The 113545-nt window shown below is 52.4% G+C and carries 102 protein-coding genes, 2 tRNA genes, 1 other RNA gene and 1 pseudogene (1 of these 106 cut by a window edge); 56 read left to right on the forward strand and 50 right to left on the reverse strand.

The genetic code is table 11. From position 1 onward, the window contains the following. Positions 1-245: 245 nt before the first annotated feature. The gene (locus GZZ87_RS06820) at positions 246-1772 is read right to left on the reverse strand and encodes a glycine--tRNA ligase (protein WP_162028060.1); all 1527 of its coding nucleotides are present in this window, start codon (positions 1770-1772) and stop codon (positions 246-248) included. A gap of 112 nt (positions 1773-1884) precedes the next feature. Between GZZ87_RS06820 and GZZ87_RS06825 the strand changes: the two genes are divergently transcribed. After that, complete coding sequence (locus GZZ87_RS06825; RefSeq protein WP_162028059.1) at positions 1885-2607, forward strand: lysophospholipid acyltransferase family protein; 723 nt, start codon at positions 1885-1887, stop codon at positions 2605-2607. 132 nt (positions 2608-2739) lie between these two features. Here GZZ87_RS06825 and GZZ87_RS19670 read toward each other — a convergent pair whose 3' ends face one another. From GZZ87_RS19670 to ppk2, 8 genes are all read right to left on the reverse strand, one after another. Further along, positions 2740-3204 carry a hypothetical protein gene (locus GZZ87_RS19670; RefSeq protein ID WP_178092138.1) on the reverse strand — a complete coding sequence of 155 codons (465 nt, stop codon included), beginning with the start codon at positions 3202-3204 and terminating at the stop codon, positions 2740-2742. Between the two features lie 184 nt (positions 3205-3388). Beyond that, positions 3389-4027, reverse strand: coding sequence for a phosphate signaling complex protein PhoU (gene phoU, locus GZZ87_RS06835; RefSeq protein ID WP_162028058.1), 639 nt, complete (start codon positions 4025-4027; stop codon positions 3389-3391). 46 nt (positions 4028-4073) lie between these two features. After that, entirely contained in the window at positions 4074-4874 is an 801-nt protein-coding gene (gene pstB / locus GZZ87_RS06840) for a phosphate ABC transporter ATP-binding protein PstB (protein ID WP_162028057.1), read from the reverse strand. A 50-nt stretch (positions 4875-4924) separates the two neighbouring features. Next, positions 4925-6130 (reverse strand): phosphate ABC transporter permease PstA, encoded by a 1206-nt coding sequence (gene pstA / locus GZZ87_RS06845; protein WP_162028056.1) that lies wholly within the window; start codon positions 6128-6130, stop codon positions 4925-4927. Between the two features lie 29 nt (positions 6131-6159). Further along, positions 6160-7932: a phosphate ABC transporter permease subunit PstC gene (gene pstC, locus GZZ87_RS06850; RefSeq protein WP_162028055.1), complete on the reverse strand. Its 1773-nt coding sequence runs from the start codon at positions 7930-7932 to the stop codon at positions 6160-6162. A gap of 145 nt (positions 7933-8077) precedes the next feature. Beyond that, a complete protein-coding gene (locus tag GZZ87_RS06855) occupies positions 8078-8905 on the reverse strand; it encodes a phosphate ABC transporter substrate-binding protein (protein ID WP_162028054.1) in 828 nt (275 codons plus the stop codon). Positions 8906-9001: 96 nt separating this feature from the next. After that, positions 9002-10138, reverse strand: a complete 1137-nt coding sequence (locus GZZ87_RS06860; RefSeq protein ID WP_162028053.1) for a porin — start codon at positions 10136-10138, stop codon at positions 9002-9004. 361 nt (positions 10139-10499) lie between these two features. After that, the gene (gene ppk2 / locus GZZ87_RS06865) at positions 10500-11393 is read right to left on the reverse strand and encodes a polyphosphate kinase 2 (protein WP_162028052.1); all 894 of its coding nucleotides are present in this window, start codon (positions 11391-11393) and stop codon (positions 10500-10502) included. Between the two features lie 214 nt (positions 11394-11607). On the opposite strand from ppk2, the gene rnpB reads away from it, so the two are divergent. From rnpB to GZZ87_RS19705, 10 genes are all read left to right on the forward strand, one after another. Further along, positions 11608-11991, forward strand: an RNA gene (rnpB, locus tag GZZ87_RS06870) — RNase P RNA component class A. Positions 11992-12158: 167 nt separating this feature from the next. Next, a complete protein-coding gene (gene rpsT / locus GZZ87_RS06875) occupies positions 12159-12416 on the forward strand; it encodes a 30S ribosomal protein S20 (protein WP_162028051.1) in 258 nt (85 codons plus the stop codon). A gap of 79 nt (positions 12417-12495) precedes the next feature. Next, on the forward strand, positions 12496-13323 hold the full coding sequence (locus GZZ87_RS06880) for a pseudouridine synthase (RefSeq protein ID WP_162028050.1): 828 nt from the start codon (positions 12496-12498) through the stop codon (positions 13321-13323). 93 nt (positions 13324-13416) lie between these two features. Further along, on the forward strand, positions 13417-13512 hold the full coding sequence (locus GZZ87_RS06885) for an AURKAIP1/COX24 domain-containing protein (protein ID WP_155417653.1): 96 nt from the start codon (positions 13417-13419) through the stop codon (positions 13510-13512). A 404-nt stretch (positions 13513-13916) separates the two neighbouring features. Next, on the forward strand, positions 13917-14966 hold the full coding sequence (locus GZZ87_RS06890) for a hypothetical protein (RefSeq protein WP_162028049.1): 1050 nt from the start codon (positions 13917-13919) through the stop codon (positions 14964-14966). Further along, positions 14959-15597 (forward strand): hypothetical protein, encoded by a 639-nt coding sequence (locus tag GZZ87_RS06895; protein WP_162028048.1) that lies wholly within the window; start codon positions 14959-14961, stop codon positions 15595-15597. The genes GZZ87_RS06890 and GZZ87_RS06895 overlap by 8 nt, the downstream gene beginning before the upstream one ends. Beyond that, entirely contained in the window at positions 15594-16169 is a 576-nt protein-coding gene (locus GZZ87_RS06900; protein ID WP_162028047.1) for a hypothetical protein, read from the forward strand. Before GZZ87_RS06895 ends, GZZ87_RS06900 begins: the two co-directional genes overlap by 4 nt. 13 nt (positions 16170-16182) lie before the next feature. Then, positions 16183-16740 carry a hypothetical protein gene (locus tag GZZ87_RS06905; RefSeq protein ID WP_162028046.1) on the forward strand — a complete coding sequence of 186 codons (558 nt, stop codon included), beginning with the start codon at positions 16183-16185 and terminating at the stop codon, positions 16738-16740. Between the two features lie 67 nt (positions 16741-16807). Beyond that, a complete protein-coding gene (locus GZZ87_RS06910) occupies positions 16808-18790 on the forward strand; it encodes a secretin N-terminal domain-containing protein (RefSeq protein ID WP_162028045.1) in 1983 nt (660 codons plus the stop codon). Positions 18791-19429: 639 nt separating this feature from the next. Beyond that, positions 19430-19582, forward strand: a complete 153-nt coding sequence (locus tag GZZ87_RS19705; RefSeq protein WP_162028044.1) for a hypothetical protein — start codon at positions 19430-19432, stop codon at positions 19580-19582. A 21-nt stretch (positions 19583-19603) separates the two neighbouring features. Here the strand turns inward: GZZ87_RS19705 and GZZ87_RS06915 are convergent, their stop codons facing one another. Beyond that, positions 19604-20332 (reverse strand): hypothetical protein, encoded by a 729-nt coding sequence (locus tag GZZ87_RS06915; protein WP_162028043.1) that lies wholly within the window; start codon positions 20330-20332, stop codon positions 19604-19606. 65 nt (positions 20333-20397) lie between these two features. On the opposite strand from GZZ87_RS06915, the gene GZZ87_RS06920 reads away from it, so the two are divergent. The 3 genes from GZZ87_RS06920 to GZZ87_RS06930 are packed head-to-tail and all read left to right on the forward strand — an operon-like array spanning position 20398 to position 23849. After that, entirely contained in the window at positions 20398-21345 is a 948-nt protein-coding gene (locus GZZ87_RS06920) for a rhomboid family intramembrane serine protease (protein ID WP_162051202.1), read from the forward strand. A gap of 51 nt (positions 21346-21396) precedes the next feature. After that, positions 21397-22383, forward strand: a complete 987-nt coding sequence (locus GZZ87_RS06925; RefSeq protein WP_162028041.1) for a KpsF/GutQ family sugar-phosphate isomerase — start codon at positions 21397-21399, stop codon at positions 22381-22383. 8 nt (positions 22384-22391) lie between these two features. Then, positions 22392-23849 (forward strand): O-antigen ligase family protein, encoded by a 1458-nt coding sequence (locus tag GZZ87_RS06930; protein ID WP_162028040.1) that lies wholly within the window; start codon positions 22392-22394, stop codon positions 23847-23849. Between the two features lie 20 nt (positions 23850-23869). On the opposite strand, the gene GZZ87_RS06935 is transcribed toward GZZ87_RS06930, so the two are convergent. Next, positions 23870-24718 (reverse strand): TIGR00730 family Rossman fold protein, encoded by an 849-nt coding sequence (locus GZZ87_RS06935; RefSeq protein WP_162028039.1) that lies wholly within the window; start codon positions 24716-24718, stop codon positions 23870-23872. A gap of 152 nt (positions 24719-24870) precedes the next feature. On the opposite strand from GZZ87_RS06935, the gene smc reads away from it, so the two are divergent. Then, positions 24871-28599 carry a chromosome segregation protein SMC gene (smc, locus tag GZZ87_RS06940; RefSeq protein ID WP_162028038.1) on the forward strand — a complete coding sequence of 1243 codons (3729 nt, stop codon included), beginning with the start codon at positions 24871-24873 and terminating at the stop codon, positions 28597-28599. Between the two features lie 102 nt (positions 28600-28701). Beyond that, complete coding sequence (locus GZZ87_RS06945) at positions 28702-29814, forward strand: alkene reductase (RefSeq protein ID WP_162028037.1); 1113 nt, start codon at positions 28702-28704, stop codon at positions 29812-29814. Between the two features lie 55 nt (positions 29815-29869). On the opposite strand, the gene GZZ87_RS06950 is transcribed toward GZZ87_RS06945, so the two are convergent. From GZZ87_RS06950 to GZZ87_RS07040, 19 genes are all read right to left on the reverse strand, one after another. Then, positions 29870-30691 carry a hypothetical protein gene (locus tag GZZ87_RS06950; protein ID WP_162028036.1) on the reverse strand — a complete coding sequence of 274 codons (822 nt, stop codon included), beginning with the start codon at positions 30689-30691 and terminating at the stop codon, positions 29870-29872. Between the two features lie 46 nt (positions 30692-30737). Next, positions 30738-31661, reverse strand: coding sequence for an archaeosortase/exosortase family protein (locus tag GZZ87_RS06955; RefSeq protein ID WP_162028035.1), 924 nt, complete (start codon positions 31659-31661; stop codon positions 30738-30740). A 66-nt stretch (positions 31662-31727) separates the two neighbouring features. Next, positions 31728-33563 (reverse strand): DUF4105 domain-containing protein, encoded by a 1836-nt coding sequence (locus GZZ87_RS06960; protein ID WP_162028034.1) that lies wholly within the window; start codon positions 33561-33563, stop codon positions 31728-31730. A gap of 64 nt (positions 33564-33627) precedes the next feature. Beyond that, entirely contained in the window at positions 33628-34074 is a 447-nt protein-coding gene (locus GZZ87_RS06965; protein WP_162028033.1) for a DUF3015 family protein, read from the reverse strand. A 402-nt stretch (positions 34075-34476) separates the two neighbouring features. Then, positions 34477-35463, reverse strand: coding sequence for an adenosylcobinamide-phosphate synthase CbiB (gene cbiB, locus GZZ87_RS06970; protein WP_162028032.1), 987 nt, complete (start codon positions 35461-35463; stop codon positions 34477-34479). Positions 35464-35486: 23 nt separating this feature from the next. Further along, a complete protein-coding gene (locus GZZ87_RS06975; protein WP_162028031.1) occupies positions 35487-36584 on the reverse strand; it encodes a threonine-phosphate decarboxylase in 1098 nt (365 codons plus the stop codon). Between the two features lie 19 nt (positions 36585-36603). After that, positions 36604-37332 (reverse strand): adenosylcobinamide-GDP ribazoletransferase, encoded by a 729-nt coding sequence (cobS, locus tag GZZ87_RS06980; RefSeq protein ID WP_162028030.1) that lies wholly within the window; start codon positions 37330-37332, stop codon positions 36604-36606. Further along, positions 37317-38393 carry a nicotinate-nucleotide--dimethylbenzimidazole phosphoribosyltransferase gene (cobT, locus tag GZZ87_RS06985; RefSeq protein ID WP_162028029.1) on the reverse strand — a complete coding sequence of 359 codons (1077 nt, stop codon included), beginning with the start codon at positions 38391-38393 and terminating at the stop codon, positions 37317-37319. Before cobT ends, cobS begins: the two co-directional genes overlap by 16 nt. 9 nt (positions 38394-38402) lie before the next feature. Further along, a complete protein-coding gene (gene cobU / locus GZZ87_RS06990) occupies positions 38403-38936 on the reverse strand; it encodes a bifunctional adenosylcobinamide kinase/adenosylcobinamide-phosphate guanylyltransferase (RefSeq protein WP_162028028.1) in 534 nt (177 codons plus the stop codon). Further along, positions 38936-39742 (reverse strand): cobamide remodeling phosphodiesterase CbiR, encoded by an 807-nt coding sequence (cbiR, locus tag GZZ87_RS06995; RefSeq protein WP_162028027.1) that lies wholly within the window; start codon positions 39740-39742, stop codon positions 38936-38938. The genes cobU and cbiR overlap by 1 nt, the downstream gene beginning before the upstream one ends. Further along, positions 39735-41108: a cobyrinate a,c-diamide synthase gene (locus GZZ87_RS07000; protein WP_162028026.1), complete on the reverse strand. Its 1374-nt coding sequence runs from the start codon at positions 41106-41108 to the stop codon at positions 39735-39737. The genes cbiR and GZZ87_RS07000 overlap by 8 nt, the downstream gene beginning before the upstream one ends. Then, positions 41105-43771, reverse strand: a complete 2667-nt coding sequence (gene cobM / locus GZZ87_RS07005) for a precorrin-4 C(11)-methyltransferase (RefSeq protein ID WP_162028025.1) — start codon at positions 43769-43771, stop codon at positions 41105-41107. Before cobM ends, GZZ87_RS07000 begins: the two co-directional genes overlap by 4 nt. A 3-nt stretch (positions 43772-43774) precedes the next feature. Beyond that, a complete protein-coding gene (cbiE, locus tag GZZ87_RS07010) occupies positions 43775-44980 on the reverse strand; it encodes a precorrin-6y C5,15-methyltransferase (decarboxylating) subunit CbiE (RefSeq protein ID WP_162028024.1) in 1206 nt (401 codons plus the stop codon). After that, positions 44977-46017, reverse strand: coding sequence for an SAM-dependent methyltransferase (locus tag GZZ87_RS07015; protein ID WP_162028023.1), 1041 nt, complete (start codon positions 46015-46017; stop codon positions 44977-44979). The genes cbiE and GZZ87_RS07015 overlap by 4 nt, the downstream gene beginning before the upstream one ends. Next, entirely contained in the window at positions 46014-47141 is a 1128-nt protein-coding gene (gene cbiD, locus GZZ87_RS07020; RefSeq protein WP_162028022.1) for a cobalt-precorrin-5B (C(1))-methyltransferase CbiD, read from the reverse strand. Before cbiD ends, GZZ87_RS07015 begins: the two co-directional genes overlap by 4 nt. 17 nt (positions 47142-47158) lie before the next feature. Beyond that, entirely contained in the window at positions 47159-47821 is a 663-nt protein-coding gene (locus GZZ87_RS07025) for a precorrin-8X methylmutase (protein WP_162028021.1), read from the reverse strand. Beyond that, on the reverse strand, positions 47822-48766 hold the full coding sequence (locus GZZ87_RS07030; protein ID WP_162028020.1) for a hypothetical protein: 945 nt from the start codon (positions 48764-48766) through the stop codon (positions 47822-47824). Between the two features lie 21 nt (positions 48767-48787). Then, positions 48788-49543, reverse strand: coding sequence for a precorrin-2 C(20)-methyltransferase (gene cobI, locus GZZ87_RS07035; RefSeq protein WP_162028019.1), 756 nt, complete (start codon positions 49541-49543; stop codon positions 48788-48790). After that, the gene (locus tag GZZ87_RS07040) at positions 49533-50423 is read right to left on the reverse strand and encodes a sirohydrochlorin cobaltochelatase (protein ID WP_162028018.1); all 891 of its coding nucleotides are present in this window, start codon (positions 50421-50423) and stop codon (positions 49533-49535) included. Before GZZ87_RS07040 ends, cobI begins: the two co-directional genes overlap by 11 nt. A gap of 142 nt (positions 50424-50565) precedes the next feature. Between GZZ87_RS07040 and GZZ87_RS07045 the strand changes: the two genes are divergently transcribed. Next, positions 50566-50964, forward strand: a complete 399-nt coding sequence (locus tag GZZ87_RS07045; RefSeq protein WP_244648107.1) for a Fur family transcriptional regulator — start codon at positions 50566-50568, stop codon at positions 50962-50964. 111 nt (positions 50965-51075) lie between these two features. Here GZZ87_RS07045 and dnaE read toward each other — a convergent pair whose 3' ends face one another. The 3 genes from dnaE to GZZ87_RS07060 form a co-directional block, all read right to left on the reverse strand. Next, positions 51076-54777 carry a DNA polymerase III subunit alpha gene (gene dnaE / locus GZZ87_RS07050; protein ID WP_162028017.1) on the reverse strand — a complete coding sequence of 1234 codons (3702 nt, stop codon included), beginning with the start codon at positions 54775-54777 and terminating at the stop codon, positions 51076-51078. Positions 54778-54838: 61 nt separating this feature from the next. Then, positions 54839-55561 (reverse strand): lipoate--protein ligase family protein, encoded by a 723-nt coding sequence (locus GZZ87_RS07055; protein WP_162028016.1) that lies wholly within the window; start codon positions 55559-55561, stop codon positions 54839-54841. A gap of 12 nt (positions 55562-55573) precedes the next feature. Continuing rightward, positions 55574-56488 carry an SDR family oxidoreductase gene (locus GZZ87_RS07060; protein ID WP_162028015.1) on the reverse strand — a complete coding sequence of 305 codons (915 nt, stop codon included), beginning with the start codon at positions 56486-56488 and terminating at the stop codon, positions 55574-55576. A gap of 68 nt (positions 56489-56556) precedes the next feature. Between GZZ87_RS07060 and hisC the strand changes: the two genes are divergently transcribed. Both hisC and GZZ87_RS07070 read left to right on the forward strand, forming a co-directional pair. Further along, entirely contained in the window at positions 56557-57672 is a 1116-nt protein-coding gene (hisC, locus tag GZZ87_RS07065; protein ID WP_162028014.1) for a histidinol-phosphate transaminase, read from the forward strand. After that, positions 57669-58958 carry a hemolysin family protein gene (locus GZZ87_RS07070; RefSeq protein ID WP_162028013.1) on the forward strand — a complete coding sequence of 430 codons (1290 nt, stop codon included), beginning with the start codon at positions 57669-57671 and terminating at the stop codon, positions 58956-58958. The genes hisC and GZZ87_RS07070 overlap by 4 nt, the downstream gene beginning before the upstream one ends. Before the next feature lie 37 nt (positions 58959-58995). On the opposite strand, the gene GZZ87_RS07075 is transcribed toward GZZ87_RS07070, so the two are convergent. Further along, positions 58996-60666 carry a tetratricopeptide repeat protein gene (locus GZZ87_RS07075; RefSeq protein ID WP_162028012.1) on the reverse strand — a complete coding sequence of 557 codons (1671 nt, stop codon included), beginning with the start codon at positions 60664-60666 and terminating at the stop codon, positions 58996-58998. Positions 60667-60865: 199 nt separating this feature from the next. On the opposite strand from GZZ87_RS07075, the gene GZZ87_RS07080 reads away from it, so the two are divergent. The 3 genes from GZZ87_RS07080 to GZZ87_RS07090 all read left to right on the forward strand — a co-directional run bounded on the left by GZZ87_RS07080 (position 60866) and on the right by GZZ87_RS07090 (position 65106). After that, a complete protein-coding gene (locus GZZ87_RS07080; RefSeq protein ID WP_162028011.1) occupies positions 60866-62077 on the forward strand; it encodes an outer membrane beta-barrel protein in 1212 nt (403 codons plus the stop codon). A 61-nt stretch (positions 62078-62138) separates the two neighbouring features. Beyond that, positions 62139-62804, forward strand: a complete 666-nt coding sequence (locus tag GZZ87_RS07085) for a polysaccharide biosynthesis/export family protein (RefSeq protein ID WP_162028010.1) — start codon at positions 62139-62141, stop codon at positions 62802-62804. A 16-nt stretch (positions 62805-62820) separates the two neighbouring features. Beyond that, positions 62821-65106, forward strand: a complete 2286-nt coding sequence (locus GZZ87_RS07090; protein ID WP_162028009.1) for a polysaccharide biosynthesis tyrosine autokinase — start codon at positions 62821-62823, stop codon at positions 65104-65106. A gap of 76 nt (positions 65107-65182) precedes the next feature. Here the strand turns inward: GZZ87_RS07090 and GZZ87_RS07095 are convergent, their stop codons facing one another. The 3 genes and pseudogenes from GZZ87_RS07095 to GZZ87_RS07105 all read right to left on the reverse strand — a co-directional run bounded on the left by GZZ87_RS07095 (position 65183) and on the right by GZZ87_RS07105 (position 68681). Continuing rightward, positions 65183-66187 carry an L-threonylcarbamoyladenylate synthase gene (locus GZZ87_RS07095; protein WP_162028008.1) on the reverse strand — a complete coding sequence of 335 codons (1005 nt, stop codon included), beginning with the start codon at positions 66185-66187 and terminating at the stop codon, positions 65183-65185. 79 nt (positions 66188-66266) lie between these two features. Further along, positions 66267-66422, reverse strand: a pseudogene (rpsR, locus tag GZZ87_RS07100) (30S ribosomal protein S18); the annotation flags it as partial. 141 nt (positions 66423-66563) lie between these two features. Then, a complete protein-coding gene (locus tag GZZ87_RS07105; RefSeq protein WP_162028006.1) occupies positions 66564-68681 on the reverse strand; it encodes an ATP-dependent DNA helicase RecQ in 2118 nt (705 codons plus the stop codon). 104 nt (positions 68682-68785) lie between these two features. Between GZZ87_RS07105 and GZZ87_RS07110 the strand changes: the two genes are divergently transcribed. Then, positions 68786-68857 (forward strand) — tRNA-Arg (locus GZZ87_RS07110). Positions 68858-68935: 78 nt separating this feature from the next. Here the strand turns inward: GZZ87_RS07110 and GZZ87_RS07115 are convergent. Continuing rightward, entirely contained in the window at positions 68936-70084 is a 1149-nt protein-coding gene (locus GZZ87_RS07115) for a type II secretion system F family protein (protein WP_162028005.1), read from the reverse strand. 232 nt (positions 70085-70316) lie between these two features. Between GZZ87_RS07115 and rpmH the strand changes: the two genes are divergently transcribed. The 8 genes from rpmH to GZZ87_RS07155 all read left to right on the forward strand — a co-directional run bounded on the left by rpmH (position 70317) and on the right by GZZ87_RS07155 (position 76875). Further along, positions 70317-70457, forward strand: a complete 141-nt coding sequence (gene rpmH / locus GZZ87_RS07120; RefSeq protein ID WP_162028004.1) for a 50S ribosomal protein L34 — start codon at positions 70317-70319, stop codon at positions 70455-70457. A gap of 27 nt (positions 70458-70484) precedes the next feature. Then, a complete protein-coding gene (rnpA, locus tag GZZ87_RS07125) occupies positions 70485-70856 on the forward strand; it encodes a ribonuclease P protein component (protein WP_162028003.1) in 372 nt (123 codons plus the stop codon). A gap of 61 nt (positions 70857-70917) precedes the next feature. Beyond that, positions 70918-71208 carry a membrane protein insertion efficiency factor YidD gene (yidD, locus tag GZZ87_RS07130; protein WP_206753154.1) on the forward strand — a complete coding sequence of 97 codons (291 nt, stop codon included), beginning with the start codon at positions 70918-70920 and terminating at the stop codon, positions 71206-71208. Next, the gene (gene yidC, locus GZZ87_RS07135; protein ID WP_162028002.1) at positions 71201-73009 is read left to right on the forward strand and encodes a membrane protein insertase YidC; all 1809 of its coding nucleotides are present in this window, start codon (positions 71201-71203) and stop codon (positions 73007-73009) included. Before yidD ends, yidC begins: the two co-directional genes overlap by 8 nt. A gap of 47 nt (positions 73010-73056) precedes the next feature. After that, positions 73057-73803, forward strand: a complete 747-nt coding sequence (locus GZZ87_RS07140) for a YebC/PmpR family DNA-binding transcriptional regulator (protein WP_162028001.1) — start codon at positions 73057-73059, stop codon at positions 73801-73803. A gap of 70 nt (positions 73804-73873) precedes the next feature. Continuing rightward, positions 73874-74152, forward strand: a complete 279-nt coding sequence (locus GZZ87_RS07145) for a hypothetical protein (protein ID WP_162029943.1) — start codon at positions 73874-73876, stop codon at positions 74150-74152. A 99-nt stretch (positions 74153-74251) separates the two neighbouring features. Further along, complete coding sequence (locus GZZ87_RS07150; protein WP_162027999.1) at positions 74252-75871, forward strand: fatty acid CoA ligase family protein; 1620 nt, start codon at positions 74252-74254, stop codon at positions 75869-75871. An 11-nt stretch (positions 75872-75882) separates the two neighbouring features. Continuing rightward, positions 75883-76875 carry an NAD-dependent epimerase/dehydratase family protein gene (locus GZZ87_RS07155; protein WP_162027998.1) on the forward strand — a complete coding sequence of 331 codons (993 nt, stop codon included), beginning with the start codon at positions 75883-75885 and terminating at the stop codon, positions 76873-76875. A 29-nt stretch (positions 76876-76904) separates the two neighbouring features. Here the strand turns inward: GZZ87_RS07155 and GZZ87_RS07160 are convergent, their stop codons facing one another. Beyond that, positions 76905-77708 carry an RNA methyltransferase gene (locus GZZ87_RS07160; RefSeq protein ID WP_162027997.1) on the reverse strand — a complete coding sequence of 268 codons (804 nt, stop codon included), beginning with the start codon at positions 77706-77708 and terminating at the stop codon, positions 76905-76907. A gap of 96 nt (positions 77709-77804) precedes the next feature. Between GZZ87_RS07160 and GZZ87_RS07165 the strand changes: the two genes are divergently transcribed. The 7 genes from GZZ87_RS07165 (at position 77805) to tsf (ending at position 83245) form a co-directional block, all read left to right on the forward strand. After that, positions 77805-79088 carry a class I SAM-dependent RNA methyltransferase gene (locus tag GZZ87_RS07165; RefSeq protein ID WP_162027996.1) on the forward strand — a complete coding sequence of 428 codons (1284 nt, stop codon included), beginning with the start codon at positions 77805-77807 and terminating at the stop codon, positions 79086-79088. A gap of 66 nt (positions 79089-79154) precedes the next feature. Next, positions 79155-79355: a 30S ribosomal protein S21 gene (rpsU, locus tag GZZ87_RS07170; RefSeq protein ID WP_162027995.1), complete on the forward strand. Its 201-nt coding sequence runs from the start codon at positions 79155-79157 to the stop codon at positions 79353-79355. Positions 79356-79459: 104 nt separating this feature from the next. Beyond that, a complete protein-coding gene (locus tag GZZ87_RS07175) occupies positions 79460-80416 on the forward strand; it encodes a TIM barrel protein (protein ID WP_162027994.1) in 957 nt (318 codons plus the stop codon). 215 nt (positions 80417-80631) lie between these two features. Further along, positions 80632-81063: an Hsp20/alpha crystallin family protein gene (locus tag GZZ87_RS07180; protein ID WP_162027993.1), complete on the forward strand. Its 432-nt coding sequence runs from the start codon at positions 80632-80634 to the stop codon at positions 81061-81063. Between the two features lie 32 nt (positions 81064-81095). Next, positions 81096-81488: an Hsp20/alpha crystallin family protein gene (locus tag GZZ87_RS07185; RefSeq protein WP_162027992.1), complete on the forward strand. Its 393-nt coding sequence runs from the start codon at positions 81096-81098 to the stop codon at positions 81486-81488. 301 nt (positions 81489-81789) lie between these two features. Next, positions 81790-82596 (forward strand): 30S ribosomal protein S2, encoded by an 807-nt coding sequence (rpsB, locus tag GZZ87_RS07190; protein WP_162027991.1) that lies wholly within the window; start codon positions 81790-81792, stop codon positions 82594-82596. A 55-nt stretch (positions 82597-82651) separates the two neighbouring features. Next, a complete protein-coding gene (gene tsf / locus GZZ87_RS07195; RefSeq protein WP_162027990.1) occupies positions 82652-83245 on the forward strand; it encodes a translation elongation factor Ts in 594 nt (197 codons plus the stop codon). Between the two features lie 129 nt (positions 83246-83374). On the opposite strand, the gene GZZ87_RS07200 is transcribed toward tsf, so the two are convergent. Beyond that, entirely contained in the window at positions 83375-84391 is a 1017-nt protein-coding gene (locus GZZ87_RS07200; RefSeq protein ID WP_162027989.1) for an inositol monophosphatase, read from the reverse strand. Positions 84392-84514: 123 nt separating this feature from the next. Here GZZ87_RS07200 and GZZ87_RS07205 point away from each other — a divergent pair, with 123 nt between their 5' ends. The 3 genes from GZZ87_RS07205 to GZZ87_RS07215 all read left to right on the forward strand — a co-directional run bounded on the left by GZZ87_RS07205 (position 84515) and on the right by GZZ87_RS07215 (position 86406). Continuing rightward, positions 84515-85606, forward strand: coding sequence for a sugar phosphate nucleotidyltransferase (locus GZZ87_RS07205; protein ID WP_162027988.1), 1092 nt, complete (start codon positions 84515-84517; stop codon positions 85604-85606). Between the two features lie 75 nt (positions 85607-85681). Then, positions 85682-86128, forward strand: coding sequence for a Holliday junction resolvase RuvX (gene ruvX, locus GZZ87_RS07210; RefSeq protein WP_162027987.1), 447 nt, complete (start codon positions 85682-85684; stop codon positions 86126-86128). Between the two features lie 204 nt (positions 86129-86332). Continuing rightward, a tRNA-Gly gene (locus tag GZZ87_RS07215) sits at positions 86333-86406 on the forward strand. 117 nt (positions 86407-86523) lie between these two features. Here GZZ87_RS07215 and GZZ87_RS07220 read toward each other — a convergent pair. The 3 genes from GZZ87_RS07220 to GZZ87_RS07230 form a co-directional block, all read right to left on the reverse strand. Then, a complete protein-coding gene (locus tag GZZ87_RS07220) occupies positions 86524-87516 on the reverse strand; it encodes a hypothetical protein (protein WP_162027986.1) in 993 nt (330 codons plus the stop codon). A gap of 76 nt (positions 87517-87592) precedes the next feature. Further along, positions 87593-88606: a vWA domain-containing protein gene (locus GZZ87_RS07225; RefSeq protein ID WP_162027985.1), complete on the reverse strand. Its 1014-nt coding sequence runs from the start codon at positions 88604-88606 to the stop codon at positions 87593-87595. Positions 88607-88633: 27 nt separating this feature from the next. Further along, positions 88634-89551 carry a MotA/TolQ/ExbB proton channel family protein gene (locus GZZ87_RS07230; protein WP_162027984.1) on the reverse strand — a complete coding sequence of 306 codons (918 nt, stop codon included), beginning with the start codon at positions 89549-89551 and terminating at the stop codon, positions 88634-88636. Positions 89552-89715: 164 nt separating this feature from the next. On the opposite strand from GZZ87_RS07230, the gene GZZ87_RS07235 reads away from it, so the two are divergent. Next, positions 89716-90264, forward strand: a complete 549-nt coding sequence (locus tag GZZ87_RS07235; RefSeq protein ID WP_162027983.1) for a glycine zipper domain-containing protein — start codon at positions 89716-89718, stop codon at positions 90262-90264. 91 nt (positions 90265-90355) lie between these two features. Continuing rightward, positions 90356-91342 (forward strand): hypothetical protein, encoded by a 987-nt coding sequence (locus GZZ87_RS07240; protein ID WP_162027982.1) that lies wholly within the window; start codon positions 90356-90358, stop codon positions 91340-91342. Here the strand turns inward: GZZ87_RS07240 and ccsA are convergent. From ccsA to ychF, 4 genes are all read right to left on the reverse strand, one after another. Next, positions 91339-93267, reverse strand: a complete 1929-nt coding sequence (gene ccsA / locus GZZ87_RS07245) for a cytochrome c biogenesis protein CcsA (protein ID WP_162027981.1) — start codon at positions 93265-93267, stop codon at positions 91339-91341. The two genes, GZZ87_RS07240 and ccsA, sit on opposite strands and share 4 nt — an antisense overlap. Beyond that, positions 93267-94448 (reverse strand): cytochrome c biogenesis protein ResB, encoded by a 1182-nt coding sequence (locus GZZ87_RS07250; protein WP_162027980.1) that lies wholly within the window; start codon positions 94446-94448, stop codon positions 93267-93269. Before GZZ87_RS07250 ends, ccsA begins: the two co-directional genes overlap by 1 nt. A 3-nt stretch (positions 94449-94451) precedes the next feature. Beyond that, positions 94452-95093: a hypothetical protein gene (locus GZZ87_RS07255; protein WP_162027979.1), complete on the reverse strand. Its 642-nt coding sequence runs from the start codon at positions 95091-95093 to the stop codon at positions 94452-94454. Positions 95094-95205: 112 nt separating this feature from the next. Continuing rightward, on the reverse strand, positions 95206-96309 hold the full coding sequence (gene ychF / locus GZZ87_RS07260; RefSeq protein WP_162027978.1) for a redox-regulated ATPase YchF: 1104 nt from the start codon (positions 96307-96309) through the stop codon (positions 95206-95208). A 139-nt stretch (positions 96310-96448) separates the two neighbouring features. Between ychF and GZZ87_RS07265 the strand changes: the two genes are divergently transcribed. The 12 genes from GZZ87_RS07265 to GZZ87_RS07320 all read left to right on the forward strand — a co-directional run bounded on the left by GZZ87_RS07265 (position 96449) and on the right by GZZ87_RS07320 (position 105264). Beyond that, entirely contained in the window at positions 96449-97597 is a 1149-nt protein-coding gene (locus GZZ87_RS07265; protein ID WP_162027977.1) for a response regulator, read from the forward strand. Between the two features lie 174 nt (positions 97598-97771). Further along, positions 97772-99226 (forward strand): FAD-linked oxidase C-terminal domain-containing protein, encoded by a 1455-nt coding sequence (locus GZZ87_RS07270; protein ID WP_162027976.1) that lies wholly within the window; start codon positions 97772-97774, stop codon positions 99224-99226. Positions 99227-99310: 84 nt separating this feature from the next. Further along, positions 99311-99592, forward strand: a complete 282-nt coding sequence (locus tag GZZ87_RS07275; RefSeq protein WP_162027975.1) for a BrnT family toxin — start codon at positions 99311-99313, stop codon at positions 99590-99592. Beyond that, on the forward strand, positions 99582-99893 hold the full coding sequence (locus GZZ87_RS07280; RefSeq protein ID WP_162027974.1) for a hypothetical protein: 312 nt from the start codon (positions 99582-99584) through the stop codon (positions 99891-99893). Before GZZ87_RS07275 ends, GZZ87_RS07280 begins: the two co-directional genes overlap by 11 nt. A 3-nt stretch (positions 99894-99896) precedes the next feature. Next, on the forward strand, positions 99897-100241 hold the full coding sequence (gene cutA, locus GZZ87_RS07285) for a divalent-cation tolerance protein CutA (RefSeq protein ID WP_162027973.1): 345 nt from the start codon (positions 99897-99899) through the stop codon (positions 100239-100241). Positions 100242-100561: 320 nt separating this feature from the next. Then, positions 100562-100804, forward strand: coding sequence for a type II toxin-antitoxin system Phd/YefM family antitoxin (locus GZZ87_RS07290; RefSeq protein ID WP_162027972.1), 243 nt, complete (start codon positions 100562-100564; stop codon positions 100802-100804). Continuing rightward, positions 100801-101067, forward strand: coding sequence for a Txe/YoeB family addiction module toxin (locus GZZ87_RS07295; RefSeq protein WP_162028067.1), 267 nt, complete (start codon positions 100801-100803; stop codon positions 101065-101067). The genes GZZ87_RS07290 and GZZ87_RS07295 overlap by 4 nt, the downstream gene beginning before the upstream one ends. Positions 101068-101239: 172 nt before the next feature. After that, on the forward strand, positions 101240-101554 hold the full coding sequence (locus tag GZZ87_RS07300; RefSeq protein ID WP_162027971.1) for a hypothetical protein: 315 nt from the start codon (positions 101240-101242) through the stop codon (positions 101552-101554). Further along, complete coding sequence (locus GZZ87_RS07305; protein WP_162027970.1) at positions 101551-102291, forward strand: hypothetical protein; 741 nt, start codon at positions 101551-101553, stop codon at positions 102289-102291. The genes GZZ87_RS07300 and GZZ87_RS07305 overlap by 4 nt, the downstream gene beginning before the upstream one ends. Beyond that, positions 102288-102851 carry a hypothetical protein gene (locus tag GZZ87_RS07310; RefSeq protein WP_162027969.1) on the forward strand — a complete coding sequence of 188 codons (564 nt, stop codon included), beginning with the start codon at positions 102288-102290 and terminating at the stop codon, positions 102849-102851. The genes GZZ87_RS07305 and GZZ87_RS07310 overlap by 4 nt, the downstream gene beginning before the upstream one ends. Positions 102852-103473: 622 nt before the next feature. Continuing rightward, positions 103474-104874 (forward strand): M20/M25/M40 family metallo-hydrolase, encoded by a 1401-nt coding sequence (locus GZZ87_RS07315; RefSeq protein WP_244648108.1) that lies wholly within the window; start codon positions 103474-103476, stop codon positions 104872-104874. A 9-nt stretch (positions 104875-104883) separates the two neighbouring features. Further along, positions 104884-105264, forward strand: coding sequence for a VOC family protein (locus tag GZZ87_RS07320; RefSeq protein WP_162027968.1), 381 nt, complete (start codon positions 104884-104886; stop codon positions 105262-105264). Between the two features lie 121 nt (positions 105265-105385). On the opposite strand, the gene GZZ87_RS07325 is transcribed toward GZZ87_RS07320, so the two are convergent. Next, positions 105386-106588, reverse strand: coding sequence for an NnrS family protein (locus GZZ87_RS07325; RefSeq protein ID WP_162027967.1), 1203 nt, complete (start codon positions 106586-106588; stop codon positions 105386-105388). Positions 106589-106790: 202 nt separating this feature from the next. Here GZZ87_RS07325 and thrC point away from each other — a divergent pair, with 202 nt between their 5' ends. Beyond that, a complete protein-coding gene (gene thrC / locus GZZ87_RS07330; RefSeq protein ID WP_162027966.1) occupies positions 106791-108143 on the forward strand; it encodes a threonine synthase in 1353 nt (450 codons plus the stop codon). A gap of 232 nt (positions 108144-108375) precedes the next feature. Here thrC and GZZ87_RS07335 read toward each other — a convergent pair whose 3' ends face one another. Then, complete coding sequence (locus GZZ87_RS07335; RefSeq protein ID WP_162027965.1) at positions 108376-110856, reverse strand: TonB-dependent receptor; 2481 nt, start codon at positions 110854-110856, stop codon at positions 108376-108378. 43 nt (positions 110857-110899) lie between these two features. Then, on the reverse strand, positions 110900-113545 hold the 3' portion of the coding sequence (locus tag GZZ87_RS07340) for a hybrid sensor histidine kinase/response regulator (RefSeq protein WP_162027964.1). The gene runs 903 nt beyond the window's last position; only the last 2646 of its 3549 coding nucleotides appear in the window; its start codon lies off the right edge, out of view — the gene reads right to left on this strand; its stop codon occupies positions 110900-110902.

The following is a 113545-nucleotide window of genomic DNA, read 5'->3' on the forward strand; positions in this document are numbered from 1 at the left end:
GAGAGATGGCCTTGTTAGTCTGGGGCATTTGCTTCAGTTGCTGCTGAACCTGGATAAAACGCGGGTATTGTTCAGGGAGCGATATCGCTTTGTGTGCATGTGGTGTCTGGTGGGTGCGCGGTTGTCGGCAAGCAACCCCCCTACGGATTTAGACTGAGGCCGGAAAGCGCTTCTACTGTATCGCACAAAAAATCCCGCAGCCTGGCGGCGTGCGGGATTTCGAAAGTGTTCGATGTCAGTTCGACTTAACCGTCGATCTGCTCTTCGAGGAAGGCGATCAGTTCGTCTTCGCTCACGCGGCGTTGTTCGCAGGTGTCGCGGTCGCGTAGGGTGACGGTGCCGTCTTTCTCGATGGTGTCGAAGTCGATGGTGATGCCGAACGGTGTGCCGATCTCATCTTGGCGACGGTAGCGGCGGCCGATGGCTCCGGATGCATCGTAGAAGACGTTCCAGCGGCGTTGGAGTTTCTTGTAGAGTGCTTGTGCGCGTTCAACCAGTTCAGGCTTGTTCTTGAGCAGAGGGAAGATCGCGGCTTTGACCGGTGCGATCTTCGGGCTGAATTTGAGCAGTGTGCGCTTCTCGACTTTGCCCTTGTCGTTGGGCACTTCGTCTTCGGTGTAAGCGGCGCTGAGCACGGCGAGGATGGTGCGGTCCACACCGAGCGATGGCTCGATGACGTGTGGCACGTATTTCTCTTTCGCGGCTTCGTCGAAGATGGTCATCGACTTGCCAGAGTGCTCTTGGTGCTGCTTTAGATCGTAGTCGCCGCGGCATGCAATACCCCATAGTTCTTGTTCACCATGCGGGAACTGAAACATAAGGTCGGTGGTGGCTTGCGAGTAGAATGCGAGCTTATCCTCCGGGTGAATGTCTTCGGTGATGCCTTCACGAGGTAGGCCGATGGATACGAGCCAGTCAATGCAGGTATCGATCCATTCGCGGTGGAGCGTCTTCCAGTCGGCGTTGGGTGAGATGAAGTATTCGATCTCCATTTGCTCGAACTCACGTGAGCGGAAGATGAAGTTGCGCGGTGTGATCTCGTTGCGGAACGCTTTACCGATTTGGGCGATGCCGAAAGGGATTTTTACGCGACCAGTATCGACGATGTTCTTGTAGTTGGCGAAGATGCCTTGTGCGGTTTCTGGGCGGAGGTAAGCAACTGCAGAGTCGTCAGCGAGTGGGCCGACCTTGGTTTCGAACATGAGCTTGAACTCACGTGGCGCGGTCAATGAGCCTGGCTTGCCTGTGGCAGGGGAAGGGATGAGGTCATACTCTTCTGGCTTCGATTCGGTGTAATCCTTGAGGACGATCGCTTCGAGTTCACCTTGCTTGCCGGCCTTACGCTTGAGCGTGGCTGCGGCTTTCTCGGCAACTTCCTGTTGCTCTGGGCATTCGACGACGGAGACGTAGCCAATGGTTTCGCTTTCGACGATAACGGGTGCGAAGAAGAGTTGGTCTGCGCGGTAGCGGAGCTTGGACTCTTTACAGTCGACCATCGGATCCGAGAACCCATCGACGTGGCCGGAGGCTTTCCAGATGTCCGGATGCATGATGATCGTCGAGTCGAGGCCTTCGATGTCGTCGCGGCGTTGCACCATGTCGCGCCACCAGGCTTGCTTGATGTTGTTGCGCAGTTCGACGCCGAGCGGGCCGTAATCGTAAAAACCATTATAGCCGCCGTAAATTTCGGAGGAGGGAAAGATGAAGCCGCGGCGCTTACAGAGGCCGACGATTTCTTCCATGAGACTATCACTGGATGCTTTTGCTGTCATAAGTCGCCAAAAGATGGAGTTTTGAATTATTGGGTCAAGGTTGGAAAGTGCGCTGCGCTAGGCGAATACTGGCATTGCAACGGGCGCAGAATATGCATTTATCATTTGCATAATGGATGAAGCACAGACAACTGAGACGAAGGCACCCACATCGAACGAGACAAAGGCACCTAGAGAGTTAGAAGGGGCGTCGCGTATTGCGATGGGGATCTTCGGATTTTTTTTGCGAATGTGGACGCGGAGCTTGCGCTTTCATTTCGGTGACGATGTGCGGGCATTTTTGGATAAGCCGGCGCAGCCTGCTGTGGTGATTTTATGGCACAATCGCATCTTGTTGGCGCCTGAGCTATATCGGCGCTACTTGCCCGATCGTAAGATGGCTGGCTTGATTAGTGCTAGTAGTGACGGCGCGTGGTTGGCTGGTTTTTTCGAGCAACTTGGGATTAAGCCAGTTCGCGGTTCACGTCATGGTCGTGGAATGCAGGCGTTTCGTGAATTGCTGAAGGTGAGCCGTGCTGGGTATGACATCGGGATTACGCCGGATGGTTCACGTGGCCCGATTTATGATATGAAGGCAGGTGCGGCGACACTCGCTGTGCGTGGTGGGGCACCGATTCTATTGCTGTCTTATAATTACACACGCGCCTGGCGTTTGAAGAGCTGGGATCGTTTTTATATCCCAGTGCCGTTTAGCCGAATCAATGTCCGCGTGGACGATGTCGGTTCAGGTAAAGAGTTGGCAGGGGGGGATCCTAAGAAAGCAGCTGTGCTGTTAAGAGAACGAATGATGGCGATCACTGAGGACGATGAGTATTTCAATGCTCAGCAGGATTAGGTCCTTCGGAGCGTTTGGGAGATGCGATAAGGTGGCGTAGTAAAGACCCGAGTATTAAATGTATTTGGACACAAAAAAGCCCTCGTCGGAAGTCGAGGGCTTTTGTTTAGAATGATGTCGAGTCGACAGTAATTACCAAACGAATGTTGGTGAGCTAATGGATTCGCTACCAGCTTCGAGAGTGATGTTTTCACCTTCGGCCCAAAGTTCGTCGTTGATGAGGAACTTGAAGGTAACGTTGCCCTTCTTCGTGCTCTTGAGTGCCCACTCGTATGGAGTGGTGTTTTCAAGTGCAGTGCCTTTTGTCCAGCTGAGGCCAGCGCCTTCGCCGCGAACGTAGAGTGCGTTGCCGAAACCAACATCGACACGTGCGATGATGCTGGTTGTCGCTGCTTTCTTTTGGGAAGCAGGTGCCTTTTTCGCAGGAGCAGCTTTTTTAGGAGCTGCCGCTTTTTTTGCGGGTGCCTTTTTCGCCGCTACTTTTTTTACAGGTGCCTTTTTCGCCGCTACTTTTTTCGCCGCTACTTTTTTTACAGGTGCCTTTTTCGCCGCTACTTTTTTAGCAGGTGCTTTTTTAGTTGTTGTTTTTTTAGCCATAAGACTGATCTTTTCGAATTTAACTGAGTTTAGGTAGTCGGAAGTTACAGCGTTATTAAAATACGCTATTAATTTCAACGCGACCTACATAGCAGAATGAAGGCCAAAAAGATACAGAAATATTCATTTAGTCCCAAAACCTGCAAAAAACAGTCAAAATTCGATGCCTATACGTATTGTTGACTTAGGAACCGTGGAGTAAGTAGATCGTTTCTTCGGCTAAGTTTTTAGCGTGATCGGCTATGCGTTCGATCGATTTCGAAATGAAGATCGTCTCGAAGCGTGTGGATGCTTCAGTGGTGTCACCTTCGCTGCCTGTTGCGAGTGCTTTGAAGTTTTTCTTGTTGAGGCGATCGACTTCTTTGTCCCGACTTATGACGTCTTGGGCTAAGTCGACATCTTCTTCGATGAATGCAGTGATTGCGTCTTGTAGCATTTTACAAGTTAGGTCGCTCATTTCTTCGATGCTGACTGCGTTCTCGACTTGGCCATCACGCACTAGAATGTTGCGAGCACGTTTAGCAATACTGTGTGCTTCGTCGCCAGCGCGTTCAAGGTCATGGCTAGCTTTAATCGCGACAAGGATGAAGCGCACGTCACTAGATACAGGTGAACGTAGTGTGATGTAGCGGACGGAAGCTTGGTCAATCGTGGCTTCCATCTTATCGATCTCATCATCTAGTGTGAGTGCGTGCTCTACTTTTTGTAGGTCATTGGTCAGGAAGCCGTCGATCGCAAGCTTTGCTGCGTTATTTGCTTTTTCTCCGATGAGGATGAGTTTGGATCGAAGGTCTTCGAGTTCGTGGTGGAAGTAGCGTTTCATGGTATATGTATCTGGTAAGTTTTGTAATTTATGCGTTCTGCTTGGGTTAACCAAAACGTCCTGAAATATAGGCTTCGGTCTGTGTGTCGCGGGGGTTCATGAAGATTTGGTCGGTTTGTCCGTATTCGATGAGTTTACCGAGATAGAAGAATGCGGTGCGGTCGGAGACACGTGCGGCTTGTTGCATGCTGTGTGTTACGATGACGATAGTGTAGTCTTTCTTGAGTTCGTGGATCAGTTCTTCGACTTTTGCGGTTGCGATGGGGTCGAGCGCTGAGCAGGGCTCATCCATGAGCAAAATCTTAGGCTGCACGGCGAGGGCTCGGGCTATGCAGAGGCGTTGCTGCTGGCCGCCTGACATGCCGAGCGCACTTTCACTTAGGCGGTCTTTGACTTCGTCCCATAGCGCAGCGCTGCGTAGGCAGCGTTCGACGACTTCATCTAAGGTGCTTTTCTTTTTCACGCCTTGGATGCGTAGGCCGTAGGCGATGTTATCGTAGATCGACTTCGGGAACGGGTTTGACTTTTGGAAGACCATGCCGACGTGTTTGCGCAGTTCGATAACGTCGACCTCTTTATCGTATATGTTAACGTCACTGATTTGAATTTCGCCAGTTTTGATTCGGGCGATGTCGATCAGATCGTTCATGCGATTGAAGCAGCGTAGGAAGGTCGATTTTCCGCAGCCGGAGGGGCCGATGAATGCGGTGACTTCCTTCTCGTTAATATCCATGTTGATATTGAAAAGTGCCTGTGAGTCTCCGTATGCGAAATCGAAATTACGGATCTTAATGATGGGCGTGCCTGTGCCTTCGCCTGCGATTGTGCTGTTAGATGCTGTGCTCATTATTGTTTATGCAAATTGGAAAATAGAAACTAAAGGGGAATGTGCAGGGACTACCACTTGTATTTTTTACGGACTTGGATACGTAGGATGATACTACTGAGTGCAAAGAAGCCAACGATCAGTAGAAATACGAATGCGGCGCCATACTGCATGTTGCGGGTATATTCGTTTTGTGGGATCTTAGAGCTGACGACATAGATGTGGTAGGGGAGAGCCATTACGCCTTGGAAGAAGAAGTCGGTTGGCTTTGCCAGGCCTTCCCATGGGAGTTGGTCGCGTAGTGCGAATGCGGCAGTAAACATGATGGGGGCGGTTTCGCCTGCGACACGGGCAACACCCATAATGGAGGAGGTTAAGATGCCGGGCAGCGCGTAGGGCAGCACGTTGGTGCGGACGCTTGTCCACTTCGATGCGCCGAGTGCGAGTGAGCCTTCACGGAAGCCTTTGGGGATGGCGCGCATGGATTCTTCGCTGGCAGCGATGATCACGGGGAGTGCCATAATAGCGAGAGTGAACCAGCCTGCGAGGAGCGAGACACCCCAGCCGAAGAAGAGCACGAACATGCCGAAGCCGAATAAGCCGAAGACAATGGATGGCACGCCGGAGAGGTTGAGCACCGAGAGGCGAATGAGCTGTAGCGTTTTTCCAGGGCGGCTGTATTCGCTCAGAAAGATGGCGCAGAGGATCCCGAGGATGAGTGCGATGGTGATAGAGCCGGCGACGAGTAGGCAGGTGCCGACGATCGCGGGGCCAATGCCGCCGCCGCTGTAGGCGTAATTACTGTATACATATTGATCACTTGATGGTTCTTCGGTGAGTGCGCGGTAGTCGTTGTCTCCATACATCAAACGATTGGCTTTGCGTTCTATATCGAGCGCAGTGATTTTCTCTTCCAATGCTTTGATTTGTGCTTCGAGTTCACTGGAGGCTCCTGTTTCGCCTGAACCAAGGTTGCGGCTTTCGGCTTGGAGCGAGAGGATTTTGGCTTTGGAGGTCTTTAGCTCTGCATCGATTTCTTTGGGTTCGAAGACGTGTAGGGTCTGTGGCTTTTCAGTTAGAAATGCGACGTTGATGAAGGGAGCCTTGGTGGTGAAGACCGCCTTGGAGCCGTTGATCGTAATGTCTAAGAACAGATAGCCTGCGCAGAGAATGACGAAATACGTGGCGAGGCGAAACGACCATGAGGTGATCGTTTCGATCGTCGACGTCATCGATGGGCGTTTAGAGAAAATGTGAGAATTCTTGGGTGTGCTCATGGCAAAGTGCAGTTGAGTAGTCGCAGTGATTAACTTTCGAGCTTACTATATTTTTTGACGATCCATTGGGCGCCATAGTTGATCAGTAGCGATGCAAAGAATAAGACGATGCCGACCATAAAGAGTGCACGGTAGTGGAGACTGCCGTGCACGACTTCGCCCATTTCTTGAGCGATGATGCCGGTCATGGTGTGGACGGGTTCGAAGAAGACGCCGGGGCCAGAGGTGAAGTCTGGGATCTTGATACGATTACCTGCGCAGAGTAGCACGACCATGGTTTCGCCGATCACACGACCGAAGCCCAGCATGATGGCGGAAATGATGCCGGAGAGTGCAGTGGGCACGATCACACGCATGGTGGTTTGCAAGCGGGTCGCTCCCATTGCAAAGGACGCTTCTTTGAAGTGACGTGGGACGTTGTTGATCGCGTCTTCTGCGAGTGTGAAGATCGTGGGGATTGCCATTAGGGCGAGCAGGCAACCTGCAGTGAATGCGTTGAGGCGCTCTTGCACTGGGAAGAAGGGCACCCATGAGAGGGCATCCACTTGAGAGAGTAGGCGGATGGCCTCGCCAAACACCACGACCCCGAAAAAGCCGATGACGACGGAGGGAATCGCTGAGATGAACTCAATGTAAGGCTTGATGAAGTTACGCTCTGTCGGGCCTGCAATTTGATTGACGTAGATGGCTGCTCCGACGCCGAAGGGCACTGCGAAGAAGAGTGCGATTGATGAAATGAGCAGGGAGCCTGTAATTAGGGGCAGGAGACCATACCAGTCTTGTTGGTCACTGGCCGTGACCCAGTTTTTCCCCGTGAGGAATGCGCCGAGTGCGCGCGAATTGGAGATGGGTTCGTGCGGGTTCCAGCTTGCTAGCTTGTTGAGGTGTGAGGGGACTTGGCTGATGTATAGTGCGTTTAGCTCTGTGAATGTTTCGATACGTTTATCAAGGGCTGCGCTGTTGAAGTCGATCGCGTCTGCACTTGCGAGCAGTTCTTGGATTTTAACATCTAGTTCGTTGAGTATCTCTGTGTATTTTTCTTGGTCGCCTGTGACTTCGGCAATTGCGCTTTCATAGTCAACGGGGGTGATGCTTTGGGCGAGCGTCCGGTATTCGGCACCTAGTAGCTCAAGGTAAAGTGTGCGGTCATCTTGTGAGAGAGGTGCTGTGTCGCTCAACCCTTCTGCGCGTTCTGTTCGTCCCGATTCGCGTAGTAGGTGGGAGAATTTAGCAATGTCTTCAGCTTTTAAGCTGTAGGCGGCATCCTTGATGTTTGAGATTCGGGTGCTGTAGTTCTTAAGGGTATCGTTTAGATTTTGGTTGGTTGTGTTCTGATCGCGGACTTCGATCGCGATGTCCATTTTTTGTTTTACGAAACTGCGTAGGTTGGACCCGGCTCGTATATAACCCATAAAGAGTGCCTTCGCTTCAGGGCTGAAAACTTTTTTCGAAATTTCTGATTGAGAGAGGCCGTCTGCTTTGAGGTCGTTGATCCACTCTGTTTTGATGTCGTTTAAGTAGCGGTTGAGTTCTGTATAGTCGTCGCGCGACTCTTTGAGTATGTCGACGTATTCGAGCCCGGATTGGCGATACTCTTGCAGGCTCTTATGGTAGAGTCCCACGAATCCTGCGCCTTCCTTGAAGAGGAAAATAGTGATGAGGGCGAGCACGAGTATCGCGACCATGGCATTACTGCCGAAGAAGGTCTTGATGATGCTGTCGGAATCTTTGCCCATGAACAGGGCGCGTCGCTTGCTGAATGCGGGGGGCGAATTCTTGTTGTTTTGTGTGGGAGAAGCCATTGTGGGACGAAGATAGAAGTAGTAGCTAGTATGCCAAGTTTACAAAGACGGTGCTTCGTTACAATTGTGTGACGGCGTGTGAGCCAAAAACGGGTCGTTGCGGTGAGGCAACGACCCGTCGACTACATTGAAATGTGAAGTTGGCTTATTTAACAGGAAGGAAGTGCACGCGCTTCACGATCTCCTGGCCTTCTTTGCTGAGGCTGAAGTCGATGAACTGCTGAGTGATTGGGCTCAATGGCTTACTGCTGTTTGTCAGATAGTAAAGCGGGCGAGCGAGTGGATACTCCTTGGAGTCTGGTTCCGCTCCGTTGACTGGGAGGACTTTTACGCCTGGCGTTTGGATGTATGCGAGGCCGACATAGCCGATGCCGTTCGGGTTACTTGCGACTTCAGAGGCGATTTGCTCGTTGCCGGCCATCTTCTGTGTGTCGCTGCCATAGTTGCGGGAGTTCATTGCCATCTTTTGGAAGACGGCGTAGGTGCCGGACGATGTATTGCGAGTGTAGGCAGAGATGGTGCCAGTGTTGGTGCTGAGTGCAGACCAGTCGGTGACGTCACCAGAGAAGATCATTTCGATGTCTTCGAGGCTGATCTCGCTGAGTGGGCTGGCTTCGTTGACGATCAGTGCGATGCCGTCTTTAGCAACTGTGATGGTGTTCATTCCGACGCCCTTGGACTTCGCCTTTGCGATCTCCTTTTCCTTCGGGTCGCGAGATGACATGCCGATTTCAGCTGTGCCGTCGATTACGGAAGCGACGCCAGTTGAGGAGCCTTCAGCTGCAATTTCGAAAGCAACGTTGACGCCTTCTTTGGCCATCTTAGCTTTGAATGCTTCTGCGATTTGTGGCACCATTTTTGCGCCGAGTGTGTCGGAGCCCTTGATGACGATTGTTTCAGTCGCGCTGAGCGTTGTGCCGATTGTGAGTGCTGCTGCGATTGATGCGAGTTTGAGAAGTGATTGTGTTTTCATGTTATATAATTCGCTCTTATGAGCTATGTAAATGATAGCAGTAGTTTGTTACAAAGTGACGCCGCTGTCGTGACAACGGCGTCACAAAACAAACAACTACCAGGAAATGCGGATGCCAGACGTGAAGGTGACGCCTTCGTATGTATCCTTGTCTGTGAGTGTGTAGCTGACGCCGTTCTGCCACTTGAGCTTGTGGCCGTAGAAATACGTGTTGAGTCCGAGGTAAAACTCGTCAGCAGACTTTGTTTTGCCGGTTTGGACGTTTTTTGCGTATCTTGTAACGTTGAGGGTTTTTCCTCCAGATGAGTTCTCGATGTGCGTGTAGCTGGTTGCGATTTGGAATGTGTCGTTTAGATCGTAGAACGGCATGATTTGCAGTGCATAGACATCGTCGCCATCGTATCGCTGCGCATATGCGAGGTCAGTGTGGATGTGCTTTTTGCCATTGTCGTATTGGAAGGAGAGGGATGCTACGTGCTCATAAGCTGCTGTGCCGACGACATCGAGAGCATCGTTTTTGCTCGGCTCGTCTTGGTAGACGTAGTCGAGGCGAAGTAGGGCTTTGTCGACGTCGAGTTGCTCGGCGAAGTCGTAGCCAAGTGAAGTCAGGATGAAGTAGGAGTTGTCGAATGTTTGGTCGAACTCTTCGGTTTGCGTGTTGGAGAATACTCCAGCCTTCCACTGCCATTGGTCGACATCGCCGGAAGCGCCGACGCCTACGAAATACTCTTTACTGAACCAGATGTTGTCGCCGATGAGGCTGCGCTCGGTGCGGTAGAGTTTCTTCGAGGATGTGGCGCCGTCGAGTGTGAAGCCTGCGGATTGCTTGCCGAATTTTATTTTCCAGTCGTCGGTTGGGTGCCAAGCGATGTAGGCGTCGGTGAGTCCGTTGTAGAGTGGTTGTGGGTTGCGGAGGTTGAGGTCGGCTTCACTGTGGACGGTGAAGTCGTTGAAGACGTTGGCCTTAAAGCCTGCACGAGCGCGGCGCCAGGCGGTATTGCTGTCTGAGTCGTTGGTTTCATCATTCTCGGTCGTGAAGTAGTCCCCCTGGAGGCGTCCAGTGAAAGCAATTTTTTGGATGACGCTATTGTCCGAGTTCTTATAGAGTGTCGCGTGGCTCCAGATTGGATCAAGGTCATCCTTGAGGTCCGTGTTGAAGTCTGGGAGTGCGAACGCGCTGTTCGCGGCGAAGATGGCCGTAGTGAGGCCAAGGAGTTTTGTTGTTTTGTTCATATTGTGTTTGTTGTTTGGAAAAAAAAATCCCACGCCAAGTGGCGCATTTGTTTGAGCGGCGGAAGATACCCCGTGTCTGTGACGGAATTGTGGCTATATTGTTACAGTTGCGTGAACTGTGACGAAATTGCCGGAAATCGTAATTTCTGCCACGCGTCTTTACCTGTCTACTGAGGAGTTCCTGCTGTATTGGCTCGACTGAGATCGGGTATTGTCAGCTAGTCGTGGTCAGGGCAGGATTGATTGTTCCTGCGTTCTGGTTCGGGCGCTGCGAAGGCTTTACCTGCGTTGTGTGCGGGTGCATTCGTGTCTTTCGTGCTGCGCATTTGGCAGCTCGAGGTAAGTGCTGCTCTTCTATCTTTTAGAAGAGCTGCGGGACGATGATTTCGTCTGGGATCGGCGTGCGCGCATAGTCGTCATGGTGGACGCGTGTTGGTAGCTCTATTGGGTCACGGTCGACTTGTTGATAAGGCACTTGGCTGAGTAGGTGGGAGATGCAGTTTAGGCGAGCTCGCTTTTTATCGTCGGCTGGCACGATTCGCCATTGTGCTTCGGGGATGTGGGTCTTTTTGAGCATCACTTCCTTTGCTTTGGTATAATCCTCCCAGCGCTTACGTGCTTCGAGGTCCATTGGGCTGAGTTTCCACTGCTTGAGTGGGTCGTGGTTGCGGCAACTGAAGCGAAACTCTTGCTCTTCATCGCTGATGGAGAACCAGTATTTGATAATCTGTATACCAGAGCGGGTGAGCATTTTCTCAAACTCGGGGACGGAGCGGAAGAACTCTTGGTATTCTTCTTCGGTGCAGAACCCCATGACGCGTTCGACGCCGGCTCTGTTATACCAGCTGCGGTCGAAGAGCACGATTTCGCCTGCGGCAGGCAGGTGCTTGGCGTATCGTTGGAAATACCATTGAGTGCGCTCGCGCTTATTGGGAGTCGTGAGGGCTGCGACACGGCAGACGCGTGGATTGAGGCGCTGAGTGATACGCTTGATGACGCCGCCTTTACCCGCGGAGTCGCGCCCTTCAAAGAGGACAACGAGCTTGTGTCCTGATTCGACGACCCAGTCTTGTAGTCTGACGAGCTCGACTTGTAGTCGGTAGAGCTCTTTGAAGTAGCGTCGGCGAAACTCTGGGGAATGTGATTCACCCATTTCGTCTGCTTCACCAAATTCCATTTCAAGTTCCTCGTCGAATTGATCTACATATTCTTCGCGGATTCGGTTGAAGTGAGCGTTCAGCTGTTTGGTGTCCATGTTTGGTGAGAGTGGAGGAAAAAGGGGAGGCTGTCGACATAGGAGCCACTCTGTTACGAAATTGTCACAGTAGTGTGTCTGTCTGAATTTATCTACCATACGGCCGTATCGTATGGATATCCAGTGTTGTGAGATGTTTTTGCGTGTAAAAGAATCGTGTTTGAAATTCCCGCTTGCTGTTACGGTTTGGTTCGGCACTGTGCCGTGCGTCGACTTCGGCGTGTGGGCGTTCGCTTGTTCTTTCGGGGATGAGAGGAAAGTCCGGACACCGTAGGGCAGGAATCCCTGTGAAAGCGGGGGCGCGTGAGGGCAACCGAGCGTGACGGACAGTGTCACAGAAAATAACCGCCTCGGGCTTGCTTGAGGTAAGGGTGAAAAGGGGAGGTAAGAGCTCACCGCTCCAAAGGTAACAATGGAGGCTAGATAAACCCATTCCGGTGCAAGGCAAAATAGGGAATCTGGCGGCCCGTCTATGATTCCGGGTATGTCGCATCTCGCTTCGGCGGGAACTTCGCTTCGGCGGGGTAGATAAATGAACGCACAGCCAAACGCTTCGGCGGGCGGCGGACAAAATCCGGCTTACAGCACGTCGAGGTCGACACCTCTTTGAACTTCGAACGTTCAACATTGAACGCTGAATGTTGAATTTCATTGTTGTGCGATGGCTAGAGGCCCGTCACTGGCCTTCGACGTTTTTCGTCCTTTTCTCGCTTGACAGTTGTTTTTTGAGAATCCACTTTCCCGCCTCTTAACTTTTTTATAGACATGGCTAATACTAAATCAGCACTTAAATATATCCGTAAAACGGAGACTCGCACTCTACGTAACCGTCAGGTGAAGACTCGTCTCAAGACGCTTGCCAAGAAGGTTGAAATCGCTGTCGAAGCAAAGGACAAGGATGCACTTATTGCTGCGTCTAAGGACTACATCTCCGCCCTTGATAAGGCTGGCAAGATTGGCTTGGTGCATCATAATAAGATTGCTCGTCACAAAGCACGTTGTGCTGCGTTGATTGCTGCGTAAATTTTTATACCCCCACAAGTATGCCCTCGAATCGCTAGTCGGTTCGGGGGCATTTTGTATCAGGAGGCAATTATTGATTATGAGCCAAGCACGTAAGAAGAACTCAATTGGATTTCCTCCAGGCATGTTAGGTGATGCGCCTTTGCGCATGCCTGTGATTGGCGAGGCGGAGGGCTGGATTGCGGTCGAGAAGCCGACTGGTGTTGGAGTGCGTGAGTATCCATGGGATGCGGGAATTCCTGATATGGATGCTGCGTTAAATAAGCAATTGCAGGCGGAAAAGCCTGAATTGGTAAAGCGTGGCGCGACATTGTTCGGTTCGGCGTATTATCTCGATCCCGCGATTTCGGGTGTGGCGCTGTTCGCGAAAAATCGCGAAAGTTTGTCTGAATTGCGTAATTTGGTAGGTTCGGCTGAGTTGCAGTATCGCTTTTTGTTTGTGGCGAAGGCGGGCGTGTCGGGGCGTGCCCGTGAGGTTGTGGCGGATGCGCCGCTGTTGCCGCATAATACTAAGCCAAAGATGATTCCTTCCACTGCGAAGGGGAAGAAGGCTCGGACTGAATTTCGTTTATTGTCAGAGTCGAAGGCAGGGTGGGCTTTATGGGAGGCGACGACCTCTTTCATGCGCCCGCATCAGGTGCGTGTTCATGCTGCGGTGCACGAATTGGCAGTTTTGGGAGATGTGCTCTACGATGGCCCAGAGGCGCCTTTATTGAGTGAGCTTTTGCCGAATAAGCGCACTTCTGGGATTCGTTTCCCAGTGTTAGATGGGTTGGCTCTGCATTTGCGTGACGTAGTGTTACCCTCTGCTGCTGGCGAGATTTTGCTTCGTGCAGAGTTGCCGCGGCATCTTCGAGTCATGCTGCAGCGGATGCAATTGTCGCTTCCCGAGGGGGAGTCGTCTTAGGTGTAATTCTAGGAATGTCAGAAAACGCTTTACACCGTCGCATTTATTTGGCTCTTTAGAACTTTTCTCGATTAACACAGTATAAATATTTCCATGGGTAACCTTAAAAAGAAACGTCGTCTCAAGATGAACAACCACAAGCGTCGTAAGCGTTTGAAGTCCAATCGCCATAAGAAGCGCACTTGGTAATTTGTTTTACGATCTTCGAGTAATTGAACTCGTTTAGTATTTTTCAAAGCGACTCTCTGTTTCAGAGAGTCGCTTTTTTTGTTTGTGTGTCTTGCTCGTCGTTTTTCCGGTTTTTTGCTTACGGTTGTGGCTTTGCTGGTTGGTATTCGCGCGTTGGTGTTGTGTTGAGATGAAAGCGTAGGATGAGTGTTTGCTCGTTTGAGGGATTGATACGTGTATTCGCGTAGTGCGCCCTCTGAGGGGCTTCGTTTACTCGTGTCGGGCTACTACTCACTGACTTGTAAATATCCTTCTATTCGGCGTGTTTAAGGGCTTTGGTGGTTTTTTTATACTTGCTCGATGATTCTCAGAATGCCTAATTTAATACTTAGTTATTATGCCAGCCGATTTATTTAACCCCAAGCATGCTTAAACCTAAGACTAAAGGTCTCTATATTGATGTTTCTGAGTTCTCGATCCTCGCGGTGAGGACGTCCGGCTACAAGTTACCTATCGTTGTTGAAGAGGTTGCGGAGTTGCCGATTGCTGCGGATTGTCATCCTGACGATGTGCGTGCATTTTTGGAGCAGCTTGTTGATTTTAAAGGCGCTAGCTATTATGTCGCGCGTTGTGGTGTGTATCCAAAGGGCCGCTTCTTGCGTTATTATGAGGCCGAGTCGGCCGCTAAGGTGAAGAAGCCTGAGTTTTTGTCAGGGATATTGCAGTCGGAGTTTAATGTCGATCCAGTGACAAGTAGTGTGTCGATCTTGGATGCACGGGATGGTTCGGATTTAGAGATTGAAAAGGGCTTGGCCAAGGCTCTGGTTTTTTGCGGTGCGCCAGCGGCCGCGTTTCAAGAGGTTCAAGATCAGATGTTGTCCTATGGGGTATACCCTGATCGGTTAGAGTTGTCTTCTGCAGCCACTCTAGGTGGTGTGTGTGATTATGCTCGGTTTAATCGGCTGGATGCTCCGATTATGTGTGTTGAGCTCACTTCTGAAGTTGCGAATGTATTTATTATCAATCGCGGTCAAGTTGACGTGGCTCGCCCTGTTCCTTTTGGTCTGGATAGTATTTATCCCCTCTTGCAACGTGAACTGGGGCTTAAGGATGAGGCATCCGCGCGAAAGCTTTTTTATTCAAATACCTTTGATTTTGCTGAGATGGGGCCGAAGTTGCTGCGGCGCATGGTTAAGGAGTTACAGGCGACCGCTGGTTTTTACGAGGTGCAGACTGGTCAGACGATTGACCGTGTGTTCCTAGGAGTGCTTCCGCAGAATTTGAGTTGGATCGCTAAAACCGTATCCGACTCGTTGGGGATTGAGATTTTGCAGCCGAATCTCGAAGCATGGTTAGAGGGGCTCAATGTGAAATTGGGCGATGGAGTGGAGATCGCGAATTTTGGGTCTAGGTGGCTCGGCGTATTTAGTCTTATGTGTGAATTTCATTTGAGGGAGGAGGTTGCGGGTGAGTAAGCGAGATATACAACCATACTGGCGACCGGATTTTAAAATTCAGTCGACTCTTCCTGACATTAAGGTCATCCGAACTGATTTTATCATTAATTCTGTTGCTGTGGCGTTGGCAATGCTCGCGGTGTTTACGTTATTGAAGGGAGAGTATCGGGCTCATGTTTTACGCGGATCGATCACTGCTATGGAAGAGCGGATTGAGGCTGCGCAAGCCGCTGATAGTCAGAGCCTGAAGGAGAGTGCGCACTTTCGTCAATCAGCTCAAAGTGTGGTGGAGTTGCAGCGCTTTTTTCGTGCGCCGTTCATTGCTCATGAGTTGTTGGCCGAGTTGTCGGTATTGAAGCCAGATAGTTCGGCAGTTTTATCTCGAATGACGTTATCTGAGTCGGTCAATAAGCAGAAGGATGGGGCTAAGATGGGATATGAAATTGCGATAGTCGGAGAAGTTGAAGATCTGGCGGTGTTGACTGAGTTCAAAGGTGCGCTGCAATCATCCCCGTCGTTAAATCCCGAGGGTTTTATTGTTGTTGTTGATGAGAGCCTGGGCCGGCGTGATACTAATACAGGTATTATCCCATTCAAAGTATCGATTTCATTGACTGCTAAGGCTTCGACAAAAGGAGGTAAGGGATGAATCAAATAATGGAGAAGCTAAAGCAGTATCCCATCGCGATTTTTGGTGCCGTGGTCCTTCTGGTGTGCGCAGTAGTTATCTTTTTGCGGGGTAGTGTTGTTGATGAATTGACGGCCAAAGAGGATGAGTTGTTTGGTCGCCTTCGGACTATCAGTAGTAATGCAAAAAATTCGAAAGACCTAGAGCAGCACGTTGAGTTGATCGATCGTTATGTTGCTTCAATCGATGAGCGGCTGTTTAGCAGAGCGCAGCGTTCCATTAATACTGATTACTTTTACTCTTTTGAGGATGATTTGGATATTCTAATTTCGGATGTGAGCCAGACGTCTGCAGTGGCCCCATCGCTAATCAAAGGCGGGCCGAATGCGTTGAAGCTGTATTCGGCGATTTCCTATGATGTGAGGGTGGATGGTCGCTTTCAGGATATTCTCGAATTCCTATATGAGATTCATAAGGCGGATGCGCTCATGCGTGTCACAGACTTTGATGTTAGTGCGGCTATGGGGGCAGCTGACTCAGTCGTAGATCTTACCGCGAAGTTGCGTATCGTGGTCCTCGCAGAAAAGGAATAAAATAAGGAACGTTATGAAAAAAACATACTTTTTGTTACTTTGCGCTAACCTCTTTCTCGGAGCCTCTCTTTGCGCTGAAACTCCTGAGATTAAATTATCTGGTTCCAAGGATCGTGTCTTGGCACATCCCGTGCGTATTTCTGTTTTGGATGTCGCTGAAACTTATCTGAGCCAAGGTGATTCAGACTTCGCTGCATTGCTGAAGACGCTTGATAGTCCCTACGGCGCTGAAGCGCCGGAAGTGGTTGTTGCTGTAGAGGAGCAGGCTCCAGTGGCTGAAGCTGTTGCCTACGATGATGCTTCTGTTCTTGAAGCCATTGGCCTTAAATTTGCGATTCAAGTGCGTGGCACCCTAGAAAAAGGTGGCCAGAATTATTTACAACTTCAAGGAGGCGGCTTGTTGAAGTCTGGAACTAGTTTTCCTGCGAACATTCCTGAGATCAAGGATCAGACTTTTACTATAACCGTGTCAGATATTTCATCTCGCGGATATACTCTCAGTATGGGGACGAGCACTTTTCCTGTGTCATTCTATGGATCGACTGGCGCAACCAAGGACTCCGGTCAGTAGTTAACCTTTTTTTAGTATATAACGAATCATCATTTATTCTGTTCTCATTCAATCAACCAACAACCGTATGAAAAAATACCATCAAATTACCTTATTACTCTTTGCCCCAGTTGCTTTGTGGGCACAGGAGTATTCCGCTAGCGACATTGATTTATCAGATGCTGCTATTGTCAAAAGTGATGAACTCCCATCAGAGAGTCTCGTTCCTCTCACTGAGGTTGCAGATCAGGACGTCGATCTCGTTCCTCTAGCTGAGGATGCAGATATTGCCGATGCTCCCGAAGGTCCTGTTTTTGGGAAAATCGAGGCGACTCGCGCTGATGCAGAACCTGCAGTCGTGGATGCTACCGTCGATGAAGTGGCCTCTGTTAATGAAGTGCCCGCGGTAGAGCCAGTTCAAGCGTATGCTCCAGAGACAGTTGATATCCCAGATGCTACAATTGATGGAGTTGCCCTGGATGTCGTAGAGCCAGTTATCCAAGAAGAGGCGATCAGCGAGCTTCCGAGTGGTAGCGAAGTGGTCCTTCAATTGCCTGGGCAAGAAGTCCCGGCAGGAACAGCTACAATGGCAGAGGAGGAGACCATCTCTGTGGACTTTCCTGATGAAGACGTGCGCACGATACTACGCAATGTTGCGGATCTGTTTGACTTGAATGTTGTCATTCCTGATGCGCTCCAAGGTCGCACATCTATTAAGCTTCGCAATATTACTTGGAACCAAGTGTATGAAGTTGTGTTGGAGCCACTCGGCTTCACATACGTAGAGGATCGTAATATTATCCGAATCAAGAGCATCGAGGACTTGGTCACCGAGCCTGTTGATACACGTGTTTTTATTCTTAACTACGCTCAATCATCAGAAATTCAGGGATCAATTGCACCTTTGATTGATCCTGCGGCTGGTGGACGTATTCAGGTTGATGCTCGTAGCAATGCATTGGTGATTACTGAACGCCCGTCACGTATGAATAAGATCCAAGAGATTATTGATACATTGGATCGTGTGACGGATCAGGTCATGATTGAGTCTAAATTCATCGAAGTCTCTAATGGAGATCTGACAGATATCGGAGTTGATTGGGCTTACTTAAATGAGAATGAAGGTGATCTCCTCGGTGGTAATGGTGCTGGTTCCGGTAATCCTGGCTTTTCTCCTTCTCCTAATACACCTCCAGCGTCTGGCGGCAGTGGTCAGGTGATTGGCGGCCAAGATACAATTAGTGATGGCTTAGCTAATATTGCGGGAACTGGTGCTTCAGGTGGTTTAGTTGCGGTTTTCTCTAGTTCTCAGTTCGCTGCGACGTTGACTGCGATTCAGACTGAAAACCGCTCTAAATTAGTCTCCAATCCGACGGTCGTTGTGATGAATAACCAGCAAGCCGTCTTTCAGGTGGGCGAAGATTACCCGATCCGTGAGTTCTCGGTCAATGACCAGACTGGACAGCTAGAGACAGGAGAAATTGAGTATCGCTTTGTTGGTATCGAGTTGGATGTGACGCCTACGGTCAATGCGGCTGGTATGATTACACTGGATGTGCATCCGGTCGTGAGCGCACTTGGCGACACCGTGTCAACCAATGTGAATGGCTCAATCCTTGAAGATCAGATCTTCAAAAAGCGTGATGCGAAGACTCAAGTGACGATCAAGGATGGTTATACGATTGCTTTGGGCGGTTTAACTGCTGAAACAGAGGTGGAAGATGAATCTAAGGTGCCGTTATTGGGGGACCTACCTTATCTGGGACAATTGTTCCGTCATGATATATCGGACGTTGCGTCAACGAATCTAATCATTTTCCTGACCGCTAAAACACTGAATCCAGATGGCAGCACCTATGCGGATGTGATAGATCCACGCCAGATGGAAGTCATGGAATTAACACCTTCACAGATCCCTGGTTACGAAATTCCAGCGGCCGAATTAGAGTTGATTAATTCCATTGAAGCTAAGCGTGCAGCCGAGGCATCAAGCGAATATAAGGCTAGAATAAATGCCGACCTCGATGGAACAGAGGAAGAAGAAGATGCGAAGGCGACATGGATTCGTTAAGCGCTTAACTAGCTCATTTGGTTGTGCCGTCGCACTAGACAAATAACTGTATGAACACTGAGGCACGGGACCATCCCGTGCCTCTTTTTTTGCTCTTGTGGTCAAGCTAGAACGCTAGGTCCGCTCAGGGCAGGGTGACATGACACATTGTGACAGGCTGACCTCTCGGCGAAGGCAGGCGCTCTGGAAAGAGGTCTGCCAATTACTTTTGCCCCTCGATCGATGGCACCGGTCTGTGGCAGGGAGTTTTCCGATTCATCGTGTGTTACGTAAAAAAAACGGCTTAGGAGTGTGATATTATAAATGGCTTCCTCTCGCTGACTATACGTTTAGGTGAGGTGATATCAGTGCTTATATCGGTTGGGAATCTCAAGGAACTCGATTATGCGAACCGTTTCTTGAGTAAGGTCACTTTAGATTAATTCTATATAAGAATAGGTATTACGCCACTACGCGATGTGACGTGAAATTCAGAGTTGGGGCCAGTCTGATACCCTTACCTAATAGGTTTGAGCTGGTAGCGCAGGTCGGTCTCGAAGGCGCTACTGTCGAATATCCAAATTCGAGGCGGACGTCCCGGCCGCCACAGGCCTGAGTATGCAATGGCGCGCGGGACGCACACCGCTACCTTTAATTTGAATGGCTCAAACCTTTCGTGACACGGTCTTAGTTTCGGCGCTATGGGCTACGCGCGCTTTGGTGCTCAATGTGCTTGAGTCTCAACGCGAGCGATACCGTGAGTTGGGGCATGAAAAAAGCGCGGTCTCCGAAGAGCCGCGCTTTTATTGTTAAAATAATGAATGGGGATCGTGCCTATTTGCCGAATAGACCCTTGATGCTGTCTGTAGCTTTATTAATCACGCCTTCACCGTCACCTGACTCTGCAATGGCTGGGCCGATTGATTTCAGCACTTCGTTGAGGACGAGATCGATGACTTCTGCCATACTCTTCTTGTTGCCAGTCTCGCCGATGTCATTCATCTCGATGCGAGGTAGTGGCACGGTGGTGCTGTTCCCCATTAGACCAACGAAAATTGTGCCGTCTTCGATGATTAGCTGTTTAATGACGACTTGCTTGGAGGGGCCGCTCTCTGCGGGTGTTCCAGCCTCTGGCTCTGGCGTGGTTTTGTCTGAGCTACCAGAGAACTCTTCGATGTTATTCAGAAGTGCTTTGATGTTGGAGCTCAACAGTGTTTTTTCATAACTAATTTCAGGTTTTTTGATGTGGATTTTGTTGATGATGATTTTATCGCTGAAGACTGAGCCGGTATCGATGTCGACGTCGATTTCGCCGAGGGCGAAGATGTTTTCGTTCTCATAGCCGTCTGGGTTTCCGACATAGAGGCCTGTGAGCGTGCCGTTGCCAGAGAGGACGGAAATATTTACATCATCAAGGCGGACGGCAGTCTGTGTGACTTCGGGGCCGAACTTTTCAACAGCTGTTTTGATGCCTTTGTTTAGGGCGCTCGAGCCGAAAAAGTAAACTGCGGCTGCTCCAGCAATTGCCAGAATAAGTAGGAATAGGAATATCTTTTTTATCATATACGTGATGGGTTTATTGGTTGATTGCGAGTTGAAGACTAGCGCATGATGGCAATATGGCGAGCTTGAAAGCGATAGAGGGTAGGCATGGGCCGATTGACTTGGTTGATTTTGAGCCGGAAGAGGGGCTCATCGCAGTCGCTGTGCTTGATGATTATGTTAAAGCTGGCGAGGCGGGCTTAGCCATTCTGGCGATGGGCAATGCGTATTGGATGGAGCTGCACGAGGAGCGCTATGTGATTTGCGTGCAGGAGGATCGAGTCGTTGAGGTCTGTGCCGAGCTGGATGCTATCGCGGCGCTGGAGTCGAGGCGTGGCCGTCGTGATGGGCGCTTTGAATATGAGGAGTTTGATTTTGGGTGGTGGTCGTTCGTGCTCTATACTGCGGTGTTGATCGGCTGTTTTGTTTGGCAGGGGCGCTCGGATATTGTGACGAGTGGTCAGGCGGATGCTGTGGCGATGATGGGGGCCGGGCAGTGGTGGCGAGCTGTTACGGCTCTGACGCTACATGCGGATGTGGTGCACTTGGTCTCGAATTTGATTTCAGGCTTGGGCTTTACGTTTTTTGTCTGCCGATTTTTCGGCGCGGCGGCTGGCTGGTTCTTGGTGCTGCTGAGTGGGATTGCCGGTAATGTGCTTAACGCGGTGGTCTATTATCCAGAGCCGCATTATTCAATTGGTGCTTCGACTGCGGTGTTTGGGGCGTTGGGTGTGTTGACGGGGGTTGGCATTTGGGCTGCGGTTTCTGCGCCAGACCGTCGCTTATCGCTACCGCGGTGGTTGGTTCCTTTGTTTGGTGGGCTGACGTTGTTGGGCTTGTTTGGGGTGGGCGATGGCGAAGGCAATGTGGATGTCGCTGCACATATTAGTGGGTTTCTATGCGGTGCCGTGCTGGGCGCGCTCGGGGCATGTGCGCAGCGTTGGTTCGTGCTGTTGCAGCGTTGGTCAGTCCTTGTCGGTGGGCTGGCACTATTTTTGATCGTCGTGGCGTGGCGCGTTGCGGTGGCGTCGTAATGTGCTGGCAAATTGCTTTACCTTATCGAGGGAGCTGATTAGGTCTGTGGTATGAGTAATTCAGGTCTCAATCGACTCGAGGTAGGGCGTCAATCAATGCAAGCAGAGGCTGCGGCAATTCAAATTGCTGCGGATCGTTTGGGGGCATCGTTTGAGCGCGCGTTGGATGTGATCTTGGAGTCTAATAGCAAGTTAGTCATCTGTGGGATTGGTAAATCCGGTCACATCGGCACTAAACTGGCAGCGACCTTGTCTAGCTGTGGTATTCCTTCTGTATTTTTGCATGCGGCTGAGGCAATTCACGGTGACCTCGGCGTTTATCAGCCTGGGGATCCGACAATTGTTCTGTCGAAGAGTGGTAGCACTTCTGAAGTGCTGCGTTTGATGCCGATGTTTAAGAAGTTTAAGTCTCCAGTGATTGCGATCGTGGGCAATATGGACTCGCCGATAGCGAAGGGGGCAGACGTTGTGCTGGATGGCAGTGTTGAGCGCGAGGCTGATCCGTTGAATTTGATGCCGACGTCGAGCTCGACGGTGAGCTTAGCGATAGGTGATGCCTTGGCGGCTGCGCTGGTGCAGGCACGTGATTTTACCAAAGAGGAGTTTGCGACTTTCCATCCCGGTGGTCAGTTGGGGCGGAATTTATTGATGACGGTGGGCGATGTGATGCACGCTGCGGAGCAAGTAGCATGTGCGCAGGCTGAAGAGACCCTGCGTGAGGTGGTGATCCGAATGACGAAGTATCCGCTTGGCGGGGCTTGTGTCGTCGATGGGGATGGTTGTTTGACTGGGATAATCACAGACGGTGATATTCGGCGTATACTTTCGCAGGAGGGCGACATTTTGAGCATGCGGGTTGGAGATTGCATGACGAAGTCTCCTATTTTCACACAGCTAAGTATGTCTCTAGGGGATGCGGTGCGGATTATGGAGGATCGTAGTTCTCAGATCTCAGTGTTGCCAGTGGTTGCGAATGAAGGAGGTAAATTGATTGGCCTACTTCGTTTGCACGATGCGTATCAACCGAGTTTTTCTTAAGTTCGATTATGGGATCTCCTTCTGTTGCGCGCCGTGAATGGGCGGTGGTGTTGGTCGGAGGACTGACATTGGCTTTTACTGCATGGGGACTCGCGGGCGTTCGTCTCTGGTCGTTGCATACTTTGTTGGCTGGGGGGCTGCTGACTTTTTTGTTTTCGATCGTGCCGCTTCCGCAGGGTTGGAATGGCTCGGATGGGGAGCATGGGAATCGAAAGAATTTTAAGCGCCTGCTACGATTCCCTGTCTTTTGGTTTGGTTTGGCCTTTCTGGTCTATGTTTGCATCCAAGGGCTGAATCCAGCGTGGGTGCAGATTTGGGGAGAGAACGGTTGGCGGGTTGAAGAAGTGAAGCCCATTAGCTGGCTGCCGAGCAGTGTTGATGCCAGTTATGAGCCGATGGATGCCTTTCGGGTGCTCTCCTGTTTTACTGCGGCGTTTACCTTGGTCTGGGGACTTTGGGTCGGCGTGCGTCGACGCAGTAGCGCGGTTCTGTTGTTGTGGACGCTTGTGATCAGTGGAGTTGGTATGGCAATTGTCGCGATCTTGCAGGATTTTAGCGGCACCAAGCTAGTGCTGTGGTCGGTGAAATCACCGAATCATAGCTTTTGGGGCACCTTCTTTTACCGAAATCAGGGGGCGGCGTATCTGAATTTAATCATCTTCGCTTGTGCGGTGCTCTATTTCTACCATTTCAATCGAGCGGAGCGACGTGCGCAGAGCGGCGGGCCTCATTTGTTACTGTTTGTATTTGTATCGGTGCTGATGACTTCGATTGGTTTGGCGCTTTCGCGGGGTGGCATTTTGTTTGGCGGTGTGATGACGGCGTGCTTTTTTGTCGCAGCTGCTGCACGGTGGCTGTTTTCGACCTCAATACGTAATTCGATCGTGCTGACGTTGGTGATCGGCTCATTACTCGGGGCAGGGGGTTATATGGCGTTTCAATACGTCGATGTGCAGAATATTGAGAAGCGTTTTGGAGATATAGAGAAGACGATTGAAACTGCGGACAAGGATTCGCGAGCGATTACTACGAAAGTGACGTGGAAAATGGCACAGGAAGAACTGTGGTTCGGATGGGGCGCGGGCTCATGGCGCTATGTCTTCCCGATGTATCAGAAAAGCTATCCAGAGATTTTTTACAAACGCTACCACCCTAGCCGAGGGTGGATCGGGCGTAAATTCTATCGCTATGCACACAATGATGTCGTGCAGTTTCTGTGTGAATACGGGGTCGTCGGTTGCAGCTTCTTATTGCTGATTTTGGGCTACTGGGTGTGGTGCCTACTGTTTCGAGCCTCGGGCAATGCCATGAGCGCAGTGATGCTATTAATTGGCCTCGCGATGGTATTTGGACATGCCTTTGTGGACTTTATTTTCCAGAGCCCGGTTTATTGGGTCGCATTGAACGGTTTGCTCTGTGTCAGCGTGAAACTGCTCTCACTACATAGTGAGAGAGTCTATCGCTAGGAGACGTGCCTGATGGGCGGCTACGAAAGGTAGCGCTCGGTCAATTGCTTGATAATACTGTCGCGTGCTTCTTCTACGGTGTCGACGATGGTAAACAGATCGAGATCTTCAGGCGAGATCGTGCCCCATTCGACTAAGGACTCGAAGTTGACGACACTATTCCAGAATTCGCTACCAAAGAGGACGATCACCGGATTTTCGGCGGTTTTACCAGTTTGCACGAGTGTGAGTGTTTCAAATAGCTCGTCCATCGTGCCAAAGCCGCCTGGAAAGGCGACTAGAGCTTTTGCCATTGTGACAAACCAGTATTTGCGGACAAAGAAATAGTGGAATTCGAATTGTAGGTTTTTAGGGACGTATTCGTTGACGCCTTGTTCAAAAGGGAGGCTGATGCCCAGACCGATGGATTTGCCACCCGCATTATGAGCGCCACGGTTTGCAGCTTCCATGATCCCCGGGCCGCCACCTGAGCAGATCATGAAGCGGTGTTGTTCTTCTGGTGGGAGGCTCATTGTCCACTTTGTCAGCTCTTCTGCGAGTTCGACAGCCATGTTGTAGTAGGGTGCTGCTTTGACCGCGCTCTTGGCCAAACGCAGGGCATCTTTTTCGCCGGCGGTAAGGTTCGAAGAATCGACAATCGTTGCCTGGAGCTCTTTCAATTTTGCTTCTGCAACGTCGACAGGCATGATGCGTGCGGAGCCAAATAGCACGATGGTGTCTTTGACCTGTTCTTCGGCGAAGCGAATGCCGGGTTCGGTCATTTCCGCGAGCACTCGGATATTACGAGCGCCATCGCTGTTTAGGAAATTGAGGTCTTTATAGGCTTTGATCGGCCATTCATCGCGGGAGCATTGTGTAGAATCGGACATAAGTAGTGAGGCTGGTTTAACGTTTTCGTTAATGTTAGCACCTCTGAGCTCTCTCGCAACCATTTCCCTACTATCTTTTAGGATTGCGAGTGCTGCTTTGGGCGATTCTTCTAGTTTTTTCTACCCATCTTTCGTAGTCCAAATCAGTATCCATGTATCTCAAAGAGATCGTCATCAGTGGTTTTAAGAGTTTTGCCGATCGCACGCGCCTTGACTTGCGCCGCGGGGTGACGGCCGTGGTCGGACCGAATGGTTGCGGTAAGAGTAATATCGTCGATGCGATTCGCTGGGTGCTGGGCGAGCAGAGCGCCAAGGCGCTGCGTGGTGCGTCCATGCAAGACGTCATTTTTGAGGGCACAGATAAACGCAAGGGCCTGCCCACCTGTGAGGTGTCACTGACCTTTACAGACTGCGAGGCCGAGTTAGGGACTGCGTTTAACGAGGTCGAGATTTCTCGGCGTGTTACAAGGGACGGTGGCAGTGATTACTATATCAATGGCAAGGTTTCGCGGCTGAAAGATATCCAGCGTTTATTTGCGAATACTGGGGTGGGGCGCGTGTCTTACTCCTTCATGCTACAGGGGCAGATTGACCAGATCTTATCGACCAATCCATCTGAGCGGCGCACTATTTTTGAGGAAGCAGCCGGTATTACCCTTTACAAAGCGCAGCGTAAAGAGGCGCTCAACAAGCTCTCGCTCGTCGATGCCAACCTTGCCCGTGTGACGGACGTGATCGAAGAAGTGAGTCGGCAGATCGGTTCGTTGAAACGTCAAGCCAGCAAGGCACTCCGTTATCAGCGGATTAAGCACCGTCTGACGCATTTGGATTTGGCGTTCAGTGCGTATCGCTTTACGTCGTTAAAAGGTTCAATCGATACACTCGCAACGCGAGCCGACGAGTTGCGTAAGAAGCTAGAAGCACACACCGAATCGATGGCTGCCGACGAAGAGGCTCTGGCAGTCCAAAAGGCCGCGCGTGCCGACCTCAACGAGAAGATGCAGGAGCTGCAGCAGCGCGTGTTTAACCTGCGCTCTGAGAAGGAGAATTCTGAGAACCAGGCTGAGTTCTCAGGCATCCGCATGAAGGACCTCGAAGCACGCATCGCGGAATATCAAAAAGAGATTCAAGGCCTGGAAGCGCAGCAGAACGAGTTGGCTGAGCGTGCTCGTAATGAATCTGAAAATAAGCAGCTACAGCTCGACGTCGTCGATGATTCGGATCGTATTTTTCGTGACCGCAGTGATGAACTCGTTCGAGCGCAGGAGCAGCTCGGCGAGATGGAAGCGCAACTGCAGCAACGCCGACAGACGGTGCTGCATGCGGAGAACCGAATCAACCGCTCCCGCTCGCGTTGCACGACTCTCGAAGTCGATCTCAAGACCTATCAGGTCAAGCACGCTGCGTTGACCGAGACCCTTTTAACGCTCAAAGAAGAGGTGGTCGTGCTGGAAAAAGGCCATGCCGATATTCAGCGCTTGCTGGCACGACGTCGTGAGGAGCAGCAACTCAGTGAATCTGCGTTGGAGCAGGCCCGTGTTGATTCGAAGGAAATTCTACAACAGTCCCGCACGATGCAGGAGCAGATCCAAGAGCAGGATCGTGGGATCGCACGTAAAACTGCTCAGCTGAATGTGCTTGAGAATCTACAGGCGAAATTTGAAGGATTTGGCGAAGGTGCGAAAGCGATCCTAGGCGATAAACTCGGCGAGGTGGTTTCGAAGAACAGTGTCTCGATTATCTCGAAAGAGCTGAAGGTGCAGCCCGCATACACGAGTGCTCTGGAGACGCTGCTTGGTCAAGCTGCGGAAGCACTGTTTATTGGCGATACGAAGCAGGCGCTCATGGTCATTGATCGGCTGGATGCCGATCAGCTGGGTCGTGCTTGTTTGCAAGTGAACTTAGAGGCTGGGCATAGTAAGATACCTGGGGTGAAGTTGCCTGACGATATCGTGGCGGCAGTTTCGGTCGTGCTAGCACGCGATTCTAGCTTGAGCGAAGCCGTGGCGCGTTTGCTTACAAATTGCTACTTTGCAGAAAGCTTAGAGAGCTTTGTTAAGTTTTGGAAAGCGCATCCGGAGTTTAACTTCTTACTCGTTGCAACTAAGAACGGTGAGATCATCGACTGCCGTGGTTTGATTCACGGCGGGCGGACTTCGGGTAAAAAGTCCTCCAGTGTGATCGAGCGCGAATCTGAGATTCGTAAACTTCGTAGTGAGATCGAGACTGAGCGTAAGGCGCTCAATACATTACGTGAGCAATCCACCACCTTGGAAGATCAGCGTCTCGTTGCAGAAGCGACCGTCGAAGAGCAACGTCAACGTCTGAGCGAACTCGCGAGTGAGGTGTCTGGGCTCGTCGCCGAAGAGCGTAACCAAGGGCAGAAGGTCGAGCACAATGCTCGGTCGCATCACAAAAGTGAGGATGATCTGGAGCGACTGGATGCGAAGCATGGTGACTCGGTGCAAGAGCTTGAAGAAGCGCAGCAGGAACTCGTCGCTGCTGAGAAAGCATTGCTCGAAGAGCGCCAAAGCGGCACTGATCTAGAGGATGCCATTGCTGAAGCCCGTGAGACCCGCGATCAAAAGCGTGAAGCACTTGCGGACGTTCGTCTCGAATTGGCGGAGAAGAAGCAACGTCTTGAATCAGTCGATCGCGTGCTGGGTGAAGTGCAGCGTGAGACAGCGAGTTTGCAGAACCGAATCATTCGCCGTAACCAAGAAATTGATACGATCAATGAACAGATCGGCCAGCTCAAGGGCAGCGGGGCTCGCGAGCGTGAGAAGAGTCTCGAACTTGAGAAGACTTTACAGGTCGCCTCGGCTTCATTGTCCGAAGATCGTGCGGGCATCAAAGAGATGGACGCCGTGATTACTGGTATTGATGGTAGTTTGGGCGGGCGTCGCAATGAAGGGCGCACGTATGATCAAGAGATGACGCGCCTAGAAATCCGTCTTGCTGAAGAGCGATCACAGATCGGATTTATTCACAGCGCTGCGCACGACGACTATCAGGTCGAGCTGGAGCGAGTCGATTGGAAGGCCGAACTTTGGGAAGGCAATGTTGAGTTTGATAAGCGTGTGAATCTCGATGATTTAGATGATCCTGATAAGCTTTCCGCCCAACCGAAGCATGAGCGTCGCGATCCGACGGAAGAGGAGCTTGCTGAGATGGAGTCGACTAATTGGGCGATCATCGAAGACGAAGTGTCCGAGTTGAAGAGCCGTATCTCGAATATGGGGCCAGTGAATCTCGATGCCATTAGCGAGTATACTGACTTGAAGGAGCGCCACGATTTCTTGAAGAATCAGAGCGAGGACCTGTGGAAGGCTAAAAATGCGTTGGTTAAGACGATCGATGAAATTAACGAGACTTCGCAGAAACTGTTTCGAGATACCTTCGAGCAAGTGCGTAAGAACTTTGCGTTCACCTATGAGAAAATTTCCGGTGGAGGTGAGTCGGATCTCATCTTAGTGGACTCTGAGGATGTGCTTGAGTCGGGGATCGATATTATCGCTCGCCCTCCGGGGACGCGTCTAAAAAGTGTCACACTGCTTTCTGGTGGGCAACGCACGATGGCCGCGGTGGCACTGCTGTTTGCGATCTATCTGGTGAAGCCTAGTCCGTTTTGTGTGCTCGACGAAATTGATGCGGCACTCGACGATGCGAACATTGGCCGCTTCTGTGAAACACTGCATGGCTTTACCGAGAAGTCGCAGTTTTTAATCGTGACGCACAATAAGCGCACGATCTCTAACGCAGACACCGTATTCGGTGTGACAATGCCGGAGAAGGGCGTATCTAAGCTGCTCTCCATGCGCTTTAACCAAGATACAAATCGCCCTGAGCTTGCTGGTGCGGATAACTCGCAACCGTTCTAAGCAAGCTAGCTGCACCCACCTTCGCCTGTTTTTTGCGTGGTCGTTTGCAATCACTGCTCAGCTCATGTAGATCTATGGTTTCCATCTCCAATTGTAACCATTATGAATGAATTCGATCTTTTTAGTCCCTATACAATGGGCGAACTCAAACTGAGTAACCGCTTCGTAATGGCGCCGATGACTCGATCGCGCTCATCGCAGCCAGGCGATGTTCCAAATGCATTGATGGCTAAATACTATGCTCAGCGTGCCTCCGCAGGCTTGATCATTACTGAAGCGACTCAAGTTTCACTTCAAGCCATGGGTTATGCGAAGACGCCTGGGGTCTATTCTGCCGAACAAGTGGAAGGCTGGAAACTCACTACCGAAGCAGTCCACGCCAAGGACAGTCAAATTTTTCTGCAGCTCTGGCATGTTGGTCGAGTCTCTAGCGCTCAAGTTAATGGGCTACAACCCATCGCGCCGTCCGCGATTCCGGCCAAAGACACTAAGGTGTATATTTTTGATGGTGCCCCGAATGGTGATGCTACGATGATTGCGGTCGATGAGCCACGTGCAATGACCCTCGATGATATTGATGCAGTTATTGGCGAATTTCGAGTGGGTGCTCGTCATGCCATCGACGCTGGATTTGACGGCGTAGAGATTCATGGAGCGAATGGATATCTGATCGATCAATTTTTGCGGAGTAATAGTAATCATCGCACTGATGATTACGGTGGCAGCCTAGAGAACCGCATTCGCTTGTTAGTTGAGATTACTCGAGCTGTCGTCGACGAGATCGGAGCAGACAAGACGGGCGTCCGGCTCTCGCCATTTATTAGTTTTAAAGATATGAGCGACCCCGATATTTTGGAGACGATCATGCTTGCCGCACAGGCCTTAGATCAACTTGGCGTGACCTACATTCACTTGTGCGAAGCAGACTGGGACGATGCACCAGCGATTCCCGAGAACTTTCGCATTCAGTTGCGCGAGTGTTTCACAAAGACAATTATTGTCACAGGCAATAAGACCCCTGAACAAGCAAATGCACTGATCGCCTCAGGATATGTCGACCTTGTCGGTTTTGGTAGGAATTTCCTAACGAATCCAGACTATCCCGCGCGTGTTAAGTTGGGAGCTCCCCTTAACGAAATCAGCGATACTCATACACTCTTCGGAGGTGGAGAGGCTCGCGGGTATACAGATTACCCGGCACTAGCGGATTCGTGATATATCATTGAGTCGTCCCCTTTGGGTGTAACTCATGAGTGGTGTGGCTTACGAACTAGTTCGTATTCACTGTGCCTGTTACATTCTGCATTATGCTACCTGAGCGTTGGGTTGGTAGCCAGCTGTTGTTGTTGTTCTTCTTCTTGTCCCAGTTCGACCAGTTTAGCTTGTCTTGGTTGTAGTGTGTCTTTTTGTGCATGCTTGGGTTAATTATAACTGTGGGACGGCGATAGTAGTAGTTATAAGGGGTGGTGTAATAGTCTCGTATGCGGATCTCAGAGTTGCTGACGGACTCCGTTTCTTTGCGGATTTTTTCGGTTTCGAGGCGGGCGCTTGCGGCTTCTTTTTCGGCAAGTGCGACGCGTGTTTCGAGCTCGGCGATTTTTTCCCGGTTCTTCAGTTCGGCTAGTTCAGTTTGGTAGCTTTCCAGCGCACGCCCGATTTCAGGAGAGACATCGACTTGTGGGAATTTGATTTGAAAACTACGCCAGTAATCTACGCGATCTTTGGCAGGGAGTGCTGCAAAGGTGCTGCTTTGTAATTTGAAGGCTTTTAGTTTTTCGCCAGCTTCGATGTGATCCGCGGCCAGTTTTTCTTGTTGAATCACCCATTCGGCATGTTCCTGCTTCGCTCGTTCTTGGTCTTTCGCGAACTGTTTGTCGCTCATGAGCTCGATCTCGGCAATGACTCCATCGCGAATGCTTACCTCGCCTTCGGGGTAGAGGAGCAGTGTTTTATCGCCTAGGTGAATGGTGCCTTGTGGCTTTCCTAAGGCTTCAATGGCTTGCTCCTGTGTCTGGCCGATTTCGACTTTTGAGTTAGCGGCTGACGATGCGAGGGGTAGCAGTAGGGCGATGGCGACGAGGTATGCTTTCATGATGCCAACACTATGTGTCAAAAATGCTGAAATGGCAAATCCGAGTTTAGGCCTCCGTTTGAGTCGGACCTTTGAGCAGAATCCACGTCAAAATTAAGCAGCCCCAGTAGGTGATGGTGCCAACGATTTCGTGCATTAAATGGTAGTGCTCCATCATCGACGGAGCCAGTAGCACGATAATCAGGATACGGAGCGTATTGAAAATGAAGCCGAGTGTGATGCCTGCTAGTATGTTGAGGCATGCCTCGATTGTTCCCTTTCTACGGTAGATGGTTAGCAGCACCGAAAGCAGTAGGCTGGTTAGAATGACGCCAAATCCGTTACATTCAGATGCGACATGGAAGGGGTGCTCGTTGACTAGGAGGATGAGCTGCGGCGGTTCTGTTGCTGTGTTGCCCACCACTCCGAGTTCGACGGTTTTACCGATGGCAGAGAGGGCTGCCCCGCTCCATTTGCCTGCGAGTGTGCGTAACGGCCAGTCTAGTGGTGCCATTAATATGCTGAGCAGCATGAAAGCACAGAAGGTCCCGGTCGCTGTGTAGGTGATGCGGCGTAGATCACGCCCGAAGACGAAGAGCACTGTTGAGGCGAGTCCGCAGCAGTAGGCGGGAATCACTAACAGCGAGCCGATCACGTTCAGGTATACAGACGAAGGTGGAATGACGTAAGGCGAGATGGCGCTTAGAAGCAGCAGGCCATACGAAGCGAACAGTGTTTTGCGGGCACTCTTGTTGAGTGTGAGTGGTTCTGTGATGTCGATCCGAGTGTAGAGGACGAGCGTGAAGATCGCCATGACGAGCACGATGAGTGCGTGCAAGATACGGCTTTGTTCATTGGCGCTGGATGCTACCCAGAGTGTGATCGGTAGAAATGCCAGCCCGAGACAGCCATATAGCAAGCAGTTGAGCCAAAAGTCGGCTTGTGAACGCTTTACTTTAAAGCTGTCAAGGATCTGGTGGCGTTTGGACATGTTAAAATCACTCTGATGAGCGTCTGGTGAAAGACAAGGCTGCGACGGATTTGTTCAGTCTTCGTTTTAGAAGAATAACTGAAAGGAGCAGCGCAACTCGTTCCACGTTTGCTCGAACTCGTGACTACGGCTAAAGCTGACCTGTAGGGCGGTGGTGTCCCCTAGGCTATAGGCGGCTTTGGCTTTGAATTCCGTCAAGTTGTTGTCCTCGCCTAGGAAGTAGTAGCGCTGGCGTATCTCGAATTGACTGCGCCACTTCGGAGTCCATTTGCTGAGCAGGCCGACAACGCCTCCGCCGCCAGCCATGTGATTGGAGGCTAGGCTTTTGTTCAGATAAATCGCGGGTTCAATCAGCGCATAGCCGATAGAGTTATCAAAGAGCGAAACACTCACGCCGACACCGGCATCGAAGTAGATCGCCGTGTGGCGATCATGGCTGTCTTTCTCTTTGATGGTCGTAAGCCCTGTATTCAGCGTCCACGATTTGGATTTAAAGAAGGTATCAATAGGGGAGAGTGATTGAATACTAATGGCGTCGAGTTGTCGCACCTCTAGCTTTTGTTCATCGGTGTAATAGTAGAACTCGCCGCTGAGAAATTCGATGGCGCTGCCGAGCGTGTAGCCCGCGCTGGGATCCATTAAATCATGATACGCGGGGCGCAGACTAAAGGAAATGAAGTCGCGACTGTCGTAGCTACCAAAACCAGTAGTGATACGACTGGAGTCGTGTCCCATGTGTGGCGGCGGCGGTGTGGTGTTTGGGTAGAAATCGTCGTCTACTTTGCCGAGAGGGGCACGTTGCTTCAAGATCGTGAGAAACCGGTCTGCGTAGGTCTTCTGATCGATCTTACCGTCCGCGTGATACATCTGCAGCAGTTCTGCGGAGAGGTCTAGGCTGCGGATTTTGTCTTCCCGATTGTCGAGGCTTTTGGTCAGTTCAATTGATGCAGCATCGCTTTTGGTTGCCTTAACGCTGCGCTCTTGTAGCTCCTTAGGCAGAGTGGACGCGATACGTTTGATCGTGGTGGAGCGCGAGGGGCGGTAGTGCTCGCTCGCAATGAAATTGTTTTTGCGGACTTCTTTGATCGTATCAACGGGGATCACCCAATGTTTGAATTGGTCAACCATGTTGCTGGCAGGACGTGCGGCATCGAGTAGGAACAGTAAATTATAAGAGCAATTCTCTTTGAAGAAAAAGTAGTTACTGTAGGCATCTTTCAATTCCCATAGGTGAAGTATCAGGTTGCGGACTTCGTCTTGGTTTAGGTTGAGATTATATTCCCAAATGTCGCGCATGCTTAGGTCGCTGTATTGCTGAACTTTCTGATAATATGGATCGATGGAGAAACGCCCAGGATAATACCCAAAGATGCCTTTGACTGCGAAGATGAGCCCATTGCTCTCTTCGGTGATGGCGCTGTAGTTGATAGAATACGCGAGTATTTTTTCGTTACGCTTGCCTTCGATATTGATCAGCGTGTGACCAAACAACGAGGCAGGGTTGTTCATATATTGAGTCGGGAATATAACGCTTGCCGCAGTTGGTTCCATCGTGTCCCAAACTTCTTCGAAGGTGCTGCTTTGAGCCGCGACGAAACGCGCGGTGTGTTCGGGCGCTAGATTTTTCTGCAGCCAGTTCAAGCGCGCGGGGAAGCGGTTGATTGGATGCGCTTCATCGGATGGATCTCCCGTTGAAAAGGCTGCAACGGTGGCTTCGAGTTCGGCTGTTGGGTTGGTCGCCCCCTCAGGACTTAAAAAGAATTTGGGATCATCAATCGTGCTTTTTTGCGAGAAGATTGTCCGCTTGTAGTGCAATAGCGTATGCCAGTAATCGTCCTCGGCAAGTGCTCCGATTGAGTTCGCTGGAGCGGCCGTGCAGATCGTCGCAAGGGACGAAGTCATGCACAGCAGAATACAAAAAAAGGGCGCAGCAATTCTGCTGCGCCCTGAAGATTGTAAATCCATATTATCCAACGAAGACTGACTTCATGTTGCCAATGACTTCGTCATGGCTGATCGCACCGGAAGTGTAGATGGTGCCGAAGTTTTCCTGCAAAGTTGCATTGAATGCATCTTTGTCTTCGATTTGAAGGATACTGCAGATGGCGTCGAGTGACTCACCTTGACCTTGTGCCATGTCTTGTGCGAGACCGTCCATGTTTTCTTCAACGAACTTTTGTAGCTGTTGGCTCGCCCAGAGTTCGTCTGGCTTGTCTGCCCCGCAAGTTCCAGAGGAAATTGCAAATGTTTGGTTACCGAAACTGCCGTTGGTGGTCGCAGCACACACTTGAGAGACGAGACCGTCGTGGCCTTCGAAGACTTGAGTGCCGAGGCCGATGCCGACGTTGTCTTGCTTGTCCGCGTAAGCGAAAGGAGCCGCAAGGATTAATAAGGTAGCAATGGTTTTTTTCATATTTTATCTTCTTTTTTGGGTTATGTGTGGCGTAACAGTTATTACTCCAAGAGTGGATTTTGTGCAGTAAACACAGAGCGCATCGGAAATGTAAATAGTGGGGTGGAATCCTTACGCTTAAGTTTATAATGGGGCGTCACTTAATGTATCGATCTATACAATCCTACTTCCGTTATGTAAAGTGGAAACCTGAGATGTGCTTCATGTTCTGTATTTGGCTCCAAATTTAGGAAGTTACTAGACTGAAAAAGACTCCTACTTGTGTTCGGCTGGTCTGCGCTAGAGATCTGAAATAGTTGCCAGTCCACTGATCTTTGAATGGTAGTTCGTCATCAAGAACGATTCTTTTCGCCTGTAACCTTGCCTATGTGTTTACATTTTTACTGCCTTTATGACGATCATTTACGTCAGAACGAACAGGCCGATTGAGAGCGGGAGGGATACGATTAGGGCGCTAGTAATGATCAGGTGGCATGTATTACGAATGTCCGATACTGAGGCTGTGATATCTTCGCCGATCCACTTTTTGTTGACGACTCGCCCTGGATATTGGGTGGGTCCGCCTAGTTTAATTCCGAGTGCTCCAGCGACAGCTGCTTCGGGGTGCGCTGAATTCGGGGAAGGGTGCTTCAAGCGATCGCGCCAACCAATACGCCAAGCGCCCATGCCAGACAGCCCTGGTAGTAATGCGGCTGCGAGGGTTAGGATTAGAATCGACAGGCGAGCCGGGATAAAATTCATGCAGTCATCCATGCGTGCGGAGATACAGCCGAGCTGAAGGTAGCGCTCGTTACGGTAGCCGACCATGGCGTCGAGGGTGTTGGTCGTCCGATACCAGAGCACGCAGAGCGATGCCGTGCTGAGGGGGTCGGTTGGCAGGTAATGGCTCAAATAGAGGCCGAAAATAAACCAACACAGGGGGGCTAGAAAGGCGTCGACGAAATTTTCTGCGAGACTTTCGATGCAGGCGCGGGCGATGCCGCTGGCGTCCAGCTGGCTGACGTCGCGTCCGACGATCCATGCGACGCGGTCACGGGCGGCTTGGAGTTGTTCGTTCTCTAGAGCGGCAATGATTGGGCGGGCATGTGCGATGAGGTCACCTAAGCCTAGGCAGGAATAGAGAATGAAGAGCGCGAGCAACACTTGCAGTGTGGGGGACGCCGCGCATAGGCAGAACAGACCGCCGACTAAGGCAAGCGGGAGCGTGCAGGCCAGTAGATAGAGCAGAGTGGACCCCAGGCGGTTGTCGAGCTTGCATCGGCGTATCCTGATTTCAACGACTCCGATCCAATGGCCGATCAGGCGGACTGGATGCAAGGCGTAGCGAGGATCGCCGATCAGAAGATCGAGGAAAACCGCGAGTAATAGCACTGCAGCGAGAGTGGGCATTTGTTAGAGGGCAGTGGGACTCGTTAGCTGACGGACTTCTGGAGTGCAGCGACGAGCGCTTGGTTGGCGTCGTGTGCTTGAAAGCCTATACGGAAACAGCCTGCTGGTAGGCCTGGGAAATTTTTGCAACAGCGCACGTGCTGTCCTTGCTGCAATAGTTCAGTTAACACCTGGTCATACTGGCTGGGATCGTTGAGGCGCAGCAGGCGAAAGTTAGTTGCGGATGGGTAGAGCTGAATGCCAGGTATCTTGCTGAGCGCGGCATCGAAGTGTTGCGACTCGGTGGCGAGCCAAGCGCGCAGTGCCGTGTCGTATGTGCTGCAGGTCGCTAGTTCGGTGGCGATGGTTTCCGCGACGGAGTTGACTGACCATGGTTCGCGCACTTGTGACAAGGCGCGAATGCTCTCGGGGTCTGCGATGAGGCTGCCAATGCGCAGACCTGCGATCGCGTAGTATTTGGTGAGTGAGTGAAAGACAAACAGGTTGGGGCGCAGGTGCTGAGGGTTGAGCAGCGAAGCGCGTCCCGGGATTGGCAGGAATTGGATAAATGCCTGATCGATTAAGAAGTGCGTGTTCGGGTATTGTGCACAGAGATCTAGGATGCAGTCGGCCGAGGCCGTCGCGCCATCGGGGTTGTTCGGGCTGCCCAGAAAGACGGCATCGACTTTGGCGAGTGCTTCGCGGAAAGGTGCACTGCACAAAAATGCGTCGTAGTCTTGGCCTAAGGGCCGCTGGCAGCTGTGGACTTGGGCACCCCCCGCACACGCCGAGCGCTGGTAATCATGAAAGGCAGGCTGGGGGACGAGCACGTGTTGATACCGTTGCACGCGCTGCAGAAAATACATCAGCTCCAGTGAGCCATTGCCGGCGATCACGCAGTCTGCGTCGAGCCCGAAGCGTTGGGCGTAGTAAGCCTTTACTCCTGCACCGTCGGTGCTGGGGTAGTGTGCGATACGCTGTGGCAATTGATTCCAGAGCGCGAGAATGCTTTCGGGGAGCTCCAATGGACTGAGGTTCACACTAAAGTCGATCACCGAGCGCGGCTCGATGCCATAGCGTTGAAACAACACACTCGGCGTGCCACCATGGGCGTCTTTTTGATCTTCGACGGTTTGGCTCATAGGGAAATATCTTTTCGTCTTATCGGCAGGCGATGATTAGTAGCGCGATCAGTTCCGTGAGTTCGCAGCTTGCGCCGAGGACGTCGCCAGTGACGCCACCGATCCGGTTACGACTGAAGTAGCCGATACCGAGGGCGACGAGGGCGGCCGTTGCCAAAATAATGAGTCCTGTGACGGGAGAGTAGATGATCAGTAGTAGCGAGAGGATCAATGCACCTATGAAGTGTGCGGGCTTTGCTTCGTTGACGATGGCAGCGGCGGTGCCGGTTTGGCGTGGATATTGAAAGCGGTAGGCGAGCAGCACGATGCTCATGCGCGAGGCGCTAAAGGCGAGGGGAATGAGGAGCACGTTTTGATTCGCCATGATTTCTTGGTAGGCGGCGAATTTGCCAATCAAGAGCAGCACCAAGGCCAGCACCCCGAAGGCTCCGATGTGGGAATCTTTCATGATCTCTAGGCGGCGCTCTGCGGTAAAGCCTCCCCAGAATCCGTCTGCGCAGTCAGCTACGCCATCGAGATGAAAGCCACGCGTTAAGGCGACGCCTGCGATCAGCGCACCCAGCGCGGGGAGGGCTGGCCAGTCGGGTGCGAGCAATTGTAGCAGGCAAGCGATGCCAACCACCAACCAGCCAAGGATTCCGCCCACAAGCGGAAACCATGTGATGCCGTCAGAAAACCGCTTGGCTTCACGCCCTGGAATAGGCAGCACGCTGAGCAGGCGAAGGGCAGTGGTTAGAGCGGGAAGCAACGGTTGTCCTCCGATGAGTGGTTTATATTGAGCGCACTGAAGGTTGCCATTTCGCCATATAGTTTAATGGCGGCATCTATAATAGTCATTGCCAATACGGCACCAGTGCCTTCACCCAGTCGCATTTGTAAATCGAGGAGCGGGGTCGTGTTCAGTTCTTGCATGAAGCGGTCGTGTCCAGGCTCTGCGGAACGATGTGAGAAAAACATATAATCAGCCGCGGCGGGGCACATCCGAACCGCAACCAGTGCGGCTGCCGAAGCAATAAAACCATCCACAACAACGGGAACGCGTCGAGCCGCGGCTCCTAGGTAGAGTCCGCACATCGCAGCGATCTCCAGCCCGCCGACTGCGCACAGTGCTGAAAAGGGATCCTGTAGTGCTGCTTGATTCGCCGCCAGTGAGCGTTCAATGATGTCGATCTTGGACTTGAGTGCTGCATCGCTTTTGAGGCCCGCGCCCGGGCCGGTCACATCTTGGACGGGGCAGGGCAATAGTGCTGCCAACAGCGCTGAGGAGGGTGTGGTGTTGCCGATGCCCATCTCTCCGGCTGCCAGTAAAACGACGCCATCGTCGGCTGCTTGATTGGCGCGTTCGATCCCGACGCAGAGTGCTTGTTCGCATTCGTCGGCAGACATGGCCGCGCCCTGGGTCATATTACGCGTGCCTTGAGCGATCTTTCGGTGGAGCAAGTCGGGCTCCGCGCTTAGATCGGTCCAGACGCCGACATCGATAAATTCAGATTCTGCATCGACATGCCGACTGAGCACATTGATGCCAGCCCCACCGCGCAACATCCCCTGTAGCACCTGCGCGGTCACCTCTTTGCCCGAAAAGGTATGCCCTTCTTCGACCACCCCGTGATCGGCTGCGAACACGCAAACACGTTTCTTGCCGACTTTTGGTGAGTGTCGTCCGCTGGCCAATACATAGCGCATGGCAATATCTTCCAGCCGCCCTAAGCTGCCTTGTGGTTTGAGTAGGTCGTCTAGATGGTGCTGGATCGCACCGATCTGGGAGCGGTCAATCGATTGGATTTTTTCAAGCGTTTGAGTGATCATGACGTCGATTTATTTTAATTTTAACGGTAGCCCACTTACGATGAAGAATGCTTCATTCGCGAGTGCAGCTACCTGCTGATTTAAGCGTCCCGCAACATCTCGGAAACGCCGTCCCATTGAGGTCTCGGGAACGAGCCCCATGCCGAGCTCATTGGTGACAAATACGATTGGGCAAGGCGGGGCTTTGAGCACTTCAAGGAGTGCTTGGACTTCAGCGCAGTGCTCAGAAAAGTCTTCTTTGTGGTGCATCAGATTGCCTAGCCAGACCGTGAGGCAATCCACGAGGATCACCTGTGTCGCTTCGGGCACCGCAGTAATCGCACCGGCGAGGTCGATCGGTGCTTCGACAGTCTCATAGGCCTCACCACGTTGAGCGCGGTGTAAATCCACCCGTGCACGCATTTCTTCGTCAAAGATTTCTGCGGTCGCAATATAGCAACGCGGCGTTTGAGCCTGGCAGGCCAACTCTTCGGCGAAGCGGCTTTTCCCGCTTCGGCAGCCGCCGGTCACTAAGGTCACAGTATTGGAGGTGGATCGAGTCATTATTGGGATTTAAGCCGTTCGCGTAAATGTTGTAAAGAATCCTCCCATCGGTCTCGCCTAAAGAGTTCAAGCGTGAGCACGCGCCATTCCGGGCCAGTGTGGGCATAGGCTTGTAGGGCCTCATCAAATAGTGTGTCTGGCAAATAGCGTGTGGAATGGTGATCTTTGCCGTGCTGCACCCCATGCATGTGAAACACGCCACAACGCGGTAGCCAACGCGCTAATTCGGCGGCCACGTCTTGCTCGTGTTGCAGCGCGTGCCCGATGTCGTAGCAAATCGATGCGCCCGACGCGTCGATGGCGGGCGCAAGTTCTGCGTGCGGCGTATGTGTATTTTCAATACAAATACGTTCAGGTGCTCCACAGATTTCCCCGAGCTCGCGCAGTGAATGCGTCAATGCATCGATGTCGGGTGGCGCACCGTCATCGCCGTCGCCATGACAGACATAGGCGCGAGGCGTGAGCGGAGCCAATGCCTGTATCACATCAGCACAGGCTTGCACCGCTGCTTCACGAATGGCTGCTTGCTTGGAGGCGAGCTGCACGTCCGCGGGTAGGTGCACTGTCACACTGAGATTTGCTTCGGCTTGGATACGAACAGCCTCAGCTAGCCAGGAAAGGTCCGTTTCGGGCGTAATCGATTCGAAAAACAACAAGGCGATGTCTTCGACTTTATCTGCGAGGAATCGAATGTTGTTTAGATAATCATCAGCGAGGATGAACGAAGTCGTGCCTAGTCGATATCCCGTGTGTGCGTTTGCACTTTGATGCTTTGATGCGCGTAATGATGGATGCGTGTCAGCCATGCTTGGATAATTGGGAGAGCCATGCCTTTACTGTGCCTGGGTTTGAGGCGAAGTGCGGGTGAAAATAGGAGGCATAGACCTTTCCTGACTGTATGCCAATGCATTCGTTGCGTTGTCCGCTTGCATCCGTCACGGCGAAGAGAGGCTGCGCATCCTTTCCCGCGACGACTTCCGACCAGTGGAATTCATGTCCACGTAGTCGGGTTCCAGCTGGGCCGAAGAGTCCGTCGTTCAAGGTGGTGGCCTCTGTGTAGCCCAGACGTTGGCGTTTGTCGCGCATCTGGCAGGTCGCTTGCAGCACGCCGCTCATCGGAAAGACCCGTCCGTCTGAAAACGTGATTTCTTCGCAGAGATACATGAAGCCGCCGCACTCCGCATAAATGCTCCCTCCTTCGGCGGCATAACGGCTAAGACTTTCGCGCATCGAGTGATTCTCGGCCAGCTGTGCGGCAAATTCCTCTGGAAATCCGCCACCAATATATACGCCGTCCAATCCGTCGGGGAGTTGTGCATCGTGCAGAGGCGAAAACTCGATGAGTTCTGCGCCCTCTGAACGGAGCAGATCGAGATTGTCTTCGTAATAAAAATAAAACGCTTCGTCGCGCGCTAGCCCCAGACGCACACGTGTCGGCTGTTGCGCTTGCGAGGGAATGGCTGCCGCCGCAGTCATTGGCCGTGTAGTCAACTTCAGCAGACGATCGATATCGACTTGTGCCTCCACAGCAGCACCCAATGCTTCTAAACGTTCGGCTTGTTGCTCCAGTTCCGTGTGCGCCTGCAGCCCTAGGTGGCGCTCCGGCATGGTAAAGCTGGCGTCGCGCGGGAGTGTGCCGATCAACGGAGGCAGCCCTGCCGCATCGAGCGCATCGCGGATGAGCTGCGCGTGTCGCTCGCTGCCCACTCGGTTCGCAATCACCGCGCAGATGGACACACCTGCTTCGAAGTTAGCAAATCCACTCACTAACGCCGCGACTGAGCGCGCCATCGCCCGAGCATCGACGACTAACACCACGGGCATCTCGGTCAGCTGGGCAATCTCAGCGGTGCTGCCAGTGAGTTCGGACGCGCTGGCTCCATCGAAGAGCCCCATCACGCCTTCGCAGATAGCAACATCGGCACCGTTACAAGCATTGTTAAAATACGTCGAAATTGATGCAGCCGGCATCATCCATGAGTCTAGGTTGCGCGAGCGTCGGCCAGCAGCCTGATGATGAAAGCCCGCATCGATATAGTCTGGGCCGCATTTGAAAGGCTGCACGGTCAGTCCGCGCTTTTTGAGCGCCGCCATCAGCCCGAGACTGAGCGTCGTTTTACCAGAGCCAGACTGTGTGCCTGCGATACAAAAACTATGGGTGAGTGCACTCATTCAGCGACGGCGTAGCTTGGCTTTTTCTCGTAGCCACGCTTGGTGACCATGTAGCCGTCTAACGTGATGGTGGACTCGTTGCCGATGATGAGCATGGTCGTCATGCCGATCTCTTCGATTGGGATATCTTTGAGCGCACCGACCCACTTCCATTCCTTCGGGCGTCCTGCATCCCGCACCAGTGCCACTGGGACGGTATCCCCGCGATGCTCGACAAAGGTCTCTAATACCCAATCCAGCAGTGCTTTGCGTTTACGGCTGCGGGGGTTATATAGGCAGCAAACGAGTCCTGCTTCGGCGACGGCTTGGATGCGTTTCTTAATCCATTCACGTGGTGTGAGTAGGTCGGAAAGACTAATTGTTGCAAAGTCATTCATCAGCGGCGCACCGATCGCGGCTGCTGCACTGCTGGAGGAGGTGACGCCTGCGATCACTTTGACAGTGACATTGTTCTGCCCAAGAGCGGCGACGCGCTCAAAGATCAACCCTGACATGCCGTAGATGCCTGCATCGCCCGAGCAAACCAGTGCGACCTTGTTGCCCTCTGCGGCGAGACGAACAGCCTCGTCACACCGTTCGATTTCAGAGCGCATACCTGTGCTATACACGCGGTTGCCGTGCGTGAGCCATTCGAGTTGTTTGCAATAGCTGGTATAGCCGACGACCCAATCCGCTTGGCGGATCGCAGTCTCGGCCTCGTTGGTGAGCGAGGCCTGAGTGCCCGGTCCAATGCCGATTGCATAAATGACGGCTTCTTTAGCCTCTGGCTCAGCGATCGATTGCACAATCGAGCCCATCGTTGCGACTGCGACGGTCACGCCGTCGTCCTTTTGTTTCGGTGCGAGGAGGCGCCCTTGACCAAAGACACGTGCGCCTGCTTCTGCGACCGAAGGTGTGCCGACTTGGCTGGCAACAAACTCAGATGGATTCGTCACGGCTTGCTGGTTCAGGCTTTCGGCTGACAAGAAATGACACTGCCAATGATTGCGCGCAGCGAGCTCTAGAATGCCAGCTTCATCGTGCTTTATTTCTGCAGAGACCAGATGGTCGATACGGCTGCGGTCAATTCCATAGCGCAGGCAGGTGCGCTCGATCGCGGCATCGATTTGATCGGCGGGCGTGCCGCGCTTGCAACCGATCCCGAGCACCAGGCTCAGGCGGCTGAGTGCGAGCCGTGGCCGCTCATTGATTTCCAGTTCGGTATCGAGGCTAACGATGGCGTCAAAATCGTCCAGTGCGTCAGTCACCGCGCACGTCCTCACGTGTGGCAAGTCTGCAAAGGCCGCGGCTTCGTCGGCAGTGAATCCGATCAGAGCGATGCGTTGCTGCTCAAGCAGTGCTTTGTTGAGTAACACGATGCTATCTCGGTTTTCAATTCGTAGGCCACGTGTGGCGGCAAACTCGTCAAAGGCGAGCATGCCTTGCGTATCAGAAGCGGTCGAAATAACGGCCTGCGCGCCGCATAGTTTTTGGATGTCTTGGGCGAGACGGTTGCCACCTCCGAGATGGCCACCGGTGAGGCTTTGCACAAAGTTGGCTTTTTCATCCATGACCAAGGTGGCTGGATCGACTTCCTTTGATTCCAGCAGCTGAGCCACTTTACGCACGACGATGCCAGAAGCCATGATGAACACATGCGCGTCATAGTGCGCCCATGTGTTCTGCAGGCATACTTCGAATGCATCGGGCGCAAAGGTCTGCACCGTATCACCGTTTGCTTGGCAGGTCTCAATTTGTGTTTCGCTGACATAGGCAGTGCCATCGAGTAATGAGGCTAATTGTAGCGCTTGCTGACTGCCCGCTTGTGTGAGTCCGTAAACCGCGATGCGTCCACCAAAACGTAAGAAGGGGGCGCATTCTGTTTCTGCCACTGGCAAACTCTCGGTCTTTTGTGGGCCGTTGGCTTTGCGGTATCCGTGGCTAAAGCCGCGATCGTAGAGGAGCGATGCCTCGCCTTCGCCCGAGAGCACGTCGCCAACCATAATGATCGCTTGGCGTGTGATGCCTGCCTCGCGCACGCGTGCCGCAATCGTGCTGAGCGTGCCACGCACCGATTTTTCGTCGGGCCAGCTGGCGCGATAGACGACGGCTGCGGGCGTTTGTTCGGTGTAGCCACCGCTGGCGAGCAGTTCTTCGACAAGTCCTTCAATATCGCCGATGCTTAGGTAAAGTGTGAGTGTCGCACCGATTGCCCCAATGTGTGGTAGTGCCTCGCGCTCGGGCACGGGTGTGCGTCCTGCACGGCGACTAATGATGACACTCTGCGAGAGTCCCGGCTGTGTGAGTTCGGCATTCAGTGTGGCGGCTGCGGCAAAGGCTGCGGTGATTCCCGGGATCGATTGGTAAGAAATGTCGGCCGCGTCGAGGAGGCGCATTTGCTCCTTCGTGGCACCATAGATTGAGGGGTCGCCCGTGTGGAGGCGGAGCACGGTCTGTTGCGCGCGGGCGGCGTCGATCATGATTTGCACGAATTCGTCGAGGTTGAGCCCCGCGCTGTCGTGGAGTTGGCACTCGGGCTTGTGGTGTGCGATCACTTCAGGGCTGACGAGTGAGCCCGCATAGACGATGACGTCTGCTTCGGCGATGGCTCGGTGAGCACGTAGCGTTAATAAATCAGGTGCGCCGGGGCCAGCTCCGCAAAAAGTTACTGTTCCTTTTTTCATAGTCTATCGTTTTTTAAAAACAAAAATATTGATGGGGGTGTCACTGTCGAAGAGTGAACTGTGCGCGAGTGTTCGTGCGCGGCGCACGCCGATTTCCAGCCATTCTGTGCGATGCTCAGTGGCACTGTGATTGAGTTGTTCGATGGTGTCAGCCAGCACCGCGGTGGCCACGATGTGACCGCCTGGTGTTAAGCGTTGCAGGGCTGCTTCGATTAGAGCGCCGACTTGCTTGCCGCCTCCACCGATGAATACCGCGTCGGGATCAGGCAATTGCGGTATGCTCGTGAGCGCGTCACCTTCGATGACAGTCAGGTGGTTGAGTCCTTCGGCTGTGCGATTTTGCTCGATCATGGCGACCCGTTCAGCGCTTTTCTCGACGCTATACACCTGCACGTTTGCGCAGAGGCCTGCGGCTTCGATGCCGACGGAGCCACTGCCTGCACCCAAGTCCCAGAGCACGCCAGCTTTGAGGCGCAGCTTTGAGAGTGCGATGGCGCGCACTTCGGGGTGTGTGATGAGGCCTTTGACGTGGGCATAGTGGTCGTCTGCTAAACCAAGGCTGAGGGCGGGGCTTTCGATTGCCTTGCCTACCGTATGCAAGATGAGCATTGATAGGCCGCCGCAATCGCTTTGTGTCAGTGCTTCCAGTGTCGCTGTTTCAATATGTGCCTGATCGCTGCCGAGGTTTTCGGCGATGCTGGCTTGGCGTGTGGCAGCTTCGGGATGTTGACGGATCAACTCGGCAGCGATCCATGCCGGTGTGCGTTGATGGTCGCCGTAAACGACAGCGCTGGGCTGCTGTAAGATGACTCGCCAAGGTAAGACCGTGGAGTCGCGGCCATGAATCGAATAAAAACGTGCACCTGACCAATCGATGCCGAGGTGAGCGAAGGCGGCCTGCATTGCGCTGATGCCCGGCACTATGTTGAGCGCGTCGGCAGGCACGCGCCGTGCAAGCTTGGCTGCGATGCCAAAGAACAGGGAGTCGCCCGATGCGAGCACCGCGATCTCCATCTGCTGTGACTCTTTGATCAACACGTCGAGTTCTTGATCCAATGCTTTTGTGAGTGGACGCAGTTTTGCACGCGTGTCTTGAAACCACTCAAGCAGACGCGTTCCCCCGTAGAGTAGGTCGCAGTTTTCGACGACTTGCCGCGCACGTTGGCTCAAGTCTTCGTAGCAGGTGCCACAACTGATTACGTGAATCATGCGAGGCAGGCCTCCTTGGTGGGTAGCTGTTGCTTGATGGCTGCGATCGCTTGCGAGAAGTCCTCAGGTTGTAAGTTCTCGGAGTCGCGCCAGTTGGGCCAATGCGTGTCGGCACCATGGCCGACGTAGAGTAGTCCAGTGCGTGGCGGCATTTGCTCGACGATGTCTGCGAGCGTGGCGACGGTGCCGCAGACGATGCTTTGCTGGGGGCAACCCGCGTCGTAAATGATCGCGGCGGGCGTGTCGGTGGTGATGCCATGCTGATTTAAATCCTCGAGTGATTGACGCACGATGTGGGAGGCCATGAACAGAATGACGGGCATGTCTCGTGCGGTAGGATCGAGCGATCGGGTCTCACCACCTGCGCAGCGTGGCGTCATGACTGTGAAGCCTCGGTGTGAGCCGCGGCGTGTTAGCAGGATGCCGGTCGCAGTCGTGGCCACCGATAGGCTGCTCACTGCTGCCTGCACTTTGAAGGGCAGTTCGTGGGCAGAGAGAGTGTCGGTCTCCTCGCAGAGGCGGCCAAAAATACCTGGATCGCCTGCTTTGAGGCGCACCACACGTTTGCCTTGGCGCGCATAATCGAGCAGTAGCTGATTGATCTCAGGCTGGCGAATTGCATGTGCGCCACAGCGTTTGCCCACGTGGATGACGGTCGCGTCTTCGGGCACCTCGTTGAGGATCGTATCATCAAACAGCACATCATGCAGGCAGACTTCGGCTTGGTTCAAGGCTTCGAGCGCCTCCACGGTGCACATGCCGCGGCTGGGCGCTGCACCTGCAAAAATGACGCGTTGAACGAATAGGCGGCGTAGCTCCATTGCTGCTGAAAATCCTTTTCGGAAGAAGACTCGATGGCCGTTCGCATCAAAGTAATCGAACTCCTGGTTCTCGTTGATTGTGTCTGCGTTTGATTTAGGAATCAGGGCAAGGTCAAGTTCTTCAGTGCGGATCGCTGTTGCGATATCGGAGCAGAGCGTCTCGGCGGTGCTTGTGCGTAATTCTGGAAGCGCTTGAATGAGGTCGTGGATGTTCATGATAGTTCCTTGTTGCCTGATGTATCTAAAATATGAATACACACTGCATCGCTACCAAACCACTTTGTGAGATGAGCGTGGGCATGGCGTGTAAGAATCGTGCGAGCCACTGATTGTTCGGGCTCTGTTAGCTGTAGCATCAGTTCTCGGATGCTGCGGCACTGGTCGGCGCTCGCGAACCGTTCCGCGGACATGCCGCCGTCGATCAATAGCGCGGCTGCTTTTTCGGGTGATTGCGTGTTCTCGCGCGCATGTGTGTAAGGCACGCCTAGCGCGTATTTGGCCAGCTTGCCCATCATGCATACGACGTGCACAGTCTGGATTTTGTGACGTTGGCAAATCTCCAGAGACTCGCGAATGAAGTCGCCAAAGCGAATGATCGCATGCTCTGGAATCTGTGGGATGTGTTGGCAGAGCCAGCGGTGACTGCGACCACCAGTGACGAGTGCGACTTCTGGGCAGGCTTCGCGTGCAGCGCCACGAGCCAGAATTTCAATCGTGGCGGTGTAGGCTGCGTGCGAACAAGGGATCACGATGCCGCTGGTGCCGAGAATCGAGAGTCCGCCAGTGACTCCGAGTTTTGGGTTCAGTGTGCGTTGTGCGACTTCCTCGCCCCGCTCGATAGAGATTTCAATCAGCAGGTCGTCGTAGTCCTCTGCGCCATTCGCGGCCAGGTTCGCCGCGAGCATTGTTTGCGGAGTGGGATTGATTGCCCATTTGCCCACAGGTGCATCGAGGCCTGGGCGTGTGACTTTTCCGACGCCTGAACCGCCTCGAAGGCGCACGCGGCAGCGGCCGACTTGTAGTTCGTAGTCTGCGGGGTTTGTGGGTGATTCAGACTGTCCGTGCCAAACCTCTGTGGTGATGCGCAGACCGTTGGTCACGTCGATATCTTCGCCTGCGTCTTTGATCGCCCATGCGCGAGCGTTCTGAGATGAAATCAGCTCTGAACCCTGAAGCGCTATCGCTCGCTCTTTGCCGTCCGGAAACTTTAACCTCAGTGGCTCCGTGTGTGTGTGTCCACGTAACAAACGCAACGCCGCCACTGCAGTCGCACTCAGGTAAGCACCTGTGCTAAACCCTGTGCGGAGTTTGGTAAATTCGGTTGTTGGCGGTGTGAGCATGTAGTCGTTTGTAGATCCTAATCCTCTTCTCTACTTTCCATAATCGCGTGCAATGTCGTGACCGCCAACGGGCTGCCACCGCGTCGGCCGGTTAGCACAACTTGAGGCACTTTCAAGCGCATCAACCATTGCTTCGACTCGATGACGTTGACGAATCCGACGGGCATGCCGATTACTAGGCGTGGGCGTAGTTCACCTGCTTCGATGAGTTGGCAAATGCGGGCGAGTGCCAGCGGAGCGTTGCCGATCAGGACGATTCCATCGTCTATGATTTCCTTGCCTTTCGCCACTGCGGCTAAGGCTCGGGTCGTATTGTTTTTCTTGGCCGCTTGAGCCACGTCAGCATCTGCAACAAAGCAGTGCAAGCTGTCGCGGGTGTAGTTCCTGTTGAAACTTTGTAGTTTCGGTATGGATACGCCGGACCGAATCATGTTGGAGTCGCAGTAGATGGGGCGCCCTTCTTTGAGCGCCTGCAGGCCTGTGGCTACGGGGGCATCGGCAAAGTGAAGTTCATCCATGATCGCGAACTCGGTCGTCGTATGAATCATACGTCGAGCGATGCGCCAGTGCTCTAGGGAGAGCTCGTGCGGGCCAACTTCGGCTTCGATACGGCGAAAACTTTCGGCTTCGACTTCGGCACCTGACCAATTCCAAGTGATGCTGCTAGCGAGTGTGTTCATTTAGGCGATGATGAAGATGTAGGTGGTGACGAAGCTCAGTGCGAGTGCGAGCCGTAGTCCTTGTGTGGCACCGATGATCCAGAAACCCGTGGACTCTGGAAAGATGCTCAATGCGGAGGGTAGGTTGCGGCGTAGCACTTTGATAGGGAGCGCTAGACTATAGCCTGCGACGAGTGTGAAGAAGAGTTGCACTTCGGTGATGCCGCCGTTTTCGAGTAAACTTTTAGCAGAGGAGACAGCTGCGGTGGTGCCGGACAGTTGAGCGATGATAATAGTCATGCTTTCAACTGGGAAGACTGCTTCGAATGAAGCGGGTAAATGGCCAGCCAACCATTTGAAGCCACCTTCAGCTTTGATCCAAGCCACTGCAGTATAGACGGGGATCGCTACGGCCAAGACGCGGAGCGTCATGTGCGACCAACGCTGCCATAACATTTTTAAGAAGCGCTTGTGGATCTTTTCACTCTTGGTCTCTGCGACGTCGACGGCTTCTTCGTTCCTCGGTTGCACCAGTATCCGCGAGAGCAATACAGCTGCTAGAAATACGAGCACTGCACCGCCTACGATGAATCCGACATAGGCAGCGCCGACGCCACCGAGCACGCTAATCATCATAGGTGCAAAAAATTTCAGGTGCATCAGAGTGACGGGCAATGAATTGGCCACTGCTCCTAGTATCAACTCACGGCGATTGATTTGCTGTCCACGGTAGGCGGAGGCAAGCATACTATGCGCGGTCTTCGCTGAGCTGAATGCGGTCACAAATGCTGCGGCGCATACAGCTGGGAAATTGCCGAGCGCTAGGATGGGGCGCGCAATTTTTGCCAGACCTTTTATCGCTCCTGTTATTTCCAGAAGCACACCAATCAACACACCAAGACTGATATACAGACTTAGGGTGAAGACGTAGGGGAGGACTTTGTTTAAGAATAGGTCGAGGCTCACAATTGAATCAGTTGCAGTGTGTTATTGGGTGCTCACCGGAGCATCATGATTGCGACGGCGTGAAATAAATAGAGACAGGTAAGTGTCGGGCAGCGCTGCTGCGGCTTCAGGGCAGTCGCTTACGGCTTCGCCTGCTTGGTCGAGCTTACTTGCGTAGAGAAAGGACTCTGCTTCGAGTGGGGCGTTGATCTCCTCAAAGAGTTGCGCTTTGTTTTTGGAAGCCTTGAGCACGACGACTGTATCGGCTGCTGCTGCGAGCGCGTGGCGTGTTTCGAGGCTAGCGCTTGCAGGCATGAGCACGAGGCTCTCGTCGTTTTCGAGGAGTGTTTCTCCTGTTTTTGCGGCTGCTGCCTGGAAGGAGGTGATCCCTGGGATCACGCGAACGTCGGCCTCGGGATTGAGCGTCAGCGTGGCGCGACGTAGGTAGCCGAAGGTGCTATAGATGAGTGGATCGCCCAAGGTGACGAAGGCAATTTTCTTACCTGCGCCGAGCCAGTCGATGACTTTCTCGGCTTGTTCTGACCAGTAAGTTTGGCGGCGGTCTTTGTCCAACGACATGGGCGTGGTCAAGTGCACGCGTTCACCCTCGCAACCGCCGAGGTCGTCGATGACGCGCGCGGAGATACTCTCCGAACTACGTGGACTGGCGATATCGAGTAAGATGTCGGCTTCGCGTAAGGCATCGACAGCCTCTAGTGTTAGGTAACGCTTCGCGCCTGGGCCAATGCCCAAGCCGGTTAGTTTGCCTTGTGTGGGTGTTGCGGAATTATGACTCATGTTCTGTAGCGTCCAATGCTTCAACCGCATTCGCGAGGTGCTCGATCCAGATGTCGATGATGCCATCAAATTCTCCCATACCACGTAGGAGCACATCACACTCGATGCCTGCGGCTTCGAGTTGTGATTTCCATGAGTCGGGCTCATCGCCAGCAAGATCGTTTTTGGCATGGTCGCCCGCGACAGACATGAAGGGCACTAGGGTGACGGATTTGGTTTGGTCGGCTTTAAATTGATTGAGGATTTTTTCAAATCCAGCAGGGCTTTCGACTGTCGCTAGATATGCCTGTGGGTCTAAGTCGCGAAGCACTGCTGCGGTTGCGGTATAGGTAAGGTCGGCCGGGTGGTGTTTTGAGCCGTGCCCCATAAAGAGGAGGGCGCTGCCGGTTTTGCGGATCGTGTCGGCTTCGGTGATCATTAGTTGCGAGCAGGCCAGCACGTCTGCATTGGACGCGAGGAGTGGCATGCCGATTTCGACTGAATCGAACGCACGATGTGAGCCTTGATATGCGTGAATCGCGTAAGTGATTTCTTCATATTCCTGCCCAGCAATGATGTGTAAGGATTGAACCACGACGCGCTTAATACCCGCGTCACTCATCTTCGAGAGCGCCACGCTCGGCGAGTCTAGTTCAACTCCATTGCGGAGCGATTTTGCCCGGATAAAGTCAGACGTGTAGGCCCAATAGATCGGAGAGTTTGGCCAGCGCTCACGCACCGTATCCTCAATTTTTGCATACGCTGCACGACCCGCTGGGTCACTCGTTCCGAAGCTGGCGAGAAGAATACCAAACTCTTGTGGTGGCGTTGTTTTGTGCGGAGTAGCTGCTAGGCACTGCACCAGCAGTATTAGAAGCGGTATAAGTATAGCTGATTTCATGTCGGACTGATATACGAACTGTTAATCCTTTGCGTCAACCCTTATTGGCACACTAATGCCAATAAGGGGGATAAGGAATCTTTTTGGGGCGTGTGAGATTAAATCCGCTTTACATACATAAGCCGTTGTTGAATGTGGTATTATGAAATTTACTGTGGTCAGGAATACCAGGCAACGAGAGGCGATTCTCAAGGCATTGCGCGCTGCTGGTCGGCCTTTGACAGCACAGGAGATTTGTGACCTAGGCCAAGCATACGCACCCCGTTTGGGCCTGCGCACTGTGTATCGAAACTTACGTTCCCTCAGTGAACAGAGCCAGGTTGCTGGGGTGGACTACCCTGGTCAGCCTCCACGTTATGAACTTGTGCAGCCGCATGGAGACCGCGTGCACTTCATTTGTCGAAGCTGTAACCGACTCTATGATTTGGATATGGCACAGCCAATTGTGCGCGCAACACCGCCCGAAGGCTTTAAAGTTACCGGTGAAGAGGTCGTTTTATATGGCGAATGCCCTCAGTGTCATGGCAAAGACCAGCCATAGCACAAGGCTAGTGTCTGCCCCAATCGGTTGAGCTTAACTTGGCGGGTAGTGCCTGTGTCGCTTCATCAGTTGCTGCTTGGGGTGAAACTTCGAGGCGCTTGACTGTGCGCTTTAAAACTTCTTCTTACGCTTTTCCCATGGTTTACGGTCGTCGATTGGTTGCACGGGGATCGCTTGAATGCGCACGCCTGCCAGTGCGGGGTGGCGGCGAAGCTCCTTGTAGTTGGTGCCAGTAATCGTGAAGGTCAGCGATTGCGCGGTCTCGGTTTCGACGATTTGTTCATCGACCAGAAAGCTCAGGTTCACGCGGGTGGAGCCGTATTCGACGTCAATCATATCGCGGAATTTGGCGATGAAGTCGGTAGCGTTGTTCTCGTGCGGGTGCAGGATGAAGTTGATACGTTGAATGATGCGCGGGATCGATTGCTCCAGATCGAATACTTCGTGCGCGGTGAGACTCATCTCGCCGTTACGGCGGCCAATCTGTCCGTGGATGAGTGCCAACTTGCCGTCTTCTAAGCGTGAGCCGTTTTTTTCATAAGGATCGGGGAACATGATCATCTCGTAACTATGCGTGGCTGTTGCGAGATTGAAGACCGCCATCTGGCGACTGTCTTTACGGGTGTATTTGATCTGTAAATTGCTGATGATGCCGCCGAGACGGAAGGTGGTGCGGTCGTCGAAGTTGACGAGATCCTCGGGTTTGAAGAAGGTGTCGATCACGGTATCGAGCCCTTCGTAGGCATCCATTGGGTGACCAGAAATGTAGAACCCGAGCAGCTCTTTCTCGTAGCGTAGCTTTTCCGTCATCGGCATTTCAGGCACTGTCTTGCGTGACGGGCCTTTTTTCTGCTGATCGTCTGCGTCGTCGTCTCCGCCCATCATATCGAAGAGCGAGCTTTGGCCTGCTTCGCGGTCACGCCGAGTGCTTTCGGCTTCGGCGAGTTCGGAGTCGAGGCAATCGAGCAGTGTGGCGCGGTCTTCGCCGAAGGAGTCGAAGCCGCCGGTTTTGATCAGTGCTTCAATCACGCGGCGGTTGACCGCTTTGTCAGCCGAACGAACGATGAAGTCGTTGAAGTCTTCGTAGGGGCCGTTGGCGTTGCGTTCGTTGATGATGACGATGGAGGCACCTTCGCCGACGCCCTTCATCGCGGCCATTCCGAAGCGAATGCTGCCCCAGTCTCCTTGAATGATCGGGGTGAAGTCGCTGCCCGAGTCGTTGATGTCGGGGCTGAGAACGGGCACGTTCATCGCATTACACTCCGCGAGCATGTTTGAGATCTTGTCAGAGTTGCCTTGCTCGGAGGTGAGCACGGCGGCCATGAACTCGATCGGGTAATTCGCCTTTAGGTAGGCTGTGCGATAGCTGAGCATCGCATAGGCAGCCGAGTGTGATTTATTGAAGCCGTATTGGGCGAACTTTTCCAGCAAGGCGAAGATTGCCGTGGCGGTTTTTGCATCGATCTTGTTGGTCTTGCGCGCGCCGTCGATGAACACCTGCTTCTGGGCGTCCATCACGGACTTAATCTTCTTACCCATCGCACGGCGGAGAATATCCGCGCCACCGAGCGTGTAGCCCGCGATGATTTGCGCGGATTGCATCACCTGTTCCTGATAAACCAAGACGCCGTAAGTTTCTTCTACAAGATCCTTCAGTAGTGGATGCGGGATCTGAACGGTAGACGGATCTTTCTTACCCTCAATGAACTGAGGGATGAACTGCATCGGCCCTGGACGGTAGAGGGCGATCAACGCGATGATCTCCTCAAAGGAGCTCAGGCCAATCTGTCGGCAGAGCTGCTGCATGCCGCCGGACTCTAGCTGGAAAACCGCGGTGGTGCGACCACTGTTGAGTAGGTCGAAGGTTGCTTGGTCTGTCAGCGAAACTTTCTCGATGTCGAAGTCGGGCTCATTACGAGTGTTACGCACATTGGTCTGCGCATCATCGATCACGGTGAGGGTCTTGAGACCCAAGAAGTCCATCTTCAGCAGGCCAAGGTCTTCACTGGGGCCTTTCGGATACTGAGTGGTGAGGTCGCCTTCTTGCAAGGTGACGGGGATCAGATTCGTGATGTCTTGGTCGGCGATGATGACGCCACAGGCGTGCTTGCCCGTATTACGAATCATGCCCTCGATCACGCGGCCTTGCTCAATAATGATTCGGGCGACGGGATTGTGTGTGAGTTCCTGTGCGAGCTCCGGGGATTTTTTGACTGAGTCGTCGAGCGTGATATTCAGCTCGTCGGGGATCATCTTTGCGATCTTGTTGGCCTCGGAAAACTCGAGCTCATTCACGCGGGCAAGGTCACGCACGATCATCTTTGCCCCGAAGGTGCCGAAGGTGATGATGTTGGCCACACGGTCTTTGCCGTATTTGTCGCGCACGTAGTTCACGACTTGGTCGCGACGGCGCATACAGAAGTCGACGTCGAAGTCGGGCGGCGACACACGCTCCAAGTTGAGCATACGTTCAAACAGTAGGCCGAAACTGAGTGGGTCGATGTCGGTGATCTTTAGCACGTAGGCGACGATACAGCCCGCACCCGAACCACGGCCTGGGCCGACGGGGATACTGCGTTCACGCGCCCATGCGATGAAGTCCCAAACAATGAGGAAGTAATCGACGAAGCCCGTGCCTGCGATAATCGCCAGCTCGTATTCGAGCTGATCGCAGTAGCGTTTATCGTCGTCGGAGGCGTTCTCCCAGTCGGCGCGGCAGGCATCGTAGTCGGTGCCGTAGCGTTCTTTGAGGCCTTCCTTGCAGAGTTCAAACAGGTAAAGTCCGTTGGACTTATGTTTATTGCGTTCGGCTTCTCTCAGAGTGATCGGATCATATCCATCACGGACAAGGATGGTGTTTTTCTGCACCTCATAAATATCGAGCACGCGGTCGAAATTTGTGTGGTCATTGCCAGAATTGATTTCGATCGGGCGCTCGTAGACAGGGTAGTGGTCATCGCCAAAGGGCAGCTTGACTTCGCACATTTCGGCGATGCCGGAGGTGTTGGTGATCGATTCCGGCACCTCTTTGAACACGAGCTCCATTTCCTCGCGTGACTTGAGGTAGAACTGGTGCGAATCGTAGCGCATGCGCTTCTCGTCTTTGACCTTCGCGCCAGTCTGAATGCAGAGTAGGGCGTCGTGCGGTTCCCAGTCGGTGTCTTTGACGTAGTGCACGTCATTGGTGGCGACGACTTTCAGGTCAAATTCTTCGGCAAGTTTGAGTAGGCCTGGGATGATGCGGCGCTGTTCTTCGATGCCGTGATCCATGATCTCGATAATGAAGAAATCTTTACCGAAAATATCGACAAACTTTGCGCAGGCGTCGCGTGCGTTGTCGTATTCGTCTTTGAGTAGATACTGTGGGATGACGCCTGCGAGGCAGCCTGAGAACCCGATCAGACCTTCGCTGTATTTCGCCAGTGTCTCAAGGTCGGTTCGCGGGTTGCGGTAAAAGCCCTCAGTGTGGGCCTGCGATACGATCTTACAGAGATTCTGGTAGCCTTTGAAGTTGCGCGCGAGCAGACCCATGTGGCGGGATTTCTGCTTGGCGCGTAGTTCGTTGACTGTCGCGAGTTTTTCTTCGTAAACAAGGTAAACTTCGCAGCCGAGCAGCGGCTTGATGCCGTGTTTTTCTGCCTGTTTGAAGAAGCTGGTCAGCCCGTAAAGCACACCGTGGTCGGTGATGGAGAGTGCTTTCATCCCCAGCTCTGCCGCACGTGAGCAGAGTTTGTCTGTCCGTGAGCAACCATCCAGCAAACTGTGGTCAGTGTGGACGTGTAGGTGAACGAATTCGCGGTCTTTTTCGGGCATGAACGCGTCAGATTGTGCTGCCTCGCCAATGATGCAAGGCCAAGCTATTCACAAATCAAACTTAACGTTTTTGAAGCCAAGCAGTGCTCTGGAAGCGCTCGCGCTCTTGCTGAATGCGTGGGCCGTCGAACAAGGTGCGCAGGTCTTCGGTGGTGCCGATGGGGATGGCGAGTTCGCGTGCGATGCCCTGTTGGAAAGTGGTGGCGAAAGTGTTGAAGTCGAAGTTTTCGGGGAGTGTGCCGCGGTCGATTGAGCCTTGGATGAGTAGGCCTTCGCGAGTGCGCTTCATTGCGGCACCAGCGATTTTAGTGCCGTCGGGGTGGAGCACATCGTCGGTTGTGGGGTGGACGAAGCATTGATCGGGCGCGTCCGATTTCGTTTGCGGTGTTTTCCCGCAAGCACGTGGGCAGGGCGCCAGCTGGCTTTGAATCAATTGCTCGTCGAGTGCTTGTTGGATGCAGCCATGGAGCGTGGCGTAGAGCTCGGTCGCTGGTGTGTTTGCAGCAGGGAGGTCGCTCTGAATGGCGAGCGCGTAGGTCCAGTCGTTGCGGTGGTCGACGATGCCTCCGCCGGTGAGTCGGCGGCAGAGGCGCAGGTCTGCTTCGGGGAATGTCGCCTTTACCTCGGCGATCCGTTGGGTGTAGCCGAAGGTGATTGCGGGCTCAGTCCACCCATAATGCCGGAACGCTGCGATGCCTTTGGGGAGTGTGTAGAGCAGGGAAGCGTCGACGGCCATGTTGGTGGCGGCGTCGCCAAAGGCGTTGGGCAGGATGATGAGTGGCACGGAAAAAGCGGGCTATGCGTCGGTTGAGCGCATTGGCTCGACGTGGGTGAGCTCTTCGAGTTGCTCTTCGAAGGTGGCTGGCTTTGTTTTTAGCTTACTGACGATTGGGTGCAGGTTGAAGGTCAGGTTGCTGGGGCGATCTGCAAATTCGGGATCGTCGCTCTTGCAGGCGGACTTTACGCTGTCGAGCGGTAGGTCAAAGTGTTTGAGGATACGTTGTGCCATTTCGAAGCGGCTCATGGTTTCCTCGCCCGCCCAATGGAAGATGCCGTGGAGGTCGCGGCGCTCGGTGAGCTCAAGCAGCACTTCGGCAACGTTGTTGGCTGAGCATGGTTGGCGGATTTCGTCGCAAAAGAGTTGTGGTGTCTCGCCGCGTGCGACAGCGGCGAGAAGTTTTTCGTGCACGCTTCGTTGTCTGCTGGGGCTGTTGCCCATGAGGATCGGTATGCGTAGAACAACAGGATCTTCGGGGTTGTGCTTCAGCACTTCGCGCTCGGCCATGAGTTTGGTCTGTCCGTAGAGACTGGTGGGGCATGGCATGTCGGTCGAGCGGTAGGGCTCGGCTGAGTGTCCGTCGAATACCATGTCGGTAGAGATGTGTAGGAAGCGTGAGCCGAGGTGGGTCGAGAGCTGTGAAAGGTGGCGTGGAAGTGCGACGTTGATCTTTTCGGCGAGTGTGGCGTCGGCATCGACGTCGGCGGGCGAAGAGATTGCAGCGCAGTTGACGATGGTGTCTGGCCACAGTTCGAGGGCGAGGGCGGTGATCTTTTCTAGGTCTTGTGCATCGATATGGATGCATTGCTCTAGGCCGCGGGTAGTGGGCTCTGTGCGATTGTAGAGTGCGATAACTGTGTGTCCGCGACGTATTGCGGCTTCGGCGTAGGCATTTCCGAGAAGGCCTGAGGCTCCTGTAAGTAGAATTTTCATAAGCTTGGGTTGCTGGTTTTTGTTGCAATCGGACTTTGGCAACGCAAGTTCAAAGCCGAATTATATCAATGAAATACGCTGAACTCGCGAATGCCGGAGTGCATGAACAACCGGTCTATGAGCCCGGGAAACCAATCGAGACTGTTGCCCGTGAATACGGGCTCGATCCTGCTAACATTGCTAAACTGGCTTCGAATGAGAATCCGTTTGGGGCTTCGCCGAAGGCAATTGTGGCGGCGGGAACTGCGTTGCAAAGTGCGCACTTGTATCCGGATGGGAATTGTCATGATCTTCGGCAAAAGCTGGCGGAGGCGCGTGGAGTTTCGCCAGAGTCGATTTTGATCGGCAATGGGTCGAACGAAATTATTGAGCTGCTGGGGCATGCGTTTCTGCGGCCTGGCGTGGAAGTGGTGATGGGGGCGCAGGCCTTTATTGTGTATAAGTTGGTAGCGAAATTGTTTGGTGCGACACCAGTTGAAGTGCCGATGGCGGACTTTGGGCATGATTTGGATGCGATGCTGGCGGCTGTTACGGAGCGGACACGTCTGTTATTTGTTGCGAGTCCGAATAATCCGACGGGCGTTGCGAACACGGAGGCTGATTTGTTGAAGTTGGCGCAGAATTTGCCTGAGCATGTGATTCTTTGTTTGGACGAGGCGTATGCGGAGTATTTAGAGCAGGCACCCGATTTGTCGGCTGCAATCCATGCGGGGCGTAAGGTGGTGTGCTTGCGCACATTTTCGAAGATTTACGGGCTCGGCGGTTTGCGGGTCGGCTATGCGTATGGTGATCCGGAGCTGATCGCTTTGCTGCATCGAGTGCGTCAGCCGTTTAATGTGAACTCGGTGGCGCAGGCTGCTGCGACTGCGGCCTTGGGCGATTTAGAATTTGTTGAAATGTGCCGAGCTGAGAATGAGGCCGGGCGTGCGGTGTTGTGCGACGGGCTAGCTGCGCTTGGTTTTGAGACGGTCGGTGGTGCTGCGAATTTTGTGTTGAGCCGAGTCGGAAATGGCGTGGCGGTTTTTCAGGCATTACAGCAGCGCGGGATTATTGTGCGGCCTTTGGCGCCTTATGGCATGCCTGAGTATGTGCGTATTACGATTGGGCGTAGCGATGAGAACGCACGGTTGTTAAGCACTTTGAGTGAGTTGCTTGAGCATGGTGAGGTTGCTGGAAATCAATGAGTGCGGCGTGGATTGATTTTCTCGTGTCGTTGAGCGCAGTGGCGCTAATGTTGGTGCTGCATGGGTTTCTTGTGATGTGCGAAATTAGCCTGGTTAAGTTTCGCTATGGCGATGTGGATGGGGAGGCATTGGAGATGGTCAAGCGTCGCCGTGGGATTGCTCGTTTGATCGAGAACGGCGACCGGACGGGGCGTGTGGTTCGTTTTAGTAAGACGCTTTGCACAGTGGCGGTTGGCTTGTTGTTGATGCCTGTCGTGAGTGTTTTTTTTGAGCTCTTTGGGTCGGTTCAGACGCCAGACCGTTGGTTGGTTGTGTTGCTCTCCTTTGTGTGTGCGACGTCCGTGCATTTCCTGTTCGCGGAGATTTTTCCGCGTGGTTTGGCGATGCGAGATCCAGTTCAAGCCATTCAGAGCTCATACCGAGTTCTATGGGTGTTCCAGATATTGACGCTCCCTGGTATGCTGTTTTTTCGTGGCTTAAAGCGCGTGTTGTTTCGCCGCCTTGGAGTGGACGTGGAGGATGAGTTGAACCCGTTGGATTTGGATGTGCAGATTCGGGCGATGGGTGAGGATAGTCACGAACTGTCGCCTGTGGTGCGAACAATTGTAAATCGAGCGCTGCAAATGCAGGAGCTCGTGGTTCAAGACGTGCTGCTGCCGCGCAGTCAGGTCGTTATTTACGATTTAGAAGAGGGTTTTGAGTCGAATCTTGAGGTGATGAAACAGGCGGGACATACGCGTTTCCCGCTGTGTCGTGGCAATTTAGATGACTGTGTCGGTATCCTTCATATTAAGGATATGTTTCGCTTTGGTGGTGCGTTGGAGGAGCTCGACCCGATGAAGCTCAAGCGCACTGTTGCGATGTTTGACTTGGAGACGCCGTTAGAGGAGGCCTTGGAGCGTATGCTACGTGCGAAGTTTCACATGGCACTGGCCGTGGATGAATTTGGCGGCATTGTGGGCGTTGTGACTTTCGAGAGTATTTTAGAAGAGCTCGTAGGCGATATTCAGGATGAATTCGACAGTGAAGAAGAGCAGGTTCGAGCGCTTCGAGCGCCGAATACGTATCGGATTTCCGGGCTGACTCCCATTCACGACCTAGAAGAGTCGTTGGGCTTGAAGATCGAGAATGAGGAAGTCTCGACCTTTGGTGGACTGATCACTGGAGAGCTCGGACGTATTCCTGCGCGTGGCGATACCTTAACGATTGCTGGTATGCAAATTACAGTCGATGAAGTCGATGAGCGACGGGTGATTGCTGCTCAAGTCGTTTATGCGCGGCCGTAAGTGAGCCGAGCGAGTTCCTTTGAGAACTACTTCTTTCTTATGAGTCGATCGCTTGTAGCTCCTGGGAGTTCTCACGCAGAATTGCGCTGAGTTGGAGCAGTAGGCTTTCGCGGTCCGGTGTGAAGATGAAGCGATCGCTGCCGAGCTTTTGGTAGGCTTCGAAGATGAGATCCATCTGAGGGCGACGCATCTGTAGCAGGCGAGTTAGCAAGCGATTGAGATTCTCAGTATTGCCTAGTTTCAGTTCGACTCGAATGAGTTCGGATAGAATCTTTTGGTTGGCTGGTGCCCGCTGGTAGGCTGTGGCTAAGATCTTGCGTGCCTGTTGGCTTCTATCTGTGTTCGAGAAGCGGCGTGCAACTGCGAGGTAGGTCTGCGGCGGATTATTTGTGTCGTCGATGAAGTGCTGTAGGTAAATTTCCCCTAAGTCTGGACGATTGATGCCATATGATGCGACAGCACGAAGGCTATTGAAAATCGCCCATCGTTTAGTCAGCCAGTCCGGGCGTTCCTTGAGTAGTTCTTCGGAGAAGCTTAGAGCTCCTTGGTAGTCTTTACTCACGAGGTGGGATTCGATCAAGAGGAGTGCGAAGGCATCTACTGCGAATTCATTTTCGAGTGCTTCTTCGTAGGTGCGGCGAGCGAGGTCGATATTTCCAGTGTCGGCTGCAAAGTTGGCGAGCGCTTGAAGGGCGCTTTCGTCGTCGTGGAATTGCTTCAGCATGCGCTGTGTTTCGCGTTGCTCACGTTCGGTGTCTCCAGACTTGTTATATATATATAGCAATTCTAGTCGTGGCGCTGCGCTGAGCGGATCCTTGACGTTTCTCAGGATTGCATAGCGACGAGCTTTGTCGATGTCGCCCATCTCGCGGTGATAGCGACTGAGCTGCATGAGGAGTGGCTCAGAATTAGGGAATCTGGCTAGCGAATGCTCCATCTTGGTGATTGCGGAGATTTGATTGCCGCGATCCCAGCTGATCTGAGAGGAGAGCAGCAGTCCTTCAAGTGATTCGATTAAGTTGTATGAGATGATATAGTCATCCGCTTGATCGTAATTGCCGCGCAAGTAGTTGGCGTTCGCTGCCCCAAAGGCAAGTGTGCGATTGATGTCGTCGAATTCGGGCTCGTCAGGTAGATACTCGTCGGCAAGCTCTTGGATTTGCTCGTCCATCTGGTGGCGAAGTAGGACGCGTAGAGTTTGTTTGATATAGTCGAGGTCCTCAATGCCGCCTTTATCAATCCCCTTGAGCATTAAGTCTGCGGCAATGTCAGGGCGCTTGATTGCGAGCTCGTAAAACTCAGATAGCACTCTTCGGCCTTCCAGGTTGGATGGGGATCGTGAGACGCCGAGTCGTAACAGGCGAAGGGCGTCCCGATAGTTGCCTTCTTTTATTTCTTCGAGCCCCTTTTTGATGTGATAATCACCCATCTCCTTGCGGTGTTCTTCCATTCGGAAGGGCAGTGTCATCATGCCGCTAAAGGTTACCTCATCAAAACTCTTCTTATATTTGAAGTATCCGTAAAGGGCTCCTGCGACTGCAATCCAGCCCGCAATCAATAAAATGACTAGGGTCGATAGGATACGGCCCCATCTGACTGCGATGTGTATACGGCCATCGGAGCCTTTGCGCTGCACGACAAATCCGAGCAAAATTGGCTTTTCGCGCAAGGTGGGATTGTTAGTTCGTCTTTCGTTTTTTGTGGGCATCTTGAATGGTTGGGGTATTTCTGTCCTTGTATAAGGACTAGGATTGATGGAATTTGTCTGCGCAGCCAAGCTCAAATAAGTGACTCTTTCGGGTTGCAGTCTGGGAAATAGTGTCCTAATTTTTTCAAGAATAGTATTCTACTTTATTATATTTAACACCTAGGGTCTTTCTGATCTTAACCCCCCACTTGTAATTCACATGAAAATTAAAGAGTCTCTCTTCCTCGTCACGCTCGCGCCACTTGCGGGCTTGTTTACCGCTGCTGAAGCTTCTCCTCTCGTTTCGATTGGTGACAATGTGGATGTTTTTTTTAACGGATCTTCTTCTTTGAAGTGGGAGTCTAATGTTTTTAACGATGAGGATGACGAGAAGAGTGACCTGAAGTGGACGGTCTCGCCTGGTTTTGAAGTGAATGTCGGCCGCGGGGTTTCCAACTTAGATCTAAGTATCATTACTCGTTATGATATTATCCGCTATGACGATTTGTCTCGTCTGGATTCAGAGCTTTTTCATATCAAAGCGATCAGCTCTTATCAGTCGAGTCGTTGGGATGTAAATGGTCTCGTGAGTTTTGATGAGAGCCAATCAACTAATAATGGTAACGATAATCGTAAGGGCAAGATTACCGAGTCTGACAACACTGCGGCGCGATTAAATGGTGAATATCGTTTGTCACCGAAGTTTAGTGTTGGTTCCGGGGTGAACTACTCGGATCGTGAATATACCGGCAATGACGATAGTTTGGCGGATCGCGAGTCATTTACGATTCCACTCGACGTATACTACGAGCTCACTCCAAAGGTCGACTTGAGTGTCGGTTATCAGTATACCACGACTGATGTCGGCAGCACGACCAATGGTAATACTTATATCGGAAGCTACGATTCTGATAGCCACTTCTTTAATGTCGGTGCGCGTGGCAACCTTTTGCCGAAGTTGACTGGTTTCTTTAAGGTCGGTTATACTACATATGATCCTGATGATTCAACGATTCGGGTCGGTGGAGTTCCATCAGGAAGCACAGATCGCGATTCGTCTGGCACTATGGGCTTTGATGCTGACTTTACCTACCTTGCGACACCTAAAGTGACGACGAAGCTTCACCTACATCGTGGGTTTGGTATCGGCGGCGAAGGTCAAAGCACTGAAAATACGACTGCAAACCTGAGTGCGAGCTATTCAATTAATACAAATTACTCAGCGAGTGCTAATTTCGGGTATACTTTCCGCGATTATACAGACCAAAATCGTGAAGATAATTACTATAATACCGGCGTTCGCTTGTCATATGTGCCAAATCAATACTGGCGCTTTAGCACTGGCTATCGTTACTCCGAAAATGATTCGGATCGTAAGGGGCAGAGCTATGAATCGCACACCATTGATCTGACTGCGTCGCTTCGCTACTAATCATTCAACCTTTCCCGTTTTTACGGTCGAAATGCCTCTCTATAGAGGCATTTTTTAATTTATGAAACGTCTAATTACCCTTTTTATCTCATCCCTTATCTTAGGCGCTCTTGCTCTTCTTGGGCAAGATGCTGCACCCAGTTCCGCTTCTTCATCTGATTCTTCGGGGGCAAGTAGTCGTGGTAGTTTTGGTGGTGGTAGCGCGATCGGTATGGTCGTTGGCAATAATTATGTGCTGAAGCCGTCTGATGTGATTCAGATTGAAGTGTATCAGGAGCCAGACCTCGATAAATCGGTTCGAATTGAGGGAGACGGCACTGTTGCTTTAGCGCTAGTTGGTAAGGTGAAAGTTGCGGGTATGACGATCGCGGAGAGTAAATCGCTGATCACTGATTTGTATAATCGTGATTATTTGGTCGATCCGCAGATTTCTGTGCTGGTTGTGTCTTTTTCGCCTAAGGTGATTCATATTCTTGGTTCGGTGAACCGTCCTGGCGTTGTAGAAATACCACCTGATCGTGATTTGACGTTGACTGAGGCGATGGCGATGGTGAATGGGGTCACTCGTTTGGGGAATCCTAAGGCCATTAAGATCAAGCGAGTGGATAAAGATGGGCATTCTAGGCAGATGGAGGTCAACTTTAGTAAAATCGTCACAGACCCTGATGTTCGGGATATTGTCCTCAAAGAGGGCGATACGATTTGGGTGCCTGAAAGAATTATCTAGTTTATAACTAATTTCTATGAAAAATGATTATGTAAGAGGCGCCCCTGACCTGAATTCTGGTGGTTATGGCGGCGGCGGTTATGGCGGCGGTAGCTATGGTTATGGCTATGGTAGCGGCTACGGTGATGGTGATTCTTATGGTGGTGGGGGCTATGGCAGTGGCGCACCGCAGCGTTCTTTTAAGGATTATTTCCTGATGTTTCGTGAGCGTATCTGGTATCTGATTGTCGCGTTTTTCATCATTTTCTCTGGTTCGATTCTTTATACGTTTAATAAGACTAAGGTGTATACTGCGGTCGCTATGGTTCAGTTGTTGCGAGACGATCCGACTGCAATGGCATCGATGGAGATAGAGCAGAATCAGATTCGAGGCGCTGAGGATTTGAATACTCAGATAAGCGTGCTGAATAGCGGTAAAATTATTCAAGGTGTAGAGCGTCGATTGCAAGATGATGAGCGCGAGCGCTTTATGGCTCCTTATGCAGATGCTCTCAGCTTATCTGGTCCGCTGTCTCCTGTTGAGATTTTAGGTAAATATCGTAAGGTGATGCCGCAGCGTATGAGTCTGATGATTGGCGTGGCCTACACGCATCCAGATCCTGTGATTGCGGCGCGTGTTGCGAATCTCTTTGCGGACGAGTTTATTAATTACAATCTGACGCTGAATATCGATGGTTCGATGAAAGCTGTTGAGGATTTGCGTATTCGTGCGGATCAGCAGAAGGAGCGGGTTGAAGAGCTCGAACTGAAGCTGGCTGAATATCGAGAAGACAATAATGCAGTGTCTCTGGACACTTCTGAGAATATTGCTGGTGCTCAACTTGCGAGTTTGAACGAAATGAAGCTGAGTAATAAGAATGTGTATGATAACTTGGAGACGCGGTGGAATCTGATCGAGAGTTATCGCCGAGAAGGGAAGGATTTGTGGGAGTTGTCCTTCATTGCTGAGCAGCCACGTGTTTCGAATCTTCTAGAGCGGATCTCTGGAACTAAGATTCAAATTTCTTCATTGTCGAAGCGTTACCGTGAGAAGCATCCAGTGATGATTCAGCAGCTACAGACACTGCAAGAGTCTGAGGCAGAGTTGGTGTTCGCGGTTCAGAATTCTGTGAATAAGATTGGTGCCGCATACGCCGAGTCAAAGAGCAATTTTGAGCTCGCGAGCCAGCGTCTTGCTGAAAAGGAAGCTGAGTTGATCGAGTTGAGTAAGACTCGTGTCGAGTATAGCTCGTTGTTGCGTGAGTTGGATGTGCAGCAAGGGTTCTTGCAGGCATTGGTGGCTCGCATGACGCAAGAAAAAGCTCAGGTGAATTTGAAGAATCCAAATTCTCGTGTGATCGATGAGGCGCTGCCTCCACTGCGTCACTCTTCGCCTAATATTGTGATGAATTTGGCCGCTGGTCTGTTTGGCGGCGTGGCGGCCGGGGTTGGCTTAATCTTCCTAGTCGCGTTCTTGGATGACCGTGTCAAAAGTGCATTTGATATTGAGGGCACTATTGGCCTGCCGATGTTGGGTGTGGTTCCGCGTATTAAGAAGTTGGATTCGAACTCAAAGGCTCAGGCCGTTGCTTCGAATGTTGACCGCCATGTGACAGAGACTTTCCGCTCAATTCACTCTGCCCTTAAGTTGAATGATGACAGCAAAAATGCGAAGGTCATCGTGACGACCAGCACGGTTCCTGGTGAAGGTAAGTCATTTATTAGCTCCAACTTGGCGCTGACATTCGCGAATCATGGTGAGAAAACCTTGCTGCTGGATGGTGACTTGCGCCTTCCGAATGTTGCTCGTTCATTACAGCTCGAGAATGAGTTTGGGGTGTTAGATCACATTGAAAAGGATGTGTCGCTGGATGAGGTGATTATCAAGGAGGTGTATCCTAATCTCGATGTGTTGCCTACTGGTGGTAAGTCGAAGAACCCCACTCAGGTGCTGAATAGTTCCAAGTTTGAGGCTATGTTGGCTGATTTGCGTGATCGTTATGATCGAATTGTGATCGACTCTCCGCCGCTTGCGGCTGTGAGTGATGCGCTTAACCTGCTGCCTTTGGCTGATGGTGTTATCTATGTGATCAAGTTCAATACCGTGAAGCGTAAGACTGCCGTGGTGAATGTTCGCCGCATGTGGGAGTCGAATACGCCTGTATTTGGTGCGATTCTAAATAACATTACTAGTTCGCTGTCGAATTACTACTACTCCAGCTATTCCGATAAGGCGTATCAGGACTATTATATCCATCAGGATGAGGAATTTGAAGAGGAGCTGGCAGGCTCGGTTGAGCCAGAGATGAGGCCGAAGGCTTAAGCGGCTTGAATCAGTTTAATTTGCAACAAGACCCGCCAAGTTTGGCGGGTCTTTTTTGTTGAGAATATTCAGGATTCTAGGCTCCAAATTTTGCGGCAGCTCTGCACAGGCGATCGTTAATGGCTTGCCCGAGCCCGATGTGATCGGCTTGTTCGATCCACATTTGCTCAAAATTCTGCTGATCGAGTCGTTGGATTAATTCGAATAGATTGTGGGCAATGTCGTTGAGGTCACCACTCTCGGAGAGCCAGAAGATATTCGGCTGACCTGTGTGCCACTCTGGCTTCTTGTTGGCGATGAGTGCAATTGAGCGGGAAGGGGCCGTGTTGCATGTGATCGCTTGGCCGTGTGGCAGTAGGGTCACTCTGGTGTTGGGGCTGTAGTGTTTGGTTAGAAGTCCTGGTGCGCTTTGAGCGCTGCCATCATCGCTTGTGGCTGTTTTTGTGGCGACTTGCACGTTGAGTGTCTCGTTGATTTGTGCCTCGGTGATTGGGCCGTGCCGGAGGATGATCGGTGCTTTGGGGGTGCGCAGGTCTATGATCGTTGATTCGAGGCCATAGGCGCATGAACCGCCATCGAGCACTGCTTGGATGCGGCTGCCTAGGGTATGTGCAACATGGTTTGCTAGTGTGGGGCTGACGTATCCGAATGGGTTAGCGCTCGGTGCCGCTAGTGGAAAGTCCAGTCGCTCTAGGATGCTGCGAAATGTGGGGTGCTGTGGCACGCGGATTGCGACACTGGGTAAGCCTGCGGTTACGATGTCGGGAATACTGCCTTTTTTCGGCACTACCATTGTTAGTGGTCCAGGCCAGAAGGCGGCTGCGAGTTCGCGAACGCTGTCGCTTGATTCGATGTGGATCTCTGCGTCCTCTAGGTTGCTGAAGTGCACTATGAGTGGATCGATGAGTGGGCGGCCTTTGACGTCAAAAATTTTTCGAACGCTGGCCTCGTTGAGTGCATTGCCTGCGAGGCCATAGACTGTTTCGGTGGGCATACCAACGACTTCGCCTGACCGTAGCAGTTCTGCGCAGAGGTCTAGGTTCGCTGTGTTCGTTTCGAGGACTTTGCTACTGTGATCCATTATTTTCGAGAGATGCGGATATAAAAAATCCTTCCCTGATTAGAGGAAGGATTGGAAATTCCTATATTCGTGACGCAGCTTACTGCATTGTCAGCATGTTACGACCCTGCTTGATGAGTTTCGTGACGCGACGCTGATGTTTTGCGGAAAGGCCTGTGTCTTTACGTGGAAGGATCTTGCCCGTTTCGGTGACGAAGCGGGAGAGTTGCTCTACATCGTTGAACGTGTAGTCCATCGGGTTGCGAGAGCGATTGAGTTTCTTGGTGTCTGTGCTCATGAAGCGAAGGAAAGTAGGTGTTCCTTCGGAGGGTGCAAGTAAAATTTTCGTTCTTTTGTGGTGGCTTTGTTTGAGTTTAACATGCTCTTAATGAGTTGTTTAGGTCTGAGATCTGATGACTTTAAGAAACTCGGGGAGGACTGATTTTAATTTAGCAGGGCCAATTCCTTTGATTTCGAGTGCTTCTGTCTCGTTTTTCGGTTTTTTATTGGCGAGTTCTACGAGCACTGAATTCGGAAAGACGGTAAAAGCGGGCTTGCCATTTTTGGCGGCCATTTTTGCGCGATGTCCGACGAGCAGGCCGTATAGGCGACGATCTAGTATGCCTCCAGGTTCCGCGCCTTTGCGCTTAGGCAGGGCGCTTGTTTTTTGGGTAATTGCGCCAGCGGTGCGCTCAGGAAGGTCAAGGTCGATCTTTTCTGCGCCTCGCATCACACGGGCTCCTTTTGGAGTCAATTGTAGGAGCGGGTAGTTGCTTTCAGTGATGACTTGGACGAGGCCGGCTCGTTCCAGGCATTGGAAGAGGGCATCGACATAGGCGCTGCCTTCTCTCTTTAGGATGCCATGCGTTGAGAGCTCGTCCAATCCGTTGTCTCGAATGGCAGCGCTTTGGCTGCCGAGGAGGCATTGTATGATTTTTCGTTTACCAAAACGTGGAGACCATTCGTCTGAGCTTAGTTTGTGGCTCATGCGGGCGACGCCGCTCAGTGCTTTTTGCACTAGCGTGAATTCATCTTTACTCGGCGCGCGGGCGGCTCGGTTTTTTGCTTGTTTGCAATTGTCGCAACGCTTGCAGTCTTCGCCGTTTCGTTCGCCAAAATAGTCTAAAATCCACTTCTGGCGGCAGCTTTGTGCGTAGGAGAAGTTGATGACTGTTTTTAGTCGCTCTTCATCGCGAGCGGCTTTCATTGCCAATGCTTCGCCGTCTATCGGTAGGCTGTTGCCGCTTTGCCCCAGTTGTTTGATTCGTGTGCCTTTTAGGCGTTTGCCGGGGATGTCGAAGCGCTCTATCCAGCCTTGGCGGGAGAGGACGGATATGGCGGTGCTGACTGCCATGGGGTTGACTTTGCGGCCGATTCGGTCGCATAGGTCGTCGACGGGAAGGCGCACTTCGTGGAGCTGGTCGCTTTCTGCGCAGAGTAAGTCGAAGACTTCGGCTATCAGAGCCTTGCCGGGATTCGCTCCGTCGATGAAGAAGTCTTGAACGCGTTTATCTGCATAGGAAAAGAGCATCTCGCAGACTGAGGGCTTGCCGTCGCGTCCTGCGCGGCCGCCTTCTTGGTAATAAGCTTCGACGCTGCCGGGCATTTCGTAGTGGCAGACGAAGCGGATATCGGAGCGGTCAATTCCCATGCCGAAGGCATTCGTGGCGACGACGATGTTGGCTCCGCCATTCATGAAGCGCTCTTGAGCTGCGGTGCGATCGCGATCGGACAGGCCGCCGTGATAGCGGATGACGGAATTACTTAAATGCTCAATTTTGCCAGCGACGGCATCGACGGATTTTCGTGTCGCGCAATATATGATACCGGTGGTGTGTTGTTTGATAAGTGCTTGTAGTGCTTGTAGTTTGTCATGGTCGGAGTTGGTTTGTCGCACTTTAAAGCTTAAGTTGTCTCGTGAAAACCCCGCGACGAACTCAGATGGCTCGTGCATCTCGAGGCTCTTTTTGATGTCAAGCTGCACGTCGGGTGTCGCTGTCGCTGTTAATGCGATGCAGGGCGGGTTGCCTATGGCTTTACGCGCTTCGCCCAAGCGCATGTAGTCTGGGCGGAAATCGTGTCCCCACTGCGATAGGCAGTGCGCCTCATCGATCGCGAAGAGGCTGATGGCGTCTTTGGGGAGCGCGTTGAGGAATGATTGTGAGCGAAAGCGCTCGGGGGCAACGTAAACGAGTTTTAGGGTGCGGTTGCGAATTGCGTCTAGGGTTTCTCGCTGCTGCTCCAGAGTTTGAGAGCTGTTGAGTAGGCCGGCAGGCAAGCCGCGGGCTTGGAGCGCATCGACCTGATCCTTCATCAGTGCGATCAGGGGTGATACGACGAGGGTCACTCCTGAGAGTAGGAGTGCAGGTAGTTGAAAGCAGAGACTCTTGCCGCCGCCTGTTGGCATGACGACGAGTGTGTCTTTCTTGTCTAGCACTGCGCGTATGATATCGCCTTGTGGTGCCCTGAATGCGGGCATTCCGAAATATTTCTGCAGTGCGTCTTCTGGAGTCATTGCTAGTTGACTGTGCGAATGTTCACTAGAATGCCAAGTCTAAGGTTTACTTATATCTGTGCTTGATCGTTTGCGCAGGGGACCTAGGTTTTTGCGCTTAGCTGGTCCCTGTAGTTCAATGGATAGAACAACTGTTTCCTAAATAGTCGATCTGGGTTCGATTCCCAGCGGGGATACTGGCATCTGCCTCGCTTAGCGCTGTGTCATATTACACTAGCGCGTGAGTTGGCTGAATTTCGCCCGGTTTCGTGTTTTTAAGCGACAACACTGGAGAGCTGGAAGATCGGTAGGAACATGGCCATGACGATGCCGCCGATGACTACCCCCAGGAAGCAGATCAATAGTGGCTCCATTAGCGATGTGAGGGCGGCGACTAGCGTATCGATTTCGTTGTCATAAAAGTCGGCGACTTTGACGAGCATGCCGTCGACGTTACCTGTTTGCTCGCCTGCGCGGGTCATGTGTTTGACGGTCGGCGGGAAGTAGGGGTCGATTGCGAGCACTTCAGAGACCTGGCCGCCTTGGCTGATGTGCTTCGAGATTTCCTTACAGGCGGCTTCGATATAGGTGTTGTCGGAGGCTCTGCTGACAATTTCTAGGGTGCGTAGAATTGGCACTCCTGCTCGCATTAGGATGGCGTAGGTGCGGCAAAAGCGCGAGAGGCTAACTTTGCGGACTAGCTCGCCAACGACTGGAAGCTTGAGGAGTGTTTGATCCTTGATTCGTCGCCCCTTCGGGGTCGCGACAAAGCGTTTGAGTCCCCAGATGAATCCAGCAATGCCTGCAATTAGGAAAATGATGTAGGACCTGAGGAATGCGCTCAGGTCGATGAGGATCTGGGTTGGTTTGGGAAGCTCTGCTCCGAAGTCGCTGAACATTTCAGCGAAGACGGGAATGACGAAGATGAGTAGGACGTTCACCAAACCAACTGCTAGGGCGATGACGGCGATCGGATAGGTCATTGCTCCTTTGATCTGCTTGACCAGTTTGACGGTCTCTTCGAAGTAAGCCGAAGTCTTGTCAAGGATCTCGGCCAGTCCGCCACTGGCTTCACCTGCCTCGACCATTGAAATGAAGAGATTAGGGAAGGCTTTAGGGTAGGCGGCGCACGACTCGGAAAAGGACTTGCCCGCAGAGACCTCTGTGCGGACGTTGCGGATGATGACTTGGAACACTGGATTTTCTGTCTGATCTTCGAGTGCCTCGAGTGCGGTGACGAGTGGCAAGCCTGCTTCTAGCATGGCTGCGAGTTGTTGGGTGAAGACCGTGAGCTCCTGTAGCTTGATCTTTTTACGTGGTGCTTGCTTCTCGTAGGCCTTGCGCTTGGCGATCCGTTGTCCTTCAGCAAAGCTGACTTTTTTTTTCTTTGTAGAGTTGAGTGCCGAGGGGGTGAGAGTAGCCATAGTGTTCAGTCTGAAAATGATTAGTTTGGGTATCTTTCTATGATATCTATGCTACTTGCAAGTATTCGGATTGGGAAAGTGCTTTTTTTTGATGTTTTTGACGGCGTCTCAGGTGTTTGCCTTAGTTTGTCTGAGAATAATTGTCATAAAAATCTACTAGATCATGCCTTGACAGCGGAGGGATCAGAGGTTTTTCTCCTCCGCTTTTCTCCAATTTTCACAGGATAATATCATGGGACCAACATACAGACCTTCAAAACTTAGACGCGCTCGCAAATTTGGCTTTCGCGCACGTAATGCAACTCGCGGTGGCCGTAAGGTTCTTGCCGCTCGCCGAGCTAAGGGGCGTCACAGCCTATCCGCTTCCGTCTAAGACGGAGCGCAATGAGGTCACGGAGCCATGGGCATCCCGACTTCTAAGCGTTTGCGCAAGCCGCGCGAATTTCAAGAGGTCCGCAATGAGGGTAAACGTATCCTTTGCGGACCTTTTATTTTTCAGTGCCGTCAACTCGACTCGGAGGAGAAATGCTCGCGCCGATTAGGCGTGATCGCCTCTCGCCGCGTGGGGAATGCGGTAAAGCGGAACTTGGGCAAGCGAACTTTTCGCGAGCTATTTCGTCAGCATGAATTAGCGCTTCCAGTTGGCAGTGATGTCGTGATCGTGCTTCGGTCGAGTTTTGATCGTCACAGTTTCAGTGATCTAGAGTCTCGTTATTTACGAGCGTGTGCGACTATGACGAAGGAGGCGCAGGCAAAATTGGCTGATCAATAAGATGACTGACGAACTGGAACACTCAGACCTGATGACACGTCAAAATGCTCACGCGCCTTCGATGTTGGCTCGTTTTGCAGCGGTGTTGGTTCGTCTCTATCAGTTAATACTTTCGCCGTTGAAGCAGGTCTTCTTCGGCTCTACCTGTAGCTGTCGCTTTCAGCCGACATGCTCTTGTTACGCGCGATCTGCGTTTCTCGAGTATGGCTTTTGGCGCGGCTTGTGGTATACCGTGCGGCGTATTCTGCGCTGCCACCCTTGGCACCCAGGCGGGTATGATCCGCTTCCGAGCTTGAACAACCAAGATAAAGAAGGCATGTCACCTCCCTTCAAATCATTTTTAGATGGATAAGAAAAATACAATTTTAGGTATCATCTGCATCGTAGCCGGCATCGGCTATATGTATAAGCAGACGAGCGATTTAAACGAACAGCAGCGTCAGCAAGCGCTTGAAGAGGCGAGTGTTGTGGAGCAGGCTGTTATTGAAGCTCCGGAGGCGGATGTTGTCAGTGCCGCTGTTGAGGTTGGGGAGAATGCGGAACCATCCGTTCAGTCTGTTGCGCCTGTGGTTGCACTCGAGCCTGTAGCGGATGAGCAGATTGTGACGCTCTCTAATGAATACATTGAAGTGGAGTTCACTACGCATGGTGGTGCGATCCGCACTGTGTCGTTCTTGCAGACGAAAAATGGTGAGCGTGATGAATATGTTTTTAATGCGCGCGGGCGTGTGCCTGCATTGAGCCTTAGTCTGGCTGCTCGTGGTGAGGATCTTCAGCAGTTTACGTTGCCTTATGCGATCGAGCAGCAAACTGCGGATTCGATCACTTTTGCGTATCAGTCTGCTGATGGTCTCGTGCTGCGCCGTCAGTATTCTTTGGCTACCGCGGATGCTGAGCACGATCCGTATGTGATTCGTCATAGCACTTCTTTTGGGAATTCGTCAGAGGCGCCTCGTTCTATTTCTGCGATTCTGAATCTGGGCACGGCATGGGCGGTCTCTGAAAAACAATTACCCGCCTTTCTCAATGTGGGGCACTTTGACGGTGAAGACGCCGAGTTTGTTGCGATCAATAAATTGACTGGCGGCAAGGGTTTTTTAGGTATGGGAGCGAGTGCCCCTGTTGAGGTGATTGAGGAGCCGGTTCGTAGTCAATGGGCATCGGTGAAGAATCAGTTTTTTGCGGCAGTGTTGAGTTCAGATCAAATTGCTCGCGATCTTTTCATTTATCCAGTCGAAGGTCCGCTTGCTGAGGGTGGCAGCACGCATGAGCGCCCTGGTATTTCTGGGAGCGTTGGTTACGAGGTAGGTTTGGTGCCAGCTGGTTCTGCTAAGTCGCTGGATTTTAATTATTATGTCGGCCCAAAGGAGTTTAAGCGCTTGCAAGCTTTGGGGAATCACGAGGATGAGGTGATGCAGTTCGGCTTCTTGAGCTTCATCAGTAAGTTGCTGCTTTCCTTTATGTATGCCATTCACTCGGTCGTTCCAAGTTGGGGCTGGTCGATTGTGATTATGACGGTCTGTATTAAAACACTGTTCTGGCCGCTTTCGGCCAAGGCGAGTCGTTCGCAGAAGCGTATGGCTAAGATTCAGGGGCCGATGGCTGAATTAAAGGAAAAGTATAAGGACAATCCTCAAAAGTTGCAGCAGGAAACGCTCAAGGTCTTTAAGGAGAACAAGGTGAACCCTGTCGCAGGTTGCTTACCGATGATTATCCAGATGCCGATCTTTCTTGGCCTTTTCTACATGCTACGCTCGGCGTCTGAGCTGCGTCACGAGTCATTTCTCTGGGTCAGTGATCTTTCGATGCCGGATACCTTGACGTATATCGCTGGTTATCCGTTGAATATCCTGCCTTTGATTATGGGTCTCACTATGTTCTTCCAGATGCGCATGATGCCAGTCTCGCCGACTGCAGATCCTGCCCAGCAGAAGATTTTCAAGTTCTTGCCCTTCATCTTCTTGATCTTCCTTTACAATTTCTCTTCAGGCCTTGTCCTTTACTGGACGGTGCAAAATCTTTTGACCATTCTACAACAGAAGATCATTAATAGCCGTCCGGATGAAGAACTCTCACCCGTTGTCGCTGCCAAAGCTGCTACGCCAACTGGTAAGGGTGGTTCTCCGAGCACGAAGTCTCGTAAGAAAAAGTAACTTTTCAATCTAACACATTCTAAACTCCTTCAACCCCTTCATCAGCTATGTCAGGACACAGTAAATGGGCTACAATTAAACGAGCAAAGGGCGCTGCAGACGCCAAGCGCGGTAAAATCTTCAGTGTGATCAGTAAAGACCTCACGCTTGCGGCTCGTGCAGGCGGCGGCGATCCTGCGATGAATCCGCGCTTACGCACTATTGTTGCGAAGGCGAAAGAGGCGAATATGCCATCCGACAACGTTGAGCGTGCCATCAAAAAGGGCACGGGCGAGTTGCCTGGCATCGTTTACGAAGAAATTGTTTACGAAGGCTATGCGCCGAGTGGAGTGGGGCTTATCGTTGAGATTACGACAGATAATAAAAATCGTTCGGCCTCTGAGGTGCGTAGCACGATGAGCAAGAACGGAGGCAACCTCGCTGGTGTTGGTGCGGTGTCGTTTCAGTTCGATCGTGTCGGTCAATTCATCATCGATGCGAAGCAGGCGGATGAAGAAACGCTCATGGATGTGGCGCTTGAAGCAGGTGCTGAAGACATTAAAAACGAAGGCGATCACTTCGAAGTGATCTGCCCCATGTCCGAGTATGACTCGGTTTCACAGGCATTGAGCGATAAGGGGATTGAGTCTGAAGAGTCAGATCTCGTCTATTTGCCGAATATCCTCGTGCCAATTAGCGACAAGGATACTGCGCGTAAAGTGCTCCATTTGATTGATTTGTTGGATAGCTTGGAGGATGTTAAAGCCGTCCACTCTAATCTTGATCTCGCTGATGGTGTGCTCGACGACGAGTAATAATCTCCGAACTCGGCTAAAAACCTCTTGCAAAGTCCATTTGAGCTTTGCAGCTTCATATTCTTAAACAATGAACCCCAAAACAAACATGCGTTGTAAAAAACTTGCTCTTCTTTCTCTTGCCGCTTCGGCACTCGTATTCACTGGTTGCTACCACGATGCTGGCACAGCTCAGATGGAAAAGGGAGAAACTAATGTCTTTGGTCTCTACAAAAACGTGCAGGAAAGCTATGAGGCTTCCCCTACAACTACTTTTCAGGTCAATACCAACGAACTCTACACTCGTAAGAACTTCTCTGGTGATAAGACCACTCTTCTTTGGGGCTTGGTCACTATCGAGGACTACTAGGTCGAACTCGTCCTAAATTTTATTCTAAAGCCGCTTCCGATTGGGAGCGGCTTTTTTCTTGGCAACTTCGCTGTCCTTCCACGGGATGTGCTCTTATCTATGCCGCATAACGTCGCCTACTTTTTATCTGAACAAGCTGCTCACCATCCAGAGGCTGCTGCAGTGCGTGCGCCTGTGGGGCGTGAGGCAGATGGAGCGATCCGCTATGTGGCGCGTAGTTTTTCCGAGCTAGATGTCGAGGCTGCCGCGACGGCGCATTATTTTGCCGTCAAGGGGATCCAGCGTGGCACTCGTGTGTTGCTAATGGTTAAGCCTGGTTTGGACTTGATTCGCATCGTGTTTGCGTTGTTCCGCATGGGAGCCGTGCCGATTGTGATCGATCCAGGTATGGGGCTGAAGCGCTTTTTACGCTGTGTTCGCCATTCGAAGCCTGAGGCATTGGTTGGTATCCCTGCGGCGATTTGGGTGTCCCGCTTGTTTCGTCCAAGCTTTCGTGGAGTGTCGAGTCGGGTTTCGGTGGGGGCTGGATTTGAGAAGCAAATCGCGCAGTATACAGGGCAGGGCGACTTCCCTGTGGTGGATTCTGCGGAAGATGAATTAGCAGCCGTCTTGTTTACTTCCGGTTCGACGGGACCGGCAAAGGGCGTGTGCTATGCGCATGGTATGTTCGTGGCGCAGGTTGAAGCGATCCGTGCGCAATATGGGATCGAAGCAGGTGAGGTGGACCTGCCTATGCTGCCAGTGTTCGCTTTGTTCAATCCCGCGCTTGGCATGTGCACGGTGGTGCCAGAGATGAATCCGAGTCGACCTGCGACGGTGGATCCTGAGAAAATCGTGCGGGCGATTCAGCAAAATGCAGTGACCAATAGCTTTGGTTCGCCGGCGCTGTGGACGAAGATTGCCCGTTACTGTGAGGCCCACTCAGTCACACTGCCGAGTGTGCGACGTATTTTAATGGCGGGTGCGCCGGTGCCGCCTGCCTTGATGCAGCAGATGGAGGCGATCATTCCGAATGGCGAGATTCATACCCCGTATGGCGCGACCGAGGCATTGCCTGTGAGCTCGATTGCCTCAACTGAGGTGTTGAGCGAGACCGCGGTGCGCACCGCTCAAGGTGATGGCACGTGCGTTGGCAGCCCGTTGCCTGGTGTGGATGTGCGGATCGTGCAACAGGTTGACGGGCCGATTGCGACTTTCGAGGAAATTGTGGAGCTTCCTGTTGGGGCGATTGGCGAAATTATTGTGCGAGGCCCGTCAGTCACGCGTGGCTACGATAAGCGCCCAGATGCAGATGCGGATTCTAAGATCGCTGACGGTGATCGGCATTGGCACCGTATGGGCGACTTGGGTTGGATTGGCGATGCTGGGCGACTGTGGTTCTGTGGTCGCAAGGTGGAGCATGTGCGCACTGTTGCAGGGCCGCTCTATACGGATTGCTGTGAGGCTATTTTTAATGCGCACCCTAAAGTCTTTCGATCAGCTTTGATTGATGTTGGTGGTGGGCGTCCGGCTATCGTGATTGAGCCTGAAGTGGGGACGTATCCCTCGAGTGCTACGGCGAAGGGTGAATTTATTGAGAGTCTACGTGTGATCGCACAGAGCCATGCGATGACGAGTGGTATTGACGCGTTTTTCTTTGAGAAGGCATTTCCTGTGGATGTGCGGCATAATGCCAAGATTCACCGTTTGTCACTTGCGAAGAAGTTTGGCGATGCGTAGGTCTGGCGTGTATGAAGATTTTGGTGACAGGTGGTGGTGGCTTTGTCGGGAGCTATGTGATTGAGCGCTTATTGGCGCGCGGCTACTCGGTGCGTTCGATTGGACGATCCGCCCAGCCGAAGTTGGAGGCGCTGGGTGTCGAAGTCGTCTGTGGCGATTTGACGGATGCGACGGTGGTGTCGTCCGCCTGCGAAGGTGTGGATGCGGTATTTCACGTTGCAGCGCGGGCTGGCGTTTGGGGGAGTTGGGAGAGTTATTATCAGCCCAATGTCGTTGGCACGCGTAATGTGGTCGCGGCGTGTCGCGCGCAGGGCGTTGGGCGACTGGTTTATACGAGCACACCGAGTGTGGTGTTTAATGGTGAACCGATCCGCGGCGGCGATGAGTCGTTGTCTTACGGTAAGAATTGGCTGTGTCACTATGCGCATACGAAGGCGATTGCAGAAAAGGAGACGTTGGCGGCCAATTCAGAGACTTTAAGGATCGTGGCGTTACGACCTCATCTGATTTTCGGACCAGGTGATCCACATTTACTGCCCCGTGTGATCGATAGTGTGAAGGCGGGGCGTTTGAAGATTGTCGGAGATGGGGCGAGCCGCGTCGATGTCTCGTATGTCGGAAATGTAGCGGATGCGCATTTGGATGCCTTTGACGCGCTGGACTCTGGTAAGGGAGCAGGGCAGGCATATTTTATTTCTCAAGGAGAGTCGGTCGAGTTGTGGCCTTGGGTGAATTCTATTCTTGAGGGCTTAGGGCATGCGCCTTTGACAAAGCGTATTCCGCTGCCGGTCGCCTACGGTGTGGGCACTCTGTGTGAGGGGGTGTGGAAGGTGCTCGGCCGTCGTAATGATCCGCCGATTACACGTTTTGTCGCGGTAGAGTTGGCGAAGGATCACTATTTTGATATTAGCGCGGCGCGCCGTGATTTAGGCTATGAGCCTCGAGTGGGAATGGCAGAAGCGCTGAAGCTTACTATTGGTGATCTTCGATCTCGCGGGTTTTAGTATAACTGGAGTCGAGCGCGGTTGCCGGTTTACGAACGCTGGCGTTTTGCCTCGTAGAGGCAGACGGCTGCGGCCGCTGCGACGTTGAGTGAGTCGGCGCGGCCTGCCATGAGTATGCGGGTGCGGGTGTCGGCTTGCTTGAGCCAGAAGTCGGTGAGCCCGTCGCTTTCGCTGCCGAAGAAAAGTGCGGTGGGTTGCTTGTAGTCGATGTCCCAGTGTAGGTTCTCGGTGTCGGGGGTGGTGGCGACGGTTTGAACCTGGTGCTTGGTGAGCCATTCGGCGAGGTAGGCTTGCTCGGTGCATACGATCGGTAATGCAAAGATGAGTCCTTGAGAGGAGCGAATGGCGTTGGGATTATAGAGGTCGAGCACACAGTCCACGAGGATCACGGCATCGGCGCCTGCGCCATCGGCGCTGCGGAGGATCGCTCCGAGGTTGCCCGGCTTTTCGATGCCTTCGAGCACCAGTAGCAGCGGGGCGGCAGGCAGGTCGAGTTCGTGGATCGAGTGGCTTTGCTGCTTGGCGATTGCGATGATGCCGTCTGGGCCTTCGCGGTAGGCGGCCTTGGTGAAGGCGTCTTCGCTCATGCGCACGAGTGGTATCTCGGCGTTGCGGCGGGTGTCATTGATGAAGGCTTCGTGCTCATCGGATGGGAAATATTCCGGGCAGTAGTAGATCGTTTCGATTTCGTAGCCTGAGCCGATGGCGTGGCCGAGCTCGCGCAGGCCTTCGACGAGAAAACGCTCTTGGCGGTCGCGGTGCTTGCGCTCGCGGAGTTTTACGAGATTTTTGACCTGATCGTTTTGACGGCTCTGAATGTAGGATTCTTCCATATTATTAGTCTCTATAAGGGCAAAAAGTTGGCGGATGGAAAGCCTCTTATCTATTTTAAGGTTGCAGGATGTCTCTGCATTGGGGAGGGCATTGGTATGCAAGCACCGAAAAATTTTGTTCCTGAGCCTTTTGAGTATCACCAAGAGGTGGAAGTGACCGTTGAGAGTTTGACCAATCTGGGCATGGGCGTGGCCCGTGTCGACGGTTGGGTGGTCATGGTGCCATTTGTGATTCCCGGTGAAGTTGTGAAGGCGCGTATCTATCGCAATTTTCAAAACTATTCGGATGCAGATCTGGTCGAAGTTGTTGAAGCTTCTGCTGATCGCATTGAGCCGCGTTGCCCGCTTTATCAGAGGTGCGGTGGTTGTCAGTATCAGCACATGACCTACGCGCGTCAGCTCAAAGAGAAGACGAAGCACGTTGAAGAGTTGATGCAGAAGCTCGGTGAGATCGATCATCCAGTGCAGCTCTCGCATGGTTCGCCAAAGGAATATAACTACCGTTCGAAGATCACGCCACACTACGAGCGTCCTGCGAAGGATGGTTCGCAGCCGATTGGATTTTTACAGTATGGTCGCCGAAACCAGATCATTGATGTGGAGCAGTGTCCGATCGCGACTGAGGCGATCAATGCCGCATTGCCGGGCGCACGTGATGAAGCGCGACGCTCGGGGGGCAAGAAACGCCGTCAACGTGGTGGCACGATCTTAATGCGGGATGTGATCGAAGGTGTGGTGACGGATCCGCAGGAGATTGTCTCTGAGCGTGTCGGCAACCATACATTCCAGTTTAAGGCTGGAGAGTTTTTCCAAAACAACCCTTTCATCTTGCCGGAAATGGTTGAGCACGTCGCGCGTGAGGCTTCGCTCGAGGGCGCGCGCTACTTGGTGGATGCGTATTGTGGGGTGGGGCTGTTTGCGCTTTCCACTTCGAAATCCTTTGAGCTCTCAGCTGGTGTGGAGATCAGCGAGCCAGCAGTGCGCTGGGCGCAGGCCAATGCGACGATCTGTGGCATTAAGAACGTGCGCTTCGTCATTGGTAAGGCGGAGGCGATTTTTAATGGTCTGAAGTTCCCCGCCGAAGAGACTGCTGTCGTTATCGATCCGCCGCGCAAGGGCTGTGATGCGAGTTTTCGTCAGCAATTAATGCAATTCCGTCCGCAACGCATCGTCTATGTGTCGTGCGATCCGGCCACGCAGGCGCGTGATTTGAAGGAGTTTGTCGAGGCAGGCTACGATATTACTTTGATCCAACCGTTCGATCTCTTTCCGCACACGCGTCACATTGAAAATGTGGTTTCGCTGACGCTCTCTTCTCGTGGTCCTTGGGCAGCACCTGCTGATGCTGAAGACGAACTGGAGGACGAAATCGAAAATTAGGGTTGACGCACCTCTAAGTCGGCACATGTTTCTGCCTCTTTTCCTTAAAACCGAATTTATTTTTTTATGTCAATCGAAGTAAAAGTCCGTAAAGGCGAGCCCATCGAACGTGCGCTCCGCCGCCTCAAGAAGCGCCTCGATCGCGAAGGTGTTATCCATACTATCCGTGCGAATCGTTATTTCGTAAAGCCTGCTCAAGTGAAGCGCCGCAAGCGTAAGGAGCTAGATTTTAACAATATGCTTCGCGTTCGTTACTCGAACATGTAAGTTTATTAGTGCGGGTGCTTATGGCGCTTGTTCTTTATTAAGTCCCGGATCCGCTTGTGCGTGCCGGGACTTTTTTTGCCCCATTATCTGAATTTTCCCTTCTCATGAGTAATATTTTTGATCGTTTATCCCTGTCGACTTGCTGGTGCTCCGCGCGGCATACGGATGGCTATGAGATGGTTGAAGAGATGGTGGGGCTTGGGTTTAAGCGAATCGAACTGAGTCATGGGATTCGGATCTCGCTGGTTCCTGGCATTTTGAAAGCGGTCGAAGAGGGCTTGGTTGAGATTTCCTCGGTGCATAACTTTTGCCCGCTGCCAAATAGTGTGCAGCACGCGGCGCCGAATTTGTATGAGCCGTCGACGCCAGATGCGCGTGAGATGCGTCTTTGGGATCAATATACGCTGCAGACCTTGAATTTCGCGGTCAAAGTTGGCGCGCCACGTGTTGTCATGCATTCTGGCAGCACTTGGTATTTCTTTGAGTCGCCAGAGAAGAAGCTCGAAAAATGGATCGACGAGCAGGGGCTAAAAGCCTGCGACCTTCTGGAGGATAACGACTTCATTAAGCAGCGTGAGCGCGCGATGAAGCGCATTAAGCGGGCATCGAAGAAGACGATGAAGCGGATCACTTCCAGTTACGAGCGGGCGTTGCCTTGGGTGAAGGAGCGTGGTTTGCAGTTGGGGCTCGAAAACCGTGAAAGCATGGAAGAAATGCCCATTGACGCGGATTATGCTGATTTTCTCAAAGAGTTGGGTGAGCCCGAATCCTTTGGTTATTGGCATGATGCAGGCCATGCGCAGATTAAGCATCAGCAGGGCTTGCTAGATCATCGCACGCATTTGGAGGCGATGGCTGACCGGCTCGTCGGTTTTCATTTGCACGATGTGTCAGAGTCGGGGCGCGACCATCAGGTGCCGGGCACGGGCACAATTGATTTTAAGATGGTCTCGGAGTTTGTGCGCCCAAAGCACACTCTGGTGCTGGAGCTCAGTCCGAAGCTAACTACCGAGCAAGTGCTGCAGTCGCGTGCTTATATTGGCGAGGTTTTGGGGGCTTAGTTCGTGGCACGCACGGAGCTTTGATGACATGGGCAGTTGAGTGTCAGAATGAACCACTCGTTGAAGTGTTGCTGGCACTGTTGTGTCATAATGGCACGCTTGGTTAGTGTTGAGGGTTTCTGTAGGTCCTTGATGGTCTAGGGTTTGTGGTTTTTTTTGGTGCTTGGCATGCCCTATGCAATCCTTTGGTTCGAACAATTAACCAAAGGAACACTATGAAACTAATACGCTACAAATATCCACAAGCAACTGGCCCTGCGGCCTTAAATCGTCTTCTGAACTTTGGGGTGCCTTCATCTGAGCGCTTTAGCGGTTTACTCGAAGGGTTTTTAGGTTCTGGCGTCGGGTGCCGCCAACCTGCGGCCGATCTCTATGAAGATGATGCGAACTTCTACGTTCGCATGGAACTGCCCGGCATTCCGAAGGCACGTATCGACCTCCAGATGGAGGATTCAGTGCTGATGGTCCGTAGTCAGGAGATTGAGCAGGATGGCGACTCTGAGAGTGCTGACTGCTTTCATCGCGCGGTCTCGGTGCCCGATGGGGTCGAGGTCGAGGCGATCAAGGCCAACTATCAGGACGGTATGTTGACAGTCACGCTGCCTAAGCAAGCTGCGCCTCAGCCGCGCAAAATCACAGTCAAATAACTTCAACTCACTAACAGAAAGGAATTATAATTATGAATACTACAGAACTTGAAAAAGAAACTAAAGCAGCACCTCGCTCGACCGTGGAGCAAGCGACCGAATGGCGCCGTCCGCATTTTGATGTGTCGGAAAGCGCCGATGCCTTTGAGGTTAAAGTCAGCCTGCCGGGTGTGAGTCGCGAGAGCGTTGATATTTCACTGGAAGGCGAAAGCCTTAGTATCATTGGCAAGCGCAGTGATGTTAAGGTTCCGTCTGAATGGCGTCCGGTGCGGCGTGAGTTGCCACAGGGCGATTATAGGCTGAACTTCCAGTTGAATGTGTCGATCGATGAAGAGGCGATTCAGGCGCAGGTCGCCGATGGAGTGCTACAGCTGACGCTGCCGAAGGCGGATCTAGCGAAACCACGTAAAATTGTGGTGAGCTAGTTCTGGGAGCAATCAATCAACCGAGTGGTGCGAGACACCGCTCGGTTTTTTGTTGGTATTGATCCATCGCTGATTGGAGCGGCATTTTGGGGCTCTCGGGGGACTTTCCGCGCGGCGTCTTTTTTCTGATTTGCGCTTGCATTGCGGCGGGGCGCTCGTTTTCCTCTCCGCTTCTCTAATCCCGTGGGTTGGAGAGGGCTGCGGCATTACGTCTCAGTTCGTTAAAGAAATAATCAATCAATAATCGCAAAAGAAACCTTCATTTCTCCCAGAGAATTCTCTCAGGGCTTTGAACAATATCATGGATACAACACCAAAAGACCTTCTCGACGCAGGCGTTCACTTCGGCCACCAGCTCCGCCGCTGGAATCCAAAGTCGAAGCCATACGTTTTCGATAACCGCAACGGCATCTCCATCATCGATTTGGAGCAGACTCACGCGCTCCTTGAAAAAGCATATGCTTTCATCGAAGAGACCGTTGCTGCAGGTAAAGACGTGCTTTTCATCGGCACTAAGAAGCAAGCGCAAGAAATCATGCGTGAAGCGGCAACTGCTTGCCAAATGCCTTTCTGCGTAAACCGCTGGATGGGTGGAGGCCTCACTAATTTCGCAACTATCAAGACATCTCTCGGTAAATACCGTAAGTTCCTCAAGATGGATGCAGACGGCAGCCTTGAAAAACTTCCAGGTAAGGAAGAGGCAGCAATCCGCCGCCAAATGAGCCGCATGAACCGTAACTTCGAAGGTATGCTCAACGTTGGTGAGCTTCCAGCAGCATTGTTTGTTGTTGATACTAAGAACGAAGAAATCGCAGTGGCTGAAGCAAATCGCCTCGGTATCCCTGTTATCGGTTTGGTTGATACCAACTCTGACCCAACAGTCCTCGACTTCCCGATCCCGGGCAATGACGACGCTGTTAAGTCGATCCGTATCATCGTTGAAACCATCCTCGAAGCCGCTCAAAACGGTCTTGCTCATCGCGAAGCGAAGAAGGTGCAGAAGAGCGCTCCTTTGGTTCGTGAGCAAACTTTCGAGCAGCAAGAAGATGTCGACGTGACACTTCCAGCTGGTTACGGCGAAGACGAAGCAAAGCCTGCTGCTGAGTAATCAGTGTCAGTGCTCTCTTAATTTTTCACATTATTAAAAGCTAAAATATAGAAACATGAGTGTTCAAATTACAGCAAAGATGGTTGGCGAACTGCGCGAAAGCACAGGTGCTGGACTAATGAATTGTAAAAAGGCGTTGGTTGAAACTAACGGCAACTTCGAAGAAGCAGCAGCATTGCTCCGTAAGAAGGGTGAAGCGACAGCAGCTAAGAAGGCTGGTCGTGATGCGTCTGAAGGTATCATTGAGACTTACATCCACCTCGGTGGTAAGGTCGGCGTGATGGTTGAGCTTAACTGCGAAAGTGATTTCGTTGCTAAGACTGACGACTTCAAGCAGCTTGTTCGCGACATCGCGATGCACATCGCAGCGGTTAACCCAGTTTGCGTATCTCGCGACGATATCGATCCTGCGATCATCGACGCTGAGCGTAAGATTGCTGAAGGCCAAGCCGAAGGTAAGCCAGAGCAAGCGGTTGCTAAGATCGTTGAAGGTAAGCTCAACAAGTTCCTCGCTGAATCTTGCCTTCTTGAGCAAGCATACGTGAAGAACCCTGATCAAACTGTTCAGGAGCTCCTCACTGCGATGATCGCCAAGATGGGCGAGAACATGGTTGTTAAGCGTTTCGCTCGCTTCCAAGTCGGCGCTTAAGACGTCTTCGTTTTATAACATTTCAAAAAGCCCTTCGTTCTCTGAGCGAAGGGCTTTTTTGTGTAGAAGCGACACTCTTGTCGCTTTGGGCAGCGTGAAAGCGACAAGAGTGTCGCTTCTACTATTCGCCTACGGCACGAGCTTCGCCAGCGCGCCCTTGAGCGCGGGGCGGATGTGGCGTGCCAGGTCTTCGTTGGCATAGGCCACCCAGTTCACCGCACTGGTGGTGTCGAGTGGGCAATTGAGTGGACTGCCATCGGGGTGTTCGACGATGCAGCCAGCTTCTTCCAGGATCAGGGCGCAGCACACATCATAGGGGTGAGCACTGAGATTTTCTTCGATATCGAGCACACGAAATGCGATGGGGCGAATGTCGGCGATGAAGCGATCGTGCCCACTAAGGATTTCGTAGAATTGCCCCCCGCTTGAGATATATTGATCGTTGAAAACAAGTGGAGTGCCGTCGGTGGAGTCGCCATAAAGCGTTTCCCATAGTTGCTCTTCGATCTGTGCGAGCAAGGTGCTGCCTGCAGGGAAGAAACGGCAGATCGTGCCGAAGGCGTGTTGCACATCATTGGCTTTGCTTGGCTGCAACTCGACCGGGGCTTGGCTGAAGTCGTTACGAATATCAAAGGCGGTTGTGAGCATGCCTCCGCCGCGTGTCGCGCTGAGTTGATCGGCTCGCCATTGTCGCGTGGTCGGGATTTCGGTCATCGCCGAGACTTCGATGTCAGCCAATGTGTTAGCGCTGCCACGTTGCGGTGCGATACCGGCTAGGATCCAAGCGGAGCGCTTATCATACATGATGCCACGGGTGCCGTCGATTGGATCAATGATGCATTTTAGCGTGGTGGCTTCGATCGCAGTGCCTTTGGGGCAACAAAGCGTTTCGCTGTCTTCGAGCCCTTCCATGATAATTTGCACGGGCCATTCGGCTGACCAATTAGCTTCGAACCAAGTCAGGATTGCTTGATCCGCGACGACATCGATCGCGTAGATGACATCCGCAGCTGTTTTTTCGGATATTGCGGCGAGCTCGTTTGTGTTACGCTTGGTGCGTTCCGCGAGAATGGTTTCGAGGATGAAGTGCTGTAGATCACAGAGAGATTGGCGCAGTGTTTCTTTGTCCGTCGCAGAAAGTGTCATGCGAGTAGATACAGCACGTGATGGCGCTCAGGTCTAAACTATTTGTTGATTCTATCGGTAGCTTACTTGGTTCTTAGTGGCTTCTGTCTTGCCATTATTAACACACCCAGTAAGTGTTGAGAGATGTCAAATAGATATGTAGTGATCATGGCTGGTGGCCGCGGTGAACGTTTTTGGCCTGAGAGCCGTTTGGCTTGTCCGAAGCAATTGTTACCGATCGTCGGTGATAAGGCCATGCTGGCTCAGACTATTGATCGCTTGGAGGGACTCGTCTCGCCGAAGGATGTGTTTGTCATTACCAACGTTGAGCAGCGCGACGCAGTGCTTGAGGTCTGCCCTGAACTCGACCCGGCTAAAGTGATCGGCGAACCTGTTGGTCGCGATACTGCTGCGGCTGTCGGATTGGCAACGATCTTGGTGGCACGTGAAAATCCAAACGCGTCATTCGCGATGTTGCCAGCCGATGCGGTGATTCATGATGCAGAGGCCTTACGTTCCACTTTGGAAACTGCATTTGAAGCGGCAGAGGCAAAGCCTGTGTTAGCGACGGTGGGTATAACCGCGGTGTTCCCTGCGACGGGTTACGGCTATATTCAACAGGACGAATTGCTCGGGGAGTTTGCCGGGCGCGAGGTTTTTAATGTTAAACGTTTCGTGGAGAAGCCGAACCTTGAGACTGCTCAAAGTTATCTCGATTCAGGAGATTATTTTTGGAATGCAGGCATGTTCGTTTGGTCGGTCGCTTCGATCACCGCCGAGCTAGAAAAGAATACACCGTCACTTTGGGCTGCGTTACAGGCGATTGAAGTTGGTCTTGCGGCAGGCACTGCGATTGATCCATTACTAGAGGAGCACTATCCCAGCTTGGAAAAAATATCGGTCGATTATGCGATCATTGAAAAGGCAGCTAATGTCGTCATGGTCGAGTCTGGTTTTGATTGGGACGACGTGGGCGAATGGCCGGCTGTGGAACGCCACTATCCTGCTGATGATGCGGGCAATGTGGTTCGCGGCACTGCGCATGTGCAGGACTCCAGCAACAACATCGTGTTCTCTCGCGATGAGGATCATCTGGTCGCGCTGCTCGGCGTTGAGGATTTGATTGTGGTCAAAACGGGCGATGCCACGCTTGTCTGCCACAAAGACAAGGCGCAGGAAATCAAATCACTGGTGCAAGCCATCGGCGCGAAGGAAGCATTTAAGCATTTGATGTAAGTTCGCCACTTCATTTGATCTGTTTTGAGTTTCAAGTGTTAGGTCTCATCTTTCCGGTTTCAGCTCTCTTAATTTATGAACTACTTAGGCATCGATTGGGGAGAGAAGCGGATCGGTCTCGCGCACGCCGACGAGGTAGGCATCGCCGTGCCGTTGCCTGCTGCGGTGGGCACGACCAAAAAAGCGCGTCTGCAGCATATCGAAGCGATGATTAAGCAGCGCCGTATTCACGAGATCGTCTGTGGCTATCCGCTCAACATGGATGGCTCGGTTGGCTTTAAGGCCAAAGAAGTGGATGTGTTTATTGAGGAGATCGAGAAGCGCTTTAAGTTGCCGGTTCATCGCATTGACGAACGGCTATCGAGTCACTCCGTGGAGCAGGGGTTAAAGCAGCAAAAAAAGAAGCTCGATCGCCGCAGTGGTGAGATTGATTCCCGCGCCGCGGCGTTGATTCTTCAGGATTTTATCGAGGAGCAAGGCCTCAACGCGCCGATGGCGTTCCCGGAAGAAGAGGGCTATTGAGAAGTGAGACAGACATTGCTACGCCATCATCTCCGGCAGACCTCCGTCCTGTCTGTTGTATGAGAGTTACAGGCCGGCCGGAGGTGTTCTAGCAATGTCTGTTTCACCACTGATTGGATAGATATCGTGAGGATTTCGCAAATTCTCTCAATTCCTGACTTGACCAGTTGGCGGTGGGGAGGACATCTTACGCGCTTCGATAACGCGGGTATAGTTTAGAGGTAAAACATCTGCCTTCCACGCAGAGGTCGTCGGTTCGATTCCGTCTACCCGCACCATCGTTCAATTACAAAAAAGCCAGCACTTCGTTGCTGGCTTTTTTGTGTTCTAAGGTAGAAGCGGCATCTTGCCGCTTGCCGGGTATGGAAAGCGGCTGGAAGCCGCTTCTACTGTTTTTAGATCCTCGGTTTGAGAATTAGCACGCCGTCGTGGGCTTCGGCGATTTCGCGCATGATGTTGGCGAAGCGAGTGTTGCCTTGTGGGGCGCCGAGTTGGAAGGGGTTGATGAGTGTGGGGAATCCGATGGCGCTGACCGAAACACGACGTTTGCCTGTTACTGGATCACGTGGGTTGAGTCGGTCGAGCTTGATGAGGAAACTTTGGGTGGAGCCGCGGAAGTCGTCGCCGATCACGTAGAGACTCATGTTGTCGTTGGGGCCAATGTCGGTGCTGAGGTCTCGAAAGGCTCTACGCACGCCTGGTTCGGGGTCGCTGACCGAGAGAATTGGGTAGTTCAGCACAGAGCGCAGCGCCTTATCGCGCAGCCCCCGAGTGTCAGGAAGCCAGCGGGCTCTGCCGTCGCGCATCATATAGTTCCCGCTGGTATCGATAAATTGAATACTCTTCACCTCGGGCAGACTATCGAGGAGTTCGGTGATTTGCTCGATCACGCCGTAGTGCAGCTGGTTGGTCATCTGGTTACGCATACTGCCTGACGTATCGATAATGAAGGCGACGTGTGTGGCATCGGCGGGCAATCCGATCGGCGGGAGGTCCTCGTGTTTAAAGCTTTTGAGCAGTCGGTTGGCTTCGGCTGCGGCTTGTTGACTGGTGCTGAGGTTGGCTTGCTTAGAGTCGAATTCTTGTTGGAGGTCGGCGAGGGTCGACTCTAGTTCTTGAATAATCGAGTTGATGCGCTGACGCTCTTGCTCGGTTTCTTTGCTATGGATGGAGGCTTCGAGCAACGCGGCTTTATCGGCGACGTCGGCCTCGAGTTGAGCGAGTTGCGCGCGCATCGTTTGCAGTGTGGGGTCGTCAACTTCGCTTTCGACGCCAGCCTTGCCCGAGCCGATGGAGAGGATGAATAGCAACAGAATCGCTCCAAACCCACAGCAGAGGCAGTCCAGAAAGGAGAGGCTGAATACCTCGATCTGTTTTCGTTTGATCATTAATTAAATAGGTGATGGCTAATCGATAATAGCTAAATGATTTGTCATTAGAAATTAGTTCTTCGCCATCGCCTCGTTAGAGGCTCGGCCAATCGTTGTCGGGGATGAGGGTGATGCCATTGGTGCGGGCGCTTAGTTTCCAGTAGAGGCCTGCTGCAGAGGGATCGCCTTCGAAGGGGAATAGGATGGCATTAAATGGGTAGTTCGGGCGTGTGCCCATTGCAGTGTTGAAGAGTTTCACGCGATCGGCCTCTGATAGGCTTCGTTGGGTCGGGTTGGGGGCTGTCGGTAGGCCATCGCCGATGAGGAGTAGGCTGCTGGGGCGATTCTTGAGTTGGCCAACGATGCGTAGAGCCTTGGATAGATCGGCTCCGCCGGAGGCTTCGAGTTTGTCGAGCCGCTCAAGTGCGGCGAGCAGGGCGCTGTTATCATAAGGGTCGATGTAGGGGCTGTTGGGATTCCCTGACAGTGGGCTAGCGCTTTCATTCATTTGAAAGATTGCGACTGTGGTGCCTTGCGGGATTGCGGCGAGCACGGCGCGCACGGCGGCTTTGGCTCGGAGCCATTTTTCGGAAGTCGCACCGCTGCCAGCTTGAATGATCGCGATCGCGCTCTTGGCATCTTTGCCGAGCATGCTACCGGAACTTTCGAGTAGGATCACGGCGCGTGGGCCGCGTAGTTTGAGTCCAGAGAGGTAGCTTTGATCGGCGGACGGACGGTTGAGCCCTGCGACGGCGTCGACGGCCTCTGTCTCGGTTTCGAGTGAGGCGAGTGCTTCGGCTCTGTCTTCGATGGCTTTGGCGAGGCGCTCTTGTTCGGCGGCGAGCTCTGCGACGCTTGTGGCGTTGGCGTCAGGCTGTGGATCGAGTGCCGCGATGTCTTTCTCTAATGCTTTCTGTTGGGCTTCAGCCTCCTCGATCGCTTCTTGCAGGGTTGCTTCGGCTGCGAGTGATTGCGTGGCCTCTTCTTTGGACTCTGTGATCTGGCTTTTGGCGGTGAGAATGAAGAGCAGCAGCACGGCACCGAAGCCGCAGCAAATACAGTCTATAAAAGACAGTGCGGAGCTTTGTGCTTCTCGGCGGCGTTTCATCAGAGTGAGAGTGAGAGTGACGAGGGCTTACTTGCTGGAGGCTTCGTCTTCTAGGAGAACTGTCTTCACCTCAATATCGATATCAGACGCGTCTGATTCGTCGCGGTCGTAGAGTTTGTCGATGATTTGTTCGCGGCAAAATGTCTGAACGCGCAGGATGAGTCCTTCTTGTCCACTTTGTAGGAGGTGAATGAGGAGCATGAGGGCGATGCTGATGATGAGCGCGACGAGGGTGGAGTTAAAGGCTACCCCGAGTGCGCCGGTGACACCAGAGATGTCCCCTTGTAGTGCTTCGTCGGCTCGGTGGAGGGCGACGCCGATACCGCGGACAGTGCCGATGAAACCGATGGAGGGGATCGCCCAAACAAGATAGCGAAGCATGGATAGCTCGCTCTCTTGTTGTTCGGAGGCGACTTCGAGGCGTCCCATAATGGTCTCGGTGGCTTCGGGGACGTTGCCAGTCATGTGGTAACGTTCTAGCCCACGTGCCATTACGTAGGGCAAGATTTTGTTTTTCAGGTCGTGGCTCTTACTCTTTTGGTCGATCTCTTCGGACAGTTTACCTGCGCGTTCGCGAGTGATGCTACGTGCGCCGGCTAGGAGGTCTACTTCAGCCTCGGTATCGATGCCTTCGCTTTCGGGGGCGAAACGACCGAGGACTTTGGCTTCTGCGCTCACTAGGATAAACTTATAGACGAGGATCATGATGCCCCAGACGAATAGGGATATACAGACTTGTTGCTCGTAGTCTTTAAGAATGACATAGATCCCAGAGGAACTGGAAGCTTCGACGCCGTAGCTTTGAGCGAGTGCGGCTTCATTTGCCGCAGGGCGGATAAGACCGCCGTATATCACGCCGACGAAGATAAAAGAGGCGATCAGGCCGAGACTGAAGATGAGGCCTTTGACTGAAAAGAGGCCGCGTTCGGGGTTTCGTAAACTCATAATGGTCGTAGGGTATGTAGGATCGAAGCGCTGTGTGACAGAAATATATAAATAATTTCGAGATATGGGAGTCGAATCTAGAAGGTGTGTGCCTGTATTTACTCATTCACCCTGCGATTTATTCTCGATATTGCAATTTTCATACGAAACAATACTGTCCGATTATGCTTAAAACTTCACTCACTTCCATTCTCTTGTGTGCAGCCCTTATCTTTAGCGGGTGCTCGTCTTCTAATAGTGGTAATACGGGGCGCAATGTCGGTGTCGCCGCAGGTGCGATTCTCGGAGCTGTGATTGGTTCTCAGCTGGGTGATGGTAGTGGTGTCAACATGGCCGCTGGTGCTGCCGCTGGTGCTGCCCTCGGCGGGCTAGGCGGTAGTAAGTATGACCAGAATAAGGAGGAGCTCGAAGCTGCGGAGGCACAACGCCAGTATGAGTATGATCAGGAAGCTCAGGCTCAGGTGAAACTGGAAGAAGAGATTAAGACTTTGGAGGCGAAGAAGGTGCGCGACGAGATCGCACGTAATTCGACTGATTCAGACGTGAGTGCTGCGGAACGTGAAGCGGCTCGTCTTGAAGCTGAGCTTGCAGCAAAAAGAAAGGCTTATGAGGAATCTCAAGCGCGTGCGAAGAGCATCCAAGAAGCACAGGCGCGTATTGCTAAAGCGCAAGAGGAGATGGCAGAGCTAGAACGTATGGAAAACGGCGGCTAATTGCTCCGTTGCGAAATTTTATTCTGTCGAGCGTGGCATCACGAGTGCCTTGTCGATCGTTGACTTTTTAAGGACTCGATATTGTTAGATTATGGCTAGGTCTAGAGGCGTTAAGCACTTCGATATCCTTGGAGAGCAAGTGTCTAAGCGGGCCGTGTATCTCGGCGTTGCTGGTGTTGTTGTGTTGATCGCCGTGATTCTAGGTGGGGGCTATTATCTTATGGCGAAGAATCGTAATACTACGCCACTCACCAGAACTCCAGAGTCAGTAGCGCCAGAGCCTCTCATGACTGCGATGGCTGATCCGTTGGATTCAGCAGTCGTTTCCGTAACGGTTGCAGAGTCGCGTGAGTCGTTGAGTTCGCCAGCTCCGATTACATCGTTACGGGGACTGTTGGAGCTCCACATTAAGGCGACGGGCTTCGATGAGGTGAATAGCTATATTCTTAATGGCAAAGTCTCGGTTGAGGGAAATATTTGGGATCTGACACTCATGGCGCGCGAGCCTAACCTGTATAAATTAAAAACAGAGTCTCCTACAGCCGAACTGTCTTTCGAATATGGTTATAATGGTCATCAAGGCTGGTTGCGCCAAAGCTATGACCATCTCAACGAGGCGCATACTACATTTTATATGAGTATGATGCTGTTGGAGAGTTCGTTAACTCAGCTGGCTTGGTCCTATGATTCGGCGGCTGCGCTGGAAGGCGGTCTAAACTCCGTCCTCGAACTGCGCGCTCCTGAGCTCTGGAATGGTCGCAGTTGCGCAGTCGTGGAGAGTCATGGAATTCTACCTTTTTCGATCACTCATTATATCGATACAGACACGTTTGAAGAGGTGTATCGGCGCGCCGCTGTTACGGGTGTCGATGGCGCGACCGCGGAGATTGAGTTACACTTCGTCCCCGCAGACGGCAGCACGCCCCATCGCCTACCGACGGGCTATGAGTTATACGTTGATGGTCAGCTGCACGATACGGTTACTTACACCAGAACTCGCGTCAATCGAGTGATGCTATCCTCGCTCTTTGATGCCCCAGCGGATTGTGAGATCCGCTTGGATTTGAAGAAGCCTTAAGAGGTCGCCTCTTCGGCTTGTTCGGCATCAGCTTCTTGCACGGCGATTAGGATGCGTTTGCGCTCCAGATGGTGTTTCTCCTTGCCGTAGGCGCTACGCCAGTAGCGCCAAGGTAGTGTGACCAGAATGATGAAGAATATCTGGCTGGCAGCGAAGCCGATGGTCCACCAGAAGCCACTGCTCGTAAACCCGTAGGCGTGTAGGCCGACCCCCAGTAGGTTGGTGCCAAACCACGACCATACGGTTACGACGTTGCCGCAGATTGCCAATGCCATGAGTCCGCGCTCCTTGACGATGCCACCCCAGCGAGCGTGCAAGACGATCGCTCCCATCACCACGATCATGAGTGCGCCATTTTCTTTCGGATCCCAGCCCCAGAAACGTCCCCAGCTCTGGTCGGCCCAGATGCCGCCGAGGATAGTGCCAACGAGACTAAACAGGCAGGCAAAACAGGTGATACCATAGACCATACTGACGATGGATTTGGCTGACTGTTTGTCGAAGTTCTTAGAGAAAAGCCCGAGGCAGGTAAAAATCAATGCGAGAGCGCCTGCAAAGAACATGGCTGAATACCCGAAGGTGATGACTACGACGTGCGTGGCCAACCAGAAGTTCGAGTCGAGCACTGCGCGCATCATTTCCAGTGTATCGCCACTCATGGAGAGGTGGTGTGCGATGATCAAGGTGCAGAAACCAACCAGGGAGGCCATGGCTGCTCCGACGCCGTTCTTAAAGAATTTTTCCAAAAAGGCACCTAGAAGCACCGCTCCCCAACCAACAAATACGGCGGAGGAGTAGAGGTTCGTGACCGGTGGGCGACCTTGGATATACATGCGGGAAACAAGCCCGAAAGTGTGGATGGCAAAGGCAAGCAGCAGCACCCAGAAGGCCGCTTTGGTGAATGTCTCTGGCCAGCGTAGCCATGAAATGCAGACGGTGAGGAAGATCAGCACGTAGAGCTGCATCGAAATGTAAAACGGCTGCAATTGATTGAACTCGCGCTCGTAGTGGACGCGGGCGATATCGTTGGGGAAGTCGGCGATGAAACGCTGGCGCAATTCTTGCACTGTTTGGTTGAACATCTCGGGCTGATTTTGGCGATAGGCCATGGTCAGGCTCGCGTAGCTAGTCACGTAGGGGCTGAGGCCGTCACCACGCATGACATCGAGCAACTCAAGACCGATGTTTTTCCAGTCGTCGAGTGGATCGACGGGCGCGGGTGGTGGGACGACGCGGAGATACGCGGTCTTGGAGAGTTTCAGATAATCGTCGCCAAATTGAATAAAGCGGCCGAGTAGTTCGGCATCGTAGTCCTCGCCGGCTTGTTGCTGGCGCAGTGCGGCCAGTCCCGGTGTTACGCTGGCCGCGTAGGTTTGATACTCGTCGACGAGGCGGTCGAGGCGTTCAGGCGTGCCGACCGGGTGGAGCGAGTGCATGACGCGGTGATAGCGCGTCAGACCGTCGTTGAGATCCGCGATTTGTTGCTCATAGGGGCTGCGCAGCTTCGGATCGGGGTTGATCTTGCCGTAGAGGCGTAGAATCTCGTCGAAGTGCGGAAGCAGGTCGTTAAACGCGTAGTAGCGTTGGCCTTGCTCTGCGAGTCCAGAGATGCCGAGGTCGTCAGGGAATTCGATTTTGAAGACACGGTAGGTATCAGCCAGTTCGGGGCGCATGGTGAGATCCATGAACCACTCGATCGGGCTAAGGGTGACGCCTTCGGGAGTGACGACTTTCTGACGTGCTGCAAGCACGAGCAGGGTGTTACGGGCGACGGAGTCGAGCGGCTTGATGCGACCACCCACCTGGACGGGGAGTTCGGCAAAGCTATCGACGTCAAAGTCCGTAGGATTGGTGGACGGGTTAAACCCACGCGCAACGATCAGCGCGGCGATGATTAAGATGAGGGAAAAGGCTAATTTCTTCATTAGACAGAAGTGCGTTTTTTAAGGAATTTGAAGAAATGCATGCCGAACTGAACCAGCATGCCGACTCCCATTAGGAGGACGCTGATGTAGGGCAGTGCCCAACCTGGGTTGCGCACGACTTGAAAGATCGAGGTGCGGTTGTCATTGGCGAACGAGGCTTGGTAGAAGGTGAGGCCTTCGTAGCGCAGTGGGTGGTTCATATAGATGAGTGCCTTTTGATTTTTTGTGCTATCTTCGTGATGCACCATGACTTCGCTTGAGAAGTTGAAGGGGATTTCGGTGCCCGGATACTTATCGTGCGAGAAGTTGATGAGCTCGACTTCGAATGGATAGTAGTGGCGCGTGAGGCGTAGCACCATTTCCCAGCTTTGCTCGCCGAGGCGGACTATTTGCGCAGGAAAGCGGTCGTCGATCACGTTGGAGACCAGCCATGTGCCGAGGGAACCTTCGGGGCTGAGCACTTCGACGTAGGCCGTCGCGGTGTTGATTTGGTTCTCGGCGTAGGTGACCGCTGCTGGGGTGACGACGACATTCATCTTCACCGCGATGCCTTGGTTGGCGGGCGATGAGACGGGAGCGGCTCCCTCAGTCGCACGGCCGATTTTCGCGTTCGGATAGTAACTGACCGTGCGGATGCTGAGTGGGCTGTCTGGCACCGCGATTGTTTTACCGGGCTTAAGTAATGAGACGGGGATGCTGTGAATCGTGTCGAAATCCGGATTTGAGCGGTCGATCAGCACGAGTTCATTGTCGCGATATTCCTGCGAGTAGTTGCTACGACCGCCTTCGTCGACAGGCATTTGGCTCTCTTTAGAGACCAAGTCTGTCAGTAATTCGCTGACAAGTAGTAGGATGAGGCCGAGGTGGATGAGGAAGATGCCGCTCTTCTTTGCGGTGAATTTAAATCGGGTAATGTGAGCGGCTACGAGGTTGATTAACAGCATGCCGCCGAGCAGATAGCCGCCTGGCATCGGGATGCGCAGCCAGTGAAGTGCATCTTGTGCGACCCATGATCCAGGGTAAGACCAGATCGCGATGAAGCTCTCGAAGTAGTCCTTCTGTGTCTTCCAGATCCCCGTTTCGACTTGAGCGAGGGTGCCGAAGAAAATCAGCACCATGGAGAAGGCGAGTAGCACGACGGTAAGCCGCAGTGATGCGAAAAATTTAAACAGCGCTTTCATTGTTTAGTGGGCGTGGTCCTCTAGCTCGATGGAGTCGAGGAACTGTTTCATTGCGGCTTCGTTCGCGAGCACGGTAGGCGTGTCGCCGATCATTTTGACGAACCAAGTGTTGCCGTGAAAGGGGAGTAGCGCGCCGAGGATGCTTTGCTCTCCACCTTCGAGGCGCACGTAAAGGCCGCGGTGGTTGGAGATGTCGTAGCCTTCGGTGTAGGCCGGTAGATCCTCGGGAGTGGCTTCCTCGAGTCCGATTTGGCCACGCCAGCGGTTGATGTTGGCGAGTCGTCCGCCGACGTCACCTGGGAAGGTGAGGATGGTGATCTCGGCGCTACCAGTATCAGTGGTGACCTTTAGGTTGGCTTTGCGGATGCCGCTGGCAGGCAGGTCTTCCCAACCTTCGGGGGCGGTGTAGTTAATCTCACCGGCTTTCTGTGCGGCAGCTTCCATGCCGGGAAGCACTTCCATCTTTGCCGGTGCGCTTGCTGCAGGTGTTGCGGCTGGTGCCATCGCGACGACGCGTTCCTCCTTCGGAATCCGGTAGGAGGTGGGTTGCGCGTTGTCGCAGCCACTGAGGCAAAGAGATGCAATGCCTACCATGATGAGTGGTAGGCGTGGTTGGTTTTGGAGTCGCTGAGTCATTTCGGTCATGCAGAGGTGTAAGTGCTTTGCGACCGAGTCAACTGTGCGAAGTTCCCATAAGCCTCGCGAATGAGAGGATATCGCAGGCGCTAAAGTGATCCGGCCGAGTCTGGGCCTGAGCTTAGTTGTTGAATCGGAAGAGTGCGACGTCGCCGTCTTTAAAGTCGTAGTCTTTGCCTTCAAGGCGGTATTTACCGGCTTCGCGAGCTTTGGCGACGCTGCCTAATTCGATTAGATCGTCGTAGGCGACGACTTCGGCTTTAATAAAGCCATGTTCAAAGTCGGTGTGGATCACGCCTGCGCATTGCGGTGCTTTCATGCCTTTCTTAAAAGTCCATGCGCGCACTTCTTGCACGCCAGCGGTGAAATATGAGGCGAGGCCGAGTAGATCGTAAGTGGCACGGATGAGGAGTGAGACTCCAGAGTCCGTGATGCCGAGTGATTCGAGATATTCTGTGGCTTCATCGCCTTCGAAGTCGATCAACTCGGCTTCTACTGCGGCGGAGATCACACAAGTGCCCGCACCGTGGTGCTCTGCGGCATATTTTTCGACTGCGGCGACGTGTGTATTTGCGGAGTAATCCGCCAATTCGGCTTCGGAGACGTTGCAGGCGTAGAGCACGCGTTTCGCAGAAAGTAGGCACAGGCGCTTGAGCACGATGTGCTCGTCCTCGTTCATTTCCAGTGTGATGGCCGGCTTTGTCTCGTTTAAGTGAGGGAGCAGGCGCTCGATCAACTCGACATTCTCGGCTGCTTCTTTGTCGCCTCCACGTGCTTTTTTAACGAGTTTCTCCTGCTGGCTTTCCAGTGAGGTGATGTCCGATAGAATCAACTCGGTATTGATGATCTCAATATCACGTAGTGGTTCGATGGTGCCCAAGGTGTGGATAATATCATCGTCCTCGAAGCAACGCACGACGTGCACGATGGCATCGACCTCGCGAATGTTGGCGAGGAACTTGTTGCCAAGGCCTTCACCCTTACTCGCACCTGCGACGAGGCCTGCGATGTCGACGAACTCGATCGCAGCAGGGATGACCTTGTTGGTCTTGGAAATTTCACGCAACGGCTCAAGGCGACTGTCCGGCACTTGAACGACGCCCACGTTGGGGTCGATCGTGCAAAACGGATAGTTTGCCGACTCAGCTTTACGCGTGCGCGTAAGAGCGTTGAACAGTGTGCTTTTGCCCACATTGGGGAGACCTACGATACCAGCTTGAAGCATAGCCGTCAGAAAATGCGATGCAGGCGCTCGGGTGCAATGTTAAATCGTCGCAGAATATTTCTGCGAATTCCCTTTGGTTGACTTTCGGTGGGTGAACCTCTTTTACTGGCAGTTAATCACGCCTACTATTTAGTCTCTAGTGAACCAAACCGAAGAAATTAATACAGAAGGATCACGTATCCTTGTTGTGGACGATGACGAGATCATCCGTAAGTTGCTCCGCCGAGTCTTGGAGCGCAGTGGTTTTGTCGTCGATGAGGCCGACTCTGGTGAAGGTGCGATTGAGTGTATCGAGGCGAATGAGCCTGACTTGATCTTGCTCGATGTCGTGATGGACGGGATCGACGGCTTTATTACCTGTCGCAAGATTAAGCAGATGACGAGCTTGAGCGAGGTGCCGATCATTTTTGTGACCGGCCGTTCTGATACCAGCTCAATCGTCGAAGGACTCGATGCGGGCGGTTGCGACTATATTACGAAGCCGATCAATCGCCACGAGGCATTGGCACGTATTCGTAATCATTTAAAGATGCGTGTGTTGATGCGCTTTCAACGCGAATTTATCGACGGGCTGAAGCAGGCCAATTTTGCGAAAAACCGTATTATCGGTATGGCTTCGCATGATTTGCGCAATCCACTGGCTTCGATTCGCGGCCTGTCTGAGTTTCTAATGGAGAGTGGGCCGCTCAATGATGAGCAGAAGGAGATCGCTGATACGATCCAAACGACTACTAGCTCGATGTTGCACTTGGTTGACGAATTACTCGATCTTTCGGTAATTGAAAGTGGGGAAGAGCGCTCGGAAGCAGCGCCTTGTCAATTGTGTGAGGTGGTGTCTTCTTCGCTCAATATTTATCAATTCACTGCGAATAAGAAGTCGATCAAGTTGGAGCTGGATGATCGCGGGATGCCAGACTTATTGATGCTAGATAAGACTCAATTCCGTCGCCTGATGGATAACTTACTGAGTAATGCCGTAAAATATTCGCCGTTTGGCTCATTCATTCGAGTGGTGACGGAGCATGTGGATGGTCTTTTGAAGATCGCCGTCGAAGACGAAGGTCCTGGTATTCCAGAGGATGAAATGCATAAGCTCTTTACCGATTTCGGTAAAACATCGGTGCAACCGACTGGCAATGAAACCAGCACGGGACTGGGGCTAGCGATTTGCAAGAAGATCGCCGAGGCGCATAGTGGGCGCGTGTATGCCGAGAATCGTAAAGATCGCTCAGGCGCACGATTCACCATCGAGCTGGATACGAATCTGCTCGCGGTGCCAGAGAAGTGAGAAGTGAGAAGTGAGTGAAACAGACATTCCTGTCTGTCACTGAGCATAAGTCGTCCTGTCCGTCACTGAGCATAGTCGTCCTGTCTGTCTCTGAGCATCAGCAACAGGCAGGAATGCCTGTATCACTGCCTTCTTGTTTGTATTCAGTCGATCCACGATCTATACCACCGCCTCATGAAATTTAAGAGTCCTCCTCAGGCTACGAGTCAAACTGCATTGAAGGCCTTGCGCCGTAAGTTACCAGGGCGTGTGTTCGTCGACCAAGACAGCTGCTTCGCTGCGTCACTTGATAATATGCGGCTGTCGTTTATGCCGGATGCGGTGATCAAGGTGCAGGCTGCCGAGGAAGTTGGCGCAGTGCTGAAGCTCGCGCATAAGTATGTGATCCCTGTGACGGCACGTGGTGCGGGTTCGTCCGCGACGGGCTCTACGGTGCCGCTCAAAGGTGGTTGGGTGCTCGACGTTTCGGCGCTGAACCAGGTCCAAATCGATACCATTTCGCGCATGGTGACGGTCGGCACTGGCGCGATTACCGCGGACATTCAGGAGCAAGTCGAAGCGGTCGGGCTCTTTTATCCGCCCGATCCGTCGTCGAAAAAATATTCGACCATCGGCGGCAACATCGCCTGCAACGCCGGCGGTCTGCGCTGTGTGAAGTATGGCGTGACGCGCGACTATGTGCTCGGACTCGAAGGGTTTTATGCCGATGGCAGTCCGTTTAAACTCGGACTCGCGCTCAAGAAATATGTCTCAGGTCTCAACCTTCGGGACTTACTGATCGGTTCGGAAGGGACGCTTGGTGTGATTACCTCGGCGACGTTGAAGCTCATTCCAAAACCCGAAAAACGCTGGACTGGCATGTTTGCTTTTAAGTCCGAAGCCGCTGCGCTCAAGACCGTCGCGGCGTTATTTGAAGCTGGACTGAACCCTTCCATTCTTGAGTTTCTCGATCGTCAATCCGTGACTTGTGCGGAGCGCTATACCGAGAAAACCATCTTTGCTGAGTGCCCACGCGCGTCGATCTTATTGATCGAAGTCGATGGTCGCCCCGCAGAGGTGCGTGCGCAACGCGCCAAATTGCTCGAGTTTATGGAGGGCCGTGCGCTGGCACATCGTGAAGCGCGCACCGATGCCAAGGCCGAAGAGCTCTGGAAAGTGCGGCGCACTTGTTCGCAGTCGATGTTCTCGATTGCCGATACCAAGCTGAATGAAGACGTGGTCGTGCCGATTCAGAAGCAGGCCGAGTTGATTCGCTATACCATCGCATTGAAAAAGGAAATTGGCCTCGCAACACCGACTTTCGGCCACGCCGGCGATGGCAACCTACATGTGCACATCATGTATAATCGTTCCAACCCCGAGGACGCAGCAAAGGCGAAGGCAGGCATCAAAAAATTGATGCAAAAAGTCGTCGACCTCGGCGGAGTGATCACCGGCGAGCATGGCGTTGGCTTAGCGAAGGCTCCGTTCATGGAGATGCAGCACACCCAACCTGAGATTGCGATGATGCTGGCAGTCAAAGCCGCACTCGACCCGAAGGGCATTTTAAATCCAGGCAAGATTTTCGAGCCCTTTGAAGTGTGGGATCATGAACCCGTCAAAGTGACGCTACCTTGGGATCATCGGTAGTTGCTGATCGCTGGGTTAGTAAGAGGATCGGTTTAGAGTTTGATGGCCTGTTGACATTCGGCACACATCACGTAGCTTGTTGAGGTGTTTGATTGGTCGGATGATAAAGATGCGGAACTGCGCGCAACACGAGGAATCGGTTTTCAGGATATCGTGTTTCATGTTGAACGTGGCGACGTGCTCGCTGTTGCCGATCATCCAAATTCTGAGAAATACCCAAACCAGAAGATTTTCTACGTTCGGGTGGGCGATTATGTATATTTGGTTCCGTATGTTGAATCGGGTGAAAGCAAATTCCTGAAGACGATTATACCGAGCCGAAAAGCGACGAAACAGTTTTTGAGAGGAGGATCCAATGAAGTTTGATGATTATGAAAAAGAATTAGTAGACCTGGATGAGAGCGGAGGCATCGATCTTCATATTCCAGAAGCAGAGGAAGTTCGGCAGTTGCAAGCATCAGCTCGTGAGACGCTGAATAAGGACAAGCGAATTAATATTCGAATTTCCTCGCGTGATTTGGAGTCATTGCAGTTGCGAGCAAATCGGTATGGCATGCCGTATCAGACGTTAATTTCCAGTATTCTGCACCGCTACGTATCGAAGGATATCAATAGCGTGTTGTTTGAAGATGGTGCCGCTTATAACCAGACGAAATCTGAGGAGTGAATCATGCCTGACACACTTTTAATCGGTTGGACGACGGTCGACTCCGAGGCTGCGGCGCAGCAACTGGCGCACGGGTTAGTCGAGTCCGATCTTGTGGCCTGCGTGCAGATTGATGCGGGCGTGACATCTGTTTATCGCTGGGAGGGGGCAGTGCAGTCGGATGCTGAATGGCGATTGATTGTGAAATTCGCTGAATCGAAATCTGAGGAGGTGAACGCGTATCTCGATGCACATCACCCTTACGACGTGCCGCAATGGGTAGTCGCCCGGGCCGAGCACGTCGCACCCACGTATTTAAAGTGGGCGAGGGAGAGTAAACTCACGCGGATCAAGTATTGTGATTTGTGAAATCGAAGAATCTGGCGTAGGGGTGCTGCTTGCCGTTTCGACAGGCTCAAGGCCCTGAGCTTGTCGAAGGGCGGCACCCGCGAAGGTAGATAGAGTTTTACAACTTCCAATGCGTGTGGCCTTTGCGCGGTCTTCGCAAGCAAAGCCCCTACATCAAGATTGCGAAATAGTATGAATGCACTTTTCACAAATTATGGTGCGCACCAGTATAGCGGCTTCCAGCCGCTTTGTTGGGTGAGTGACAGCGGCAGGATGCCGCTGCTACTTTCGTCATAAAAAGACACATTGACAGACGCACGTAATTGCGCACGCTTTTAGCCATGACTACGATCACTGCCACGAAGGCTCGCAATACTCTCTACAGCCTCATTGACGAGGCGAATGAATCACACGTCCCGATTCAGATCACAGGTAAGCGTGGTAACGCGGTGCTCATTGCAGAGGATGATTGGCGGGCGATTTCAGAGACCATGCATCTGAGCATGGTGCCGGGGATGGTGGAATCGATCGTAGAGGGGATGAATGAAAAAATTGAAGACTGCAGTGAGTCACTCGAATGGTGAACTATCGATTGGTTTATACGAAGCTGGCGCAAAAAGACGCGAACAAATTGTCGCGTAGTCAGCTCAAAGCAAAGGCACTGGAGATTCTAGAAATTCTAAAGGAAGACCCGTTTCAAGCACCGCCTGGCGATGAGGCCTTGGTTGGCGATCTACAGGGAAGCTATTCGAGGCGTATCAATATTCAGCATCGAATCGTGTATCAAGTATACGAAGACGAGCAGGTCGTGAAAATTATCCGAATGTGGACACATTATGGAGAGTGATTTAAGGGATGGATCTACTGCGAGGACTGTTTTAGGAATGAAACACATATTGATAATCAGCATATTCGTCACATCCCTTATGTTCAGTGGATGCGTCCTAAACTATAAAGACGTCAGTCATGAATTCGAATATACTTCGTTTGTGAAGAGTCGTTATGTTGTAAGGACTGAAATGTATATTTGGGGAGTCAATGCACCACCTGGATATGGGAATGTCATTGATTATTATAGCATCTCTCCTGTGGAGCTTGGGCGAATCACTGGTCGTGAAATTCTGTCAGAAAGCATTTTACAGCCAGGGACTGTTTTAGAAATACAGAAGATTAAAGAAAGCATGAACCACCTGCCCGGATATCGGCGCGTGGCTGCTATTGTTTTAGTCGATTCATTTGATAATCAGTTTGATGCGCCGATCGAAATTTCTTTGGAGCATCTTCTGTCAACTAAGCATGTGAAAGCGCTGGGAAGAGTTTCTACGGATATATGATCGATATGACCGCCAGGCAGCAGCTCAAAGCATGTCTCGAGAGTTATCTCGATGAAAGTATCACTGCGTTTGAGTTGGATGATCGTCTTCAAGCGATTGAATGCAGTGAGGAAGATGGCAGTCTCAAAGAAGTAATTTCCATTCTATGGTTCTGCTATGACGATTGCAAAGATCACAAGATTGTCGCGTGTAAAGAAGAGTGGGACTTTTTCCAACGGGTGCTGCTATTCTTAGATTCAGGGCTGAGTATTGCTGACCTGTATGAAGATCAAAATAAAACGGGCTGGCACCTGACTCAAGCAGTTGCGTTTGCGGTATTGTCGCTCCAGATATGGATGTTTTTACAAGGTGACCATTGGTTTATGGTCACAGCGCTTGGTGCACTTGCTTCAATACCAATTTGGATCGTTCGAGACCGTTGCACTCGCGGACTGTTTAGTGCACAGGAACATAAAGACTCCGACCGCTGGTTGCAGAAATATTATCCCTTTAGCAGCATCTCTCAGATGAAGAGAGCCGCGAAGGAAATGAACGTTAGCAAAGTCGCCTATCCGAAGCACTTAGAAGATCGAGTGATTCGTGACGCGTCTGAATTGAAGCTGATGACTCTTTGGAGCCGCGGCGTGCTGTATTGCTCGCATCTAGTTTTATCGCCTTTGATTCTGCTCTTTGAGTGTTTTCCGATGAAAGAAGCTTTATTGGCAGTGAGGGCAAGGGCAGAGGGAGGTGATCAATGAGCTTCTTGTATCCAAAGTTTCCGCTGAAGCGATTGCCGCACATGCTCGGGCTGAGCGTGATTGGCACATTGATTGCAGGCGCTTATGGCATCGTGCACGACCAAATTACTTATTCCATTTCACACGAGTATTTTACAAAATTGAAATTTGAGCAGTTCGATTATGCAAATTTCGGGCTACCTGAAAGAGTATTCGTGGCTGAAGTCGGTTTCATGGCGACATGGTGGGTGGGCTTCTTCTCAGCTTGGTTGATCGCACGGCTACTATTCCCCGCTTGGCCGCTTAAAGATGTTTACAGAAAAAGCTTCAAAGGCTTCGGAATCATCTTTGGCAGTGCGATGATTGGCGGTATTACAGGGTTCATTTTGGGTGCGACCCATTCCTCTGATTACTCTTACTGGGAACCGACGGTAACATATCTTCAAGTCACCGAACCTGCGAACTTTGTATCGGTCGCCTTAATTCATAACGCTGGCTATATTGGCGGCCTCGCCGGTTTGATCGTATGCCTCATGCTGATGGCGATTGAAAAGCGAGATGCTTCACGAGACTGGCTGTGAGCGTAGGGTCCACCGATGATTGCCATTGAGCTCAAAGAGACCTTAGTTATACCTGCATACATCATGATTTGTGAAAAGTGACACACCTCATACGAACCTGTTGCATGTGTGGGTTACTCGGGGAGGGACGGCCTCCGCGCCGTCCGCCGAGCCTCAGCACGGAACCAAAGCACCAGCACACCGTAAGACGAAGCTCGCCACTCCCCAATGGGTTAAGCTAAAAATCACAAATTTTGATGCGCGCCAGTATACTGTCAAATTTCGTAGCGTGCCGCTGTCGCACAATGCCATTGCATGTCTCGATATCTGTTTACTTTTCGGGGATAATTAAAACCTAGAGCGCAGAGATTCAGCCACAAAAAGGCACGAAGAAGCACGAAAAACTAAACCGCAGTCGTTTTTGTGTATTTTGGGCTTCGCCCTTCGGTTGATTATCGCTGCGCTCGGAAGTGCCTCTTTGTGGCCGTAAAATACCCAAGATTAGAACGTCATCCTATCTGATTTTTTAATATGCAATGGCATCGAGCTTTACAAACGTTCAGCGCCTCAGAGCCAGCACCGCACACGAGTTACTATAAGCTGCACGCTACGAGTGATTTTCCGCAAGCTCCCCACTTGACCTGTGAAAAACAGCGATCAGATTGTGCGCATGTTTGATCCGATTGAAGCTCTTAAAGATTATATTCGTTTTCCTTCCGTTTCGACGGATCCGGCCTATGCCGATGGCATGAAAGGAGCGCGTGAGTATGCAACTGGCTTGTTGGAGAACCTTGGCTTTAAGGTGGAAGTGGTGGAGACAGAACTGCACCCGATTCTCTTGGCTGAGCGCTTTGGCGATCCGGCGTGGCCACATATTGCGATTTACGGGCACTACGATGTGCAACCGGCCGATCCGTTTGAACTATGGACGAGTGAGCCGTTTGAACCGACGGTGCGTGATGGCCGTATCTATGGTCGTGGCACGGCCGATAACAAGGGGCCTACAATTGTGCATATGTCGGCATTGGCTCGTGTGTTGGCGAAGCATCCAGATCTACCACTCAACATCACATATGTGATCGAGGGCGAGGAGGAGATCGGTAGCCCGAGCATGCCGAAGTTTTTTGATTCGTATGCAGAGCGTATTTCGAAGGCAGACTTTATCTTAGTCTCTGATACGGGGAGCCCAAACACTGAGCAGATCGTGATTACGACGGCACTCCGTGGTTTGGTGGATTTGGAAATCAAAGTGCGTGGCCCAAAGAGCGATCTGCATTCAGGCATCCACGGCGGCGCAGTGTATAATCCATTGCAGGCATTGATGGAAATTTGCGCGGGGCTACACAATCCAGATGGCAGTGTGAATGTGCTAGGGTTTTACGACGATGTGTTGCCGGTGCTCGATTGGGAACGCGCGGAGTTGGCGCGTTATCCGGAGACGGTCGAGAGTTATCAAGCGATGCTTGATGTCCCTGCATTTTATCCGGCCAATGGTCTGACTCCCCTTGAAGCGGTGCGCTTTGGGCCGACGCTAGAGTTTAATGGGATCGGTGGCGGCTATCAGGGCGAAGGTTCGAAGACCGTGATTGCGAGTGAGGCCTTTGCCAAGGTGACCTGTCGCTTGGTGGCGAATCAAGATCCTCACAAGACACAGGATCAAGTCGTTGCTGCGATTGAGGCCCTCTGCCCGGCAGGTGTAACGCTCAATGTGCGTCGAGGACCGGTCGCGGAAGCGTATTTGGCGGTGCCGCCAGAGCGTCCGAACACGCCTGCGGATCAACCAGAAGCGTTGGCACGTGCGTTTAAGTCGGCCGATCGCGCGATTGAGCAATGCTTTGGCAACGCGCCGATTTACTTGCGCGAGGGGGGCAGTATCCCCGTGATTGCAGACTTCAATAAACGTGCAGGGCTCGACGCCTTGATGGTGGGTCTCTTCACGCCGATCGATAATCTACATGCACCGGACGAGGGCTTTGATCTGAAGTTGATGGAGAATGCGATCACCGCGTTTGAGCAGATCTTCTGCGATATCGCTGGGGTGTAGCTTTGACTTATGAAAATTGAAAAGGCAGGTTTTATCGCATTTCCCGCATCGGACTTTGAGGCGTCACTACGCTTTTATCGGGATGTGTTGGAGTTGCCGCTGGTGAAGCAGGGAGAGGACGCGTTTTCACGTTTTGCACGGTTTGATTGTGCGGGCTTTGGCATTCACGTTTACGAATGGACGAAGCCGTTCAACCGCGCGCATACGGGACTTCAGCTCTATGTCAAAGACGTGGACGCCTTGTATGCCGAACTCCAGGCGCAAGGTGTGCAGTTTAACGGCGAGGTGCGTGATGAGCCGTGGGGTGGACGTGTGGTGACAGTGCGTGATCCCGACGGAAATCTGTTTGATCTGCTGAATGCGGAGTATGCCGAGCAGTTCGGGGCGTGATGGTAGGTTTTCTGCCATACCGCTGGCGTCGTGTTCTTTCCTCTGTGCTCTCCGTGTTCTCTAGCGCAGCGGGTGGTTAACTATCTTTGCATCTTCGGTGGACTTTCTTTGGGTCCATTAACTACGAATCACACGATTTTTTCGCGAGCAGTGGCTTCGGTGGCTTGGTTTTCGGAGCGACGAAGACCAGCCAGACGATTGCGCAGATGAGCCATAGGGCGGATGCGTAGATGTAATGCGTGGTGCGTAGGTCCGGGCGGAAGTCGGCGACGATGCGTGTTGATGCGGCTAGGATGAGTGTGCCTGTCACCCATGCAAAGATTTTGACGCTTTTGCGGATTAGATCAGGGCGGTCGCTGTGGCCGAAGACCACGCGCAGCGAGACTAGAAAGATCGTGCCTGTTAGGCCGACAAAAAAGTAGGCGTGTAGCCAGGCGACCTTGTAGCCAGGAAAGAATGCTGCGCCAATTAGGCCGATGGCGATCGTGCTTAGGGCGAAGATCAGCTGCAGGCCATGCATGCGCTCTTTGCGGCGGAATTCCATCCATGGGAGTTGTGTAATGATGTAGGCCGTGAGTGTGAGCACTCGTAGGGTATAGGCGGTGGTGATGTGTCCGGATAGCTCAATGACAACGGAGAGCGCAAATCCGATTGCGGCGAAGATGCTCTGCCGAAAGCGGCGTTTCCACTCGGCACTCGGCGTCATCGTCTCGTCGAAGTCGTGACGGTTCTGTCCGCCGATGATTTTAGGGAAGAAGAACGCGCCGACACCGATGATGGGTAACATCGTGAAGCCTTGGAAAAGGAGGATTTTGCCAAGCGCATAGGCGGTCGCGTTCGGCCAGATCGTGGCGGTCAGAGCCAGGAGGCTGCTACCGACACAGGCGCAGATCAGGCCGAGTGCCGCGAGCGGAAAGCCCGGCGGTGGCATATCGGTGCGGGCGCAGTAAGCACGGTAGGCCTTGAGTAAGAGTGCCAGCGTCGCGAGGGCAAAGAGTGTATCGCCTAGCGCCAGTTGATTGAAAACGAAGGCTAGGTTGGACAGGCAGGCCAGTCCGAAGATTGCACAGATGCATTTCGATCCGAAGGCGGGTGCGCCTAGGAGTCGTGGCCCAGCGGTCATCATGAATCCGAAGATGAAGAAGGCCGCAAAGCCATCGATCATCAGGCGTGGGTGAGCGAGTGCTGGATAGTAGTTGAGTGCGCCGGCAAAGAACAGCGGCCACAGCGCGACGCCGATGATGCCCCATAGGACGCCGACGGGGAAGAAGAGGCGGAATGGTTCACTCAGGCGAGTGAGGGCGTTGTTATCAGACTGGCACATAATTAACTACTGTTTTGTATTTAATTGTGTGATTTGCGATCTTTTTTAAGGTCTTCATCCTAATCATGCTCTTAAACTTGTTCTTGTGAGTTGTGGATACGGGCTTTGAGAGGGATTAGGGTTCAGAGTCGGATTACGATTAGGGTTCAGACTCCTGCACTTGTGGATTGACTCTTTTGCTCTGAATTCAGACTTCTTTTCCATGAAATATATCAGCACACGCGGCCAGGTGCCTCCTGTTTCTTTCTCAACGGCGGTGGCTCAAGGGCTTGCGCCGGATGGTGGCTTGTATCTACCTGAAGCATTGCCCGACCTGACGCCTTACCTCAAGGAATGGTCGACTCTGAGCTATGCTGAATTGTGTGAGGCGTTTTTTGCGATTTTCGCGACGGATATCGACCGTGCCGAGCTGAAGGGGATCGTCGAGCGCTCTTATACGAAGTTCGATCATGCGGACATCGCACCGATTCAAACGCTGAGCGACGAGTTGTTCGTGCTGGAGCTGTTCCACGGGCCGACACTGGCGTTTAAGGACTTTGCGCTGCAACTGTTGGGTAACCTTTACGAAGCGCAAATCGCGCGCACGGGCAATCCGATCTCGGTGCTGGGTGCGACGTCGGGCGATACCGGTGCGGCTGCGATTCATGGCCTGCTCGGTAAGACGGGTGTGAAGACTTTTATCCTGTATCCGGATGGCCGTGTGTCGCCGCTGCAGGAGCGTCAGATGACTTGCACGGGTGCGGACAATGTCTTTCCGCTCGCGATCAAGGGCAGCTTCGACGATGCACAGGCGGCGATGAAGACCGTGTTCGAAGACCATGCTTTTGCGGCTGAAGTCGGCCTGTCGGCGGTTAATTCGATCAACCTCGCGCGTATTTTGGCGCAGTGTGTCTATTATCTCTCTGCTTACTTCCGCTTGCCGGAAGCAGTGCGCGATGAGACGACGTTCGTGGTGCCGACGGGGAACTTCGGCAATGTGCTGGCCGGTTGGTTAGTGCAGCGCATGGGAGTGCCGATCAAGGGCTTCCGCGTAGCGACGAACCAAAATGATATTTTACACCGTCTGTTCCAGACTGGCACTTATCAGCTCGATGACGTGGCACCGAGCCTTGCGCCGTCGATGGACATTCAGGTCGCTTCGAACTTTGAACGCTTCCTCTATTATTCGGAGGATTGTGATTCCGCGAAGGTGCGTGAGATTATCCAGACCTTTAAGGATACGGGTAAATACGTGTTCGAAGATCTGAAGGCGGATGGCTTTAGCAGCTCCCGCACGAACGACGCCGAGATCGGTGCGATCATTAAGCGTGTGTATGAGCAATATGGCTACGTGGCTGACCCGCACACTGCGTGTGGCTTTGCGGGTGAGTTTGAAGGACCGCAGATTGTGCTATCGACTGCGCATCCTGCGAAATTCCCTGAGACGATTGTGGATGCGATTCAGCAGGATTCGACACATCCGTCGCTGGAGGCGCTGAAGCAAATCGAGATCGTGAAGCATGCCGTCGAGCCAACTCCGGAGGCGATTAAGGCCTTCATGCGGGCGCATGTTTAGCGAACGTAGCAGCGCGCTTCTATACTCACGCGCATCATTTTTGTGAACAGCGCATTCACGCTATTTCTCGATCTGTCTGTAGGGGCTTTGCTTGCGAAGACCGCGCAAAGGCCACACGCATAGGAAGTTGAAACACTTTAGCTGCCTTCGCGGGTGCCGCCCTTCGACAAGCTCAGGGCCTTGAGCCTGTCGAAACGGCAAGCAGCACCCCTACGCTTCTAACTACTTTTTGCTACCACTTAATCGTGGCGGCGAGTTCGTATCTACGTGGTAGTTCGGCGTAAACGGAGTCATTGCCATAGAGGCTGTTGACTGCGCCCCAGTTTTCCTCGTCGGTGGCGTTGAGCATTTTCAGTGAGATCGCCCAGCGGGCGGTTTCGTATTTCATGCCTAGATCGATGGAGTATTGCCAAGGGATCTCGATGGAATCGAGTTTGGGGCCAGTGCCACCTGCTACGTGTTCGGCCGGCACGTTGAATCCCAAGTCCATCGGCGAGGTTATCAGTATGCCGCAGGTAGCGGATAGGTTATCCGTGAGTTTATAGGCGACGAGTCCATTGATGATGCTACGTGGCACTCCGGGAGTGCGGGCATCGTAGCCATCAAAGGTGTAGAAGGTGTCGTAGGCATATACGCCGCCGTTGCTGTTCACCGAACTAATCGGGGCTTGTGTGGCACTCTGTCCATTTTTTGAGATGGACTCGATATAGCTATAGCCTGCGACGACGTAAAACTTTGGAGTGGCTTGGTAAGCGACTTCGGTTTCGAAGCCCGTGATTTGCACTTTGATATCTTCGCCGCGGGACTGAGTATCGGTTCTGGTTTGGTAGAATACGTCTGCCGAATAGAAAAGTGTGTTGTCTAGGAATGTGGCTTTAAAGCCGCCTTCGACCAGTTCGCTTTTTCGGTCAAACTTATCGCCGTCGATTTTACCGTTATTCTCACCGCCGTTTTTCAGGGCTATCCCCCCTCCGAGGTCGGATGGGATCGATTCGCTGTAGTTGTAATTCGCATACAAGCTTTGAGTGGGGGTGAGTTTGTAAACTAGTCCGACGTTGAAGTTCGGGATGAAATCGTCATGGCTATCTTTTGCTTTTTCGACGCCAGAGTAGTCATTGCCTGGGTTCTCGCGCTGCAAGTAGCGAATCATGTCGCCGAACATAGGGTCTTCGGATTCTACGTGCACGAAGTCGAGGCGTCCGCCGACCAGTAGGATGAGTTGCTCTGTCAGGTTGATTTCGTCTTCGATGAATAAGCCTGCGGTCGATATCTGCGAGTCGTTGGAGTCGTTGTTGCCGAGCACGAAGTCGCCTGTGCCGGAGATGAAGTAATCGCTAGAGTTCGAACCCGGGAACCCTGATAACTTGCCGCGGCCAGATTGTCCGTGGACAGGAAATGCATTGTAGAAGCCGCCTGTATAAAACACTTCTGGATCGGTGAGTCCGACTTCCGAGTAGGGGCGGCTGAGATCCCACGCGTTGGCGGGTTCGTGGTAATAGTCGTTGACTGCCCAGACGTCTTGATAGCTGAAGCTGAGGCCGACGTTGAACTTGTGCAGCAAGTTGAGGAACTCCGCTTCGGTGCGGAGTTCGGTTCGGTTTTCGAAACGGTAGTTGTCGCGTAGCAGTTCGGTATATTGGTATGAGCTGAAGGTGTCGCGGTCGCAGTATTGAAAGAGGCTGTTGTTGACGATGGTGACATCTGGATCGGCTGTGAAGGTCTGGATCGCTTGCAGTGAGAAGTAGTCGCCATTGGAGTCGTCGCCATCGCCGTGTAGACGTGTCTCTCTATCGATCTTCGTCGTGCCATCGGTGGTGAGCGAATCTCCAAATCCGAAGGTGGTGCCTTTGCCCGTGACGTAAGTGCCGTGGTCGAGTAGATCATCGGTCGGACGATTAATGCCCCAGTTCTCGGTGTAGTTGGCATTGAAATACTCGCCATTCACATCCAGTTGATAGTTCTCATTGGGAGCCCATGTGAGTGCGCCGTAGATAGCGGTGGTTTGGCGTTTATAATCGTCCCAGTAATAATCAGTGCTGTCTTCGCCTGTGATACTGAAGCGGACGGCAAGTGTCTCGGAAATTGCGATGTTTTGATCGATCTCGAGTTGTTGCATGCCTTCGCTGTCCACGGTGGCGGTGGCGTAACCGTAGTTGTCGTCAAAGGTGGGGCGCTTTGTAATGAGGTCGACGTAACCGCCGACATATTGAGAGACGCCGATCATCACTGAGGGCGGCCCTTTGAGGATGCTTACGGATTCGACGGAGTTGAAATTTAGCGGCATACCATTGCCGTTATTCGACATGCCTTTACGCATGCCGTTGACAAGTGTGTCGGCAATTTGACCGCGGATACTGGGCGTGGTCGGCGCCCCGAAGTTGGAGCCAGTGTAGCTAGAGGTGGTGAGTTTTGCGAAGTCGCGTGGATCTCTGATACTGATGGCATCGAGTTGCTCCCTTGAAATGATGGTGATGTTACGCGGAGTGTCTAATACACTCATGTCGGAGCCGTAGACTGAATTGACGGGGCGAGCGGTGGGTAGGACGTTTTCTTCCAGTGGGATGGGGGCGTAGACAATGTAGTCTTCCAATACGGTGGTTTCCATTTCGGCCTCATCAGTTTGCTGGATACTCTCTTCCGCTAGAATCGAAGTGAGTGGTAGGCAGAGGTAATAGAACCACAGTCCAGTTGGTGTGATCGGTCGAATCGTCATGGGTAGTTGGGTCGTTGGGTAGTGTGTTGCGGATGACCTACGCTTAGCCGGCTGGCAGGTCGAGTTGCGCGATCATTTCGATCAGTTGGAGGCGGAGTTTGCGGCTTTTTGCGATGGATAGGGTTTCACAATAATGATCGATGCAGAGGCAGAGCTTAGTCAGGGTTGGGTGATCGTAGCGATAGTTGATTTCGACGATATGAACTTTGGCGAGAATGAGCTCCTCGATGTCGATCATTTTAAGTGCTGGAATCAGCGTCGTCTCAAACAGTTGGATCAATTTGGATCGGTCAGTTGTTGAAAAAGGGCCATTGTTAAATGCCTCCACCAGCTCCTCAGTGGAGAAGTCTTCGGTTTTAGGTGCGACTTGGATCGTTGGTTCGTATGGCGTGGCCGGTGTCGTTGTTGGGATGTCGGTGCTCTGGTTCGGCGGGATTTCTAGGTTCGGTAAGTCGATGGTGAATGTTGATCCAACGCCGAATTTACTTCGGACTGAGATACTACCATCCATCATTTCTACCAAGCGTTTGGAGATTGCTAACCCGAGGCCAGAGCCCATTTCTGTGCGTGTGTGGTCGCGGCTGGCTTGTTCGAAGGCATTGAAGATTCGTTTGAGTTGACCTTCGGGGATGCCTTCGCCCGTATCGCTGACGAGGCAGCGAATGTGCGCATGATGTTCGGTGATTTTAACGAGGCTGATATGTATGGAGACTGTGCCTTTATCTGTGAATTTGATGGCATTGCCAACGAGGTTGAGGAGGACTTGTCTGAAGCGAGAGGGGTCAATTATTAGCTTGTTTGGGATCGTCGGTTCTGGATGGAATTCCAGTGTAACATCTTTTTCGGCCAAGCTGGGCTGGAACATTTGCAGAGTGTCTTTACAGTTGGCGATTAGATCGGTTGGGCGTGGACTGAGGGTTAGTTTGTTCGCTTCGATTTTTGAGAGATCGAGCAAGTCTCCGATCATCGTGAGGAGCGTGTCACCTGATTTGAGAATAGCGCTTAGGTAGTTTTTATGAGCGGTGTCGCTGACCTCTTCTTTGAGAATGTCAGCAAAGCCCATGATCGAGTTCATCGGAGTGCGAATCTCGTGACTGATGTTCGCGGTGAACTCGCTCTTGATCCGATTTGCGGATTCGGCGTGCTCTTTGGCGATGACTAGTTCTTCACTTTGGCGTCGTAGTTCTCGTGTGCGAGCCTCCACCAGTATGCTGAGACGCTTACGGTGGCGTTTAGATGCGCGTAGTCTGAGGAAGTTTATCAAATAACCGATAAGTAGGAACCCACAAGCAGCCAAAATGTAGAAAGCGATGGTCTGATGGAAATAGGGTTTAACTACGAAATTCAGAACCGCATCGATCGAGTGTATACTATCGTCATCATGGCCTCCTGTGCCGACTTGGAAGGTATAGTCGCCTGGAGGAAGGTTCGTGTAAACTGCTTCTCGGCGTGAGGTCGTCTCCCAGTCTTCAAAGCCGAGTAGGCGTGTGTGAAAGGTCCTGCGGGTCGTGGCTTGGAAAGCTGGTGCGGTGTAGCTAATACGTAGCCGTTGCAAGCCGGGCTCAAAGGTGATGGTGGGGGCTTGATTGATAGAGTGTGATATTATGAGTTCCCCGTCTGCGTTTACTTCGTCGATGACTGCTTTCGGAATGAATGGGGCCGAGCTAGCTTTGTCGGGCTCTACTTTGACCACTCCACCATTGAACGCCACCCAGAATGACTGGTCGTCCATATGCGCATGGGATATGGCTGTGGCATTGTTCGAAGGCAATCCATTGGCTTTGTGGTAGCTGTGGAATGGGATTTGTTTGGGCAGTTCGTCTTGTTCAAACAAGTTTGTCTCTAGCTGATAGAGGCCCGAGTTTGATGTGAGCCAGAGGCCTCCTATATTATCATCCCAGACGTGGAAAATATTTGCGCGTGGGAAGATGCCGGTGAGATTGAATACTTTCAGCTCATTATTACGAATGCGGAAGATGCCTCCGCTATAGCCTCCCCATATTGTTCCTGAACTGTTTTCGCTGAGGTGGAATACGGTGGCATATGCGAGCTCGGTGCCTTTTGTGAAATGCACCGGCGTGTTCTCTTGAAGGTAGCAGAGGCCTCCGGATGCTAACGAAACCCAGAGTCGATCTCGTGAGTCGGAAAATAGGGACAGTGCGATGTTGGAGGGTAGTCCGTCTTCGATCGAAATATTTGATAACGTGGCGCCGTGGTAGATATCTAGACCGTAGTAAGTGGCTAAGATGAGCCGCCCGTCTGCGGTCTGTTCCATGCTGTAGATCGTGTCGGAGGTGAGACCGTGCTCTTGAGTCGTGCGGCTTATTTTTCCGTTTTTGTAGTGAAACAGTCCTTGGCCATAGCTGGAGAAGTAGATGTCTTGCGGGGTGATGATGCGAATGTCTGTGATGTCGATCCCGCGTAAATTAGGGAACCGTGCTTTTGTTGTGTCTGACTCTGTGTTGATGTGATCCACCCCGTTTGTGGAGCCGATTAGGTAGCCTCCGCTGGGGTAAGGGACGATACAGCGTGCGACTCCTCGGTGCAGTCCGTTGCGCTCGGTGTAGGTCTTGAATAAGCGCTTCTGGAGCAGCTTTAATCCATTGTTAAACGTGGTGTATGCAACACCACCTTCTTGTGTGAGTGCAATCGAGAAGATGTGATCGTCATCTTGAGTGTCGTCTTGAGC

This window comes from Lentimonas sp. CC4, from assembly GCF_902728235.1.
Lineage (GTDB): Bacteria > Verrucomicrobiota > Verrucomicrobiia > Opitutales > Coraliomargaritaceae > Lentimonas.

What these genes read in the sequence shown, in the direction of transcription:
- GZZ87_RS06820 (WP_162028060.1), bottom strand. Translation starts at nt 1,772, where the DNA reads ATGACAGCAAAAGCATCCAGTGATAGTCTCATGGAAGAAATCGTCGGC.
- GZZ87_RS06825 (WP_162028059.1), top strand. Translation starts at nt 1,885, where the DNA reads ATGGATGAAGCACAGACAACTGAGACGAAGGCACCCACATCGAACGAG.
- GZZ87_RS19670 (WP_178092138.1), bottom strand. Translation starts at nt 3,204, where the DNA reads ATGGCTAAAAAAACAACAACTAAAAAAGCACCTGCTAAAAAAGTAGCG.
- phoU (WP_162028058.1), bottom strand. Translation starts at nt 4,027, where the DNA reads ATGAAACGCTACTTCCACCACGAACTCGAAGACCTTCGATCCAAACTC.
- pstB (WP_162028057.1), bottom strand. Translation starts at nt 4,874, where the DNA reads ATGAGCACAGCATCTAACAGCACAATCGCAGGCGAAGGCACAGGCACG.
- pstA (WP_162028056.1), bottom strand. Translation starts at nt 6,130, where the DNA reads ATGAGCACACCCAAGAATTCTCACATTTTCTCTAAACGCCCATCGATG.
- pstC (WP_162028055.1), bottom strand. Translation starts at nt 7,932, where the DNA reads ATGGCTTCTCCCACACAAAACAACAAGAATTCGCCCCCCGCATTCAGC.
- GZZ87_RS06855 (WP_162028054.1), bottom strand. Translation starts at nt 8,905, where the DNA reads ATGAAAACACAATCACTTCTCAAACTCGCATCAATCGCAGCAGCACTC.
- GZZ87_RS06860 (WP_162028053.1), bottom strand. Translation starts at nt 10,138, where the DNA reads ATGAACAAAACAACAAAACTCCTTGGCCTCACTACGGCCATCTTCGCC.
- ppk2 (WP_162028052.1), bottom strand. Translation starts at nt 11,393, where the DNA reads ATGGACACCAAACAGCTGAACGCTCACTTCAACCGAATCCGCGAAGAA.
- rpsT (WP_162028051.1), top strand. Translation starts at nt 12,159, where the DNA reads ATGGCTAATACTAAATCAGCACTTAAATATATCCGTAAAACGGAGACT.
- GZZ87_RS06880 (WP_162028050.1), top strand. Translation starts at nt 12,496, where the DNA reads ATGAGCCAAGCACGTAAGAAGAACTCAATTGGATTTCCTCCAGGCATG.
- GZZ87_RS06885 (WP_155417653.1), top strand. Translation starts at nt 13,417, where the DNA reads ATGGGTAACCTTAAAAAGAAACGTCGTCTCAAGATGAACAACCACAAG.
- GZZ87_RS06890 (WP_162028049.1), top strand. Translation starts at nt 13,917, where the DNA reads ATGCTTAAACCTAAGACTAAAGGTCTCTATATTGATGTTTCTGAGTTC.
- GZZ87_RS06900 (WP_162028047.1), top strand. Translation starts at nt 15,594, where the DNA reads ATGAATCAAATAATGGAGAAGCTAAAGCAGTATCCCATCGCGATTTTT.
- GZZ87_RS06905 (WP_162028046.1), top strand. Translation starts at nt 16,183, where the DNA reads ATGAAAAAAACATACTTTTTGTTACTTTGCGCTAACCTCTTTCTCGGA.
- GZZ87_RS06910 (WP_162028045.1), top strand. Translation starts at nt 16,808, where the DNA reads ATGAAAAAATACCATCAAATTACCTTATTACTCTTTGCCCCAGTTGCT.
- GZZ87_RS19705 (WP_162028044.1), top strand. Translation starts at nt 19,430, where the DNA reads ATGGCTCAAACCTTTCGTGACACGGTCTTAGTTTCGGCGCTATGGGCT.
- GZZ87_RS06915 (WP_162028043.1), bottom strand. Translation starts at nt 20,332, where the DNA reads ATGATAAAAAAGATATTCCTATTCCTACTTATTCTGGCAATTGCTGGA.
- GZZ87_RS06925 (WP_162028041.1), top strand. Translation starts at nt 21,397, where the DNA reads ATGAGTAATTCAGGTCTCAATCGACTCGAGGTAGGGCGTCAATCAATG.
- GZZ87_RS06930 (WP_162028040.1), top strand. Translation starts at nt 22,392, where the DNA reads ATGGGATCTCCTTCTGTTGCGCGCCGTGAATGGGCGGTGGTGTTGGTC.
- GZZ87_RS06935 (WP_162028039.1), bottom strand. Translation starts at nt 24,718, where the DNA reads ATGTCCGATTCTACACAATGCTCCCGCGATGAATGGCCGATCAAAGCC.
- smc (WP_162028038.1), top strand. Translation starts at nt 24,871, where the DNA reads ATGTATCTCAAAGAGATCGTCATCAGTGGTTTTAAGAGTTTTGCCGAT.
- GZZ87_RS06945 (WP_162028037.1), top strand. Translation starts at nt 28,702, where the DNA reads ATGAATGAATTCGATCTTTTTAGTCCCTATACAATGGGCGAACTCAAA.
- GZZ87_RS06950 (WP_162028036.1), bottom strand. Translation starts at nt 30,691, where the DNA reads ATGAAAGCATACCTCGTCGCCATCGCCCTACTGCTACCCCTCGCATCG.
- GZZ87_RS06955 (WP_162028035.1), bottom strand. Translation starts at nt 31,661, where the DNA reads ATGTCCAAACGCCACCAGATCCTTGACAGCTTTAAAGTAAAGCGTTCA.
- GZZ87_RS06960 (WP_162028034.1), bottom strand. Translation starts at nt 33,563, where the DNA reads ATGACTTCGTCCCTTGCGACGATCTGCACGGCCGCTCCAGCGAACTCA.
- GZZ87_RS06965 (WP_162028033.1), bottom strand. Translation starts at nt 34,074, where the DNA reads ATGAAAAAAACCATTGCTACCTTATTAATCCTTGCGGCTCCTTTCGCT.
- cbiB (WP_162028032.1), bottom strand. Translation starts at nt 35,463, where the DNA reads ATGCCCACTCTCGCTGCAGTGCTATTACTCGCGGTTTTCCTCGATCTT.
- GZZ87_RS06975 (WP_162028031.1), bottom strand. Translation starts at nt 36,584, where the DNA reads ATGAGCCAAACCGTCGAAGATCAAAAAGACGCCCATGGTGGCACGCCG.
- cobT (WP_162028029.1), bottom strand. Translation starts at nt 38,393, where the DNA reads ATGATCACTCAAACGCTTGAAAAAATCCAATCGATTGACCGCTCCCAG.
- cobU (WP_162028028.1), bottom strand. Translation starts at nt 38,936, where the DNA reads ATGACTCGATCCACCTCCAATACTGTGACCTTAGTGACCGGCGGCTGC.
- cbiR (WP_162028027.1), bottom strand. Translation starts at nt 39,742, where the DNA reads ATGGCTGACACGCATCCATCATTACGCGCATCAAAGCATCAAAGTGCA.
- GZZ87_RS07000 (WP_162028026.1), bottom strand. Translation starts at nt 41,108, where the DNA reads ATGAGTGCACTCACCCATAGTTTTTGTATCGCAGGCACACAGTCTGGC.
- cobM (WP_162028025.1), bottom strand. Translation starts at nt 43,771, where the DNA reads ATGAAAAAAGGAACAGTAACTTTTTGCGGAGCTGGCCCCGGCGCACCT.
- cbiE (WP_162028024.1), bottom strand. Translation starts at nt 44,980, where the DNA reads ATGATTCACGTAATCAGTTGTGGCACCTGCTACGAAGACTTGAGCCAA.
- GZZ87_RS07015 (WP_162028023.1), bottom strand. Translation starts at nt 46,017, where the DNA reads ATGAACATCCACGACCTCATTCAAGCGCTTCCAGAATTACGCACAAGC.
- cbiD (WP_162028022.1), bottom strand. Translation starts at nt 47,141, where the DNA reads ATGCTCACACCGCCAACAACCGAATTTACCAAACTCCGCACAGGGTTT.
- GZZ87_RS07025 (WP_162028021.1), bottom strand. Translation starts at nt 47,821, where the DNA reads ATGAACACACTCGCTAGCAGCATCACTTGGAATTGGTCAGGTGCCGAA.
- cobI (WP_162028019.1), bottom strand. Translation starts at nt 49,543, where the DNA reads ATGAGTCATAATTCCGCAACACCCACACAAGGCAAACTAACCGGCTTG.
- GZZ87_RS07040 (WP_162028018.1), bottom strand. Translation starts at nt 50,423, where the DNA reads ATGAAATCAGCTATACTTATACCGCTTCTAATACTGCTGGTGCAGTGC.
- GZZ87_RS07045 (WP_244648107.1), top strand. Translation starts at nt 50,566, where the DNA reads ATGAAATTTACTGTGGTCAGGAATACCAGGCAACGAGAGGCGATTCTC.
- dnaE (WP_162028017.1), bottom strand. Translation starts at nt 54,777, where the DNA reads ATGCCCGAAAAAGACCGCGAATTCGTTCACCTACACGTCCACACTGAC.
- GZZ87_RS07060 (WP_162028015.1), bottom strand. Translation starts at nt 56,488, where the DNA reads ATGAAAATTCTACTTACAGGAGCCTCAGGCCTTCTCGGAAATGCCTAC.
- hisC (WP_162028014.1), top strand. Translation starts at nt 56,557, where the DNA reads ATGAAATACGCTGAACTCGCGAATGCCGGAGTGCATGAACAACCGGTC.
- GZZ87_RS07070 (WP_162028013.1), top strand. Translation starts at nt 57,669, where the DNA reads ATGAGTGCGGCGTGGATTGATTTTCTCGTGTCGTTGAGCGCAGTGGCG.
- GZZ87_RS07075 (WP_162028012.1), bottom strand. Translation starts at nt 60,666, where the DNA reads ATGCCCACAAAAAACGAAAGACGAACTAACAATCCCACCTTGCGCGAA.
- GZZ87_RS07080 (WP_162028011.1), top strand. Translation starts at nt 60,866, where the DNA reads ATGAAAATTAAAGAGTCTCTCTTCCTCGTCACGCTCGCGCCACTTGCG.
- GZZ87_RS07085 (WP_162028010.1), top strand. Translation starts at nt 62,139, where the DNA reads ATGAAACGTCTAATTACCCTTTTTATCTCATCCCTTATCTTAGGCGCT.
- GZZ87_RS07090 (WP_162028009.1), top strand. Translation starts at nt 62,821, where the DNA reads ATGAAAAATGATTATGTAAGAGGCGCCCCTGACCTGAATTCTGGTGGT.
- GZZ87_RS07095 (WP_162028008.1), bottom strand. Translation starts at nt 66,187, where the DNA reads ATGGATCACAGTAGCAAAGTCCTCGAAACGAACACAGCGAACCTAGAC.
- GZZ87_RS07105 (WP_162028006.1), bottom strand. Translation starts at nt 68,681, where the DNA reads ATGACTCCAGAAGACGCACTGCAGAAATATTTCGGAATGCCCGCATTC.
- GZZ87_RS07115 (WP_162028005.1), bottom strand. Translation starts at nt 70,084, where the DNA reads ATGGCTACTCTCACCCCCTCGGCACTCAACTCTACAAAGAAAAAAAAA.
- rpmH (WP_162028004.1), top strand. Translation starts at nt 70,317, where the DNA reads ATGGGACCAACATACAGACCTTCAAAACTTAGACGCGCTCGCAAATTT.
- rnpA (WP_162028003.1), top strand. Translation starts at nt 70,485, where the DNA reads ATGGGCATCCCGACTTCTAAGCGTTTGCGCAAGCCGCGCGAATTTCAA.
- yidD (WP_206753154.1), top strand. Translation starts at nt 70,918, where the DNA reads ATGTTGGCTCGTTTTGCAGCGGTGTTGGTTCGTCTCTATCAGTTAATA.
- yidC (WP_162028002.1), top strand. Translation starts at nt 71,201, where the DNA reads ATGGATAAGAAAAATACAATTTTAGGTATCATCTGCATCGTAGCCGGC.
- GZZ87_RS07140 (WP_162028001.1), top strand. Translation starts at nt 73,057, where the DNA reads ATGTCAGGACACAGTAAATGGGCTACAATTAAACGAGCAAAGGGCGCT.
- GZZ87_RS07145 (WP_162029943.1), top strand. Translation starts at nt 73,874, where the DNA reads ATGAACCCCAAAACAAACATGCGTTGTAAAAAACTTGCTCTTCTTTCT.
- GZZ87_RS07150 (WP_162027999.1), top strand. Translation starts at nt 74,252, where the DNA reads ATGCCGCATAACGTCGCCTACTTTTTATCTGAACAAGCTGCTCACCAT.
- GZZ87_RS07155 (WP_162027998.1), top strand. Translation starts at nt 75,883, where the DNA reads ATGAAGATTTTGGTGACAGGTGGTGGTGGCTTTGTCGGGAGCTATGTG.
- GZZ87_RS07160 (WP_162027997.1), bottom strand. Translation starts at nt 77,708, where the DNA reads ATGGAAGAATCCTACATTCAGAGCCGTCAAAACGATCAGGTCAAAAAT.
- GZZ87_RS07165 (WP_162027996.1), top strand. Translation starts at nt 77,805, where the DNA reads ATGCAAGCACCGAAAAATTTTGTTCCTGAGCCTTTTGAGTATCACCAA.
- rpsU (WP_162027995.1), top strand. Translation starts at nt 79,155, where the DNA reads ATGTCAATCGAAGTAAAAGTCCGTAAAGGCGAGCCCATCGAACGTGCG.
- GZZ87_RS07175 (WP_162027994.1), top strand. Translation starts at nt 79,460, where the DNA reads ATGAGTAATATTTTTGATCGTTTATCCCTGTCGACTTGCTGGTGCTCC.
- GZZ87_RS07180 (WP_162027993.1), top strand. Translation starts at nt 80,632, where the DNA reads ATGAAACTAATACGCTACAAATATCCACAAGCAACTGGCCCTGCGGCC.
- GZZ87_RS07185 (WP_162027992.1), top strand. Translation starts at nt 81,096, where the DNA reads ATGAATACTACAGAACTTGAAAAAGAAACTAAAGCAGCACCTCGCTCG.
- rpsB (WP_162027991.1), top strand. Translation starts at nt 81,790, where the DNA reads ATGGATACAACACCAAAAGACCTTCTCGACGCAGGCGTTCACTTCGGC.
- tsf (WP_162027990.1), top strand. Translation starts at nt 82,652, where the DNA reads ATGAGTGTTCAAATTACAGCAAAGATGGTTGGCGAACTGCGCGAAAGC.
- GZZ87_RS07200 (WP_162027989.1), bottom strand. Translation starts at nt 84,391, where the DNA reads ATGACACTTTCTGCGACGGACAAAGAAACACTGCGCCAATCTCTCTGT.
- GZZ87_RS07205 (WP_162027988.1), top strand. Translation starts at nt 84,515, where the DNA reads ATGTCAAATAGATATGTAGTGATCATGGCTGGTGGCCGCGGTGAACGT.
- ruvX (WP_162027987.1), top strand. Translation starts at nt 85,682, where the DNA reads ATGAACTACTTAGGCATCGATTGGGGAGAGAAGCGGATCGGTCTCGCG.
- GZZ87_RS07220 (WP_162027986.1), bottom strand. Translation starts at nt 87,516, where the DNA reads ATGATCAAACGAAAACAGATCGAGGTATTCAGCCTCTCCTTTCTGGAC.
- GZZ87_RS07225 (WP_162027985.1), bottom strand. Translation starts at nt 88,606, where the DNA reads ATGAAACGCCGCCGAGAAGCACAAAGCTCCGCACTGTCTTTTATAGAC.
- GZZ87_RS07230 (WP_162027984.1), bottom strand. Translation starts at nt 89,551, where the DNA reads ATGAGTTTACGAAACCCCGAACGCGGCCTCTTTTCAGTCAAAGGCCTC.
- GZZ87_RS07235 (WP_162027983.1), top strand. Translation starts at nt 89,716, where the DNA reads ATGCTTAAAACTTCACTCACTTCCATTCTCTTGTGTGCAGCCCTTATC.
- GZZ87_RS07240 (WP_162027982.1), top strand. Translation starts at nt 90,356, where the DNA reads ATGGCTAGGTCTAGAGGCGTTAAGCACTTCGATATCCTTGGAGAGCAA.
- ccsA (WP_162027981.1), bottom strand. Translation starts at nt 93,267, where the DNA reads ATGAAGAAATTAGCCTTTTCCCTCATCTTAATCATCGCCGCGCTGATC.
- GZZ87_RS07250 (WP_162027980.1), bottom strand. Translation starts at nt 94,448, where the DNA reads ATGAAAGCGCTGTTTAAATTTTTCGCATCACTGCGGCTTACCGTCGTG.
- GZZ87_RS07255 (WP_162027979.1), bottom strand. Translation starts at nt 95,093, where the DNA reads ATGACCGAAATGACTCAGCGACTCCAAAACCAACCACGCCTACCACTC.
- ychF (WP_162027978.1), bottom strand. Translation starts at nt 96,309, where the DNA reads ATGCTTCAAGCTGGTATCGTAGGTCTCCCCAATGTGGGCAAAAGCACA.
- GZZ87_RS07270 (WP_162027976.1), top strand. Translation starts at nt 97,772, where the DNA reads ATGAAATTTAAGAGTCCTCCTCAGGCTACGAGTCAAACTGCATTGAAG.
- GZZ87_RS07280 (WP_162027974.1), top strand. Translation starts at nt 99,582, where the DNA reads ATGAAGTTTGATGATTATGAAAAAGAATTAGTAGACCTGGATGAGAGC.
- cutA (WP_162027973.1), top strand. Translation starts at nt 99,897, where the DNA reads ATGCCTGACACACTTTTAATCGGTTGGACGACGGTCGACTCCGAGGCT.
- GZZ87_RS07290 (WP_162027972.1), top strand. Translation starts at nt 100,562, where the DNA reads ATGACTACGATCACTGCCACGAAGGCTCGCAATACTCTCTACAGCCTC.
- GZZ87_RS07300 (WP_162027971.1), top strand. Translation starts at nt 101,240, where the DNA reads ATGTATATTTGGGGAGTCAATGCACCACCTGGATATGGGAATGTCATT.
- GZZ87_RS07305 (WP_162027970.1), top strand. Translation starts at nt 101,551, where the DNA reads ATGATCGATATGACCGCCAGGCAGCAGCTCAAAGCATGTCTCGAGAGT.
- GZZ87_RS07310 (WP_162027969.1), top strand. Translation starts at nt 102,288, where the DNA reads ATGAGCTTCTTGTATCCAAAGTTTCCGCTGAAGCGATTGCCGCACATG.
- GZZ87_RS07320 (WP_162027968.1), top strand. Translation starts at nt 104,884, where the DNA reads ATGAAAATTGAAAAGGCAGGTTTTATCGCATTTCCCGCATCGGACTTT.
- GZZ87_RS07325 (WP_162027967.1), bottom strand. Translation starts at nt 106,588, where the DNA reads ATGTGCCAGTCTGATAACAACGCCCTCACTCGCCTGAGTGAACCATTC.
- thrC (WP_162027966.1), top strand. Translation starts at nt 106,791, where the DNA reads ATGAAATATATCAGCACACGCGGCCAGGTGCCTCCTGTTTCTTTCTCA.
- GZZ87_RS07335 (WP_162027965.1), bottom strand. Translation starts at nt 110,856, where the DNA reads ATGACGATTCGACCGATCACACCAACTGGACTGTGGTTCTATTACCTC.